The 115,343-nt window shown below is 37.1% G+C and carries 112 protein-coding genes, 1 tRNA gene and 1 pseudogene (1 of these 114 cut by a window edge); 50 read left to right on the plus strand and 64 right to left on the minus strand.

The features are described from left to right. The 7 genes from ACS604_RS02355 to ACS604_RS02385 form a co-directional block, all read right to left on the minus strand. Positions 1-260, minus strand: the 5' portion of a protein-coding gene (locus ACS604_RS02355) for an HIT domain-containing protein (RefSeq protein ID WP_004792657.1). It extends 175 nt beyond the left edge of the window; the window shows 260 of its 435 coding nt (coding positions 1-260); its start codon is at positions 258-260; its stop codon lies off the left edge, out of view. A 201-nt stretch (positions 261-461) separates the two neighbouring features. After that, positions 462-3,923, minus strand: coding sequence for a transcription-repair coupling factor (mfd, locus tag ACS604_RS02360; RefSeq protein ID WP_474769839.1), 3,462 nt, complete (start codon positions 3,921-3,923; stop codon positions 462-464). 134 nt (positions 3,924-4,057) lie between these two features. Further along, positions 4,058-4,414, minus strand: a complete 357-nt coding sequence (locus ACS604_RS02365) for a hypothetical protein (RefSeq protein WP_474769841.1) — start codon at positions 4,412-4,414, stop codon at positions 4,058-4,060. Between the two features lie 82 nt (positions 4,415-4,496). Then, positions 4,497-5,429 carry a Dyp-type peroxidase gene (locus ACS604_RS02370; protein WP_238611449.1) on the minus strand — a complete coding sequence of 311 codons (933 nt, stop codon included), beginning with the start codon at positions 5,427-5,429 and terminating at the stop codon, positions 4,497-4,499. Between the two features lie 142 nt (positions 5,430-5,571). Continuing rightward, positions 5,572-6,354: a glutathione S-transferase N-terminal domain-containing protein gene (locus ACS604_RS02375; RefSeq protein WP_174741122.1), complete on the minus strand. Its 783-nt coding sequence runs from the start codon at positions 6,352-6,354 to the stop codon at positions 5,572-5,574. Between the two features lie 21 nt (positions 6,355-6,375). Beyond that, the gene (rraA, locus tag ACS604_RS02380; protein WP_032003543.1) at positions 6,376-6,882 is read right to left on the minus strand and encodes a ribonuclease E activity regulator RraA; all 507 of its coding nucleotides are present in this window, start codon (positions 6,880-6,882) and stop codon (positions 6,376-6,378) included. A gap of 12 nt (positions 6,883-6,894) precedes the next feature. Further along, complete coding sequence (locus tag ACS604_RS02385) at positions 6,895-7,560, minus strand: Rossmann-fold NAD(P)-binding domain-containing protein (RefSeq protein WP_353153500.1); 666 nt, start codon at positions 7,558-7,560, stop codon at positions 6,895-6,897. A 212-nt stretch (positions 7,561-7,772) separates the two neighbouring features. Between ACS604_RS02385 and rpsT the strand changes: the two genes are divergently transcribed. Continuing rightward, positions 7,773-8,039 carry a 30S ribosomal protein S20 gene (rpsT, locus tag ACS604_RS02390; RefSeq protein WP_004792670.1) on the plus strand — a complete coding sequence of 89 codons (267 nt, stop codon included), beginning with the start codon at positions 7,773-7,775 and terminating at the stop codon, positions 8,037-8,039. A gap of 57 nt (positions 8,040-8,096) precedes the next feature. Here rpsT and ACS604_RS02395 read toward each other — a convergent pair whose 3' ends face one another. Further along, positions 8,097-8,831: a histidine phosphatase family protein gene (locus tag ACS604_RS02395; RefSeq protein ID WP_151962710.1), complete on the minus strand. Its 735-nt coding sequence runs from the start codon at positions 8,829-8,831 to the stop codon at positions 8,097-8,099. 57 nt (positions 8,832-8,888) lie between these two features. Then, on the minus strand, positions 8,889-9,746 hold the full coding sequence (locus tag ACS604_RS02400; protein WP_353153495.1) for a 3'(2'),5'-bisphosphate nucleotidase CysQ family protein: 858 nt from the start codon (positions 9,744-9,746) through the stop codon (positions 8,889-8,891). Between the two features lie 296 nt (positions 9,747-10,042). Here ACS604_RS02400 and ACS604_RS02405 point away from each other — a divergent pair, with 296 nt between their 5' ends. Continuing rightward, complete coding sequence (locus ACS604_RS02405) at positions 10,043-10,411, plus strand: hypothetical protein (protein WP_353153492.1); 369 nt, start codon at positions 10,043-10,045, stop codon at positions 10,409-10,411. Between the two features lie 58 nt (positions 10,412-10,469). On the opposite strand, the gene ACS604_RS02410 is transcribed toward ACS604_RS02405, so the two are convergent. From ACS604_RS02410 to ACS604_RS02440, 7 genes are all read right to left on the minus strand, one after another. Continuing rightward, complete coding sequence (locus ACS604_RS02410; RefSeq protein ID WP_174758651.1) at positions 10,470-11,129, minus strand: SOS response-associated peptidase family protein; 660 nt, start codon at positions 11,127-11,129, stop codon at positions 10,470-10,472. A gap of 107 nt (positions 11,130-11,236) precedes the next feature. Further along, entirely contained in the window at positions 11,237-12,970 is a 1,734-nt protein-coding gene (locus ACS604_RS02415; RefSeq protein WP_474769846.1) for an ABC transporter ATP-binding protein, read from the minus strand. Between the two features lie 12 nt (positions 12,971-12,982). Further along, positions 12,983-14,125 (minus strand): ABC transporter permease, encoded by a 1,143-nt coding sequence (locus tag ACS604_RS02420; protein ID WP_151962705.1) that lies wholly within the window; start codon positions 14,123-14,125, stop codon positions 12,983-12,985. Between the two features lie 7 nt (positions 14,126-14,132). Beyond that, entirely contained in the window at positions 14,133-15,071 is a 939-nt protein-coding gene (locus ACS604_RS02425; protein WP_005304778.1) for an ABC transporter permease, read from the minus strand. Between the two features lie 12 nt (positions 15,072-15,083). Then, entirely contained in the window at positions 15,084-17,117 is a 2,034-nt protein-coding gene (locus tag ACS604_RS02430) for a M3 family metallopeptidase (protein ID WP_474769847.1), read from the minus strand. Continuing rightward, entirely contained in the window at positions 17,118-18,938 is a 1,821-nt protein-coding gene (locus ACS604_RS02435; protein ID WP_474769849.1) for an ABC transporter substrate-binding protein, read from the minus strand. 18 nt (positions 18,939-18,956) lie between these two features. Further along, positions 18,957-20,747 carry an ABC transporter substrate-binding protein gene (locus ACS604_RS02440; protein ID WP_474769851.1) on the minus strand — a complete coding sequence of 597 codons (1,791 nt, stop codon included), beginning with the start codon at positions 20,745-20,747 and terminating at the stop codon, positions 18,957-18,959. 160 nt (positions 20,748-20,907) lie between these two features. Here ACS604_RS02440 and ACS604_RS02445 point away from each other — a divergent pair. The 6 genes and pseudogenes from ACS604_RS02445 to ACS604_RS02470 form a co-directional block, all read left to right on the plus strand. Further along, positions 20,908-20,976, plus strand: a pseudogene (locus ACS604_RS02445) (hypothetical protein); the annotation flags it as partial. A 547-nt stretch (positions 20,977-21,523) separates the two neighbouring features. Then, positions 21,524-24,193, plus strand: a complete 2,670-nt coding sequence (locus ACS604_RS02450; RefSeq protein WP_474769853.1) for a TonB-dependent receptor — start codon at positions 21,524-21,526, stop codon at positions 24,191-24,193. A 109-nt stretch (positions 24,194-24,302) separates the two neighbouring features. After that, positions 24,303-25,016: an energy transducer TonB gene (locus tag ACS604_RS02455; protein ID WP_005304763.1), complete on the plus strand. Its 714-nt coding sequence runs from the start codon at positions 24,303-24,305 to the stop codon at positions 25,014-25,016. A gap of 41 nt (positions 25,017-25,057) precedes the next feature. Continuing rightward, a complete protein-coding gene (locus ACS604_RS02460; protein ID WP_004792695.1) occupies positions 25,058-25,939 on the plus strand; it encodes a MotA/TolQ/ExbB proton channel family protein in 882 nt (293 codons plus the stop codon). Between the two features lie 15 nt (positions 25,940-25,954). Continuing rightward, positions 25,955-26,377, plus strand: coding sequence for an ExbD/TolR family protein (locus tag ACS604_RS02465; protein WP_004792697.1), 423 nt, complete (start codon positions 25,955-25,957; stop codon positions 26,375-26,377). 19 nt (positions 26,378-26,396) lie between these two features. Then, the gene (locus ACS604_RS02470) at positions 26,397-26,810 is read left to right on the plus strand and encodes an ExbD/TolR family protein (protein ID WP_004792699.1); all 414 of its coding nucleotides are present in this window, start codon (positions 26,397-26,399) and stop codon (positions 26,808-26,810) included. 70 nt (positions 26,811-26,880) lie between these two features. Here the strand turns inward: ACS604_RS02470 and ACS604_RS02475 are convergent, their stop codons facing one another. The 3 genes from ACS604_RS02475 to ACS604_RS02485 all read right to left on the minus strand — a co-directional run bounded on the left by ACS604_RS02475 (position 26,881) and on the right by ACS604_RS02485 (position 31,655). Next, the gene (locus ACS604_RS02475; protein WP_474769855.1) at positions 26,881-29,046 is read right to left on the minus strand and encodes a malate synthase G; all 2,166 of its coding nucleotides are present in this window, start codon (positions 29,044-29,046) and stop codon (positions 26,881-26,883) included. Between the two features lie 366 nt (positions 29,047-29,412). After that, positions 29,413-30,555, minus strand: a complete 1,143-nt coding sequence (zapE, locus tag ACS604_RS02480; RefSeq protein WP_474769857.1) for a cell division protein ZapE — start codon at positions 30,553-30,555, stop codon at positions 29,413-29,415. A gap of 77 nt (positions 30,556-30,632) precedes the next feature. Next, positions 30,633-31,655 (minus strand): AraC family transcriptional regulator, encoded by a 1,023-nt coding sequence (locus tag ACS604_RS02485; protein WP_474769858.1) that lies wholly within the window; start codon positions 31,653-31,655, stop codon positions 30,633-30,635. Positions 31,656-31,776: 121 nt separating this feature from the next. Between ACS604_RS02485 and ACS604_RS02490 the strand changes: the two genes are divergently transcribed. Further along, positions 31,777-33,324, plus strand: coding sequence for a flavin-containing monooxygenase (locus ACS604_RS02490; protein ID WP_174741726.1), 1,548 nt, complete (start codon positions 31,777-31,779; stop codon positions 33,322-33,324). Between the two features lie 46 nt (positions 33,325-33,370). Continuing rightward, on the plus strand, positions 33,371-34,282 hold the full coding sequence (locus ACS604_RS02495) for a LysO family transporter (protein WP_474769861.1): 912 nt from the start codon (positions 33,371-33,373) through the stop codon (positions 34,280-34,282). On the opposite strand, the gene pyrF is transcribed toward ACS604_RS02495, so the two are convergent. From pyrF to ACS604_RS02635, 28 genes are all read right to left on the minus strand, one after another. Continuing rightward, positions 34,279-34,977 carry an orotidine-5'-phosphate decarboxylase gene (gene pyrF / locus ACS604_RS02500; protein WP_474770363.1) on the minus strand — a complete coding sequence of 233 codons (699 nt, stop codon included), beginning with the start codon at positions 34,975-34,977 and terminating at the stop codon, positions 34,279-34,281. The genes ACS604_RS02495 and pyrF overlap by 4 nt on opposite strands. A 185-nt stretch (positions 34,978-35,162) precedes the next feature. Beyond that, positions 35,163-35,528: a lipopolysaccharide assembly protein LapA domain-containing protein gene (locus ACS604_RS02505; protein ID WP_004792713.1), complete on the minus strand. Its 366-nt coding sequence runs from the start codon at positions 35,526-35,528 to the stop codon at positions 35,163-35,165. 25 nt (positions 35,529-35,553) lie between these two features. Then, complete coding sequence (locus ACS604_RS02510; protein ID WP_003651488.1) at positions 35,554-35,856, minus strand: integration host factor subunit beta; 303 nt, start codon at positions 35,854-35,856, stop codon at positions 35,554-35,556. Positions 35,857-36,012: 156 nt separating this feature from the next. Then, positions 36,013-37,686: a 30S ribosomal protein S1 gene (rpsA, locus tag ACS604_RS02515; RefSeq protein WP_004792715.1), complete on the minus strand. Its 1,674-nt coding sequence runs from the start codon at positions 37,684-37,686 to the stop codon at positions 36,013-36,015. Positions 37,687-37,797: 111 nt separating this feature from the next. Continuing rightward, a complete protein-coding gene (gene cmk / locus ACS604_RS02520) occupies positions 37,798-38,478 on the minus strand; it encodes a (d)CMP kinase (protein WP_049836527.1) in 681 nt (226 codons plus the stop codon). Positions 38,479-38,488: 10 nt separating this feature from the next. Further along, complete coding sequence (locus ACS604_RS02525; RefSeq protein ID WP_474769864.1) at positions 38,489-38,929, minus strand: SRPBCC family protein; 441 nt, start codon at positions 38,927-38,929, stop codon at positions 38,489-38,491. 67 nt (positions 38,930-38,996) lie between these two features. Next, positions 38,997-39,500 carry a tRNA adenosine(34) deaminase TadA gene (gene tadA, locus ACS604_RS02530; protein ID WP_474769866.1) on the minus strand — a complete coding sequence of 168 codons (504 nt, stop codon included), beginning with the start codon at positions 39,498-39,500 and terminating at the stop codon, positions 38,997-38,999. A 4-nt stretch (positions 39,501-39,504) separates the two neighbouring features. After that, positions 39,505-40,629, minus strand: coding sequence for an enoyl-CoA hydratase/isomerase family protein (locus ACS604_RS02535; RefSeq protein ID WP_151962695.1), 1,125 nt, complete (start codon positions 40,627-40,629; stop codon positions 39,505-39,507). Further along, a complete protein-coding gene (gene ung / locus ACS604_RS02540) occupies positions 40,626-41,339 on the minus strand; it encodes a uracil-DNA glycosylase (RefSeq protein ID WP_004792723.1) in 714 nt (237 codons plus the stop codon). The genes ACS604_RS02535 and ung overlap by 4 nt, the downstream gene beginning before the upstream one ends. A 53-nt stretch (positions 41,340-41,392) precedes the next feature. Further along, positions 41,393-41,989, minus strand: coding sequence for a 6-pyruvoyl trahydropterin synthase family protein (locus ACS604_RS02545; RefSeq protein ID WP_474769867.1), 597 nt, complete (start codon positions 41,987-41,989; stop codon positions 41,393-41,395). Between the two features lie 228 nt (positions 41,990-42,217). Beyond that, positions 42,218-43,177 carry a type II secretion system minor pseudopilin GspK gene (gene gspK, locus ACS604_RS02550; protein ID WP_474769869.1) on the minus strand — a complete coding sequence of 320 codons (960 nt, stop codon included), beginning with the start codon at positions 43,175-43,177 and terminating at the stop codon, positions 42,218-42,220. Next, positions 43,177-43,932 (minus strand): type II secretion system minor pseudopilin GspJ, encoded by a 756-nt coding sequence (gspJ, locus tag ACS604_RS02555; RefSeq protein WP_474769870.1) that lies wholly within the window; start codon positions 43,930-43,932, stop codon positions 43,177-43,179. The genes gspK and gspJ overlap by 1 nt, the downstream gene beginning before the upstream one ends. Then, complete coding sequence (gspI, locus tag ACS604_RS02560; protein WP_004792732.1) at positions 43,932-44,312, minus strand: type II secretion system minor pseudopilin GspI; 381 nt, start codon at positions 44,310-44,312, stop codon at positions 43,932-43,934. The genes gspJ and gspI overlap by 1 nt, the downstream gene beginning before the upstream one ends. Beyond that, positions 44,302-44,856: a type II secretion system protein gene (locus tag ACS604_RS02565; protein WP_111853769.1), complete on the minus strand. Its 555-nt coding sequence runs from the start codon at positions 44,854-44,856 to the stop codon at positions 44,302-44,304. The genes gspI and ACS604_RS02565 overlap by 11 nt, the downstream gene beginning before the upstream one ends. A gap of 9 nt (positions 44,857-44,865) precedes the next feature. Beyond that, the gene (locus ACS604_RS02570) at positions 44,866-45,474 is read right to left on the minus strand and encodes a TetR/AcrR family transcriptional regulator (protein WP_034591080.1); all 609 of its coding nucleotides are present in this window, start codon (positions 45,472-45,474) and stop codon (positions 44,866-44,868) included. 36 nt (positions 45,475-45,510) lie between these two features. Further along, positions 45,511-46,284 (minus strand): TatD family hydrolase, encoded by a 774-nt coding sequence (locus tag ACS604_RS02575; protein WP_004792737.1) that lies wholly within the window; start codon positions 46,282-46,284, stop codon positions 45,511-45,513. Between the two features lie 17 nt (positions 46,285-46,301). Next, complete coding sequence (locus ACS604_RS02580; RefSeq protein ID WP_474769873.1) at positions 46,302-46,643, minus strand: PilZ domain-containing protein; 342 nt, start codon at positions 46,641-46,643, stop codon at positions 46,302-46,304. Positions 46,644-46,653: 10 nt separating this feature from the next. Next, positions 46,654-47,634: a DNA polymerase III subunit delta' gene (locus ACS604_RS02585; RefSeq protein WP_474769875.1), complete on the minus strand. Its 981-nt coding sequence runs from the start codon at positions 47,632-47,634 to the stop codon at positions 46,654-46,656. Positions 47,635-47,647: 13 nt separating this feature from the next. Next, positions 47,648-48,409 carry a 3-deoxy-manno-octulosonate cytidylyltransferase gene (gene kdsB, locus ACS604_RS02590; protein ID WP_474769877.1) on the minus strand — a complete coding sequence of 254 codons (762 nt, stop codon included), beginning with the start codon at positions 48,407-48,409 and terminating at the stop codon, positions 47,648-47,650. 9 nt (positions 48,410-48,418) lie between these two features. After that, entirely contained in the window at positions 48,419-49,429 is a 1,011-nt protein-coding gene (lpxK, locus tag ACS604_RS02595; protein WP_474769879.1) for a tetraacyldisaccharide 4'-kinase, read from the minus strand. Between the two features lie 2 nt (positions 49,430-49,431). Beyond that, complete coding sequence (msbA, locus tag ACS604_RS02600) at positions 49,432-51,159, minus strand: lipid A export permease/ATP-binding protein MsbA (RefSeq protein WP_174728425.1); 1,728 nt, start codon at positions 51,157-51,159, stop codon at positions 49,432-49,434. Then, on the minus strand, positions 51,156-51,584 hold the full coding sequence (locus ACS604_RS02605) for an ExbD/TolR family protein (protein WP_004642621.1): 429 nt from the start codon (positions 51,582-51,584) through the stop codon (positions 51,156-51,158). The genes msbA and ACS604_RS02605 overlap by 4 nt, the downstream gene beginning before the upstream one ends. Positions 51,585-51,598: 14 nt before the next feature. After that, positions 51,599-52,234 (minus strand): MotA/TolQ/ExbB proton channel family protein, encoded by a 636-nt coding sequence (locus ACS604_RS02610; RefSeq protein WP_174739156.1) that lies wholly within the window; start codon positions 52,232-52,234, stop codon positions 51,599-51,601. Positions 52,235-52,284: 50 nt separating this feature from the next. Then, positions 52,285-53,172 carry a ParB/RepB/Spo0J family partition protein gene (locus ACS604_RS02615; protein WP_005304694.1) on the minus strand — a complete coding sequence of 296 codons (888 nt, stop codon included), beginning with the start codon at positions 53,170-53,172 and terminating at the stop codon, positions 52,285-52,287. Continuing rightward, positions 53,169-53,951 (minus strand): ParA family protein, encoded by a 783-nt coding sequence (locus ACS604_RS02620; RefSeq protein WP_003651453.1) that lies wholly within the window; start codon positions 53,949-53,951, stop codon positions 53,169-53,171. The genes ACS604_RS02615 and ACS604_RS02620 overlap by 4 nt, the downstream gene beginning before the upstream one ends. A 21-nt stretch (positions 53,952-53,972) precedes the next feature. Beyond that, complete coding sequence (gene rsmG / locus ACS604_RS02625) at positions 53,973-54,605, minus strand: 16S rRNA (guanine(527)-N(7))-methyltransferase RsmG (RefSeq protein ID WP_003651451.1); 633 nt, start codon at positions 54,603-54,605, stop codon at positions 53,973-53,975. Between the two features lie 87 nt (positions 54,606-54,692). After that, entirely contained in the window at positions 54,693-55,382 is a 690-nt protein-coding gene (gene murU / locus ACS604_RS02630) for an N-acetylmuramate alpha-1-phosphate uridylyltransferase MurU (protein WP_174739159.1), read from the minus strand. After that, a complete protein-coding gene (locus ACS604_RS02635; protein WP_474769884.1) occupies positions 55,382-56,395 on the minus strand; it encodes an aminoglycoside phosphotransferase family protein in 1,014 nt (337 codons plus the stop codon). The genes murU and ACS604_RS02635 overlap by 1 nt, the downstream gene beginning before the upstream one ends. Positions 56,396-56,515: 120 nt before the next feature. Between ACS604_RS02635 and ACS604_RS02640 the strand changes: the two genes are divergently transcribed. Together ACS604_RS02640 and ACS604_RS02645 are read left to right on the plus strand one after the other, a co-directional pair. Next, positions 56,516-58,954 carry an LPS-assembly protein LptD gene (locus ACS604_RS02640; protein WP_004792757.1) on the plus strand — a complete coding sequence of 813 codons (2,439 nt, stop codon included), beginning with the start codon at positions 56,516-56,518 and terminating at the stop codon, positions 58,952-58,954. Then, positions 58,954-60,264: a peptidylprolyl isomerase gene (locus ACS604_RS02645; RefSeq protein WP_174728437.1), complete on the plus strand. Its 1,311-nt coding sequence runs from the start codon at positions 58,954-58,956 to the stop codon at positions 60,262-60,264. Before ACS604_RS02640 ends, ACS604_RS02645 begins: the two co-directional genes overlap by 1 nt. Before the next feature lie 115 nt (positions 60,265-60,379). Here the strand turns inward: ACS604_RS02645 and fba are convergent, their stop codons facing one another. The 3 genes from fba to ACS604_RS02660 all read right to left on the minus strand — a co-directional run bounded on the left by fba (position 60,380) and on the right by ACS604_RS02660 (position 63,096). Further along, a complete protein-coding gene (gene fba, locus ACS604_RS02650) occupies positions 60,380-61,417 on the minus strand; it encodes a class II fructose-bisphosphate aldolase (protein ID WP_005304678.1) in 1,038 nt (345 codons plus the stop codon). 121 nt (positions 61,418-61,538) lie between these two features. Continuing rightward, a complete protein-coding gene (locus ACS604_RS02655) occupies positions 61,539-61,784 on the minus strand; it encodes a hypothetical protein (RefSeq protein ID WP_013198094.1) in 246 nt (81 codons plus the stop codon). Positions 61,785-61,908: 124 nt separating this feature from the next. Then, positions 61,909-63,096, minus strand: a complete 1,188-nt coding sequence (locus ACS604_RS02660) for a phosphoglycerate kinase (protein WP_312822394.1) — start codon at positions 63,094-63,096, stop codon at positions 61,909-61,911. A gap of 138 nt (positions 63,097-63,234) precedes the next feature. On the opposite strand from ACS604_RS02660, the gene ACS604_RS02665 reads away from it, so the two are divergent. The 14 genes from ACS604_RS02665 (at position 63,235) to putP (ending at position 76,901) form a co-directional block, all read left to right on the plus strand. Next, positions 63,235-63,618, plus strand: coding sequence for a DUF2237 family protein (locus ACS604_RS02665; protein WP_003651438.1), 384 nt, complete (start codon positions 63,235-63,237; stop codon positions 63,616-63,618). Then, complete coding sequence (locus ACS604_RS02670) at positions 63,618-64,211, plus strand: Maf family protein (RefSeq protein ID WP_174728443.1); 594 nt, start codon at positions 63,618-63,620, stop codon at positions 64,209-64,211. Before ACS604_RS02665 ends, ACS604_RS02670 begins: the two co-directional genes overlap by 1 nt. 31 nt (positions 64,212-64,242) lie before the next feature. After that, positions 64,243-65,406 carry a JmjC domain-containing protein gene (locus tag ACS604_RS02675; protein ID WP_312822398.1) on the plus strand — a complete coding sequence of 388 codons (1,164 nt, stop codon included), beginning with the start codon at positions 64,243-64,245 and terminating at the stop codon, positions 65,404-65,406. Positions 65,407-65,776: 370 nt separating this feature from the next. After that, positions 65,777-66,340, plus strand: coding sequence for a TetR/AcrR family transcriptional regulator (locus ACS604_RS02680; protein WP_004792769.1), 564 nt, complete (start codon positions 65,777-65,779; stop codon positions 66,338-66,340). A 466-nt stretch (positions 66,341-66,806) separates the two neighbouring features. Next, positions 66,807-67,118: an ArsR/SmtB family transcription factor gene (locus ACS604_RS02685; RefSeq protein ID WP_002121379.1), complete on the plus strand. Its 312-nt coding sequence runs from the start codon at positions 66,807-66,809 to the stop codon at positions 67,116-67,118. A gap of 408 nt (positions 67,119-67,526) precedes the next feature. After that, a complete protein-coding gene (gene sstT, locus ACS604_RS02690) occupies positions 67,527-68,729 on the plus strand; it encodes a serine/threonine transporter SstT (RefSeq protein WP_296511002.1) in 1,203 nt (400 codons plus the stop codon). Between the two features lie 4 nt (positions 68,730-68,733). Further along, positions 68,734-69,414 (plus strand): YoaK family protein, encoded by a 681-nt coding sequence (locus ACS604_RS02695; protein WP_004792773.1) that lies wholly within the window; start codon positions 68,734-68,736, stop codon positions 69,412-69,414. Between the two features lie 3 nt (positions 69,415-69,417). Continuing rightward, positions 69,418-69,954: a DUF2058 domain-containing protein gene (locus ACS604_RS02700; RefSeq protein ID WP_004792775.1), complete on the plus strand. Its 537-nt coding sequence runs from the start codon at positions 69,418-69,420 to the stop codon at positions 69,952-69,954. 367 nt (positions 69,955-70,321) lie between these two features. Continuing rightward, a complete protein-coding gene (locus tag ACS604_RS02705; protein ID WP_474769891.1) occupies positions 70,322-72,169 on the plus strand; it encodes an ABC transporter ATP-binding protein in 1,848 nt (615 codons plus the stop codon). Next, a complete protein-coding gene (locus ACS604_RS02710) occupies positions 72,169-72,618 on the plus strand; it encodes a MaoC family dehydratase (protein WP_199942182.1) in 450 nt (149 codons plus the stop codon). Before ACS604_RS02705 ends, ACS604_RS02710 begins: the two co-directional genes overlap by 1 nt. Positions 72,619-72,715: 97 nt before the next feature. After that, positions 72,716-73,741: an AraC family transcriptional regulator gene (locus ACS604_RS02715; RefSeq protein ID WP_474769893.1), complete on the plus strand. Its 1,026-nt coding sequence runs from the start codon at positions 72,716-72,718 to the stop codon at positions 73,739-73,741. A gap of 37 nt (positions 73,742-73,778) precedes the next feature. Continuing rightward, complete coding sequence (gene gcvH / locus ACS604_RS02720) at positions 73,779-74,153, plus strand: glycine cleavage system protein GcvH (RefSeq protein WP_003651425.1); 375 nt, start codon at positions 73,779-73,781, stop codon at positions 74,151-74,153. A 149-nt stretch (positions 74,154-74,302) separates the two neighbouring features. Next, entirely contained in the window at positions 74,303-75,010 is a 708-nt protein-coding gene (locus ACS604_RS02725) for an SIR2 family NAD-dependent protein deacylase (RefSeq protein ID WP_474769895.1), read from the plus strand. A 400-nt stretch (positions 75,011-75,410) separates the two neighbouring features. Beyond that, positions 75,411-76,901, plus strand: coding sequence for a sodium/proline symporter PutP (putP, locus tag ACS604_RS02730; protein ID WP_004792784.1), 1,491 nt, complete (start codon positions 75,411-75,413; stop codon positions 76,899-76,901). 33 nt (positions 76,902-76,934) lie between these two features. Here putP and ACS604_RS02735 read toward each other — a convergent pair whose 3' ends face one another. Next, complete coding sequence (locus tag ACS604_RS02735; RefSeq protein WP_004792785.1) at positions 76,935-77,423, minus strand: Lrp/AsnC ligand binding domain-containing protein; 489 nt, start codon at positions 77,421-77,423, stop codon at positions 76,935-76,937. 124 nt (positions 77,424-77,547) lie between these two features. Here ACS604_RS02735 and putA point away from each other — a divergent pair, with 124 nt between their 5' ends. The 4 genes from putA (at position 77,548) to ACS604_RS02755 (ending at position 83,549) form a co-directional block, all read left to right on the plus strand. Beyond that, a complete protein-coding gene (putA, locus tag ACS604_RS02740; protein WP_474769898.1) occupies positions 77,548-81,300 on the plus strand; it encodes a trifunctional transcriptional regulator/proline dehydrogenase/L-glutamate gamma-semialdehyde dehydrogenase in 3,753 nt (1,250 codons plus the stop codon). A gap of 105 nt (positions 81,301-81,405) precedes the next feature. Continuing rightward, positions 81,406-81,879 carry a GrpB family protein gene (locus tag ACS604_RS02745; protein ID WP_474769900.1) on the plus strand — a complete coding sequence of 158 codons (474 nt, stop codon included), beginning with the start codon at positions 81,406-81,408 and terminating at the stop codon, positions 81,877-81,879. 106 nt (positions 81,880-81,985) lie between these two features. After that, on the plus strand, positions 81,986-83,071 hold the full coding sequence (gene trmA / locus ACS604_RS02750; RefSeq protein ID WP_474769901.1) for a tRNA (uridine(54)-C5)-methyltransferase TrmA: 1,086 nt from the start codon (positions 81,986-81,988) through the stop codon (positions 83,069-83,071). 247 nt (positions 83,072-83,318) lie between these two features. Continuing rightward, a complete protein-coding gene (locus tag ACS604_RS02755) occupies positions 83,319-83,549 on the plus strand; it encodes a hypothetical protein (protein WP_003651412.1) in 231 nt (76 codons plus the stop codon). A gap of 35 nt (positions 83,550-83,584) precedes the next feature. Here the strand turns inward: ACS604_RS02755 and ACS604_RS02760 are convergent, their stop codons facing one another. Then, a complete protein-coding gene (locus ACS604_RS02760) occupies positions 83,585-84,331 on the minus strand; it encodes a phosphodiester glycosidase family protein (RefSeq protein ID WP_474769903.1) in 747 nt (248 codons plus the stop codon). Between the two features lie 191 nt (positions 84,332-84,522). Between ACS604_RS02760 and ACS604_RS02765 the strand changes: the two genes are divergently transcribed. Then, positions 84,523-85,113 carry a lecithin retinol acyltransferase family protein gene (locus ACS604_RS02765; protein ID WP_004792795.1) on the plus strand — a complete coding sequence of 197 codons (591 nt, stop codon included), beginning with the start codon at positions 84,523-84,525 and terminating at the stop codon, positions 85,111-85,113. Between the two features lie 44 nt (positions 85,114-85,157). On the opposite strand, the gene ACS604_RS02770 is transcribed toward ACS604_RS02765, so the two are convergent. Further along, positions 85,158-85,748, minus strand: a complete 591-nt coding sequence (locus tag ACS604_RS02770; protein ID WP_474769905.1) for a YceI family protein — start codon at positions 85,746-85,748, stop codon at positions 85,158-85,160. Positions 85,749-85,964: 216 nt separating this feature from the next. Here ACS604_RS02770 and ACS604_RS02775 point away from each other — a divergent pair, with 216 nt between their 5' ends. Continuing rightward, positions 85,965-86,372 (plus strand): OsmC family protein, encoded by a 408-nt coding sequence (locus ACS604_RS02775; protein WP_151962671.1) that lies wholly within the window; start codon positions 85,965-85,967, stop codon positions 86,370-86,372. Between the two features lie 57 nt (positions 86,373-86,429). Here ACS604_RS02775 and tkt read toward each other — a convergent pair whose 3' ends face one another. Continuing rightward, entirely contained in the window at positions 86,430-88,418 is a 1,989-nt protein-coding gene (tkt, locus tag ACS604_RS02780) for a transketolase (protein WP_004792800.1), read from the minus strand. Between the two features lie 538 nt (positions 88,419-88,956). On the opposite strand from tkt, the gene metK reads away from it, so the two are divergent. Beyond that, entirely contained in the window at positions 88,957-90,123 is a 1,167-nt protein-coding gene (gene metK / locus ACS604_RS02785) for a methionine adenosyltransferase (protein WP_174742192.1), read from the plus strand. Positions 90,124-90,247: 124 nt separating this feature from the next. On the opposite strand, the gene ACS604_RS02790 is transcribed toward metK, so the two are convergent. Further along, positions 90,248-90,496, minus strand: coding sequence for a hypothetical protein (locus tag ACS604_RS02790; RefSeq protein WP_005304620.1), 249 nt, complete (start codon positions 90,494-90,496; stop codon positions 90,248-90,250). A 258-nt stretch (positions 90,497-90,754) separates the two neighbouring features. On the opposite strand from ACS604_RS02790, the gene ACS604_RS02795 reads away from it, so the two are divergent. Then, the gene (locus tag ACS604_RS02795) at positions 90,755-90,949 is read left to right on the plus strand and encodes a hypothetical protein (RefSeq protein WP_151962669.1); all 195 of its coding nucleotides are present in this window, start codon (positions 90,755-90,757) and stop codon (positions 90,947-90,949) included. A gap of 65 nt (positions 90,950-91,014) precedes the next feature. Here the strand turns inward: ACS604_RS02795 and ACS604_RS02800 are convergent, their stop codons facing one another. Continuing rightward, positions 91,015-91,578: an FxsA family protein gene (locus tag ACS604_RS02800; protein ID WP_049836499.1), complete on the minus strand. Its 564-nt coding sequence runs from the start codon at positions 91,576-91,578 to the stop codon at positions 91,015-91,017. Positions 91,579-92,078: 500 nt separating this feature from the next. On the opposite strand from ACS604_RS02800, the gene blaOXA reads away from it, so the two are divergent. Continuing rightward, positions 92,079-92,900: an OXA-213 family carbapenem-hydrolyzing class D beta-lactamase gene (gene blaOXA / locus ACS604_RS02805; protein WP_174728231.1), complete on the plus strand. Its 822-nt coding sequence runs from the start codon at positions 92,079-92,081 to the stop codon at positions 92,898-92,900. A 76-nt stretch (positions 92,901-92,976) separates the two neighbouring features. Here the strand turns inward: blaOXA and ACS604_RS02810 are convergent, their stop codons facing one another. Continuing rightward, the gene (locus tag ACS604_RS02810) at positions 92,977-93,522 is read right to left on the minus strand and encodes a GNAT family N-acetyltransferase (RefSeq protein WP_312822445.1); all 546 of its coding nucleotides are present in this window, start codon (positions 93,520-93,522) and stop codon (positions 92,977-92,979) included. Further along, entirely contained in the window at positions 93,519-94,112 is a 594-nt protein-coding gene (locus ACS604_RS02815) for a helix-turn-helix domain-containing protein (RefSeq protein WP_312822447.1), read from the minus strand. The genes ACS604_RS02810 and ACS604_RS02815 overlap by 4 nt, the downstream gene beginning before the upstream one ends. A gap of 198 nt (positions 94,113-94,310) precedes the next feature. Here ACS604_RS02815 and ruvC point away from each other — a divergent pair, with 198 nt between their 5' ends. After that, positions 94,311-94,856, plus strand: coding sequence for a crossover junction endodeoxyribonuclease RuvC (ruvC, locus tag ACS604_RS02820; RefSeq protein ID WP_002121356.1), 546 nt, complete (start codon positions 94,311-94,313; stop codon positions 94,854-94,856). 11 nt (positions 94,857-94,867) lie between these two features. Here ruvC and ACS604_RS02825 read toward each other — a convergent pair whose 3' ends face one another. Further along, positions 94,868-96,325, minus strand: coding sequence for an NAD(P)H-hydrate dehydratase (locus tag ACS604_RS02825; protein WP_474769911.1), 1,458 nt, complete (start codon positions 96,323-96,325; stop codon positions 94,868-94,870). A gap of 26 nt (positions 96,326-96,351) precedes the next feature. On the opposite strand from ACS604_RS02825, the gene queG reads away from it, so the two are divergent. Both queG and bioB read left to right on the plus strand, forming a co-directional pair. After that, entirely contained in the window at positions 96,352-97,452 is a 1,101-nt protein-coding gene (gene queG / locus ACS604_RS02830) for a tRNA epoxyqueuosine(34) reductase QueG (RefSeq protein WP_474770365.1), read from the plus strand. Positions 97,453-97,539: 87 nt separating this feature from the next. Further along, positions 97,540-98,529: a biotin synthase BioB gene (gene bioB / locus ACS604_RS02835; protein WP_004792815.1), complete on the plus strand. Its 990-nt coding sequence runs from the start codon at positions 97,540-97,542 to the stop codon at positions 98,527-98,529. Positions 98,530-98,576: 47 nt separating this feature from the next. Here bioB and ACS604_RS02840 read toward each other — a convergent pair whose 3' ends face one another. Together ACS604_RS02840 and ACS604_RS02845 are read right to left on the minus strand one after the other, a co-directional pair. After that, the gene (locus ACS604_RS02840) at positions 98,577-98,789 is read right to left on the minus strand and encodes a hypothetical protein (protein ID WP_151962665.1); all 213 of its coding nucleotides are present in this window, start codon (positions 98,787-98,789) and stop codon (positions 98,577-98,579) included. 63 nt (positions 98,790-98,852) lie between these two features. After that, positions 98,853-99,203 carry a hypothetical protein gene (locus tag ACS604_RS02845; protein ID WP_151962664.1) on the minus strand — a complete coding sequence of 117 codons (351 nt, stop codon included), beginning with the start codon at positions 99,201-99,203 and terminating at the stop codon, positions 98,853-98,855. A 456-nt stretch (positions 99,204-99,659) separates the two neighbouring features. Between ACS604_RS02845 and ACS604_RS02850 the strand changes: the two genes are divergently transcribed. The 7 genes from ACS604_RS02850 (at position 99,660) to ACS604_RS02880 (ending at position 107,177) form a co-directional block, all read left to right on the plus strand. Further along, on the plus strand, positions 99,660-100,196 hold the full coding sequence (locus ACS604_RS02850; RefSeq protein WP_474769913.1) for a fimbrial protein: 537 nt from the start codon (positions 99,660-99,662) through the stop codon (positions 100,194-100,196). Positions 100,197-100,269: 73 nt separating this feature from the next. After that, positions 100,270-101,013 (plus strand): fimbrial biogenesis chaperone, encoded by a 744-nt coding sequence (locus ACS604_RS02855; protein ID WP_474769915.1) that lies wholly within the window; start codon positions 100,270-100,272, stop codon positions 101,011-101,013. A 55-nt stretch (positions 101,014-101,068) separates the two neighbouring features. Beyond that, on the plus strand, positions 101,069-103,609 hold the full coding sequence (locus tag ACS604_RS02860) for a fimbria/pilus outer membrane usher protein (protein ID WP_474769917.1): 2,541 nt from the start codon (positions 101,069-101,071) through the stop codon (positions 103,607-103,609). Further along, positions 103,606-104,625, plus strand: coding sequence for a fimbrial protein (locus tag ACS604_RS02865; RefSeq protein WP_151962661.1), 1,020 nt, complete (start codon positions 103,606-103,608; stop codon positions 104,623-104,625). The genes ACS604_RS02860 and ACS604_RS02865 overlap by 4 nt, the downstream gene beginning before the upstream one ends. 555 nt (positions 104,626-105,180) lie before the next feature. After that, positions 105,181-105,360 carry a hypothetical protein gene (locus ACS604_RS02870; protein ID WP_151962660.1) on the plus strand — a complete coding sequence of 60 codons (180 nt, stop codon included), beginning with the start codon at positions 105,181-105,183 and terminating at the stop codon, positions 105,358-105,360. A gap of 88 nt (positions 105,361-105,448) precedes the next feature. Next, a complete protein-coding gene (locus ACS604_RS02875) occupies positions 105,449-106,453 on the plus strand; it encodes an AraC family transcriptional regulator (RefSeq protein ID WP_004792823.1) in 1,005 nt (334 codons plus the stop codon). 97 nt (positions 106,454-106,550) lie between these two features. After that, the gene (locus tag ACS604_RS02880; RefSeq protein ID WP_474769919.1) at positions 106,551-107,177 is read left to right on the plus strand and encodes a sterol desaturase family protein; all 627 of its coding nucleotides are present in this window, start codon (positions 106,551-106,553) and stop codon (positions 107,175-107,177) included. A 67-nt stretch (positions 107,178-107,244) separates the two neighbouring features. Here the strand turns inward: ACS604_RS02880 and ACS604_RS02885 are convergent, their stop codons facing one another. Continuing rightward, a complete protein-coding gene (locus tag ACS604_RS02885; RefSeq protein WP_440202090.1) occupies positions 107,245-108,096 on the minus strand; it encodes a LysR family transcriptional regulator in 852 nt (283 codons plus the stop codon). 94 nt (positions 108,097-108,190) lie between these two features. On the opposite strand from ACS604_RS02885, the gene ACS604_RS02890 reads away from it, so the two are divergent. The 3 genes from ACS604_RS02890 (at position 108,191) to ACS604_RS02900 (ending at position 111,476) form a co-directional block, all read left to right on the plus strand. Beyond that, a complete protein-coding gene (locus ACS604_RS02890; protein WP_474769921.1) occupies positions 108,191-109,120 on the plus strand; it encodes a DMT family transporter in 930 nt (309 codons plus the stop codon). A gap of 230 nt (positions 109,121-109,350) precedes the next feature. Then, a complete protein-coding gene (locus tag ACS604_RS02895; RefSeq protein WP_474769923.1) occupies positions 109,351-109,815 on the plus strand; it encodes a hypothetical protein in 465 nt (154 codons plus the stop codon). A 245-nt stretch (positions 109,816-110,060) separates the two neighbouring features. Continuing rightward, positions 110,061-111,476 (plus strand): purine-cytosine permease family protein, encoded by a 1,416-nt coding sequence (locus tag ACS604_RS02900; RefSeq protein WP_474769924.1) that lies wholly within the window; start codon positions 110,061-110,063, stop codon positions 111,474-111,476. Between the two features lie 62 nt (positions 111,477-111,538). Here ACS604_RS02900 and ACS604_RS02905 read toward each other — a convergent pair whose 3' ends face one another. Beyond that, positions 111,539-111,976 carry a PACE efflux transporter gene (locus ACS604_RS02905; protein WP_151987916.1) on the minus strand — a complete coding sequence of 146 codons (438 nt, stop codon included), beginning with the start codon at positions 111,974-111,976 and terminating at the stop codon, positions 111,539-111,541. Positions 111,977-112,065: 89 nt separating this feature from the next. On the opposite strand from ACS604_RS02905, the gene ACS604_RS02910 reads away from it, so the two are divergent. Both ACS604_RS02910 and ACS604_RS02915 read left to right on the plus strand, forming a co-directional pair. Then, the gene (locus tag ACS604_RS02910) at positions 112,066-112,950 is read left to right on the plus strand and encodes a LysR family transcriptional regulator (RefSeq protein WP_474769926.1); all 885 of its coding nucleotides are present in this window, start codon (positions 112,066-112,068) and stop codon (positions 112,948-112,950) included. Between the two features lie 1,162 nt (positions 112,951-114,112). Further along, positions 114,113-114,189 (plus strand) — tRNA-Ile (locus ACS604_RS02915). A gap of 182 nt (positions 114,190-114,371) precedes the next feature. Here ACS604_RS02915 and ACS604_RS02920 read toward each other — a convergent pair. Next, entirely contained in the window at positions 114,372-115,235 is an 864-nt protein-coding gene (locus tag ACS604_RS02920) for a heme oxygenase-like domain-containing protein (RefSeq protein ID WP_215898270.1), read from the minus strand. Between the last annotated feature and the right edge of the window lie 108 nt (positions 115,236-115,343).

A 115,343-nucleotide genomic window follows, 5' to 3' on the forward strand; every position in this document is an offset into this window, starting at 1 on the left:
GGTACCATGTTACCTAAAGCTGCAACATTCATTTTATCAGCACGGAATACTCGAGCTAGCTGGCTAGATAACCAACTTGATTCACGTAAAAACTGTTCTTGATCAGCTTGGCTCAATTCATATAATTCTGTGATTCCCGGTACACGAGGGATTAAAATCAACCACGGGAATTGCATATCATTCATTAAACGACATGTTGAAAGCGGAAAATCGCCGACAAAAAAAGTATCTTGAGCAAGTTGTGGATGCAAACTAAACATATCTTTTATAAATGACAATAAACAATAATGGCTAATACTATCACATCAGTTTTGATGTGAGTATTGCTAGTGGCTGGTTTGATTACAAATAACAATGATTTTATGCACTTATTCCTCCTGTGATCCGAGAAATCGTGCATAAAATTCTGATATCAGCTTTTAAAAAATTTGTATGGGATTAAAATCACTTTGAAACACTATTTAAGCATGTAATTCATTTAATAATTTAGCTAATAAATCATTAATAAATTGAATGCGCTTTTCCTGTTCTTCTAACTGAACCATAACTTTTAAACGCTGTCCGCCCTCCATACGATAATAGGTCGGATGCTTTTGCATAAGCTGAATAATGCTAATCGCTTGAACAGGTGTATCAGGTGAAAATTCAATATTACCACCTTGAGTATTAATATCGATTTTTGTGATACCCAGTTGCTCTGCTTTCAAGCGAATCTGATGGACAGTAAACAAATGTTTAACCGATTGCGGAGGAACCCCAAAACGATCAATAAGTTCCATACGGATATTATCGAGTTTTTCTTGTGTGTCTGTATTACTAATACGTTTATAGAACAATAAACGCTGATGCACATCTCCTAAATATTCATCTGGAATCAATGCCGGAATATGTAAATTAATTTCCGCAGTCAGCGATAAAGGCGCATCAAAATTCGGTGTTTTTCCTTGTTGAATCGCCTTAGTGGCTTTTTCAAGCATCTCCATATACAAGCTATAACCGATTGCCTGCATTGAACCGCTTTGTTGTTCACCTAAAAGCTCACCAGCACCACGAATTTCTAAATCCTCTGTAGCTAACATAAAGCCAGCACCGAGTGTAGAGGCACGTTGGATTGCATCCAAACGTTTTTCTGCATCACCTTTCAAGTGTTTTATAGAAGGAACTAACAAATAAGCATAAGCTTGATGATGTGAGCGCCCTACACGACCACGTAATTGATGTAATTGAGCCAAACCAAGTTTATCGGCCCTTTCTATCAAAATTGTGTTGGCATTAGGAACATCAATTCCTGTTTCAATAATGGTTGAACATACCAATACATTAAATTCTTTGTGATAGAACTGCTGCATCACTTGTTCGAGCTCTCTTTCTCTCATTTGCCCATGCGCGACTGCCACACGAGCTTCAGGAACAAGAACACGGATGTTTTCAGCAGCCCGTTCAATCGTATCGACTTCATTGTGTAAGAAATATACTTGGCCACCACGTAGTAGCTCACGCAAAATCGCTTCTTTCACAGAGGCTTCTGTATGCTCTTGCACAAAGGTTTTAACAGCTAAACGACGGGCTGGCGGTGTAGCAATGATAGAGAGATCACGCATTCCAGAAAAAGCCATATTTAAAGTTCGTGGAATAGGCGTTGCTGTAAGGGTCAACATGTCCACATCTGCTCGTAATGCTTTGATACGCTCTTTATCACGCACACCAAATCGATGTTCTTCATCGACCACCATTAGACCCAAATCTTTAAATTGCACATTTTCTTGTAAAAGTTTATGTGTTCCCACCACAATATCGACTTTACCAGCAATCAAATCTTCAATATTTTTTGTATGGGTTTTACTTGAGCCAAAGCGTGATAGCACTTCAATACGCACAGGCCAATCAGCAAAACGATCTTTAAAAGATTCATAATGTTGTTGTGCAAGTAAAGTCGTAGGCACTAAAACAGCAACTTGCTTGCCATTTTGCACAGCAACAAACGCGGCTCGCATTGCCACTTCAGTTTTACCGAAACCTACATCACCACAAACAAGCCGATCCATAGGTCTAGCTTGCTGCATATCGTGAAGCGTCGCTTCAATAGCATTCGCCTGATCGAGCGTTTCTTCGTAGGCAAATCCACTGGCAAATTGCATATAAAGCGATTGATCGAGTTCGAAACCAAAACCAGGTTTTGACTGACGACGTGCTTGTATATGTAATAATTCGGCTGCAACATCATGAATTTGTTCTAAAGCTTTACGTTTAGCTTTACTCCACGCATCACTTCCAATTTTATGAAGTGGCGCTAGATCTGGATCGCCACCACTATAGCGACTGATCAGATGCAAATTAGTCACAGGAACATAAACTTTTGCCCCTTCAGCATAATTGAGTTGCAAGAATTCATAATCTTGCCCTTCAATTGCTAAAGTAACTAATCCTGCATAACGTCCCACACCATGATCAATATGAACAACTGGAGCATCAATACTGAGTTCAGTCAAACTGCGAATTAAGAACTCTTCTGAAACTTCTTGCTGACGTTTACGACGACGCTGAACTACCCGATGTTCATATAACTGATTTTCTGAAATAACCGTTAATTGGTCTGTTAAAAGTAAGCCACGGTCGAGCGGTGCATTTGTAATAGCAATCGCAAACTGACTCGTTTGAAATTGTTCAAAACTGTCTACACTAGGGATATCTCCCAGACTAGCACGTAAACCATCTCTTAAGCTTTCACGTCGGCCTGCACTTTCTGCAACCAATAAAACTGGATGATTTGCTTCATCAATATATTTTTTGACGACGGTAAACGGTTTTTCCTTTTTCGGATCGACTGCTAATTTTGGCGGCTGCTCAGTCTTAAGATTTAATGCGCCAGCTTTTTCTTCAACCAATTCGGCACTTACAAGCATACGCGGGAACTGGTTTAAAGCACTCAGCAAATGGTTTGGAGCAACAAATAATTCTTCAGGAGGAAGAATTGGCTGATCTACATTATGACGTCTGTCTTCGTAACGACGGAAAACTTCTTTCCAGAAATTAGTTAAATCGGAGTCTAAATCAGTAGTTGTAATTACAATGCAATTCTTTGGCAAGTACGTTGTAAGTGTACTTTGCGATTGCATTTGTGCTTTATCAAAAAATAATGGTAAGTAAAATTCAATTCCTGGTGAAGCAATTCCCTCTAAGACATCTTGATAAATCGGGTTTTTCTTAGGATTAGCAGTCGGAAAAAGTTCAGAATATCGATCTCTAAAAATTGAGCGAGCTTCTTTTAATGGGAATTCTTTTGCAGGTAAAACTGTAAAACTTTTTAAAGCTGTAGTCGTTCTTTGAGTTTCTGGATCAAAGAATTTTAACGTATCAATTTCATCATCAAACAAATCAATACGGATAGGTGCTTCTTGTCCTGAGGCAAAAATATCCATAATACTGCCACGCACAGCAAACTCACCGTGATCATAAACAGTATCTACCAAATGATACCCAGCTTGTACTAAACGTAATTTCTGTTGCTCTAAATCAAATTTTTGACCTACACGAATATCAAAATGTTCACCTAAAACCCATGAATATGGCGCAACTCTTTGGGCTAAAGTGCTTGCTGAAAGGAGCAATACACCCTTCTGAGGCATATTAGATAAAATTGCGAGGCGTTCTGAAACAATATCTTGATGAGGTGACAAACGATCATACGGTAAGATTTCCCAATCAGGGAAAATTGTTGGTTTTATGCCATAAAATTCAAGTTCACTTTCTAATTGAGCTACATGCTGGTTATTTCTGGCAACCACAACAAGTAAAGACGAATGCTGAACAGCAATTTCCTTAAATAGTAATGCAGCAGATGAACCTAATAACGACCCCACCCAACGCTTTTCACCGGCCTTGAGCTGTTGTAAATTCAATTGAGAGATTTCTTGTTGAAACATGTATATGGCTTTTATCAGCTAAGAAGATATAGGCTTAATAGTAGCATGATGTTTTTAGTGAATTGAGTTATTTTTTTGAAAATCAAACTACTAGTTAGCCCTACTTTTTATATTTTTTAATCAATCAACTATGATTATTTATCACGCAAAAACAAAACGTAATATTGATTTAATATTTGTATAATCGCTTTAAGCTGAAATAGCTTTTCTTGTGTATTTCCTAATCTTTCTACATAGCGCTGGGTTGCGATTTCCAGATCAATTTTTTCATTAATTTGTGGAGTAATGAGAAATAACTTCTGAAGATTATCAAAATTTTGTAATTTACGGTTTGAGAAATACTCAAGATGTTCTGACCATTTCTCATTAATTACTACATCGTTAATGATAGGTCCTCGTTCAGAATCAAATTTTAATTGATTCTCTTGTAAGTAAAGTTGTTCTGGCGTTTCTTTTGAGCCTTGAAAAAGCTGAGTTATCTTCTTAAACATTTCATCACATCATATTAATTTAAAATTTAAGTCATGGAAGCAATCTAAATACCTCCATGACTTAAGCCTTCTAATTTAACGACTATTCATCGCCTAAATCATCAAGAAAATCGACAGTTGGTACAAAAAATAGAGTTCCAGACTGAGCAGTACTAAAGTCAAGCAACCGATCAAGATTACCATCCTCATTGCCTAAAAACATGTTTTCAAGCATTTGTCGGGTTGTACTAAATTTACGCGAGTAACCAATAAAGAATGTGCCATATTCATTTCTAGATGGATTTGAAAAAGGCATATTAGCTCGCATAATTTTAAGCTCATTGCCTTCTGCATCATGAGCTTTACTTACAACATTATGAGCAGTTAAAGGCTTTTCATCATCACCGAGTTCAACATCATTGAACTTTTTGCGCCCAATCACTTTTTCTTGCTCTTCATCGGTTAATGAACGCCATTTCTCCATGTCATGGGTATATTTTTGAATAAAAGCATAGCTTCCCCCGATAAAATCAGGATCTTCATTACCCACTAATGCCCACTGCGCTGCAATAACCGGTTCCGGGTTTTCAGTTCCATCAACAAAGCCAATAATTGCACGCCCGTCAAAATAACGAAAACCATGAACTTCATCAATTGGATACGTTACTTTACCAAGTTGTTGATTAATTATATTGCCCAGCTCGTAGCATAAAGCCTGACGATCAGCACGAATATGAAAAAATAAATCACCCGGAGTTGAGACAGCCGTATATTTCGGGCCTCTAATTTCTTGAAATGGTTGTAACTCTTGAGGTTTCGCTTGCTCTGGGAATAAAATATCCCATGCATTTGAACTGAAACCCAACGTTGCATTAAATTTAGTTTCTGGGTAACGATTAGACAGACTTCTGGTTAACGCTGAAAAATTAGCAGCAAAATCTTTTACTTTTTCTATTACAGAATCACCTTGAGCCAGTCCCAATACAATAAATAATGCATTTTCACCAGGAGCGCTCGTTACAGGCTGAATTCTCATACATTCCATAAAATATGCCTTTTAGGTAATTAACCTTATTAATTTAGCATACTCATTTTCTTTTCATACATCTTGTAATGAAATCTGAGATTGGTAAGAGTTTAAGTAAAGCGCCTTAAACTCTTACTAAAATAGATATTAATTAACGCCCATACTGCTTCTTTAAATATTTTACGATTTGAGCAGACTCAAACATCTTCACTCCAGTATTTGGATCTACCAAATACGGCACCTGCATTTTACCTTGCATAATAGGCAATATTTTTTCTCTTTTTCCATCTTTTAAAGGTATATATTTACCTGGCTTTAAACGAAGTATGGCAGGTCCCATATCTTGCCATCTTTCTTTTGCCACATTATGCAAAATATATGGAAGCTCAAGCTCACAAAGTAAACCTCTTACGACTCTTGAATAAGGACTTGCTTCAAAGCTCCATAACTCAAGTTTTTGCTCAGGCGCAGCTCTATCAACAATTTTTTTATTGATCCAAACTCCACGAGCACCATTTAATATGGTCCCTGCAAATGCCACATATGGCATATTCGGGTAACTCGAAAATTTCTGAGGTGTCTTTCCAGTCTTACCGTAGTGTTTAAATAAATGATGAATAATATCTTGTGATTCATATAGCTGATCACCAGTATTTTCATCAATTAAAAAAGGAAATTGTAATTTCCCGCCTTTTTCTTTCACAACTGAACGATACTTTGTTCCACCTTTAGGGCATGGATAAATTTCCACGTCCAGATTCAAAAGTGTAATCACTTCACGAACGCGGCGGCAAAATGGTGAGCCTTCAAATTCATATAGTTTCAAAGCTTTTACAGGTTGCTGAGGAAAAGCAGTGCCTGTTACGCCCCTACCGCCTTCAGCAATTGCAGATACAACTGCTTGAAGTACTTTAATTTGATGAATCACCATCATGCGTTCCTTTATATTAGAGAGTTAGACTAATTTTTCTTTTGCAATCACAATTCCATTATTATCAGCATAGATAAAATCACCTGATTGAATTGTGACACCACCAAAATACAAATTAATATCTACTTCACCAATGCCTTTACGATTACTTTTTTGCGGAATTGCAGCCAATGCATGTACGCCTAAATCCAAAGTTGCAAGCGCATCTACATCTCGTACACAACCGTAAATCACGACACCATTCCAGTTATTTTTTACTGCTGATTCAGCAATCATGTCCCCCATGAGTGCACAGCGCATAGAGGCACCGCCATCTACCACTAATACTTTATCTGTACCATCTGTTGCCAATAACTCTTTTACACGTGAGTTATCTTCAAAGCACTTTACTGTTACAACCTGTCCCCCAAAAGTTTTACGTGCACCATAGCTTTGAAAGAACTTGCCATCCATTGAGGGAATTACAACCTGCAAGTCTTTTTCAGGGTTATCATCTAATAAATCACATGTTACAAATGGTACTGTCGACACTTTTATTCTCCCTTATCGAGTTTTCTGTATGCTCAGATTATCATATCGTTTAAAGGCTTCAATTTGCGTTAGCGCCGCTACGACCATCGTATGAGCCAATTGCTCCGCAGTGACAGGCTTATATTTGAATGGTTTTTGTAATTTATTCTCAATAAATTTAAATAGACTTTGCCCTAAGTCCTCAATAAGCCGTACGTCACTGCGTTTACCAATAAGTAAAGATGGTCTAAAGATAGATAATTTCTCGAGTTGTAGACTTTCAATATAATCTTCTAGTTGTCCTTTCACTTTATTATAAAAAATCGGTGAATTGGCATTTGCACCAAGTGCACTCACTAACAATAAATGAATATGTTTATCTTGTACCAAATCTGCCAAATGAGCATTAATTTCATAATCCACAGCGTAAAAGGCCTGTTTTGAACCTGCATTTTTTAATGTTGTTCCCAAACAGCTAAATGCATGGGTATAACCGTTCACATCTTCATCATTCAACATTAAGAAATCTTCTATAACCAGCTGATTAACTTTTTTATATGTATTAAGTAGTTGTGATTCTTTTCTTACCACAACAGTAATCGCTTCAAATTCTGGTGTTTGCTCAAGCTGTGCAACAAGAGCTAAACCGACAAGCCCTGTAGCACCTATCACAATTGCTTTTTTCGTACTTATAGTCATTTTTTATCCAACCCTCTTTAAGTTTGTATCAAATTTAACCTTTTCTTACGGTTTTAGCAGCCCCTAAAACCGCTTAAAATGCTCGCAAGACTTGACTTCACGGTGTCTATTCATCACAATATGGCACTTGTTTACGGGCTGGTGATGGTTACACCAGTTTACTGGATTGACCACAGCCCGCCCAGACCAACTTATTTTCAAGGAGTGCAAGAGTGGCAAACTCTGCTCAAGCTAAAAAACGTGCACGTCAAAACGTTACTGCACGTAAACACAACGCAAGCTTGCGTTCTATGGTTCGTACATACATCAAACGTACTTTAAGTGCAATTGCTGGTGGTGATCATGCTGTTGCTACAGAAGCTTACAAAAAAGCTGTTCCTGTAATCGACCGTATGGCTGATAAAGGCATCATCCACAAAAATAAAGCTGCTCGTCATAAGAGCCGTTTAAATGCTCAAGTTAAAGCGTTAGCTAACTAATTGAAGCATGTAAAAAAAGCCCTATTGGGCTTTTTTTATTACCTATCGTTTTTGAGCTTATAGCCCTGTGTTAAATTTGGCTACATTCAGCTCATAGGCCTTACCTCTCCAAATCCATTTTAATTTGCAATTTGGAAACTCTTCGCCTTCAAACCATACAAATAAGCCTTCCATCATTTCAGGCCAATCTTCTTTTTTAATTTTATTTTCACCAGAAATCACAGCAACAATCGCAGCAATAATAGTGTCATGACTGACAGCTAAACTAAGTCCACCTTGAGTTTTGGGATGAGTATGGTAAATAAGCTCTAGCACGTCTAAAACACCAGTAATGGGGTGTTTCATGCCGGGTAATGCATTATTAACAAAACTATTAATAAAACCCAAGGCGCCTTGTTTTTTAAAATAAGGAGCAGCTTGCTGTATATCTAGTACAAAGCTACCGGGTTCAACTAGTAGTCCTTGCTCAATAATTTCAATGGTATGCGTATTAGATTCGGGACTTACATCATCAGCCCCTTCAATCATGAGCGCAGCCGTATCGACACAACGTTGTATTGGACTTGAAATACAATGCTGGATAACACGATCTGTATTTTTAATTAAATAATTACCCCATGCCTGCGCAAGCTCACGCCCTTGAGGAGTAAGTTGGAGGTCATATCCTGCTAAACCCTGCCCGTCTACAAGTTCTCTTAGAGAATGGCGCGTAAATAAGGTCACGGGAGTTGAAGCATCGGGCAATAAATCAATTGCTTCAAACATACTTTTAGGCAATAAATCGAGTGCCATTGTTATCTTGTCATCTTTTTTCAATACTTTGCCACTATAACATGTCTGGCATAACTCTCAATCTATAACACCTGATTGGGCTAATGCTTCAAATGCTATTTTTTTGCTTTCCTGATCACGAAATGCGATAAAGCCCTTATTTAAAACCGTGTGTCTCTGGTTATATTCAAAAGGTTTTCCATCAAGAGTAAGTAAACCACCACCTATACTTTCTAACAACCCTTGACCAGAACTTGTATCCCATTCAGAAGTTGGATGGAATCGTGGGTAAATATCTATCTCACCTTCTAGCATCATGCAAAATTTATAGGCACTTCCTGCTTCTCTTCTAATAATATTATGTTCTTTTTCGATAGGCTGAATAAATCTTTGATATTTCGGATTTTTACTACCGTGACTAAGTCCTATTTGTATAGGTGCATCTGGTGAAGGCGAAGTTATCTGATATTGATACCACTGCTTTTGACTAAAACTATATTTAAAAGGTAAATCTTGCAGATACCCTAAATACACGACTTGTTCACATGGCACAGCAATAACTGAAAAGATTGTCTCTTTACCTTTAATCAAGCTTAGGTTTATCGTAAATTCATCACGCTCATGAATAAACTCTTTAGTTCCGTCAAGCGGATCTAACATCCAACACGTAGACCAGTCATGGCGAGCACTATAATCACTTTCTTCAGACAAAACAGGCAAGTCTGGGGTAACTTCTGCCAAGTGCTTTAATAAGAAAAGATTCACTTTTAAATCTGCTTGAGTTACAGGTGAATCGTCTTGTTTTTCATGAATAGTAAACTCATAACCCGCAGAATAGTTTTGATATTCTTCTAATAAAATCTGGCTTGCTTGTTCCAAAACTGGAAGAAGCTGATTAATCAGAGTATCTTGTGGGCGTGTAGTTGTTATAAACATAAATATGCTCTACATAGTTTCATTTCTATTATAGGTGAATTATGAACAATTCAATATTCGCCAACAGTTTGATTTACTAAAAAAGTAATTTATCTTAATGATTAGATGAACAAAACTTTGTATGCACACTATATAGTTAATATGAATAATGAGGATGTTAAAAAAACCATTATTATGTACAAAAAACAATCTATAAGTTATGAAAAATAAACAACTTAAATCAGATTCATCCATTTCCTTTTCATGTATTTCTTGCTATGTTCAATCACACAATAACAAGATGGAAGAAAGCGCACATGATGCTATATGGATATCATTTCTCGACAATAGAACGTAACTGGGAAGAACTTACTCCCTTAAATGAGTTCCTACAAACATTTGCAGATGATGATGGTGGTGTTTCAACAAGAGATAAAGAGTCACTTAAAGAAATTATAGCGAAATCTGATACAGCCTTGGCTTTAGCTAGAGAAATGGGTTGGGATGGGAGTTATACAGGTTGCCCTTATCTATTCTGGTTGCCAAACAAAAGTAGCCAGTCTTTTGAATATGGTTTTGTATTTAAACAGACCTCAGATAATACAACTTTTGTGATTTCGCCTATTGAATTGACCTATTTAGCTGAAGATTCTGAAGTACAAACATTAAGTAAAAATATTGAATAAATAATATAGGTTATTGATTCAAAGTTGATATCAATAACCTCATTTTATTTTAGATAGATTAGTCAAACATGCTTAACTGTGGTGTCGGTTTTATCACTTTTTCTTTTGGCACATGAGAGCATTCAAATTCTTCAACCGGAAAGCCTTCGATAAAGCTGGAAATATCAGGTGATTCTAAACTTAACCACTCTTCTAGTCGGTCATGTGGAATCACAATCACTGATCTTTTGACATCGCCTGGTTCGTGAAAGTCTTTCATCATGGGATGGTCTATGGCGTCCATCGTCAACATGCTTGCAGAACGAATAACCGTCTCATTAATTTTGCAAATTTCATAAATCGCTGCAATGAAAAAAGCTTGCCCATCTTTACGGCGTACACCCCATCGTTCCGGCTTATCATTTATATATTTACTTTCATAAAACTCGGTCACTGGAATTACCCCAAACTTACATTTAAGAGCAGCTTCTTGAAAACTCGGTTTTTGGAAAATCGTTTCATGACGGGCATTATAGGTATGTTTCGCTATGTTGGTATCTTCAGCCCACTTTGGAACCAAACCGAACATGACTTCACGCCATTCAAGACCTTGTGGTGATTTGAATAATAGTGGCATTGTTCCCGCAGGATAAACCTCTTCGGCATAGCTAAAGCCAACCACAGGCAACTGAAGTTGCTGTAATTGAGCAAGAGATAAAGGTTTAAAGTTGGCACACATAGCAAGAATAAAATACTCTATATTTACTTCTGTTATTTTATAAGCATTTAGGCAATAAACCAAATAAAAAGGCACTCGAAAGTGCCCTTAACGACATAACCTTACGCTTATGAAATGTGTTGAATCCCTTGAGGAATCGCCTGCAATAGACGTTTAGTGTAATCATGTTGAGGATGTGCATAGAGCTCATCCGAATTGGCAATTTCCACAACTTCTCCATGATTCATGACCATGACCTGATCAGAGATATACTTCACAACCGATAAGTCATGTGAAATAAAGATGTAACTGAGCCCGAACTCATCTTGTAAGTCTTGCAATAAGTTAAGTACCTGCGCTTGGACTGAAACATCGAGCGCCGAAACGGATTCATCACATATCAAAATTTCAGGCTTTAGCGTTAAACAACGTGCAATCGCAATACGTTGGCGTTGCCCACCAGAGAACTCATGCGGGTATCGATAATAAGCTTGTTCAGGTAAATTCACTCGTTCAAGTAAATTAAGCGCAATTTGTTTACGTTCAGCATCATCTTTACCAATACTATGAATTTGCATAGGCTCTAATAATATCTGCCCAATAGTAAAGCGTGGATTAAGAGAGGCATAGGGGTTTTGAAAAATGATCTGAATCTTTCGTTGATATTTGGCAAACTCTTTTTCAGTTAATGAAAGAATATCTTTACCTTCGATGAAAGCCTGCCCACCAGATGCCTGATGTAAGCGCATAAGTAATAGCCCAACAGTCGTTTTACCTGAACCTGACTCACCGACTAACCCCAAGGTTTTTCCTTTAGCAAGTTTAAAAGAAACTCCTTTAACGGCCTGAAACTCTTCTTTGCCAAATAGACCTTTACGGCTATAAAAGCTTTTCTTCAGGTCTTTTACTTCTAAGATGATTTGCTCATCCCCATTTAAGCCACGTTTGCGCTCGGGAATTTCTGAAGCATCAAAACTTTGTTCGACCAATATATTGTCTTCTTGACGCATAAAATCGCTTGTCACTGGTAAACGATAAGGTCGTTGTGACATTTGCGGGCGGCAATAGAGCAAAGCTCTCGTATATACATCTTTAGGTTGTTCTAAAACCTGTTCAGCAGCGCCTTGCTCTCTAATCTCACCATGACGCATCACAATAACTTTATCTGCAATTTCACCGACCAATGCCAAATCGTGAGTAATAAAAAGCATCGACATTTGACGGCGTTTACGCAATGACTCGAGTAAATCAATAATCTGTTTTTGGATGGTGACATCAAGTGCAGTAGTCGGCTCATCGGCAATGAGCAGTTTAGGCTCACACGCAATCGCCATAGCAATCATGACACGTTGTTGTTGACCACCCGAAAGTTGATTTGGATAGGCATCAATTTTAGTTTCAGGTGAAGGAATACCTACTTCTTTAAGCAACTCTAAAACGCGTTGTCGGGCCTGTTTACGGCTCAATCCCATATGCAAACACAACACTTCTGCAATTTGATTGCCAACCGTAAAAACAGGATTTAATGATGACATCGGCTCCTGAAAAATCATAGCAATATCTTTGCCACAAATTTTACGCATCTCTGTACGAGATAAGCTGAGCAAATCTTTACCTTCAAATATAATTTTACTTTGCTCATCAATTTTACTCTGACCTACAGGCAGTAAACCCATAGTTGCCAAAGAAGTAACCGATTTGCCGCTACCCGACTCACCTACTAAAGCAACCGTGGTGTTCTCTGGAATGTCAAAGCTAATTCCTTTTACGGTTTCAATATATTGTTTATCTTCACCTTTAAAACTTACTCGTAGATTTTTAACGTGCAATAACGGCGCATTCTTATTTTCATGTTCTGACATTAGGATTTCCTCTTATTTTAGTTTTGGATCTAATGCATCACGGAGTGCATCAGTAAACATTGAAAATGCCGTTACCAAAACAGCCATCGCGACAGAGGCCGCGACAAGCTGCCACCACTTGCCTAAAAGAAGTTCACTTTGTGCTTCATTTAACATGCTCCCCCAAGACACTACGCCTACTGGCACACCAAAACCTAAGAAACTCAAGATGACTTCAGATTTAATGAAAGACACCACCAAAATTGACATTTGGACCAAAGCGATATGGCTGACATTAGGGAAAATATGAATGAACATACGGCGGAAGTGTCCAACGCCAATTGCTTTAGCAGCTAGAACGTACTCACGTGCAGTATGTTTCATATATTCGGCACGAATTAAACGATAAACACCCGTCCAGCCCGTTAAACCTAAAATCAGAACAATGGATAAAATGCCTTTTTGTTGAAGTACGGCAGCAATAGCAAGCACTAATAATAAATATGGAATTGAGGTAAAAATGTTATAAAACCAGTTGAGAATATCATCCACCCAACCACCAAAATATCCAGAAATTGCGCCTAAAAGTGTACCGATGCCTACCGCAAGTAAAGCGGATATCACCCCAACAATAATTGATGTTTCAGCACCTTTAATAGTCTTTTTAAGGACATCTTGTCCCCATTTGTCAGCTCCAAATATAAGTGTGCTTTTAAGTTCACTTTGCTGATCAAGTAAATGTCCTCCCAGCTGCTGATCAATTGCTTTCATATCATCAGCTAAAGGGTCAACTACACCATAATAATCAATTGCACTTCCCGCACTCTTTTCTTGTTTAATTTCAGCCTTGAGTTGGTGAATTACATCTTTTAAAGGATCAACTGGATTTTCTGGTAACTCTTCTTCAATCGCTGCTTCATTTTGCCCTGCACCTGTTGTCTTATCTGCGCCTATAAATGTAGGTGGTGCATAACTTACTGCAACCTCTTTATTCCAGTCAGATGCAATCACACCCGTCATTGATAGAACCAAGATAATAAAATAAAGCAATACAATCACTAGCGATGACATTGCGATCTTGTCGGCCCGAAGACGACGCATGGCAAGTTTCCACAGGCCAGATGAATGAGCTTCGGCTTTTGTTTGTTGTTTTCTTTTTGATAAAACGCTCAGCATAGCCCACCTACTTCAACTGTACACGTGGATCAACCACTTTGTAGACCAAATCGGCAATCAGGTTAAAAATCATAGTTGCAGCGGCGATGTAAACTGTAATTGCCTTAATAACAGGAAAATCACTCCGCTCAACTGCAATAATCACCTCTCGACCAATCCCGGGAATACCAAAAAAACGTTCAATTAAAAATGCGCCTATGAGCAATGCAGGTAAAGTTGACATCACATCGGTAATAATAGGAATTGAAGCGTTCCGCAGTACATGTACACCTAAAATTCGGCTTTCACCTACACCTTTAGCACGTGCTGTTCGAACATAGTCCTGATTAATTTCATCAAGCACAAAGCTACGATATAAACGTAAAGTCGGTGCAATACTCACCACCAGCATGATTAGAATTGGTAGTAAGGCAAACTTAAATAAATTATCAGTAAAGCTATCGCTCCAGCCTTGTACAGGAAACCAACTTAGCTGATAAGCCAGAACATATTGAAAAACGATAATGTACACTAAGATGCTGATCGACATGCCGATGGTACATAACATCATGACCATACGGTCAGTTAGAGAACCACGTACAGCTGCAACAGCCAATGCCAAAATAATTGAAATAACCGTCTGTAAAATAGTCAGTGGAATTAAAAGCGTGAGCGATGGTCCTAATCGGGTTAAAATAATTTGGGAAACAGGTTCTCCAGTACTCCAACTCGCCCCATAGTCAAAAGTCAGTATTTGTTTAATGAAAATCCAGAGCTGAACGTAATAAGGCTGATCGACACCTAACTGCTTACGAATGTTTTCAATCTGCTCAGGATTAGACATCTTGCCCGCTAAAATATAAGCAGGATCGCCACCTACCCAGTTAAAAAGAATAAAAATAAGTAAGACTACCCCCAACATGGTTGGAATCATCTGCCATAAACGCCGAATAACATATGCAAGCATAGTGATAATTCCTTATTTAACCCGTTGTCCGGTAATTTCATTAAAGAACGCTTTGTTATCAGGTTCTCGGTCAAGGAAATCTTTAACTAATTCAGCTGCCGGTTTTTGGCTACCTTGTGACAAAATGGTTTGACGGTAACGCTGTCCAACTTGCGGGTTATTAAGGTTGTCCCCATAGGCAGAAAGCATGTCTAAAGCTAAAACCTCAGACCACATATAGCCGTAATAACCAGCTTGATAACCACCCATCAAATGCCCAAACTGCCCAGGAAACTCTGTTGTTGGTACATAACCTAACGCTGTAGCAGCTTCCATTTTTTGCCAATTTTCTAAAGGCTTTACTTCTAATGCATCGGCGGTATGTAATGACATATCGTACTGTGCATAAAGAGTTTGACGCGCATAACGCAAGCCGCGTCCATAGTTATGTACTGCTTTTAAACGAGCAATGAGTTCATCATCAACACGTGGACATGCTGGATCACAGTAATCAGCCACTTTAGATAAAGTCTCTTTACGGCGTGCCCACTCTTCATACATTTGAGACGGCGCTTCTACAAAATCACGCTCTACAGAGGTTCCAGACTGACTGGCATAACGTGTATTGGATAAAATGCCATGTAAGGCATGACCAAACTCATGAACAAAAGTTTCTAGCTCATCACTGTTTAAACCTTTACGGTTAAAATTGGTGACTAATGCTGAAACTGGTAATCGATTGGTTAAAGTGCTGCCACCATATACTCCCCAAACGGCGGCATGGCCATACTTCCCTTCACGAGGAAATTTATCCATATATAAGCCGCCAAGAAGCTTTCCTGTCTTTTTATCAACTACATCGTAATATTCAACTTCATCCTGCCATGCTTTAACTTTGACAGGTTTAAAATCAATACCATAAAGGTCAGATGAAATGGAAAATAACCATTTTTGAGAAGCTAAAGTGGGGAAATAATCACGAAGTTTTTCCTGATCAATCTGATATTTATTCTTACGAAGTTTTTCACTCCAGTAAGCTTCACTCCAACGTGTGATCTCGGTTTTTTCTAATGGCGTTTTTAAAGTTTGTGCTTTAAATGCACGGAGTTCTTCTACTTCTTTACGTTCAAGTGGTGCTACTGTTTTTTGGACTTCTGCTAAAAATTGATTTACAGCCTCAGGCGTTTTAGCCATACGGTCTTTTAAAACCCAATCTGCATAACTTGCTTTTCCAAATAACTGAGCAAGCTCATAACGCAAATCTATTGCCTGTTTAAGTAGTTTTAAATTTTGCTCAGTACCACGTCGAGTAAAGGCAATTTGATATCTTTTCCGAGCATCATCATTATCTGCCAACTCCATAAATGGACGATATTCAGGATATTCAAAACCTAATAAATAATTGCCTTTAGTATTTTTCTTTAATGCTGAAATATAACTTTGAGGTAAGCCTTTCATCTCTTCAGGAGTAAACTCAAGTTTTTCCGGATTATCTCGGACGTTACGTGCATATTCTTGTTCGAGTTTGGTCAACTCATCCAGAATGGCCTTCATTCGTGCACGCTTTACCGGTTCAAGTTGAACACCTGTGTCTTCAAACTGATCTAGAATATCTTGGCGGTATTTTTGGTCAATTGGGTCTGTTGTTTGTGTATTTTTAATTAAGTTATATAGCTTCGGGTTCTGAAATATATCAGTGTGAAACTGATTAATTTTAATTTCACAGTCTTCTGCTGCCTTACGTAACTTTGCATCTGGGTCTACATTACTATATAGACTTATCGGACCTGAGAAATCTTCAAAATGCGCAAAAATTTTATCCCATTTTGCCAATATAGGTGCCGCTGCTGCATTATCTTTAACAGGCGTTTTTTCAAAAATAGTAATCTGTTGTTGAATCTTTTTTAAATTAGCATCACACCATGCTGGGAGCTGTTGTGCTTTAAGTAATGGCAAAGTAGGACGTGTTGTCTCTGCCGTTGCAAACTGACTTATACCTATGGTCAACATACATAAAGTTGTCATTTTCAATGCATTATTTTTCATCATATCTCCAATTTTTTTCATTTAATGATTAGATTTAGTATGTGTATCGATATCAAAATACATCCACTCAGCATGTAAAATTGGATGCTTTTTATATCCGATGATTTGTGGTTGAGCCAGCATATTTCGGTAGCGTGCATAAGAGACCTGAACAGGCATATACACTTCTAATAAACGTGTCATTTTTCGATAAAGTGCATCTCTCTCAGGACCTGCTTGCATTTGTTGTGTCTGACGATATAACTGATCAAACTCTGGTGTCGAACCACAAGACCAGTTCGTCATATGCGTATTGGGTCCATAAAAATTCTGCATAAAATTATCCCCATCTGGATAATCGGCGATCCATGCAGAAGAACCAAACATACCTTCACATTGTTTTTGCGCTCGAATGAGGTCTGCAAAAAGCATGGGTTTAAAGACCATGCGAATATTTAAACTATCAAAGTTCTTTTTCCAAAGTTCAGCACTTTGCTGCCCAATGCTGTCACTGCGCGCCATATATTCAATGACGAGAGGCTTGCCATTTGGTTGTGTACGCCAACCTGAAGCATCTTTTTTATAGTGATATCGATCTAATAGTAAATTTGCTGCTTTAACAGAATATGGCGTGCTACTTCTATACTGTGGATCGTTACCCACTACCCCTGGTGGAACTGGAAAAACTAAACGTTGAGCATCATCATTTCTTACTAATTTAATTTCTTGATCTATTGAACGAGACATTGCTATCGCCCGGCGTAAAGCAATCTTTTCTTTACTCATTCCACCAACGACCGGATTCTTAAGATTCCAATAGATATAGCTAATTTCAGGATCAACAATACGAGATAGCTGGACACCTTCTTTAGCAAGTTCAGGTCTTAATTTACCGTCTTTAATTGCTTTTGCGACCAGTTGACCTTCAAGCTGAAATATATCAATTTCACCACGCTGAAATGCCAGCCATCGCGATTGATTTTCTTCCATAACCTGAATATCAATTGTGCCTATTTGAGGCATTTTTTTACCTTTAAGGCGTTTTACAATTGCCTCATCCTCAGGACTACTTGCAGCAAAGTTCCAAGTAAAACCACGGAAATCAGGATTCGCTTTTAAAACAATACGTGATGCTGGTACCCATTTACTGAGTACATAAGGTCCAGTCCCTACAGGATGGCCCATTACATAACCTGCTTTATCTTTATATTTTTCGATGACTTCACGTGCCACCGCACCTGTAGGGTCATGTGCCAGTAACAAAGGAAAGTTATAATCTGGCTTAACTAAACGAATCACCAAGGTATATCTATCTGGTGTTTGTAAACCAATAACTTTTTGGTCATAGTTAAATTTTCCAGTTTTATTGGCTGCATTTATTAATGCATTCATACCTTCAATTTTATTCTCTAACAACCAGCTATTTGGAGAACGTAAATTCGGGTCCAATAAACGCTTAAAAGAGTACGCATAATCATTGGCGGTTAATTCTCGTGGTTTACCTTTAAAAACAGGGTCCTGTGTAAAATAAACACCCTTTTTTATATGAATGGTATAGGTCAAACCATCGGCACTGACTTCTGGCAGGGCTGTGGCTATTTTCGGAACGAGTTTTGCTGGCCTTGCTAAGTAATCATAGGTATATAAAGTTTCAAATATTGAAGTGGTTACATGTGCCGAATATAGATCATGGATATAAGCTGGGTCGAAACCTGTTTCTGCTGTCGGGAATACATAACGTAGAATTTTATTGGGATCGGCTGGGCTTTTAGCATATAGAGCTGTAGAACCAGTTAATGCCATGCTAGCAAGTAAAAAACCGACACCACAATGCTTGAGCTGTTTTATTAAATTTTCAGTCATATTTATCTTTATCTAAAATTATTTTTTAACAGGGGTAATATCAAGATATTGCCAGTTCGTATTCATCATTGGGTGGGGTTTAAAACCCTGAACTTGTGGCCGTATCAACCAATTACGAATTCGCGTGACATGAATAATCCAAGGATTATCAGCTTCAATCTGGCGGTTAAGCTTTTCGTAATATGGTAGACGTTGTTGGGGCGGTAAATGAGTGGCTTTATTATAAAGAGCATCGTATGTTTTAGACTGGTAACAAGCATGGTTTCCCTGACCAGCATTTGGTCCATACAGTAATTGTGCAAAATTATCTCCCTCAGGATAGTCAGCAATCCATGCGCCACTCCAAATCATATATTTACATTGAGTTGCGGCTTTTAAGTTATCTGCAAAATTACTCACCTTAAAGTCAGCTCGAATGCCAATCGCATCCAGATTCTTTTTCCAGAGTTCGGAGTGGATAACTGAGGCCGAGCTATTTTCTGTATTAATTTTTAAAATTAAAGGTTTTCCGTTTGGCTGGGTTCTATAACCATCAGCACCTTTTTTATAACCATAATAATCAAGTAATTTATTTGCCAATAACGGATTGTACCCTACACTACTTTTATATTTAGGGTTATAGCCATTTACACCTTCAGGTATAAACATTTCTGCTCTAACTGCTTGCCCTTTATAAGCCTGTTTTATACTTTCTTTTTGATTGTACGATAAAGTAATTGCTCTACGCAGAGCTATCTTTTCCGGGTTAAAACCACCAATGACCGGATCACGCATGTTCATCATCGTATAGGTAATTTCAGGCTCTTTATATGGAAAGTGTTTAATTCCTCTTTTTTGAAAAGAAGTCTTAAGTTGATTTCCATCTAAAGCTTGAGGAACAGCATCTGCTGTAAGTCTGTCAAAATCTAATTGACCCGACTGAAAAGCTAACCACCGTGACTGTTGCTCTTCAATAATACTGACCACCACCTTGCCAACTTGCGGCATTTTCTTACCGCTCATTTCTTTAATAAGCTGGTTATCCCACGGCGTGCCTGTTGACTTAAAATTCCAGACAAAACCTCGATAATCAGGATTGGCAACTAATTCGACCTTACTTCTTGGAACATATTTACTTAACATGTAAGGTCCTGTACCAACTGGATGCATGCCAATACGATCACCGTAATAGTCAACAACCTCTTTAGCAACGCCACCAAAGGTAATATAGGCAAGAATATAAGGAAAGTTGAAGTCTTGGCGAGTGAGAGTAAATTGCAGAGTATAGCGATCCAGCGCTTTAAGCCCTGCAATTGGCACAGCATAATCAAATTTCCCTGTTTTTTTTGCTTGAGCTACAACTACATCAGCCCCTACCAATTTTCCATCCAGAAAAGAAACAGAAGGCGCTCTGTTTTTGGGGTCTAAAATACGTTTAATTGAATAGACATAGTCTTCAGCTACTAGCTCACGGCGCTTACCTTTAAAAGCAGGGTCCGCAGTAAAATAAATACCGGGTTTAATTTTAAATGTATAAACTTTACCATCTTGTTCGACTTTAGGCAGGCTTTCAGCCGTATAAGGAACTAACTGTACAGGACGAGCTAAATAATCATATTTGAGTAAAGGCTCAAATATGGCTTCCGCAATACTCGCGCTATAGAAATTAGTTGTCTTGACCATATCAAAGCCATCATCTGGGGCTTCATAGGCAACGTGCAAAATTTTGTTTGGTTGTGCTGGCGTAATTGCGTAAGCACAAGGGATTGATGTAATAGCCAGACTTAAAATGGCGAGCTTAAAAAATTTTAATTTCAAGTTCATACCCACGTAATTAGTTTTTTTAAAAGATATTATCCTTTTGAGTAACATCTAAATCTGCATAAGAAAAGTTCTTTTTCGACAGATAGGCCTATTTAGGTCTTAAAATTCACTTTCCTTTATCATCTTTTTTATTTGATCAAATGGAAAAATAAACTCAAATACCTAGAGTTTTATAACTATTGAATATAAAGCGAATTTCATGCCATTTATTAATATCCATCTTAAAATATTTTAAAATATTAAAAATTCATATTTTTATTAGATACTTAAAAACATTTGAACTATATAAATAAAAGTAACTTTTTGCCAAATATTATATTCATATAAGTTAATCATCTCACACCTTAAATGCACAAATAAAATACATTAAAAATTAATTATGATCCACATTAGAACCAGCTTACTTTACACATAATTTTTTAATAATTTATTGATTAATAATTAAATTGTAATCAAACCACATAACTATAGATATTATAACATTACCTATTCAAAAGCTCTAAAACGATACATTTTTATTTAATAAGCATGTGAAGAGTCTAGTAATGTATATTTTTTACACAAATAAATTTGAAACTTTTCGCCACCATCAAAAATTTTTCCAAATGGAAAATTTATTTTTATCTCAAAAAAGCTAAAGCACCCTACTCAACCATAATAAAATCAATATATATCAATATTTTGCATAAACTAAAAAAAGAAAAATATATAGTTGGCACTTGCTTTGCTTAAAAACTTTCCAGCAATATCGCTAACGACAACAAAAAGGGATCAAATCCACGATGAAAAAAAAATACAATGTTCGATCTCAGGTAACCCCCAAGATTGGCAAAACAATTCTTAAATTAAGCACCCTTAGTTTAAGCATGATGTGTCTTACCATGGCACAAGCAGCAGAAACAGAACAATCAAGCAATGATGATAAACCCGTCAAAGTTGTAAAAGTTGCTGTGACAGGCTCTTCAATCAAGGGAGTTGCAGCTCAAAGTGCTTCACCCATTACTATCGTAAAAGTCGAAGAAATTTTAAAACAAGGGGTAACTACCACTGAAGAAGCCTTAGCCAAAATTAGTGCAAACCAATCCAATTTTGTTACTGCCAGTAACGTGGGGGCAAGTAAAACAGCTGGTTCAGCGGCAAACTTGAGAGCCTTAGGTGCCAATAAAACACTTGTTTTACTTAATGGCCGTCGATTGGCTGCAAATGCCTATGATAGTGGTGTCACAAACTTAAATATTATTCCGCTCGCAATGTTAGACCGTATTGAAGTTCTAAGAGATGGTGCCTCTTCCATTTATGGAACAGATGCAATTGGCGGGGTAATTAACTTCATTACCAAAAAGCAATTTACAGGACTTAATTTAACCGCAGGCTATCAAAAACCAGAAGAAAAAGGTGGTGAACAACAAGACTACAGTATCTTTGGCGGCTTCGGTGATTTAGACGAAAATGGCTATAACGTTTTTGGTGTAGTGGACTATCGCAAAGGCGATGATGTTATGGCTAAAGACCGCAAAGTTAGTCGGCGCGGTGGAATATTACCTGAGTTAGGTGTAAATAGGACAAGTAGTGGCTCGTTTCCTGCTAATGTCCCAGGTTTAGGTAATCCCTATGCTTCCACAGGCTGTGGTAATAATCCTCTTAATAGTAACGATGATGGAACCTGTCGATACAACAGCCAAGCAGTGATTGGTATTGTGCCAAAAACAGAAGACATCTCAGCTATGGGCCGAGCTACTTTTAAACTGAACGATAACTTTAATGCGATTGCAGAGTATTTATATGCAAGAAGTGAAGTCACTACTTCAGTTGCGCCCGATGTATTTTTTGATCTGACGCTTGACCCTAGTAGTAAATATTATCCAGGAAACGGCATAACTCCAGCTTTAGCAGGCGCTAAGGGAACTATTCCTCTATATCTGCGTTCACAATCGGGGAATCGTATAAGTAACAGTATTAACCAATCACATAGATTGTTTGCTGGTATTGAGGGTGAAACTCATGGTTGGGATATTAATTCAGGCGTTACCTATGCGCATAGTAGTGCATCGGATGCTATCGTAAGTGGCTATTTAAACTTTGATAAAACACAAGAAGCTTTAAACAATGGTATTTTAAACCCATTTGGACCACAAAACCCTGAAGATGCTAATGTATGGAATGAGTTAGGAGTTGAAGGTAAATACTTAAAAGCCAACCTAGATACAACTACCGTTGATTTCACTGCAAGCCGACCTATATTTAAATTACCAGCTGGAGATGTTGGTTTTGCAGTTGGAGCAAGTTATCGTTATGAAGACTGGACTTCAAAAGTCGTTACTGATGTTGCTCGAGTGGCGCCTAGTACAGGTGTCGATCCTGATGAACCAGTAAATACTGGTGATCGTAATATTAAATCGGTATTTACCGAATTTCATATCCCACTTCTTAAAACTTTAGAAGCTCAAATTGCCGCTCGTTATGATGACTACAATGATTTTGGCGATACGTTTAATCCAAAATTTGCACTTCGTTGGGAACCCATTAAACAATTAATGTTCCGTACAACTTATAGCACAGGCTTCAGAGCTCCAACACTTTGGGAAGTTAATGGTGCAAATTCAATAACTAATACAGGTGCAGCATATGACGATCCAGTACTTTGCCCAGGTGGAGTTGTACAACCAGGAGGGCAAAAAGAACGCGATTGTAATATGCAATTCGACAGACAAAATGGAGGTAATAAAACTCTAGATCCAGAAGAATCAAAGTCTTTTACTGCAGGTTTAGTATTTGAACCAATTAAAAATTTAGCGTTTACTCTCGACTATTTCAATATTGAAGTCGACAAGCAAATTGCTACACTTTCGGAAACTGCTATTTTTAATGATCCTGTGAAATATGCAGACAAATTTGTACGTAATCCTGATGGCTCATTAGATTATATTATTACAACACAACAAAACTTAGGTGGAATTAAAACTTCAGGTTTCGACGTTGGCTTAAGTTGGGTTTCTCCAATGACTGCTACAGGTCGATTCGGTTTCAACATTGATGGTACATATATAACAGACTACAAATACCAAGCCGAGCCAGATGGAGAATGGATAGATGTTGCCGGTTCATATAGCGGCTTAGACTATCAATCTATTATTCTGCGATGGAAACATACTGCAAACCTAAATTGGAATTATGAAAACTGGGCTTTAAACCTGCAACAAAACTTCTCTCGTGGGTACCAAGATCAAAACGCTAATGACCAAAACCATAGAGTCAGCGACTATACAACATATAACATTTCAGGCACTTATAAAGGCTTTAAAAATCTAGAAGTGACCGCTGGTATTAAAAATATTTTTGATGAAGACCCTCCTGCATCTAATGTAATTGATAACTTTCAAATGGGATATGACCCACGTTACGCAGATCCTTTAGGACGTACCTACTTTGTCCGAGGTACATATAAGTTCTAAATGGTTGTTCTGCAAACATGACTTTAAACATCGTGTTTGCAGAACAAATACTCATTCTTAGCCAAACAGTCATTTAAAAAATTGTTTGTCTACAGTTTCAGGAGTAACTATGGGCATGACTTTTACAGACATAGAAAATAAATCTGCAAAGCGCCTTATTGGTATTGCCGCAGTACTTTTTCTGCATCTTATTGTTGCCTATATTCTGATGTCAGGTTTAGCAAACAATATTCAAAAACCAGCAGAAAAACCTGTGGAATTACAAATTATTCAAGATATTAAACCACCTCCTCCACCTAAACCGGAGGAGCCAAAACCTAAGGAAAAACCGCCTGAGCCACCTAAAATGGTAGAAAAAGTTGCCAAAGTTCCTGAGCCGCCTAAACAAGTAGAGAAAGTAGCGACACCGGTACAAAAAACGACACCAGTAGCTCAACCAACTAAAGTTGCTACCCCAGCTCCTGCTGCACCTAGCACCCCATCACCAAGTCCTGTTGCTGCACCAGCTCCAGTGGCAGCGGCCCCAGCTCCTAAACCAGCTGGCGTAACTCGCGGTGTTTCGGAAGGTTCTGCTGGATGTGAAAAACCGGAATATCCTCGTGAAGCACTGATGAATGAAGAACAAGGTACGGTGCGTATACGTGTTTTGGTTGATACTTCAGGCAAAGTCATTGATGCCAAAGTAAAAAAATCAAGTGGCAGCAAAACTTTAGATAAAGCAGCAACTAAAGCTTACAGCTTATGTACATTCAAACCAGCAATGAAAGATGGCGTGCCTCAGCAAGACTGGTATGAAATTGAATATCCATTCGTAATTGAATAAACAATTGAATTAGTAAGAAATTAAAAAATATTGGAGATAATATGATGAAAAAATCAACTCAACCGCTAGTACGTTTCGCTTCTGCAAGTTTAATCGCAGCTTGCTCATTACTTCCATTAAACTCGGTTTTTGCAGAAGAAACGAGTAATGCTCCTGTGGCAACAGCAACCGCTGAAGCTACTTCAAATGCAAATACTCCAACTCCACCACCGAAACCAGCAACAAGCGAAACTGTTAAAAACCCTTATGGTCTAGAAGCGCTTTGGCGTGAAGGAGACTTAGTCGCTAAATCCACCTTATTTATATTAGTACTAATGTCTATTGGCACGTGGTACATCATTATTTCAAAATTCTTACAACAAGCTAAAGTAAAACGACAAGGCAAAGAGGCAGAGAAAAGTTTTTGGGAAGCAACTTCACTAGATAATGCAGCTGATAATTTAGAACAAAGTAGCGCATATCGCTTTATTGCAGAAAAAGGCATTAACTCAACTAAATCGCACGGCGGCTCTTTACTTGAGCGAATCGATTTTAATACATGGGTGAGCATATCAATTCAACGTGCAATTGAAAAAATACAAAATCATTTAGGTGGTGGTTTAGCTTTCTTAGCAACAGTTGGATCAACGGCACCCTTTGTTGGTCTTTTTGGTACGGTTTGGGGAATTTATCACGCATTAACAGCCATCGGGATCTCAGGTCAGGCCTCTATTGATAAAGTTGCTGGTCCTGTCGGTGAAGCTTTAATTATGACAGCTATTGGTCTTGCAGTCGCAGTACCCGCTGTACTTGGTTACAACTGGCTAACTCGCCGTAATAAAGCCGTTATGGAAAATGTTCGTTCATTTGGTTCAGATTTACACGCAGTTTTATTAAGCGGAGAAATTAGTACCAATAATTCGGTTAATCGCAGCATTAAATAACGAGGAGCAAACGTTATGGGTATGAGTGTTGGTTCTGAAGATGACGATGAAATGATTGGTGCAATTAATACGACGCCTCTGGTTGATGTCATGTTGGTTTTACTTATTATTTTCTTAATTACGATTCCGGTAGTTACACATACGGTTCCAGTGAAACTGCCAGAAGAAAAAAATACTCCATATGCCACCACACCTGAAAATATTCAACTTTCTGTGAACAAGAAAGGAGATATTTTCTGGAATGAAAGCTATGTGCCTAATAAAGAAATATTGCTATCAAAGCTTCAAGCAGTTGCGCAAAAAAGGCCTCAGCCAGAAGTTCATATTCGTGGAGATCAACTTACTCATTTTGAGGCGATAGATCAGGTCATTAGTACGACCAAACAAGCTGGTATAGGCAAAATTGCATTTGTTACTACCCCACCAGCCTCCCAGTAATTATTTTAAGGAGAATTTTATGGGTATGAATGTCGGTTCAAATAATGATGACGATGTGATGTTAGAGGTCAACATGACACCTCTTATTGATGTCATGTTGGTACTTATTATTATGTTCATTATTACCATCCCTGCACCAAACAACGCGATTAATATTAATTTGCCAAACGGCACACCGCCACCAACAAATGAAAAGCCACCTGAAGTGATTGATGTAAGAATTGACGCAGCAGGTAAAGTTTTTTGGAATAACCAGCAGGTTTCAGACCGCACTGCACTAGAGACTTTATTTCAAAGTGTGGTTGCTAAAAAAGATCAAGACCAGATCAAACTTAAACCAGATCAAATGGCTGAATATAAGAATGTAGCGATGGTCATGGCTACAGCGCAGCGTTTAGGTGTCACCAAAATTGGAATTGTGAGTAATAGTTAAGTCATACATTTAATTTATTCTTTCAAATAAAAAAGCCTCCGAAGAGGCTTTTTTTTATGACAGGTTAAAATTAGTCACCTGTATAACCTTTTAACTTTAAACGAGCAGCATGAAGTAACGGCTCAGTATAACCTGAAGGCTGTTCACAACCTTTAAAGATGAGGTCAGAAGCTGCTTGGAAAGCAATATTAGTTTCAAAGTTAGCTGCCATTGGCTTATACAATGGGTCATTTGCATTTTGCTCATCAACAATTTTTGCCATGCGTTTAAGCACCTCTTCAACTTGTTCACGAGTCACGATACCGTGACGTAACCAGTTTGCAACGTGTTGAGAAGAAATACGTAATGTTGCACGGTCTTCCATTAAGCCCACGTTGTTAATATCAGGAACTTTCGAACAACCCACGCCTAAGTCAACCCAACGAACAACGTAACCTAAAATACCTTGGCAGTTATTTTCAAGCTCATTGTTGATTTCTTCTGCTGACCAGTTTGTTTCTGGTGCAAACGGAGGAGTCAATAAGTCATCTAATGACAACATTTCTTCAGCTTTCAACTGATCTTGACGTGCTTTAACATTCACTTGATGGTAATGCATCGCATGAAGTACTGCACCTGCTGGAGATGGAACCCAAGCACATGAAGCACCCGCATTTGGATGTGCAGCTTTAGTTGCCAACATATCTTTCATGCTATCTGGTTTTGGCCACATGCCTTTACCAATCTGTGCTTTACCTTGTAAACCAGTCTTCAAACCAATTGCAACGTTACGGTTTTCATAAGCAGCAATCCATTTTTGTGTTTTTACAGCTTCTTTACGAACAACTGGTGCAGCTTCCATTGAAGTATGAATTTCATCACCAGTACGGTCCATGAAACCAGTATTAATAAAGATTGTGCGGTCTTTTGCAGCAGCAATACAGTTTTTCAAGTTTACAGATGTACGGCGCTCTTCATCCATAATACCGATTTTTAACGATTTAGGTGGTAAGCCAATCGCTTGTTCAGCACGTTCAAATACCTCTACAGCAAACGCAACTTCTTCTGGACCATGCATTTTTGGTTTAACAATATACATAGAACCTTTACGAGAGTTCTTATTCTCGTTTTCACTACGGATGTCTGCAACTGATAACAATGGTGTTACCAATGCATCCATAATACCTTCAAAAATCTCTTCACCATCTACCAAAATAGCTGGGTTAGTCATCAAGTGTCCTACGTTACGAAGTAACATAAGTGAACGACCATGAAGTTTTGTAGTGCCACCAATTAAGTTTTTAATTTCGCGATCTTTATTTAAATCACGAACAATCGTTTTACCATTTTTCTCGATAGATTCTTGAAGCGTACCCTTCATTAAACCTAACCAGTTACGGTAACCTTCAACTTTTTCTTCAGCATCTACTGCCGCGACAGAATCTTCTAAATCCTGAATAGTAGTTACAGCTGCTTCGAATGTTAAATCTTTAACACCCGCTAAATCAGTTTGACCAATTGGGCTAGATGCATCAATTTCTATAATGACATGAAGACCATTACTTAAAAGAACAACTTCTGTAGGGTTCGCTTCTTCACCGTTGAAACCAACGAACTGAGCTTCATGAGCTAAACCTGTTTTTAAACCATCTTTCAAAGTCACAACAAGTTTATTTTGCTCAATCGCATATTTTGTCGCATCTGCATGTGAGCCTTGTGCAAGTGGGAAAACTTCATTTAAGAAGTTTTTAGCGAACTCAATCACTTTTGCACCACGTACAGGGTTATATCCTTTACCTTTTTCAGCTCCACCTTCTTCAGAAATTACATCGAAGCCGTAAAGTGCATCATATAAAGAACCCCAACGAGCATTTGCTGCGTTTAAGCTATAACGTGCATTACGTACAGGTACAACTAACTGCGGCCCTGCCAATAATGCAATTTCTTCATCAACGTTTTCAGTTGTAATTTGAAAGTCTTCAACTTCTGGCAATAAATAACCAATTTCTGTTAAGAACGCCTTATAAGCACCTAATTCAAATTTATTGTTGCGATGCCATTCATCAATTTTTGCTTGTAATTCATCACGCTTAGCCAATAATGCTTTATTTTTTGGGCTAAGATCGACAACAACTTGCTCAAAGTTCTTCCAGTAAGTTTCACTATCTAAACCAGAACCTGGTAAAGCTTCATTTTCGATAAAATCGTAAAGTTCTTTAGCAATCGCTAACTTGCCTTTTTGAATACGTGCAGTCATTGTCTTTCCTGAAGTTGCTACTTTTTATACCAAGAGAATCCTAGTATACCGATTTAAATTAAGCTGAATACTAATATCACATTCCTAAATAGTGAGCATTTTCCCTTGTAAGAATATTGACAAAGATAAATTTCTCTATATAGGAAATATTAAAATTCTAACTAGGATTCCCAACAATTTATTCAATATTTAAAGATACTGAAACTAGACTTTTTGTTAACAGACAAAAAATTTCACTATCTTATTTTTCTAAAGCGTATTTAGTTATATCAAACTTTGCAGCATGAAAAAGCATTATTTAACTAAATTTATCTATTTTTGTTGAAAAAAAAGCGCCCTATATAGAGCGCTTTTCATATCTATTTTTTATGCGTTTTTAGCTTCATCAATATAGCGATGTTCTGAATGCAAATATTCATCCGATTGCATTTCCAATAAACGCGAACGTGTACGTTCAATTTCAAAGGCTAATTTTTCACCTTGATAAATATCAATAATACTATCTTGCGAAGTTAAAAGTAATTTTACTCCACGATCATAAAACTCATCGACTAAGTAGATAAAACGACGTGTTCCTTCAGACAAGAAATCTGTTAAATGCGGAACATTACTTACCAGAACCGTATTATAGATATTTGCAATTTCGATAAAATCTGCTGGACTGCGTGGTTTAAAGCACAGTTCAGAAAACTCACACCACAACACATCTTCTGTATGTCCCAGAGTCTCGACCACACGATTATTAATCACAATCGGCTCTTGAGAATGAGCTTGTGTGTGAGTTAAAGCGCTAAAACGTTCCGCCATCCAGCTTTGGACTTCATTACTTAATGGTGATTTAAATAATTGAGCTTGTTTTAAGACACGTAAACGATAATCCACACCTGCATCTACGTTTAAAACAGTACAGTTCTTTTTAACCATTTCAATTGTTGGCAAGAAACGGTCACGATGAATACCATTTTTATATAAACCGTCTGGTGCAATGTTTGATGTAGCAATCAATGTCACGCCACGAACAAACAATTTTTGGAATAAATCACTCAAGATCATTGCATCAGTTACATTTGATACAAAAAACTCATCAAAACAAATAACGACTGCATCTTTATAAATTTGGTCAGCCACAATTTCAAGTGGATTACGTTGACCAGAAAGCTTGTTTAATTCTTTATGAACATGTTGCATGAAATGATGAAAATGCATACGCGTTTTACGACGAAATGGCACTGACTCATAAAATTGATCCATAAGCCAAGTTTTTCCACGACCTACTCCACCCCACATATAAACACCTTTAGGTGAAGTTTGGCGGCGAAAACGACGGAAAGCTTTTTTAGAGGCTTTATAACGGTTTAAAAGTTCTTTCCATACACGGTCTAATTCTTGCACTGCCTGTGCTTGCGCTTCATCTGCCATAAACTGGCCTGAAGCTAAAGCCTCAGCATAGCGTTCTGCTGGGGAAGAAGGTGAGAATGCAGTACTATGAGAAGATTTTAAATTTAACATATCGTTTTATTTCAATTTTAACTGATAGGAGTATAGCGAACATTTTGTTCAACCACATTAGCTTTTAGCATCAAGAATTACAACGATGACTCTTTGCCATATTGTCGAGGACTCTGCCCAAACCATCGTTTAAATGCATGATTAAATGCCGCTGGTTCAGAATAACCGAGTAAGTCGGCAATAACTTCTATTGAGTATTCTCTATATTCCATAAGCTTTAATGCCTTATTCTTGATAATTTGTTCACGAATTTGCTTATAACTCGTATTTAACTGTTGCAATTGATGCCTTAATGTCCTTTCAGGCATTTTCAATGCAAAAGCTGTTTCCGCCATGCTCGGGATAATTCCTTGTTGTAACTCAAGATAATCTTGCACACATTGTATGATATGTGGAGTTTGGTGATCTTGTTGATTTAATCTTGTTATTTCTGTAATACATTTTGATTCATAAATCCGATGTGTAATGATGTCCGCAGAAGGGATTTTGATTTCAAGCACATCCTTGCTTAGGCTAAATGCTGCATATTTACCATTAAAGTGCACATCATCGCCATAGTATGCAAAATAGCGAGATAAGGTCTCTGAATCCGTTGGTTTTTCAAATGGAAGTTCTATACGCATAGCGGGCATTTCTAATCCCATCATCATATAAATATCTTGAATAAATTTATAAGTTCCTGAAACTTCACATTGTGCCCGCAACTGTCCCACTTGAGTTTTCAAATCAACAGGCAAATAATTTAAGATGGTACGCTCATCCGTTTCATAAAGCCCTAAAGCACCGAATAAATGTGTAAGTCTTTGATATTTTATCCCTTTACTTAATGCAGTTTGAACATCATTACTTGTTACAAGCAACATAAGTAGTGGTCCGTAACCGGCCAAAGCATAATGCTGTCCAATGAATAGACCCTTTTCAGGCTCAACATTTTCGCTAATAATTTGTTGTATATCCCATTCTAAGCGATCATGAATTGTGGAGCTCGGATCTAAAGCATCAACCTTAATTCCTATACCAGCCAAACGTGAGTCGACATCAATGCCCGCATTGCGCATTCCTTGAATTAAATACATTAAACCAAGTATCGACCGTTTCATTCTTCTATCAATTTCCCTAGACTCAAATGTTTTACTATAAAGAAGAAAGAAAATTAATTGCCGAATCTATCAATTTTCACGTCGATACAATCATGTTTAAACTGATCAAAAAACGTTAGTCTTGCCTGCAATCCTCTTTTCAGCTTATGCAGGGTTTCCAATGCTAAACACAAAGCAAGATGCTATTCAAAAAACTAAAATCGCTATTATTGGTGCTGGATTTGGTGGCCTAGCAATGGCTATTCGTTTACTGCAAAATCAACAGCAAGACTTTGTTATTTTAGAAAAATCAGACGATGTCGGCGGAACTTGGCGAGAAAATCGCTATCCAGGTGCGGCATGTGATGTTCAATCTCATATGTATTCTCTCTCTTTTGCGCCCAAAACTGACTGGTCAAAACGCTATGCTGAAGCACCAGAGATTTTTCAATATATTCAAGATATTACAAAAAAATATAAGATTAAAAATTATTGTAAATTCAACCATGATGTAACTCATGTCCAATATGATGAAATGCGTCATGTGTGGACTTTAGATTTTAAAAATCAACCTTCGATTGAAGCTCAATTTGTTGTTTTTGCATCAGGCCCGTTGCATATCCCACAAATCCCTCATATTCAAGGCATCGAAAAATTCAAAGGAAAAGTTTTTCACTCTTCACAGTGGGAGCATGACTATAACCTAAACGGTAAATCAGTCGCTTCTATCGGTACAGGTGGTAGTGCAATCCAATATATTCCAGAAATAGCTGGAGATGTTAAACAGCTCTATGTATTCCAAAGAACGGCAGCTTGGGTAATACCACGTGATGAACGCAAATACTCTCGTTTGAGTAAAGTATTATTCAAATCTTCTAATCTTTATCGCCAAATTCATCGTAGTCGTCTTTATTGGAGTAATGAGTCGCGCGTTGTACCCATCGTTCAACCCCAAATTATGAAATATGGTCAAAAGTTGGCAGAAGCTTTCATTCGCTTCCAAGTGAAAGACAAAGAAGTAGCCAAGGAACTCACACCTGACTTTGTGATGGGATGTAAACGTATTCTTATTTCAAATAAATACTTCCCTACATTTAACCGTAAAAATGTTGAACTAGTAACAAATGGTATTCAAGAAATTAAAGAAAACAGCATTATCACTAAAGATGGTAAAGAACGATCTATTGATTGTTTAATTTACGGTACTGGTTTTATTACTGATCCACGTATTTACTTGAAACATTTCACTTGTATTGGACGCAATCAAGTTGAATTAAAACAGGCTTGGAAAGATGGTGCTGAAAGCTATTACGGCATTATGACTAAAAACTTTCCTAATCTATTTCAATTAGTCGGACCTAATACAGTACTAGGTCATAATTCGATTATTTTTATGATTGAATCTCAAGTAAATTACATTTTACAACTCATCCAACTTGTAGAAAAATCTGGACAAAAAGCAGTTGAGATTAAACCAGAAGTTCAAGATGCTTTTAATGAACGGGTTCAAACCCAGCTTCAAGGAACTGTGTGGCAAGCAGGAGGTTGTAGTAGCTGGTATCAATCTGCTGATGGAAAAAACTTTTCACTATGGCCCACCTATACATGGAAGTACTGGTTAGAAACACGCAAAGTTAATCCTAAAGATTACTTACTTCTAAATAAAAGCTCACAGAGCTATGCAGCTTAAGATGTTCAAGACATAATAGGTGGGTTAAAAACAATCCACCTTTTATATGCAATCTTTTTATCTCATTATTCAAATTTTTTTAGCACTTGCTTCCGGCTATTTTCTAGCACCCAAACTATCTTTAAATATCCAAAAGTTTATTTTTAAAATACTGCCCTATTTTTCTTATATTCTCTTAGCAAGTGTAGCTTTAGAATTAACGCTAGCACTTGATCAAATTGAGAACCCTTCTGCCATACTTCCACCGGCTATTATTATCGCTATTACAACATCTTTGGGTTCTTTCTTTATCTGTTTATTGGCTTATACAATTTTTGATAAACAAAGTGTCAAAGGCAAAATCTCACTTCAACTTTTTGTAAATGCTTTAAAAAATATTGCAAAGGCCTTTCTTGCTTTAGGCGTGGGTGTTCTATTAGGAGCTATCGCCACTCAATTCAATTCACATATGGCCTTTAATAGTTGGTATTTATTATTACTGTTTATTTTCTTAATTGGTATTGAACTTGCCTTCACTCATTTTAATCGTACGTGGTTAAGCTGGAAGATTTTAATTGTACCTTTGGCTGCATTTATCGGTTCATGTATAGCGGGTTTCTTTAACTACTTTTTGCTTAGTAAGCATTTTGCACTGAATGAAACGTTAGCATTAGCACAAGGTTATGGTTGGTATTCAATGTCAGGGATATTATTTACGCAATTACACTCGGCAGAACTAGGTGGTATTGCATTATTAACAGATTTATTTAGAGAAATTGTTGCTATATTTTTAATGTATACAATGGGATGGCGTTTTCCACGCCCTGCTATCTCAAGTGCTGGCGCAACGTCAATGGATGTTACCTTGGCCATGGTAAAACAGTCATGTGGTACACATTATGTACCACATGCCATGATGAGCGGCTTATTATTAAGCCTACTCGCCCCGCTATTAATTAGCTTATTCCTAAATTTTTAAGCAATTGAAGTAAGAATAGACTTCAACATTTCTGTTGGATTTTCTGCTTTAGTAATCGGTCGACCAATGACTAAGTGTGTAGAACCATCAAGTATAGCTTGCTTCGGAGTCACAATACGTTTTTGGTCGTCCGCATTTGAACCTTCCGGACGAATACCAGGTGTTACTAAAGAGAAGTCTTGTCCAATTAAGTCGCGAAGAATTTTAGCTTCTTGTGCAGAACAAACCACACCATCTAATCCACTGTCTTTAGTGAGTTTAGCTAAGCGTTTTACATGTTCTACTGGCTCAACATCTAGACCAATATCTTTTAAATCTTCACGTCCCATTGAAGTTAACACAGTAACCGCAATTAATTGAGTTTGATAGTTACCTGCTTTTAAGCGTTCTACACAAGTTTCCATCATTTTACGGCCACCAGAAGCATGGACGTTGACCATCCACACTCCTAAATCAGCTGCTGCACAGACAGCCTGCGCGGTAGTATTTGGAATATCATGAAATTTAAGATCAAGAAAAACTTCAAAGTTTTGTTCTTGAAGTTTTTTTACAACAGATGGGCCTTCATGAGTAAAAAGCTCTTTACCCACTTTTACACGACATAAAGTAGGATCAAGTTGTTCAACAATTTTTAAAGCGTCATATTGGCTTTTTGCATCTAACGCAACAATGATACTCAAGAGACTTTCTTCCATCATATAAAATCAGCATCATTATAATAGACAAGGCATCAAGTAATAAAGAAATGTATAAGGAAGGCTTTCAAATTTAGAGACAATAATTTTATGGGAACTTATTTTTAGAAAAATACAAAGAAGAACAGACTAATAAATTAAGGAATATACTACTCTTTACTCGTAAATAAAGAGTAGTGTTCGAATTATAACGGAGTAGAGTTTTTATCTTGGGGATAAACATCTAAAACGGTTTTTTCATGTCTTACATTTGCAGCGGCTTCTGCTGCTGCCAATTGAGCACTTTGAATCTGTTCTTTTCTCAAATGGTCAATATCTTTACGAAGACGTTTAATTTCCCAGCCTTTTTGAAATACTCTGAAAACTTGCACACCTAACAAAAGACCAACCACTGTTCCAAGCACCAATGTGAGTAGCAATAATAAGCCTAAACGCATAGCTGGAACTTGGGTAAATAACAAATCAACAGACAGCTCTGTTGGATTTTGCAATACAAGTGCTAAAGAATAACCAAATACAACAATAAGCAATGCAATTAAAATATAACGCATAGGCACCCCGCTTATAAATTTTTATTTATTTCCCGGACTCGTTGACTGCATCACGCAATGCTTTACCGGGTTTGAAATGTGGAACAGCTTTAGCTGCCACTTCTACTGATCTTCCCGTTTTAGGATTACGACCAACTCTTGGATCACGGTGGTGTAAAGCAAAGCTACCGAAACCACGGATTTCAATTCGATTATCAGTTGATAGGGCCTCTATCATTTGATCAATCATAATTTTAACCGCCTCTTCCACCAAAGGTTCAGCTAAGTGTGGGTTTTTCAGCGCAATGCGTTCAATCAAATCAGACTTATTAAGAGCTTCAGTAGTCATCTACGACCTCGTTATTTATTGCTACTCTATGTCGTTTGATAATAACCTGTTTAAATACAAAACGGTAGCGCAGTATGTTGAATACTAGGCTACCGTTTACAGTAATTTGTATAAAAAGTACAATTCCGTTACATGAAACTGTACTTTGTTAACCTATTACTTCATTTGAGCTTTAATCAAATCACCAATAGTCTTAGGACCATTTTCTTGATTTGTTGTTGCTGTACGCAAGCTAGCAACCGCTTCTTTCTCTTCAGCTTCGTCTTTTGCTTTAACAGACAAGTTGATAGAGCGAGATTTACGATCAACGTTGATGATTTTCGCTTCAACTTCTTGACCAACTTCTAAGAATTTAGTTGCATCTTCAACGCGGTCACGGTTGATTTCAGAAGCTTTAAGAGTAGCTTCTACTTCGTCAGCCAACTTAACAGTTGCGCCACGAGCATCAACTGCAGTTACAGTACCTTTAACTAAAGCACCGCGTTCGTTAGCAGCTAAGAAATCATTGAACGGATCGCTGTTCAATTGCTTGATACCAAGGCTGATACGGTTACCTTCAGCGTCTACAGACAAGATAACAGCTTCAACAGTGTCACCTTTCTTGTAACGACGAATAGCTTCTTCGCCTTGCTCGTTCCAAGAAATATCAGACAAGTGTACTAAACCATCGATACCGCCATTCAAGCCGATGAAGATACCAAAGTCAGTGATAGACTTGATAGTACCAGATACTTTTTCGCCTTTCTCATGAGCTTTAGCAAACTCTTCCCATGGGTTAGCACGAGTTTGTTTGATACCAAGGCTGATACGACGACGTTCTTCGTCAACTTCAAGAACCATAACATCAACTTCATCACCAATCTGAACAACTTTAGATGGGTGGATGTTTTTGTTAGTGTGGTCCATTTCAGAAACGTGAACTAAACCTTCAACGCCTTCAGCGATTTCAGCGAAACAACCGTAGTCAGTTAAGTTAGTTACACGAGCTTTAACGATAGAACCTTTAGGGTAACGGCTCATGATCGCTAACCATGGATCTTCGCCTAATTGCTTAAGGCCTAAAGATACGCGGTTACGCTCACGGTCAAATTTAAGTACTTTAACAGTAACTTCTTGACCAACTTCAACAACTTCTGAAGGGTGCTTGATACGTTTCCAAGCCATATCTGTGATATGGAGAAGACCATCAATACCACCAAGATCAACGAATGCGCCGTAATCAGTAAGGTTTTTGATTGTACCTGTAACTGTTTGACCTTCTTCAAGTTGAGCAAGTAATGCTTCACGGTCAGCAGAAGATTCAGCTTCCATAACAGCACGACGAGATACAACAACGTTATTACGTTTAGCATCAAGTTTGATTACTTTAAACTCTAACTCTTTACCTTCAAGGTGAGTAGTGTCACGGATAGGACGAGTGTCAACTAATGAACCTGGTAAGAATGCACGAACAGGACCGATGTCAACAGTGAAACCGCCTTTAACTTTACCAGAGATAACACCAGTAACGATTTCGCCATCTTCAAAGATTTTTTCAAGTTTAGTCCAAGTTTCAGCACGCTTAGCTTTTTCACGTGATAAAACTGTTTGACCCATACCGTTGTCAAGAGCTTCAACAACTACATCAACAGTATCACCAACCTGAACTTCAAGTTCACGTTGTTCATTTAAAAATTCAGCACGGTCAACAATGCCTTCAGACTTTAGGCCAGTGTCAACAGTTACCCAGTCGCTATCGATGTTTACAACAACACCTTGGATGACTGCACCCTTTTCAACGTTGAGGTTTAATTCACTTTCTTCAAAGAGGGCTGCAAAAGATTCGGTCATGATATACCTGATAAATTCAGCGGTCTTGGATCAGACAAGGCCGGTTTAGTTAAGTATCAACATAGTCTTTATAGACTGATCAAGCTATGCGTCAACTGATAATTCTATTTGCTAAATGGTACGGCTATCGACATAATCAACCATCAACTTAAATACCTGATCGATCGTTAATTCCGAACTATCAATGATATAAGCGTCTTTGGCTGGCTTGAGCGGAGCAACTTCTCGCTCCATATCTCTTTTGTCACGCGCCTGTATATTAGCTAAAATGTCGTTTATTTTAGCATCTAGGCCCATGCCCTGCAACTGTTTTACTCTTCGCTCAGCACGCGACTCAGCCGAAGCAGTCAGATAAATTTTTGCATTTGCTTCTGGAAAAATAGCTGTAGCCATATCACGACCATCTGCAACTAAGCCAGGTTTTTGTGCAAAAGCTCTTTGTCTCTCAAATAATGCCTGTCTAAGTTCAGGAATTGCCGCAACTTTCGATGCATATTCACCCACACGTTCTGTACGAATTGTTTGAGATACATCTTCGCCATCTAGAAAAACTAGAATACCTGCTGCGGAAGTTTCAAATTTAATATCTAATTGACGTGCATATTGAATACATTCGTCGAGTTGACTGTCTAATTTATCTAATAAATCGTGCTTATGTAATGACAACCCCAATAAACGATATAAGGCACCAGAATCGAGTAAGTGATATTGATAATATGCTGCAAGTTTTGCTGCCAATGTTCCTTTACCCGAACCACTCGGACCATCAATAGTAATAATTTGAACTGTCATTGAACTCTCACTAAGAAGCAACTGCTTTAGCTAATCTCGAAAAGCCTAGTGTAATGGCTAGTTTTAGCTGTGCAAGGATTAATTTACTTACCACTGGAGCTTTTGCCGTTAGCTCGATGCGATATGTAACTAAAGTTATGTATGGGGTGATTTCAGAAAACTCGATTCGACCTAAATGATGTTTAATCAAAGGATTGTCTATTAATTTATATTCAATCCTTTTATTTTCTTCAAGCAAGGTAATTTCTTCTTTAATTGGCTTGATTGGGCCAAATCCCATACGACGAACTGAACCTAAACCATCAGGTCTTTTAGAATCTGCTGAGTCTTTCACACGTACGACTTGTAATGGCGCAAAAGCAGTATTGTAAGTTGCATGTTTAGAAAGCAAATTAAATACGTCACTAAGAGGAGCATTAAATTCTTTTTTTACGGTAATTACATTACGCATTGAATATTCCTTATTAAAAAACATGGCAGTAAAATCGCGTTAGTTTGCCATAAGCTCGTGTTACTTTTTAATCATTTAAGGACGTTTTCTGTTGTTTTTCTTGTTTCTTTTGCTCGCGTCTTTGTTTGAAAAAATGGCTAAGTTGTTTGGCACATTTTTCTTGTAAACAACCTTGTTGAAAGGTAAATCTATGATTGTAATAACCATCTTGTAGTAACTGACGAGCACTTACCAATGAACCTGCTTTAGGTTCTGTTGTACCAAAAACCACATGTTTGATTCTTGCATGTACTAATGCACCTACACACATTGTGCATGGTTCAAGAGTGACATATAAAGTCGCATCGTCAGGTAATCGATAATTATTTAATGATAAGCATGCTGCACGGATAGCTTGAATTTCTGCATGTGCAGTTGGGTCTAACACACTAATTGGAGCATTATAGCCAGATCCAATCACTCGATTTTGGCTTACTACAATCGCACCGACAGGAATTTCACCCTGTTGTGCAGCTAATTCAGCTTGCTCGTAAGCAAGCTGCATCCAATATTCATCACTATATTCAGTCATGTATTTAGGTGATCACACCGTGTTGTCTAAGTAACGCATTCCAGCTATCTATTGAAGTCACTGGCGGGCAATCAGCTAATATACCTCTTAAGCTTAAGTCTTCACATGGTTTCCATTCTGGTGATAAATCTTTATCAACCAACCGTGCACGAACCCCTTCAACAAAGTCAGGATGACGAATTTTCCACTCAGAAATCTGAGCTTCTAGGTCAAACACCTCATCCCAAGAATGTATCTGTTTACCCCATTGCCACAGCAACCAAGTGATTGCCGCAGTACTAGGAGATCCTTTTTGTAAGTTCTCACTCGCTTGGCGTAACCAATCACTGCTCGCATCACGCAAGCTCACAATAGCTTGATAATCTTGTTCAAAATTAAAACCACGACAAACACTATGAATCACATCAAGTGAGTTTTGTAATGGACCTGCCGCAACCGGACGATGCAAACTATTTAAAGTATCATCAATTGCGCGGAAATCCCCAGCAGGATAATGAGCCCAATTAATATTTAAAACTTTTTGCAAAACATTATCACGCTGTGCTTCACAAATATGTGTTGCCCAACCGATGCTATATGCTCCAGCAGCTGTCATGATTGAACCAGTTAAACCAGTAAACAAGCCTATTGGACCACGATCTGCTAAGAAGCGGCTCGCCCCTACATCTGGATATAAACCAATATTAATCTCAGGCATTGCCAAACGAGAATATGGAGTTACTAGACGGAATGGAGCTGCCATAAACAGGCCCAAACCACCACCCATAACATAACCTTCGCCCCACACAACTACAGGCTTAGCATAATTATGTAAGAGTAAATCTAAAGCATACTCTTGCTGGAAAAACTTATTCGCTGTGTCTACTTCTTGATTTATAACAAGTTGACGTAATTTTCTAACATCACCACCTGCACAAAAAGCTTTTGGTGTAGTTGAATCTAACCAAATTGCTTTAACGCTCTCATTATCACGGAAATCTTCAAATACCCGTAATAATGCCGTTACGATTGATTCATCTAAAGCATGCAATGATTTAGGACGATTCAATCGTACTATACGCCAGCCGTTTTTTGCTTCTTCGACCACCAAGTCCGGGTGATAGTTATTTAGATTGGGAGAGTTCATCATGCGTCCAATTGCCAGTCTATGGGCTCAATGCCATGTTGTTTCAAATATTGATTTGTTTTTGAGAACACTTTGCATCCAAAAAAACCACCTCTATTTGCAGCAAGGGGCGATGGATGTGCGGCGGTTAAAACCAAGTGTTTATCTCTATTTATACGTTGTCCTTTGCGCTGTGCATAAGCACCCCACAAAATAAATACTACATGTTCTCTTTGCTCATTCAGGACATCAATAACTTCATCAGTAAATGCTTCCCAACCTTGCTTTTGATGGGAGGTTGGCTGTCCAGCTTCGACAGTAAGCACGCTGTTCAGTAAAAGTACGCCTTGCGTAGCCCATTTCGTTAAGTCGCCATGACGAGGAGCAGGAATACCCAAATCTGTATGTAATTCATGAAAAATATTACGTAAAGATGGTGGTAATGCAATACCTTTTTGAACAGAGAAACTTAATCCATTTGCTTGGTTTGGTCCATGATATGGATCTTGTCCAAGAATAACGACCTTCACATCAGCCAAAGGTGTCGTGTTTAGAGCACTAAAGATTTGTTTACTCGGCGGATATATTATTTTTTGTGCTTGCTTCTCTTGAAATAAGAAATCGCGCAAATTATCCATTTGAGGGCTTAACAAAAAAGGCGCTAAAGATATTTTCCAGCTTTCTTCTAATTGAACTTTACTGAGTTTATCTTGCTGTTGCTCAGTTAATTGCATTAATGTCATCCTAGATCAATTTTCAATTCTACAAATACTGTAAGTAATTCGATTTATACTTCGACTTGTAAATCAACTTGAGGATTATTAAATTTAATCCCATTTTTCAAGTCTTCATACATTTGAGGATTTGCCCACTCTATCTGAATTTGTTCTGAAAAAACAATTCCATCGAGACTTAAAATCCCCATTTGTTCATTTTGAATATCTTCAATAAAGCTTTGTGCATATCCAGTATCAGTCTCATGAACAATAACTGAATAAACCTCAACATCACCTTCCCCATTTTGAGTGAGGGTTGATTGTAAAACTTGCTGAGCTAGATAAAAGAAAATACGTGAAAACTGTTCGGCCGAAGGTGAAACAGGTAAAGAAATCCAACGAGCGCTAAAAGTCTGACAAGCATCAATGTATTGAGAATCATCTTTTTCCCAAAAACAGATTGCATGATCAAAGCTGTCAATAAGGTCTTTTATTACCCCTTTTAGAAGCCCAAAATCATAAACCATTTGTCCATGATCTAATTTCGAAGCTTTAAGCAATAATTCGACTTTATAGCTATGTCCATGAATTGATCGCTTACAACGATCCGATGTACAGTTACGTACAACATGTGCATTTTCAAACTTAAATAACTTACGAATTAACATGTGCCAAATCGATCATTCCTTCTAGGAACATTATTATAAAGCAAAAGACGAAAACTTCGCACCACTTTTCAATTAGAAACAATTAGCGAAAAGTATGATAAGACTTGTGAAGAAATATTGAAGATAAATATATAGAAAATTTATCTTCATTTTATTTAGTCATCAGAGAAGTTTCTAAATATGACTTTTTATCAACATGATAAAAACAAATAAACCAAAATTTTTCAATTAGTTAAATGGTGACATGTTTCTAGAATAAACATAAACCTGCTTATCATTACGCATTAGTGCACTTGTAAATTGTCTTTTCCGATTATTTAGCAAGACCTCAATTTGTGCTTGAAAAAAACTCGACTTTACATCTAACAAGCTATTCACTTCAGTTCTCTTTTGAGTGTCGACTGTTGAAAAAGCATTCAATTGCCATAATTCATCAACATTTTGAAAGAACTTTAAATTTTGTTGGCGCATCTGGAGCTCTTTTTCTACCGCCCCTAAATCTAATTTTGGATCAATACTCGCTAAAACTAATGGCGAGGCTGTATTAATATTCACTTTTGTACTTTCAGGTAATGCAGAAATATAAGGAGCAATTAAATCATATTTCTTACCGTCAAAACCTCTTACTAATTTTAACTCTTCAATACGATGAAATTTAGCATTTGAAGCTAAATAGCTAGGATCAAGACCTTCATAATAACTGCTTTCAGCACCCATAGGCCCAGATGGTTCGTCATCTGGATCTTGCCAATCAATAACTGCTTGACTTAATTCTGCTGGCAAGCCTACACGTACAAGTAATCGCTCAAACCAATTTTTAGCAGCTTCGTTTACCTTACCTTCATTCGTCGTCAAATTGTTTAGGTTAAATTTGCCTGAGTCATCCAGTAAACGTCCTGATACTGTTCCATCTTCTATTGGAAAAGGTGGCATCGGTTGTGCCCATGTTTCTTTTAAATGATCAATGCCACCAGCATTGTTTGCATCTTGAATTAATAATTCAGAAAAAAAAGCCTCTGCACTTTTTGCATAGAGTAATGACTGATTTTGACGCATCAAATAACCAGTATTTTCCATCGTATTGGTTTGATGCTTTGCAATAGAGGCAGCTAAAATTGTAGCCAAAGCAACCATAATTAGAATGGTGAGCAAAGCAACGCCTTGCTGGCTTTTTTTATAATGCAACACTACCCCACTCCTTTATTGGAGAGGGATAAATCGCCTTGATTTAAGCTATAAATCCACTCATAACTTACACCAGCAACTGTGAGTTGTACTTTTATTCCTTTCGGCAACTTTCTAAATTCTTCAGGTTTTGTGGGATCAATATTAATTTCTGGCCACTTTGTCACTTCTTGAGGCGTGAGTACCATAATTTGAAATTGTTCAACTTGGCTCAACAGCGTACTTGATAGTGGTTGCTCTCTGTTTGAAGTATTTAAATTACTATATTTAAGACGATAAAGCTTTTTTTGATCAGGATCATATCGATATTCAATACGCTCAAAAGGTGACACCCCTTGTTTTAAGGGATCCGTAACACCAGCCTTACTAAAGTGAAGAACTTGATTATCAAGTTCTAAGGCTGGACGTAGTTGCCCGCCTTGATTAGCCGATAAAGGTATAATTTGCAACGTATCACGTAAAATTTGTTGATAAGCATCTTGTAATTCGAATAACTGTACTTCGTGTTGTGCATTACGATCACGGACTTTTAATAAATAATCAAAGATCTTCCAACCCAACAAAGATAGAACAGCAAAAATTGCAATTGCGACTAAAAGCTCAACTAAAGTAAATCCTGAGCGAGGATTAACAAAGTGAAGCTTTGTCTGAGCGCAAGACGAAGAGCTTTGCTCGGAGTAACCTCTCATCATCTGCTCCGATCGTGCAGCAAGACGAGAAACAGGACTTCTCGAGCGAAGATATTTATTTTTTATCATTATTTTGCTTTCATTGGATAATTAAAAAATACCAAGTGGGTAATACCATTTTGAACTTTCCCTTTATCAGAATCATATAAGCTAATTTGCAAATCTACTTTCTGAACATTCGGGCTGACTGTAGATTCAGCAGATTTATCAATCTGCCAGGTTTCACCTTGCGAAGTAACTTGCTTACTTTGAGTACCTTGAAGCCACTCTTGATTTATCTCCATTAAGGCAACTTCATTCATTGCTACAAACTGAGCTTTTGTTCTAAGAATTGCATTTGAGGTAGATTGGGTATATTGCATGGCTACTTTAGTTAACGCGACGGCAGCTACCGCAAAAATTGCTAAAGCTACCATTACTTCTAATAGAGTAAAGCCTTTAGATTTCATTTATTTTACCCAAATGATCAATTTGTATTTCTGAACCAATTGGTTTTTGTTCAAAGTAAAACTGTATTTTAACTGTTTTAGCTTCACCATTTCCAAACCAGATTAACTGCGGAGCCTGCCCGCCCACTAAATCTGTATTCGTAGCTTTTGAATAGGTTTGACCATCTAGAGGTTGTACTGTAAACGATACATGTTTAGGCAATTGGCGCGTAGTAAATTCTGGGTATTTCTGCCAACGGTTTTTTAAATCTTGTACCTGTAATTTACTCTGATCGTGGTATTCATATAGCTCATAAGAAAATGGAGAAACGTCAGTTTCACTCATAGTGGATAGAGCTAAAACACGAGACTGATCAAGTGACTCTTTACCAATTTTATGTGCATCAAGCAAAAATAACTCTCTTGCTTGCATCGCTTTCTTTTGGTCAACCCCACCTATATTGAGTACAACAAGCGAGGTCATAATCGTCATAATAACAATCACCACCATCACTTCAATGAGGGTAAAACCTTTTTGTGATTTAGGAGGTGATTGAGATTTCATATCGACCTATTAAGCATATTGTTCAACAGTTTGTTTAGGTAAGGCTAATGCCTGATCAATATAAGCCACTCTTAAAGTGTCCCGTGAACCTAAATAGCGTTGGTAAAAACTTGAGTTGAGAATAGCTGCTGCACCATGCGTTAACGACCAAATGGAAGCCAGATAATCTCGAGTTGTCATATTGCTTTGAATCGATTCTAAATAGTGATCTGTCATGCGAATGATAATTCGTAATCGCTGTTTACGCACTTGATAAAGCTCATTAAAAAGGTGATGCACACCTTGAGCTGTAATCGAAAGTTTTTCCTCAATTTGATGAAATAAAACTGTCCGTTCAGGATGGTGTAAATGATGCAGCATAAAAAAGGCCAAATGTTCTGGAAAGGCCTTTTCAGTATCTTGAACCATTTCGAGTAACATACGCTCATTACGAATAATCAACAGCATGTACAATTCATCTTTACTTTGAAAGTGTTTGTACAAAGTTCCTTTTGCTAAATCAAGCTCAGCAGCCAAGACATCAAGTGTCATTCCAGCTTCGCCATTTTCTAGCAATAATTGCTCCGCAACCTGAAATATTAATACTTCTCTTGCTCGGAACTGAGCCTGACGATCCATCTTCACGCAATTACTCTCTTATATAGTTTCTATAACTTAAATCGCTTTTAGCAAGTTCTCAAAATTTTGTGAGGTGATCATTGCAATTTCCTCAACCGATTTATCATATACATCGCTGAGCGCTTTGGCTACATAAGGTACATATTTTGGTTCATTTGTTTTTCCACGGTATGGAACAGGTGCCAAATAAGGGCTATCTGTTTCAATTAAAAGCCGATCTAATGGCACTTGTTTAGCTACATCACGCAAGTCTTGTGCATTTTTGAATGAAACAATACCTGAAAAAGAAATGTAATAACCACAATCCAAAACAGCCTTTGCTGTTTCCCAGTCTTCGGTAAAACAATGCAAAATTCCATGGGTGGAGTTTTCAGCACGAATAATATCTACCGTATCATGCTTTGCTGAACGCGTATGAACGACAACTGGTTTTTTTACAGTTTTCGAAGCTTGAATATGTCTTGCAAAACATGCCTTTTGCTCTTCAACAAAATCTGTACTGTGATAGTAGTCCAGTCCAGTTTCACCCAGAGCCCATACTTTTTTCGACTGAGCCAATTCAATCAAGTATTCGGTCGTGGCACGAGCCATTGTATCGGCATCTTCGCAAGGATGAACACCTACTGTATAACCAACGTCTTCATGTCTCTTTGCAATCTCTGCTAGTGCAATGTGGTCATCAAGATCAACGGATATTGCCATAAATTTAGACACACCTTCTGCTCGCGCTGCTGCAAGCGCAAGGTCCAGATCGCCGTTATAAGGCGTTAAATCTAACATCGTTAAATGGCAATGCGTATCAACAAACACTTTTCTATCCTATTTGATTACATGGTATAACTTGGACGATCTAGAGACATACTACCAGCCAAAACTCTTTCTGCCTCAGCTTTATAGTAAATTCCCTTATCCCCACTTAATTGAATAGCAAAACCTTGAGGTTTAAATCCACTCTGCTTGTGCGATATCCAGATCACCTTACCAGTAAGAGGAATCTTTTGAGACTGCTCAGGCAAAGTAGCTAAAATGAAAATTTCTTGTCCCATTTTTACTTTTTGTTTTGATGGTACAAATAGGCCTCCACCTTGCACATATCCCATATAGCTTGCTTGCAAAGTAGCTTTATCAGGAATATTTACCTGAATAATCCCCCCCATTTGCGGCTGCATAATCTTCCCCTTAAATATTCATTAAAGTTATAAACAATTGATCTATAATAAGTTGACTTTGTACATTTTGCTCAACAAGCTTTTTTGCTTGTTGTAGTTCACTATAAATATTGAATAAGCTTTCTAAATCGTAATATGGACTTAATTGATCAAAATCTAAATCTGTATTTTTCTGCGGTTGATTTAGCTTGACACAAATTAAATCTCCCAACAAGTACTCAAAAAGTACGATAAAATCGCTAAAACTTAATTCTTTTTGCCATTTTCCTGAGAAAAATAAAGGCATACTTTTTTGAGCTACAATTTTTAGCCAGTCATTTAAGAAAATCTGTCGTTTAGTAAACCAATCACTTTTTGCAATTTCTATGGCTTGTAAAGGCATATCATTAGATAGACCAAGCAATAAATCAGGTTGTACTTCTGCAATTTCAGATAAATGCTCATTCAAATATGAAGTAGCCTGCTCATATGAAATGCGATCTAAAGCAAAGTGCTGCAATCGGCTACGAATAGTGGCTGGTAATTTAAGGTAGTGATCGGCTAATAAAATTAAAACAACACGCTCACCTGGTTCTTCTAAGGTTTTTAATAGCGCATTTGAAGATGCCAAGTTTAGAGCTTCAGCAGGTTCAATAAGAATAACGCGCCAACCCTCTCCTGTTTGTTGCACAAAAGGCAGTAAATCTCGAATCTTTTCGATTTTTATTTTTGCATTTTGCTTTTTATTTTCTTCATCTGTTGTGATATGGACATAATTTGGATGAGTATCCGATTTTAACCATTGGCAACTGCTACACTCACCACAAGCACCCTGAGGTTGCTTATTTAGACAAAGTACCCACGCCAAAAAATGCTTAGCAAAAGCATGTTTCCCACAGCCTTCCTTGCCATAGAATAATAGGCCATGTCCAATATTGGGAAACCTTGTTGTTAAGGTATCCCACGTTGTTTTCTGCCAAGGATAAACCATTGAAGTTACATTCGGATTCATTAAAAATTAACGCTTATTCAAAAGATTCGACAGGCATATTATTTAAGCGATCAAGATCAGCTTGAGTGTCCACACCAGGTGGTAAATTTGCTTGAGCAACAGCAATCGCAATACGATGTCCATTTTCTAAAACACGTAATTGTTCAAGACTTTCTAATTTTTCAAGCTTACCCATATCCCAGGTCACATATTCTTGCAATAAGCTCACTCGATACGCATATAAACCTAAATGACGAAATGCTTGTGTATGTAAAGTCGGTTCTTCATGTTTAGCTCCATCCCGATCATAAGGAATAGTTGCTCGGCTAAAATATAAAGCTTCATTTTGTTTAGACATGACGACTTTTACAATGCTATCGCGCTGAAATTCATCTAAGCTATGAATAGGCTCGCACAACGTCGACATTGAACAATTTGGTTTATCAACCAAAAGTTTTGCAACTTGCTTAACAAGTTGGGCTGGTAATAAAGGTTCATCTCCCTGAACATTTACAATAATGTCATTAGAATCCCAACCCTTAATGCGCGCAACTTCGCTTAATCGGTCTGTTCCTGATGGGTGATCAGGACTCGTGAGAACAACATCTATACCATCTGAACGGCAAATCTCAGCAATACGCTCATCATCTGTTGCCACACATAGATCATCAAAACCTTCGACTTTTTTGGCTTGATCCACTACACGTAAAATCATAGGACGGCCATGAATAAGCAACAAGGGTTTACCTGGCAAACGCGAACTTGAGAAGCGTGCTGGAATGACGATGTGTTTCATTTTTTCTTCCTAAGATAATTGGATATCAAGTTGTTGCAGTTGCTGCTTTAAAACCTGATAACACTCTACAGACAGAATAGCTTTAACAGGAACAACCCAAATAGGCTGTTTAAATTCTGGATATTTTTCAAGCAATGGCAATAATTTAACCGCATCTTTTTCAGTTGTAATAAGTGGCAGTTCATCATTAAAAATTAAATCATCGATTGAGTAATCATGATGATCACGAAACGCATGTTCTTGAAATTGTTTCAGGCCTAAACCTTTAAGTGTTTGATAAAAACGCTGTGGAAAGCCAATACCCACTACAGCATGATAATTACTTTGAGGATTAAAACCGTGTTCGGCCCTTTGCGAAGGATTGAGTAAATATGGCTGTCCAGTCTCAAGATGCATATTTAATTTTGTAGTTGGTTTATATGTATGTTCAATTACTGTTCCAGTTTCTAAACGCTCAATTGGCTCTCTCAAATATCCTTCAGGTAATAGTTTTTGATTTCCTAAACCTCGATTTTGGTCGAGTACAATCCACTCGATTTGTCGTCCCAATGCCCAATGCTGCAAACCATCATCACTAATAATTAAATCTAGTTGTGTTGATGCTAATAAAAGTTCTATTGCAGCCTGCCTATTAGGACCTACTGCCATTGGTACACTTGTTGATTGAACAATTAATGCAGGCTCATCTCCAACCTGAGTTGCTTGAGCACCCGAAGTAACCAACATTGGAAAAGGACCTGTACCACCATACCCACGGCTAATGACCCCAACTTTGACATTATGCTGTTGTAGATAATTCACCAGTTGTATTAATAATGGAGTTTTTCCACTTCCACCCACGGTAATATTACCAATCACCATGACAGGTACAGGTGGCCTATAAACTCTCTTTAAACCCACAGTATAAAAATTACGATTTAATAGAAACCCAGCACGATACAAACAAGATAATGGACGTAAAGCAATCAACCAACTCGATTGCTTATTCCATGCATTCTGGATCAGCTGGGCCAATGACATGCTTAGTTATCCTCAAAATTACGCTGATGTAATTGATAATAAGCACCATGTTTCTCGAGAAGCTCTTTATGAGTACCTTGCTCAACGATTTGTCCTTGATCCATCACTACAATACGATCAGCATTTTCAATTGTTGATAAACGGTGTGCAATAACGATTGTTGTACGATCTTGCATCGCTTCATCAAATGCTTGCTGAATAAAATGTTCAGATTCATTATCGAGAGCACTTGTAGCTTCATCTAAAATTAGAATTGGAGCATTCTTTAAGATTGCTCGAGCAATTGCAATTCGTTGACGCTGACCACCAGATAGGTTTAAACCTTGTGCGCCTAAAACAGTGTCATAACCGTTTGGCAAATTCATGATGAAGTCATGTGCATAGGCTGCTTTTGCCGCTGCATAGATTTTTTCATCTGATGCACCTTCCAACTGACCATATGCGATATTTTCACGAACAGTACGGTTAAATAATATAACCTGTTGATTTACCATTGCAATTTGCGTACGCAGGCAAGAAAGTTCAATATCATTAATTGGCAAATCATCTAAATAAATTTGTCCACTCGATACTTCTTGGAAACGTACCAACATATTAACTAATGAACTTTTACCAGCTCCTGAACGACCAACCAATGCCACTGTTTGACCTGGGAGAATATCTAAAGAAAAATCTTTAATAGCAGCCACATCATCAGCATAATTTAATGTCACATGATCAAAACGGATTGCCCCATTTAATTTAGGTTTCAATTGACCGTTATTTTGCTCTTCAGGTAAATCTAGTAATTCGAAAACAGAATGAGCTGCTGCTAAACCACGTTGTAACTTTTCATTAACATCAGTCAAGCTTTTAACAGGTTTTGCTAACAGGCCAGCTGCAGTAAGGTAAGCTACAAATTCACCAGCACTTGTATTACCTAAAATCTGAGGTCGTAAAGCTAACCATACAATAAGGGCCATAGCACAAGCCATTACGACCTGAACAACTGGACTATTCAGGTTTTGCACAATCACCATTTTTAAACCACGTTTTAAGTTCTCTTCCGATGACTTATAAAAACGTTTTTGTTCAGATTCTTCACCAGCAAAAGTTTTTACTACAGCATTACCATTAATACTTTCCTGAACAACATGGTTCACATCACCCATTGTATCTTGAACTTGTAACGAAAGCTTTCGCATACGTTTCGAAGCTTTACGTACCAATACACCAATTACTGGTAAAAACACAAAAACGCATAAGGTAAGACGCCAATTGGTATAGAACAGATAGCCTAATAGTCCAATAGTAATCATCCCATCCCTAACAATGGTTCTTAATGATTCCGAAGAAGCAGCTGTTAGCTGTTCAACGTTATACATAATTTTGGCGGTAATATGACCAGATGAATTATCTAAGTAATATTGTGCTGGGAGTTTTAAAAGTTTCGCATAAACTTCCTGACGAATACTAAAAACTAAACTACGGGAAATCACCGCAGTATAGTAACCGCCCATAAATAGGCCTAAGCCGCGGAAGAATACTAATAAAATAATTAATAACGGGAACCAATCCAAATCTGCTCTACTACTGTTTTGGATTGCATCAATAATAAATTTAATCAATTTAGCAACGGAAACTTCTGTTGCTGAGTTAATACCGAACCCGATAAGTACTAATAAGGCCACGCCCCAATAAGGTTTTAAATAGGCTAAGAGACGCGTATAAACCTTAAAATCTTGATTCACTCAGAAAAACCTCTAGAAGGAACTTTGGTACTAATATTGATGTTAACAAAACCGAGTTGTCCTGCCACATCCATAACGCGAATTACATCCTGATGAGACGCTTTGGCATCCGCAGCAATGATGAACATAAAGTCACGGTGCTCTTGAGCAACTTGCTTAATTGCAGTACTCAGATCAGCAACCTCTTTAGATGAAAGCGCTTGACCATTCACAGCATAATGACCAGCAGAGTCTACCACGACTTCAATTTTATGATCGTACTGTTTTGGTGGAACACCTTGTGCATCTGGTAATGTTAAATTGATGCGACTTGGCTGATTAAAAGTGGTCGACAACAATAAAAAAACCAAAATGAATAACAAACAGTCAATCATAGGCGTTAAATTGATATGAATGTCTTCAACTTGAGAACGTTTAAACTTCACTTGGCATCCACCTCTTAACCAACACGGCGGTGTTCAGCTAAAGGCGAAGAGCGCTTATAGAACAATGAAGCATGAAACAAGGTCGATTGCTGTTCTAATTCAGCAATATAATCTTGCACTACTCTTTGGAAATAGCGATAAGCAATTAGAGCAGGAATTGCAATTAACATTCCCACAGCTGTAGTAATTAATGCTTTAGAGATACCAGGGATCATTAAACTTGGACTACCAGCCGATCCAAAATCAATCACAAGAAATGATTCAATAATTCCCACCACAGTGCCAAGCAATCCGAGTAACGGCGCTACAGCACTTAAAGTACCCAAGAAATTAATATTTTTTTCTAAATAGGAAATTTCTTGAGAAGCTGCAACTTCCATTTGCGCACGAGCAAATTGCTCGCCCTGTTCGCGATGCTCAAAGCCTGCTTTTAAAATGTGTCCCAATGCACTATTTTGCACTTCTACATTTTGTTCTAAACTTTCCACTATATCTTCAGCTCTTAAAGAGCTCTTACCGCTTAATGCTTCGGGTAGAACTTGTGAACGTCTTAACCGAACAAAACGTTCAATACTGATCGCAACAGTTAAAATTGAGCATAAAATTAAAGGCAGCATCAACCAGCCACCCGCTCTCACAAGTTCCCACATATGTTCTTCCCCAAGAATATAAAATTAGAAATACATGACCCAACTGCAAATTATTCTGGCAAGCAAATATTTAAAATGCCATCTAACTCATCCAAGGTATGGTAATGAATAACAAGTTTACCTTTACCTTTTTGGTTATGATCAATTTTTACATTAGCGCCAAAACGCTCTGATAATTTCTGTGTCAATTGCTCAATATCTGGTGCTACAGGTGCTTTTTCCTTTTCCTGCTTAGGCTCACTTCTATCACGCACCAATTGCTCTGTTTGACGAACGGACAATCCTTTCTCGATTACAATTTTAGCAACTTCTAATTGATCTTTACCTTTCAAGGTCAAAATTGCTCGAGCATGTCCCATATCGAGCTGCCCTTGCTGCATGAAATCTTTAATATCATCAGCTAAACTCAATAAGCGCAGTAGATTACTGACAGTAGTACGTGCTTTACCAACTGTGTCAGCAATTTCTTGATGACTTAAACCAAATTCATCATGAAAGCGTTGTAGAGCTATTGCTTGATCAATTGGATTTAAATCTTGACGCTGAATGTTTTCGATTAACGCTAATGCAATTGCAACCTGATCATTTAAGTCACGAACAATTGCAGGAATTTCAGTTAAGCCCGCAAGTTGAGCTGCACGCCAACGACGCTCACCCGCAATGATTTCATATGGATGTGTTTCATCATCAACTGGACGGATTACAATAGGCTGCATCACGCCATGTTTTTCAATAGAAGATGCTAACTCTTGTAAATCATGCTCATGAATAAAACGACGTGGTTGATATTCACCACGTTTCAGTAAATTCACATCAATTTGCTTTAACTGTCCGTGGTCTAACGCCTGTGCTTCCAGTTGTAGTTTTTCTTTTTGAATTGAACCAAGTAATGCATCTAAACCACGTCCTTTAGCCAATCCGCGTTTTTTGATGCTCATACTTTACTTCCTTTCTTCACTTTACTTCTCTTTAACATCTCAGCTGCAAGATTTAAGTATGCAACTGCACCTTTAGAACTTTTTTCGAAATAGATAACAGGCAACCCGTGTGCTGGTGCTTCTGCTAAACGAACATTTCGTGGAACAACAGTATCATAAAGTTTTTTACCGAAATATTGCTCTAGTTCTGCAGATACATCACGTGTTAAAGCATTTCGTGCATCGTACATCGTACGTAATACACCAATAATTTCTAAATCAGGATTGAGTGCTTTTTGAATACGATCAATAGTCTGAGTTAAATCAGCCAAACCCTCTAGCGCATAATATTCACATTGCATTGGAATAATTACACTATCTACAGCCGCCAAAGCATTGACAGTAATCAAACTCAAACTTGGAGCACAATCCACAATGATATAATCAAATGAGTTTCTGATTTCATTCAAAGCATTCTTTAGAATGAATTCACGACCTTCCTGCTCTGCGATAGCGAGCTCTACACCTGAAAGCTCTCGATTAGAGCCTAGAACTTTATATCCAACTTCTGCTTTTTGAATGGCTGTTTCAATTGGAACTTCGCCAAGAAGAACATCTGTAATTGAATACAAAAGATCGTTCTTTTGAATACCAGACCCCATCGTAGCATTACCTTGTGAGTCCATATCTACAAGTAATACACGTTTTTTTAATACAGCTAGAGACGCTGCAAGATTTACTGCAGTCGTTGTTTTACCAACACCACCCTTTTGGTTTGCAATCGCAATAATTTGAGCCATGGTAACCTTAATACTTTTTATTTAGATACGTTGAAGTAAAAGTAAATGACGTTGTTCATCAAGTCTTGGTACGCGCAGTTCAATCACTTTACATGAAAAGTCCTGCTTGAGCTGCTCAATTTCCTCAACTGGCACTACACCTTTCATCGCTGCGATTATACTGCTCTGATGAAGGTATGGCTGAGCTGCATCTACAAAGTCCGTTAAAGAAGCAAAAGCTCGACTTGTTATGACGTCAAACTGGCCAAGCTCATCAATTGTATCTTGATTCTCAACACGTGTTTGCACTGCCACAACGTTACTCAATTTAAGATCAGCAATAAATTGCTTCAAAAAACGAATTTTTTTACCATTAGAATCTAAAAGAACACATTGGCGTTGTGGCTGACAAAGAGCAATAATCATGCCAGGCATTCCACCACCTGTACCCACATCAAGCAGTCTACCTTCAGGTAAGTCATTTAAAATACTTAGACTATCCAACAAATGCTTCACTAACATTTCTTTCGGATCACGAATTGCTGTCAGATTATATGCTTTATTCCAAAGTACCAAAGCATCTTGATACTTTAACAATAATGCCAAAGCTTCATCGCTAAGCGATAAACCTAATTTTTGACTACCCTGTTGTAACTCTTGAAAAAACGGATGCATAAACAGATAACATCTAAGTAAAATTTAAAACAAAGTATACCCATTTATGCATCGTGGAACACTAGTTAACGATTAGGGATTACACACTTAATCGTAGAAGCCTTCACGAATTTGCAAATCTAGCTCTAATAAACGCTCAGGCGTTCCCACATCTACCCATGCACCTTTAAGCTTTTCACCAGATATTTTTTGATTGTGCATCGCTTGCTTCAACAGTGGAGCTAAAGGACGTTTACCTGGTTCCAATCCATCAAAAAGCTTAGGATGGATAACAGACACACCACTAAAAGTGAGGTTCTCACCCGTCACATCTTGATCAAATGTAAAAGTGCGTCCATCCAATAATGTAAAGTCGCCTTCAGGATGCTGTTTAGGGTTATCAACCAATACAAGATGTGCTAAATCATCATTTAACTTAATATGGGGTAGAGCTTCAAAATCCATTGTGGTCCATACATCTCCATTCACCAGAATAAACGGATCCGTTCCAAGCAGTGGCAAAGCATTAATAATTCCACCCGCTGTTTCTAGCCCCTCATCCTCTCGTGTCCAACGGATATCTACACCAAATTGAGAGCCGTCTCCTAAACTACCGATGAGCTTATCGGCCAACCATGCAGAATTGATGACAATTTCGGTCACACCAATTTTCTTAAGCTTTTCAATATGCCACACAATTAGCGGCTTACCACCAACCTCAAGCAGAGGCTTTGGTGTATATAGCGTAAGTGGACGCATACGATTACCCAAGCCAGCAGCAAGAATCATTGCTTTCATTATGCTGCCACCTCATAGCTACCATATTTCTCGATAAATTTAGGCATCACTATGTTATTTATAAATAATATAAATTCTTCAAGTTCAGCGTAACCACGGCTTTCTTCGAGTAAATACCACATGACTCGCGGCAAGTCTTTTAAGTATCCAGACTTACCATCACGCTCAAACAAACGAACAAAAATGCCAAGAATTTTAATATGGCGCTGAATAGCCATTAAATCTGCATCACGCTTGAACTGCTCAAAACTGCGGTTCTGCTTGGCAGATTCAGGCAATAAGTCATAAAAGGTTCTAAACCATTGATAAACATGCTCAGCATTCCATTGAACATATGCATCACGTGTAATCGAAATTAAGTCATATGTATCAGCACCAATAACAGCATCTTGGAAGTCGATTACTCCAAGTTCTAGTTCATTTTCAATTTTCATCAGATTACGACTGTGAAAATCTCGGTGTACAATAACTTGCGGTTGGGCTACTGCGGCACGAGCCAAGAACTCAAATGCGTCATCAATCGTTTTTTTCTGCTCAGCAGTCGGCTGAATAGCAAGCGATGGCAACATCCAGTCTGTGAGTAACTGCATTTCCGACATTAATTTTTCGTAGGAATAAGCTGGAAACTGGTTAGTCCCATCAATAGATTGCAATTGAATAAGTTGTTTAAAACTTTGTTCATAGTATTTATCGACTGTTTCATCATTTAATAATGTAGACAACAGCACATCACCAAAATCTTCCAATAACAGAAAACCTTGAGCCAAATCTTTCGCGACGATCTGAGGTACGCGCACACCATGGCCTGCAAAAAATTCGTCAATGGTCACAAACGGAACACAGTCTTCTTTTTCTGGAGGGGCATCCATGAGCATATACGTTTTATTTTGTAACTGGATCCGTGCATAACGTCGGAAGCTTGCATCACCTGCTAAAAAAGCGATCTTAAATTGATCATTTTTAAGAACAGATGTAAGCCATGTATATATCAATTGTTCACGTTGTGTATTCATTTGCAATAAAATCTAAAACAAGCTGAGATTTTTGAAGGGTTAAGTGTAGCCACTTATAAACTTTTTCTCTATGATGCGACAATAATTAATTGTGAATTAGCATACTTGGTTAATGAGACAATGAAGCATCAGTTTAAATTTAATCCTTTAGCGACAGCTATTTTTACGCTCTTATGTGGCTCCATACAATCAAGTTATGCTGAGTCAGCTGATGTTGTCTCCAATATAGACAATAATCAACTTAAAGCGAGCATCAAAGAAGCCTACCCGGGTCAAGAATTCTTTCAGCAGTACTATGTTGATAAATCTGCACCTGAGGCCCAGCTTCGTGACAATAAATATTTAAGCTCGGCATTTTGCCAGGGTACTTGGGTTACACCGATTAACCCACAGACCAAAGCCTTAGATGCTGATAAGACGACTTCTGTCGTTACGGCTAATTATGGACATTATAATCCTGCCGGCGACTCAGTTTTAGAAGGCGATGTTGTTATTGATCAGGAAGGACGCACAGTTCGTGCTGACAAGGTTACGATTGATAAGACCCAAACCTTTGCACACGCACAAGGCCGAGTACAACTCGCTCAAGGCGGGTTACTTTCACAGAGTGACGAAATTAATTACAACCTAAAAAACCAGACTGGTAATTTAGAAAATAGTTTTTATATTTCTGAACAGCAACATGCTCATGGTCACGCAGGGAAAATCGAAAGAACATCACCAAATGTCATGGTTCTTAACGATGCGACCTACTCGACTTGTCCACCGGGTCAAAAACCAGGTTGGAAAATTCAGGCAAATAAAATTGAGTTAAATCAGGAAACTGGACGTGGTACAACCCACGGAACAAAACTATATGTTAAAGATGTTCCTGTTCTAGCAATTCCCTATTTTAACTTCCCAATTGATGATCGCCGCACTACAGGTATTCTTAATCCACAGTTTGGTTTCTCAAACGATGGTGGTGTTGAGCTTTCTGTTCCGGTTTATTTAAACCTTGCACCTAACTATGATCTAACACTTACTCCGCGCTATTTAGCAGACCGCGGTGCAATGTTAAAAGGTGACTTTAGATATTTAACCGATGGCTTTGGTGCGGGTGAGATGTGGGGTGGCATGTTGCCATCTGACAAAGAATATGATGATAAAGATCGTAAAGATTTCCATTTCTTACATAACTGGAATATCAACGATCAATGGTCGACCAATCTAGAGTACAACTACGCTTCAGATAAAGACTATTTCTCAGATTTAGATAGCAGCCCTAACTCTAAAACAGACTTAAACTTACGTAGAGCATGGGAGCTTAACTATCAACACGGTATTCCGGGTTTAAAAGCTCAGCTTAAGGTCGAAGATTTCCAGACACTTGACCCTGACATTGCCGATGTTGATAAGCCTTATGCACGCTTACCACAATTCTTATTGAATTATGTCACGGGTAATCCATTAGGTTTACAATACGAATTTAATAACGATACCGCATACTTCAAGAAATCAATTAATGATGATTCTGCTCAGGAAAGTAGCGGTACACGTATCTACAACCAGTTTGCAACACGCTACAACTACCGTACACCAGCAGCATTTGTAATCCCTGAAGTTTCAGTACGTTCTATTCAAACATTCTACGATAAAGACAGTATCGCATCTCAAGGTCTAGATGGCGGTTCTGAAAATAAATCAGTGGTTGTACCTCAATTCACATTGGATACTGGACTGAATTTTGAACGTGAGGGCAAGTACCTACAAACACTTACCCCTCGTGCGTTTTATGCATATGCTCCATACAAAAACCAAGACAACTATCCAAATTTTGACTCAACTTCAGCATCAGTAAGTTACGATCAATTATTTAACCCTTACCGCTTCTACGGACATGACCGTCTTGAAGACAACAACTTTCTATCACTTGGCGTAAGCTATAGCCTTTTTGACACAGTCGGCTTAGAGCGTTTACGTGCAAGTGTTGGTCAAAGTTATTATTTTGAAGATCGTCGTGTGACATTAAAGCAACAAGATGAGATTGATACTGAAAGTAACACTGGTCCAGTTGTAAGTTTAACAAGCCAGTTAAACCAAAACTTCACCATTGCTGCTAACTCAGCATGGATGTCGAATGGTGACAATGCTCAGCGTGATTTCCAAGTTTATTATACTGGAGATAAAGGAAACCTATATAACTTAGGTTATTTCTACCGTAAAGATATTGCAGGACGTCAAGATACTTACGATCAGGTTGTTGCATCGTTTATACAACCAGTTAAAGATAATTGGCGTATTATGGGCCACGTACAATATGACATGGACAATGATGTTGCCCGCGAGATATTACTAGGGGTTAACTATGAGTCATGTTGCTGGGGCATTTCTGTCTATGGTCGCTCATACTATAACGATCTAGATGATCCAAAATCTCCAGATGTTAGTGAAAAACGTGCCATTATGGCCGAAATTACGCTAAAAGGTTTAGGTGGTTTAAACAATAAACTCGCGTCTTTACTTGAAAATCGCGTTTTAGGTTTTAACAAAATTAATCAATCTTGGACACAACGTTAATGAAGACAAAGCATCTTAAACAGTTTTTTAAAGCAACTACCCTTGCTGCCCTAATCTCTTCATCAATGCATAGTTTTGCCCAACCCGCTGATGAAGTTGTGGCAATTGTGGACAATAGCGTAATTTTAAAAAGTGATCTTCAACAAGGGATGGCTGAAGCCGCTCACGAACTACAAGCACAAAAAAAAGAGGTTCCCCCTCAGCAATATTTACAATTTCAGGTGTTAGATCAACTCATCTTGCGTGAGGCACAACTTGAACAAGTTAAAAAATATGGCATCAAACCTGATGAAAAAAGCTTAAATGAAGCAGTCTTAAAAGTAGCAAGTCAATCTGGAAGTAAAAGTTTAGAAGCTTTCCAGCAAAAGTTGGATGCTATGGCACCAGGAACTTATGAAAGTTTACGTGGCCGAATCGCTGAAGATTTAGCGATTAGCCGTTTGCGCCAACAACAAGTCATGTCCCGTATTAAAATTAGTGACCAAGACGTAGAAAACTTCTTGAAATCACCTCAGGGACAGGCTGCTTTAGGCAACCAAGCACACGTAATTCATATGCGTATTACTGGTGATAATCCGCAGGAAGTTCAATCTGTAGCTCAAGAAGTACGTTCGAAGCTTGCACAAAGTAATGATATAAACGCATTGAAAAAACTTTCAACTGCAAATGTCAAAGTTGAAGGTGCTGACATGGGATTCCGCCCACTTTCAGACATTCCCGCCGAACTTGCAGCCCGTATTACCCCATTACAAGAAGGTCAAACAACCGACTTAATTTCAGTACGTGATGGTGTACATGTTTTAAAACTTATTGAACGCAAACAAAATGAGCAAAAAGCTTTAGTACCTCAATATCAAACTCGCCATATTCTTATTCAACCGTCTGAAGTGGTTAGCCTTGAAAATGCCAAGCAAATTATTGACAACATCTATAAACGCTTAAAAGCTGGCGATGATTTTGCAACTCTTGCAGCGACCTACTCAAATGATACAGGCTCTGCGCGAGATGGCGGCAGCTTAGGTTGGGTTACTCCAGGCATGATGGTGCCTGAATTTGACAAGAAAATGCAGGAAATTCCTGTCGGTGAAGTCAGCGAACCATTCCAAACTCAATTCGGTTGGCACATTTTACAAGTAACTGAAAAACGTGAAAAAGATATGACTCATGAATATCAAGAGCGTATGGCACGTCAAATTTTAGGTGAACGTCAATTTAATACTGAAATCGACAGCTGGTTGCGTGAAGTGCGTGCGAATGCTTATGTAGAAATTAAAGATCCAAGTCTAGACAAAAAGAACTTACAAAAGTAAGTCTTTTGTCTTCATTAAAACCTGCGCTCATCGCAGGTTTTTTTATGAATAAAATTCACTTAATAAAAAACCGGTTATAAATAACCGGTTTTTTTAAATTAAACCCTAACGGGAATTATTTATAACGATCAACCATTTTCTCTAAAGAAATTGGACGAATCTTGTCAGCATTTCCAGCTGTACCAAATGCTTCATAACGATCGATACAAATTTGCTTCATTGTATCGACTGTTTTAGCAAAGTATTTACGTGGATCAAACTCAGATGGATTCTCTGCCAAAAATTGACGAATCGCACCAGTTGAAGCTAAACGTAAATCAGTATCGATGTTGATTTTACGCACACCGTGTTTGATTGCTTCTACAAGCTGCTCAACAGGTACACCATAAGTTTCGCCAATATTACCGCCAAACTCATTGATTACCTTTAACCATTCTTGCGGAACAGAACTCGAACCATGCATTACAAGGTGAGTATTTGGTAATGCCGCATGAATTTCTTTAATGCGGTCAATTGCCAAAATATCTCCTGTAGGTGGACGCGTAAATTTATACGCACCGTGTGAAGTACCAACTGCAATTGCTAGTGCATCAACATTTGTATCAGCAACGAACTGAGTCGCTTCTTCAACAGAAGTTAAAAGTTGTGAGTGGTCTAGCACACCTTCTGCGCCAACACCATCTTCTTCACCAGCCATACCAGTTTCAAGGCTACCTAAACAGCCAATCTCACCTTCGACAGAAACACCACATGCATGCGCTAAAGCAACAACATTACGAGTTACATCAACGTTGTATTCGTAAGATGTAGGGGTTTTACCGTCTACACCTAATGAACCGTCCATCATCACCGAGCTAAAGCCAAGCTGAATTGAACGCTGACAGATATCAGGGCTTGTACCATGATCTTGGTGCATTACCACTGGAATATGTGGCCATTCTTCAATTGCAGCCAAAATAAGATGGCGTAAGAATGGAGCGCCTGCATATTTGCGAGCTCCAGCTGATGCTTGAACAATTACAGGTGAATTGGTTGCATCCGCGGCAAGCATGATTGCGCGCATTTGTTCTAAGTTATTTACGTTAAATGCTGGTACGCCGTAGTTATGTTCAGCAGCGTGATCCAAGAGCTGGCGCATTGAAATGAGTGCCATAATATCCTCCCAGGTAGTGCGGGTTATTCTACCCTTTCATTTATTTCAATTCAGCAACAAATCACAGTATTTCAAAAAAAATCCCCGCATATGCAGGGATTTTTTAACAAAAAACAACAAATTAATGTGTTTCTGAAGCAGCAGCCTCACTTGATGCACTACCTTCAACCACATCAGTATTCTTTTCATCTAAAACTGGCTTATCAATCGCATCAATTGCTGCTTGTTGCTCAGGCGTTACTTTTTCAGAAACAGCAGTAGAAGCTGCTGATTCTTGTCCAGCCTGAGATGCTTCATCTTTCTTAGCACAAGCAGTCAACATCATCGGTACAATTAACACAGCAGCAAATGTAAGCTTTAAATTCATCACTATTGTCCACAGTTGGTGATTTAATGCTCGCTATTTTATTGCAGATATATGACAGTTTAATGACCTATCCATGAAAAAAGGGACTGGCAACCCAACCCCTTCTTCTTTTTAGATAACAGTATTAAGCGCGCTCAATTAAAACCGCAACTGCTGGTAAAGTCTTTCCTTCAACAAACTCAAGGAAGGCACCGCCACCTGTAGAAATATAACCAATTTGATCAGCAACGTTATATTTATCAATCGCAGCTAAAGTATCTCCACCACCAGCAATAGAGAAACCAGCAGATTCAGCAACAGCAAGCGAAAGTGCTTTCGTACCTTCACCAAACTGATCAACTTCAAATACGCCTACAGGACCATTCCAAAGAATCGTTTTTGATGTTGTTAAAATATTTGCAAATGCTTTAGCTGTTTCTGGACCAACATCTAAAATCATGTCGTTTGATGTTACATCTTCTACTTTCTTCACAACTGCTTGCGCTGCTGCTAAAGAACCCAAGAAATCTTCAAAGTTAATTTGCGAAGCATTCGCAACTACCACATCCGTAGGAAGTGGAACACTTACTTTAGCTGCAATTTGTTTTGCAGTTTCAACCAAGTCAGATTCGTATAGTGACTTACCAACATTGAAACCAGCAGCTGCCAAGAATGTATTTGCAATACCACCACCAACGATAAGTTGATCACAAATACTAGAAAGTGAGTTTAGAACATCAAGTTTAGTTGAAACTTTAGAACCTGCAACAATTGCAACCATTGGTTTTTCAGGAGTTTGCATTGCACGGCCTAGTGCATCTAACTCAGCTGCCAATAAAGGGCCAGCTGCTGCTACAGGAGCAAAACGAGCAACACCTTCAGTAGACGCTTCTGCACGGTGAGCAGTACCGAATGCATCCATTACAAATACATCGCATAATGCAGCATATTTTTGTGCAAGCTCTGGATTATTTTTCTTTTCGCCATGGTTAAAGCGTACATTCTCAAGCAATACAACTTGACCAGCTTCAACTTCTACGCCATCTAGGTAATCAGTTAACAATTTAACTTCTTGACCCAATACTTCTGTTAAATAAGCAGCGACTGGTGCAAGTGATTGTTCCGGCTTTGGTTCACCTTCAACAGGACGACCTAGATGTGAAAATACCATCACTGCTGCGCCTTTTTCTAAAGCAGCTTTGATCGTTGGTAATGCTGCACGTAAGCGAGCATCACTAGTAATCACACCATTTTTGACAGGAACGTTTAAATCTTCACGAATAAGGACGCGTTTACCTGTTAAGTTAAGGTCAGTCATACGCTGAAAATTCATGTAAAGCTCTCTTTATGATTTTAAAAACGCGCCAATTTTAAATGATTACATCAAAAAAGGTTAGTTTTTTTGCATAAAAGCTGTAGAAAGCCTGAGTTTTGATTATGATAGAGATAGTCATTTGATATTTCATCCATTATGTCTATTCATCCAGATCCACAAATCAATCGTTTAAATGTTTTAGGGGAACCTTTAGCAAGCTGTTGTTTCGACCCTATTACTGGCTATTTTAGAAATGGTTTCTGCCACACAGCAGTAACAGACCTTGGTCAACATACCGTATGTGCGCAAATGACCTCTGATTTTCTAAATTTTTCACAAAAAATAGGTAATGATCTTATTACCCCGTTACCAGAAGTAGATTTCCCTGGCCTAAAACCCGGTGATTTCTGGTGTATCTGTGTAACCCGCTGGGTAGAAGCATATCAAGCAGGTCAAGCACCTCCTATCAAAATACATGCATGTCACCAAGCTGTATTAAGCTATGTACCTTTAGATGTTTTAATGGAATTTGCAGTGTAATGGTTCAGCCACAAATTATTTTGGCGTCAAGCAGTCAAACACGTAAAGCCTTAATGGATCGCTTAGGGATTAACTATATCTGTGTGAGTCCTGACATTGATGAGAGCCCTCGCAATGAAACCCATGCCGATGAACTTGCGAAAAGGCTAGCTTTCACAAAAGCTCAAGTGGTTGCTGCACAAAACCCACATGCAATTATTATTGGTTCCGATCAAGTCGCATGGCGAGAACACGCTCCTAACGACTTTATTGGTAAACCAATGACCACTGAGAATGCCAAAATACAGTTAGCAGAAAACTCAGGTCGAACTGTCTTCTTTAGTACGGCACTCAGTGTGCAATGGCTTGATGGGAATTTTGAGCAAACGCTTGTTGAACATTATCAAGTTAAATTCCGAACCCTAACTCAAGCTGAAATTGAACGATATATTGCATTAGATCAACCACTCCATTGCGCTGGTAGCTTTAAGTGTGAAAGTTTAGGAATTAGTTTGTTCAAAAAAATGACTGGCCTAGATCAGACGACACTTATGGGTTTACCCATGATTCAACTTTGCCATATTTTAAGGCAGCTTGGTCTACAAATTCCTTAATTTTAGATGTTTTTATAAATAGGTTATTTCCATGACAGAACCTTTAGCAGTTTTAGGCGGTATTACTGCCGAACAATTTTTAGCAGAATATTGGCAGAAAAAACCTTTACTAGTACGTAACGGGTTACCAGAAATTGTAGGTCTTTTAGAACCCCAAGATGTGCAAGAACTTGCTTTGGAAGAACATGCGAGTGCCCGACTCATTCGCCAAAAAGATAAAAATCCAAATGAATGGCACGTCAAGTCTTCACCTTTAACCAAGGGTGATTTTCAAAAGCTCCCAAAACTATGGACGCTTTTAGTACAAGCTGTAGATCATTATTCATTTGATCTGTCTGAACTTTGGAAAAAATTTCCATTTATTCCTCAATGGCGCCGCGATGACATTATGGTCTCCTACGCTCCTAAAGGTGGCTCAGTAGGAAAGCATTTTGATTTTTATGATGTGTTTCTAGTTCAAGGTCATGGACATCGTCGCTGGCAGTTAGGACAAATGTGTGATGCAAATACTTCCTTTGTACCAAATCAACCATTAAAACTCTTGCCAGAAATAGATGTACAATTTGATGAAATTTTGGCACCTGGTGATTTACTATATGTTCCGCCTGGAATGGCACATTATGGCGTTGCTGAAGATGATTGCCTAACGTTCTCATTTGGCTTTCGCATGCCAAACGTTGCAGGGATGATGGAACGTATTAGTGATCAATTTTCAGCTAGCACTTTATTGCAAAATCCTGTTGTCGACATCGCACGCAAACAGATGAGTCAAGTTGGTGAAATTAATGCCTCTGAACTTGGCTACTTAAAAGACTTAGTATTAGCTCAATTACAAGATTCCGCAGCACTTGATGCCGCTATCATGTCTTATATGAGTGAACCTAAATATCCGGATAATATTCCAGAGGCTGATGAAATCGAAGCCGATGACTTGAAGGAAATTTTGCACGAAGGTTACGAGGTTCTTTTAGAGCCAGCCTCTCGACTACTCTATACAGAAAAAAGCGGAAGCCTAAACTTTTGGGGAAATGGTGAAGCGCTATTTATAGTTGAGTCCTTTGAGCAAAAATTAAAAGCAATTGCTAATGGAGAAAGTCTAGCTTTCGATAGCCAATTTAGTGATGATGAAACGCTAGAAAACGTTGCTCACTTGTTAAATGAATCTATCCTGATGCTTTTACCTCCTGCAGAGTAAACGTCTTAATAAAAGTAGACTTTTTCATGAGCGTGGAAAAGTCTACTTTTTAAATTAACAACCTATATTCAAAATAAACTCGATTATTGCTCATTAAATTTATCTGCAAATCCTTAAATAGCGCGTAATCAAAGTTATTAAGCGTAAGAAATCTTGAAATCAAAATTAAAAATAGAAAATCTTATTATTAAAGAAATAGCATACCTCTTACTTACTTTTTCCTTAAAATCTAAACGATACCGTTTAAAAAAATAATATCTTTTTTCTATCAATAACAAACAATACCTTGTAAAATTAAAGGTCCAGATTCTCATTAATACAGATCACATTTCAAGCAAATAGCAATTCATTTGTGAGAGGCTAAAAAAATATGTCGAAAAAAGATGACATTATTAACACCGCATTAAGACTTTTTAACTCGTATAGCTATAATTCTATAGGTGTAGATCGCATCATTAATGAATCTGGTGTTGCAAAAATGACTTTCTATAAGCATTTTCCATCAAAAGAAAAGTTAATTGAAGAATGCCTACTTCTACGGAATACGCTTTTACAAAATTCGCTTACTTCTGCTTTATCACAACATGATGAGTTAGATCCTCTCGCGAGAATTAAAGCAGTATTTTTATGGTATTCCGACTGGTTTAATAGTGAAGATTTTAATGGCTGTATGTTTCAAAAAGCTTTGGAAGAAGTTTTAAAACAGTATCCATCAACACACCAACCCGCTACGTTGTATAAAGCTTGGTTGACTCAACTTATGCAAAATCTTCTTAATCAATATGATGTAAAAGAACCAGGTCCTTTATCTTTATTACTCGTTAATATATTGGAAGGTATGACCATTCAAGCTCAGGTCGAACATGGTTCAATAAAAATCTATGATTATTGGAATCGGGTTGAAAAGTTAATCGACTTTGAAAGAGCAGCTTAAAAATAAAGCGTGATGTTCTTCTTCTTATATTAATGTTCTTCTTATCTATCACGCTGCGTCTGAAAGTCATTTTGGTTCTAAATTAGACGTTTTTTTCGACCCTACCGAACCAAAATATACAGACCTGTCTGTACAAAACAGATTATATATTTAAAAAATAAAAACTCAATCACTTTTTATGATTCCTTTAAAGATAAATTAGATTTAACTATTTATCCGAGTGAAATAGCAGTTATTTCATATTAACTTCAATTCACTTATACTTAACAATTAAACTTATAACACAATGCAACACTTTAGACACAAAAGAACTACAAACAACTGTTTTTAATTAAAAATACTACTTATTTATCAGTTCCCCTTATATTGCTTTTCAACAAAAACAATTGGATTGATTAGTTTTGCTACATTCATTTCTGCAAGATCAATCTATACTATGCCCGCTATATTGATATAGGTATAAAGTATGAAAGATGGACTCCAAATTGAAGAAATGAAAAATGCGGCTGATTCAGTCGTTGGAATTCTCAAATCTTTGGCTAATACAGATCGTTTATTAATTTTATGTCACTTAGCTTATGAAGAGCTAAATGTCTCACAAATTGAAGAGAAGACTCAAATTACACAGCCCACTCTTTCACAACAGCTTATGATGTTACGTAAAAGTGATGTTGTATCAACTCGTCGCGATGGTAAGCAAATTTTTTATTCTATTAAGGATGATAATATGCATTCAATTTTAAATACGCTTCACCAACTGTATTGTGCAAGTAAATAAAATCTTTAAATTATAAATTTATAATAATAGTAGTAATTTCCTGAAATATGCGATTTTTCAGCTTGAAAGCTTAGAGTCTAGTCCAAGCACAAAGTTTTGAAAATTCGCGTAGCTTTTCCAAAGTTTTACTTACCTCTTTACTCTTTTAAAATTCATTTCTCTGTAGTTTATCGGATACTTGCACAGCTTTTTGATCTAATTAATTTTTCAATGAGCATTTAACAAACAAAATCACCAATTATAGATTCCCATATTTAAAATTAATCAAAATAAAAACAATGACTTAATATTACCAATAATTATAAAAACTTATACTTGCTATAAAAAAGCTTAAGATTCACAGCACTTAAGTATAAAATACTCCGCTTGTTCAACCTTTAGCCATGATTAGGTTAATAAGGCCTTTATATGCTTGCATTCTTTTCTCGATTAAGCTTAGTCACTAAGATTATTATCGCCATTATTCTAGGGATAGGCGTTGCATTACTATTTCCGAACGTTACGCCTTATTTAAGTTTATTTGGTGAGCTTTTCATTAAAGCCTTAAAATCGGTTGCCCCTATTTTAGTTTTTGTATTGGTGCTTTCCTCTATTGCCAACTTCCAAGTAGGCCATAGTGCAAATTTACGCCCAGTCTTACTTCTATACGTAATAGGTATGTTGCTAGCCGCTTTTAGTGCTGTTATTGCAAGTTTATCTTTTCCAAGCACTCTTTATCTCAACACGGTTTCTCATAATAATTTACAAGCACCAGGAAGTTTAGCTGATATTTTAAAAAATCTGCTTTTAAGCTTTATTGCGAACCCTGTTCAAGCAATTAGTGAAGCAAACTTTATTGGTATTTTAGCTTGGGCAATTGGTTTAGGTTTAGCCATGCGCCATAGCTCAGACACCACAAAACAAGTGATGCAAGATGTTGCACATGCTGTCAGTGCTATTATTCACAAAGTAATTGCTTTTGCACCAGTCGGTATTTTTGGATTAGTTGCAGTGACTTTTGCAGATGCTGGTCTCGCGACGCTTGAAAGCTATGCACACTTATTAGCGGTATTACTAGGAACAATGTTATTTGTTGCCCTCGTGGTTAACCCTATTTTGGTAGGCTTAACAATCCGCGGCAATCCATATCCATTAGTTTTTAAATGTTTAAAAGAAAGTGGTATTACAGCATTCTTTACACGAAGTTCTGCAGCCAATATTCCGGTTAACTTAGATCTGGCTGAGCGATTAGGTGTTAATCCATCTACAGCAAGTGTGTCTATTCCACTAGGTGCGACAATCAATATGGCTGGTGCGGCAGTGACAATTACTGTACTCACACTTGCAACTGTACATACACTTGGTATTCATGTTGATTTAGCTACAATGGTTATTTTATCAGTTGTTGCTACAGTTTCAGCATGTGGTGCATCTGGTGTTGCGGGTGGTTCTTTACTTTTGATTCCAGTAGCATGTAGTTTATTTGGTATTTCAACCGAAATTGCTATGCAAGTTGTTGCAGTGGGTATGATTATTAGTGTATTGCAAGACTCTACAGAAACAGCGCTTAACTCTTCTACGGATATTTTATTTACCGCAGCTGTAGATATTCGCTCTAAACAAGCTTATTAAACACATGCCATTTCAACGTCTACCAAACTGGTTCCAACTCGGAGCCTTTTTACTGGCATTCAATGCCGGAATGATTAATGTATTAGGGTTAATTACCCTTTTGCATCAATCTATTTCACATATGACTGGCAACGTTAGTATGCTAGCTATGAGTTTGGTAGAGTGGCAGCCGAAACATATCATTTTCTTGCTTCTAGTAATTATTTGTTATGTTTGTGGTTCATTTTACAGTGGTTTTATTTTAGGCAGCAGTCACTTTCGATTAGGTCGTCGCTATGGCTTACCTTTGAGTCTTGTTGCCTTATTCATTTTTCTTTGTTGGCTATTACTACCTTATTTTCCACGCTATGGATTATTATGGGCTTGTACAGCGATGGGCCTACAAAATGCGATGGTAAGCCATTATAAAGGAACCATTATTCGAACTACCCATCTATCTGGTGTTTTAACAGATATTGGTTTAGCCCTTGGATACAAAGCTCGAGGCTTACCAGTAGAAAACCGACGTATTGTTTTACACTTACTTATTTTTACAGGTTTTCTGCTTGGTGGGATACTCGCAGCACTAGTACATCCGTATTTAAAGTTACAAGCATTTTTATTGCCAGCAACTTTAAGCTTAGTCTTAAGTATTTCTTACTGGGTAGTTTATCTCTATAGCCCTTCAACTTCACATAAGGATTAAGTCATGGTTAAAAATGCCTTACAAGCACAGCTACTGAAAGCTGGGTTAGTGGATAATAAAAAAGCAAAGAAACTAACAAAACAAGCTCACCATGAGCAACGTATCGGTCAAAGTGATGAACCAGCAATCAAAGCAAATATTGAAAAAGCTCAACAAGAAAAGTTAGCTAAAGATCAGGCTTTAAACTTAGAAAAACAACAACAGCTTGAGGAAAAAGCCCTCAAAGCATCAATCATTCAAATGATTAAACATCATAAAATTTCAAATACTGATGGCGATAGTGTTTATCAATTTATTGATGAGAGTAAGATCAAGAAGGTATATATTTCTCAGCAAGTATATAATGCACTTGTTACCGGTAGCTTAGTCATTGCTAAAGACCAAGATCAATACGCTTATTTGCCAAAAGCTTTAGCTGAAAAAATAGATCAAAAAATGCAAGGTTTCATTTTAATGAATAATGCTGAGAAAAATGAACAAGCCACTGATGAAGAAGATCCTTATGCAGCGTATGTTATTCCTGATGATTTAATGTGGTAATACATACAAGGGCCTTTATGATGCAGATATAAAGGCCTTTTTCGATTTGGCTTAAAAAGTATTAATTTAACAAACGTTCAAAATATTAAGAAAAAAATACTTAAAGAATAAATTCCTTCACCACTTTATCTATTAATCCCGATATAATAAATCATAATTTTTAAGTCCTCGCGACAGTCTTGAATATTTCTTCAGACATCCAATTTTTACGTCATGTACTAATGAATGACGTACAAAGTAATCAGTTCATATGTATTTACACATGCTCAAAAGATCAAAAACCTAAGTAATATTGATCTAACTGACTTTCTGTAAATTTAATTGCAAAAACTTAATTAAGTGGCTTTTGTCTTAAAGGTAGTAATTCATGCTGAAGTGGTTTGAAAAACTTGTAGATCCTTACCCAACAAAAGGTCTGGATGAACCTTTACCAACTCGTTTTTTCCCATTTGTCTGGCAAGCGACAGAAGGCTTACGCCCATACTTATTCTTACTTATTCTTTTTACAGCAGGTGCTGCAAGCTTTGAAGCCTTACTTTTTTCAAAGATTGGACAACTCGTGGATTGGTTAAGTAAAAGTCATCCTGAAAGTTTTTTAAGTCAACATGCAGCTGATTTACTAATTTTAATTAGTGTTTTATTTGCTAATATCTTTTTCGTAAATTTTCAATCTATTATTAAACATCAGATTTTATATAGTACTTTTCCAATGCGTTTGCGTTGGCGTTTTCATAATCTGTTATTGAAACAAAGCTTAGATTTTTTCCATAATGACTTTGCTGGAAGACTTTCTGCAAAAGTTATGCAAACTGCCCTAGCAGTCCGTGAATTCTGGATTATTTTGGGTGACATGTTAGCGTATGTGGCTATTTACTTTATTACGGTTAGCATTGTCCTTGGGGCTATTTCCCCTATTTTGTTAATACCACTTTTAGTTTGGTTAACTTTATTTCTCTTAAGTGCATGGTTCTTTATTCCCCGTTTAAGTAAAGTTTCTCAGCAACAAGCTGATGCCAGAGCAGTTATGACTGGCCGCATTACTGATGCTTACACCAATATTCAAACTGTTAAATTGTTTGCTCATGCGGGACGTGAGAGCCAGTATGCCAAAGCATCAATGAAAGAGTTTATGACAACAGTCTATGCTCAGATGCGTTTAGGCACTCTTTTTGAAATAAGTATCAACATGCTATCAGCTGTTTTATTTATTGGCGTTATTGGCACGTCAGTTTGGCTATGGACTCAAGGCTTGGCAGCATTAGGTGTAATTGCAGCGACTACTGCCATGATTTTAAAGCTTAATAGTATGGCTGAATTTATGATGTGGCATATGTCCGCGTTATTTGAAAATGTCGGAACCATTCAAGATGGTATGCAGACATTAGGTAAAAAAATCAATATTCAAGACAAACCAGATGCAAAAACTCTTGAAGTTGCCAAAGGTGAGATTGTATTTAAAGATGTGAGTTTTGCTTATAACAATAAAAATGTAATTGACCACTTCAATTTACATATTAAAGCAGGTGAAAAGATTGGTATTGTTGGGCGTTCAGGTGCAGGTAAATCAACTCTAATCCAACTGCTTTTACATTTTTATCATATTAAAGACGGTGAAATTTTAATTGATGGCCAAAATATTGAAAATGTGACTCAAGATAGTCTAAGAGCCAATATTGCCTTAGTAACCCAAGATACGTCTTTATTACATCGCTCAGTGGCTGAAAATATTAAATATGGCCGTCCAGATGCATCTGATGCCGAGATGGAGAATGCTGTAAATAAAGCTAAAGCAGCCGAATTTATACCTCAATTGGTTGACTTAAAAGGTCGTAATGGATATCACGCCCAAGTCGGTGAACGTGGTGTAAAACTTTCTGGTGGTCAAAGACAACGTATTGCTATCGCACGTGTATTCTTAAAAGATGCTCCTATTCTCATTTTAGATGAAGCAACCAGTGCACTAGATTCAGAAGTTGAAGCAGCAATTCAATCCAGTTTAAATGACCTGATGGTTGATAAAACGGTTATTGCAATTGCACACCGATTATCTACTATTGCACAAATGGACCGTTTAATTGTTCTTGATGAAGGTCGAATTGCTGAGCAAGGAACACATGAAGAGTTAATTGCTCAAAATGGAATATATGCACAATTATGGAAACGCCAAACAGGCGGTTTCCTATTTGAACAAAAAGTTTTACAGGGTCAAGATTAATGCTTTATTTAGAAGATTTGAAAATTGGTGATCGTTTCATTAGCCGTGAATATGAAATCACCTTAGATGAAATCAAAAAATTTGCAAACTCCTATGACCCTCAAACATTTCACACAGATGAAGAGCAAGCTAAGCATGACCCTATTTTTCAGGGGATTGCTGCAAGTGGCTGGCATACGTCAGCCATCACTATGCGTTTATGGACAGAATGCATGCCTATTCATGGCGGCCTAATAGGTTCTGAATCTAGTCTACGATGGCCACGCCCTACTCGACCTGGTGATAGAATTCATGTTGAAGCTGAAATTTCAGCTATCACACCATCCAAAACAAAATTAGATCGTGGTATTGTTAGTTACGTTACGCAAGCCTTAAATCAACATGGGGATGTTTTACTTATTTCAACAACAAAAATTGTTGTCTTTAAAAAAATGTTTAAAAATGGTTGATATGATTGTCTAACAGTTTTTATAAACTCAGATTATATTTCATGACAATATGTGTAAGAAATGCATGTGAAAAATTGATGAGAGCAATGGAACGCATATGAAAATTACCTCAGCTCGTCAAGATCAGGGTATTCCGGGTGTCTATGGCTTATTGCTATTAGATGTTGTTTCACGTTGGGGATACAACGACGAAACATTATTTGCTCCATTTCATCTTACTAGCGAGCAACTGGCGGATCCTGACTATCGTATTTCTACACCAGTAGCAAATGAACTCGTAAAACACGCGCTTAATTTAACTGGCGAAACTACGTTGGGTTACCATCTTGGTACTCAAATGCGTATTTCAATTCATGGCTTCATTGGCTATGCAATTATGACAGCCAAAGATATTACAGAAGCAATCGCTCTTGCAGCCCGCTTTATTCAGCTACGCTTACCCTTTTTACAATTATATTTCTCAACTTTTGGGCCCAAAGCAACCTTACAATTACAGTGTGATATTGAACTTGAACCTTTACGTACAGAAATCGTTTTAGGTTTAACCATTGGTATTATGAGCATGGCTAAAGCGATTACTGGTATTGAAGATTTAGCTGGTGATGTAGATTTAGATTTCCCAGAACCAGTAGGTTTTGACAAATATAGAAATAAGCTAAGCAGCACAATTCGCTTTAACCAACCTCATTTAATTTCAAGTTTCGATAAAAAATATTTAGGAATTAAATTGGTTAATGCTGACCCTATCGCAAGTCAAGTTGCTATTAATCAGTGCGAAGCTGAACTATCCGCTTTAGGTGAACGCCGTCGTTTAGCAATGCGAGTTCGTGATATTTTAAGTAATTCTGAACAACATTATTTAAGCATCGAAAATGTAGCTGAATGTCTACATATGTCTGATCGAACACTCAAACGTCAATTAGCAGCGGAAGGAACATCATTTTCAACTTTAGTTGATGAAGTACGCTATCGACATGCAACATCTTTACTTTCACGTACAGATTATAGTCTTGAACAAATTGCTGATGAACTTGGCTATTCGGACGTTGCAAATTTTAGCCGTGCTTTTAAACGCTGGAGCGGCCGCAGTCCGAGCAACTGGCGTAAAGACCCATACTTATAATTTTTAAAACTATTGGACACAAGCTTAAGGAGTTACCATGAATCATCCTTCGGAACTGAAGTATGCACGTACACATGAGTGGGTAAAGATTGAGGGTGATCTTGTTATTACAGGGATTACCGATCATGCACAAGATGAACTTGGCGATTTGGTTTACGTTGAAACTCCAGAAGTTGGAAGCCAAGTTACCGCGGGCGAACAAGCTGGTGTAGTTGAATCAGTAAAAACTGCCTCTGATATCCATGCTCCTGTTTCAGGAACTGTAGTAGAAGTAAATACTGACCTTGAAGATGATCCTGATTTTGTAAATGACGATCCATACGGTAAGGGTTGGATTTATAAAATCAAACCAGACAACATTGCCGATGTTGAAAAACTTTTAACAAATGCAGAATATGAAGCTGGCCTATAAAAGATAGTCATAGCTTTTCATATTTAATAAAAACCAGTTTAGTCTTAAACTGGTTTTTTCTTTATCTATTCAAATTCACTTTTATGAATCGGTGACTTCTATAACAAAGCTTGTTGTATTCTCTGGCGCAGGAATGAGTGCCGAAATCGGTGACTTCTATGACAAAGCTTGTTGTATTCTCTGGCGCAGGAATGAGTGCCGAAAGTGGAATTAGCACTTTTCGTGATAGTAATGGTCTATGGGAAAATTACGACATTCAGCAAGTTGCCACACCTGAAGCATGGCAAAAGAACCCCGCTCTAGTTCAACGCTTTTATAATGAACGACGTAGAAATATTTTAGAATCTCAACCCAATTCAGCTCATCAATATATTGCCAAGTTACAGGACTATTTTGACGTACAAGTTATTACTCAAAACATTGATGATTTACATGAACGTGCCGGAAGTTCCAACGTTTTACATTTGCATGGAAACATTCGGTTAGCAAAAAGTTCTGGCCCTAATGCACAATTTACAACCCAGTTTTATGACATTAACGGTTGGAAACTAGACTTAGAACATGACTTTTGCCCAAATGGTTATCCCCTTCGTCCACATGTAGTTTGGTTTGGTGAAGCTGTACCTGCTTATGAGGAAGCAATTAGAGTCGTGCAAAGTGCAGATATTTTTATTGTAATCGGCTCCACATTAAGCGTATATCCAGTTGCGGGTTTAGTTCATGAAATTACAGCTCAATGTAAAGCATACTATATAGATCCCAAAGCAGATCATAGGCGTGTTCCTCACCAATATAAATTATTAAAGATGTCAGCGACTCAAGGAATGCATGAACTTTTTGAAAATTTAATCAATTAATTGCTATTTTTAAGGATTAAATAAATGTAATTTGAATAAAAACTACTATCTTTTAGATAAAACTTCCTAACATTGTTCTAATTTTGCTCAATAAAACTTTATCTCCTAACCATTTTGTAACTAGATTTAGAGTTATTTTTTTGAAATATTTTTTATTCTCCCCAAAATTTAAAAAAAACAAATATTAAAAAATTATAAGCTAATGATTAATATTATAATTTTTCTCTTTAAAAACCCACTTATTTTAAGTTACACAATGATACAAAAGTACAATATAAAAATAACAGAGTAAAAAAAATCTTTTGTGGTTGAATCTCAACCTCTTGAATGCCGTACAAGAAAACAGCGACCTGGATTAGGTTACAATCACGGATTATGGATATAAGGACACACATCCATCATGAGTTATTTTGATCCCACCCTCATCATGTTTATGGTGTACATCGTAGCAATGGTACTTATTGGCTTATTTGCCTACCGTGCTACAAGCGACTTCTCCGATTATATTCTCGGTGGTCGTAGTTTAGGCAGTTTCGTTACTGCGTTATCCGCAGGCGCATCAGACATGAGTGGCTGGCTACTCATGGGTTTACCTGGAGCGATTTATCTTTCTGGTCTATCTGAAGCGTGGATTGCAATTGGTCTAATTATCGGTGCTTGGCTTAACTGGCTACTGGTTGCTGGTCGATTACGCGTTCATACTGAAATTCAAAACAATGCATTAACTTTACCAGATTATTTTACAAGCCGTTTTGATGATCAGAAAAAAGTACTTCGCATTTTCTCTGCCGTTATCATCTTGGTTTTCTTCGCTATTTACTGTGCTTCAGGCATGGTAGCGGGTGCCCGTTTATTTGAAAATTTATTCGGCATGTCATACAACACAGCCATTTGGCTCAGTGCTATTGCAACCATCAGTTATGTTTGTATTGGTGGATTCTTAGCAATTAGCTGGACTGATACATTCCAAGCTGGATTGATGATTTTTGCTCTATTGTTAACACCAATTGTGACTTATCTTGCAATCGGGGACACAACTCATTTTGTTACCCTCATTGAAACTGCTCGTCCACATGCATTTAACATCTTCTCAGATTTTGGGGTGGTAGCAGTTTTATCCTCCATGGCATGGGGCCTCGGTTACTTTGGTCAACCCCACATTCTTGTACGTTTCATGGCGGCTGATTCAGTAAAATCTATTCCTGCTGCTCGTCGCATCGGTATGACGTGGATGATTTTATGCTTAATCGGTGCTGTAGGTGCTGGTTTCTTCGGTATTGCTTATTTTGAACAACACCCTGAATTAGCAGCAGTTGTGAGTAAAAACCCTGAAACTGTATTCATGGAATTGACTAAAATTTTATTCAATCCATGGATTGTGGGTATCATTTTGGCTGCAATTTTAGCTGCCGTTATGAGCACGCTAAGCTGTCAACTTTTGGTATGTTCAAGTGCTTTAACTGAAGATTTATACAAAGGTTTCCTCCGTAAGAATGCATCTCAAAAAGAACTCGTATGGGTCGGTCGTCTCATGGTTCTTGCCATTGCTCTTCTTGCAATTTTTCTTGCAGGGAACCCTGATAGTAAGGTTCTTGGTCTTGTTGCTTATGCATGGGCTGGCTTCGGTGCAGCGTTTGGTCCGCTTATCATCTTGTCATTGTTCTGGAAACGTATGAATTTACAAGGTGCTTTAGCTGGTATGATCGTTGGTGCAGTTGTAGTAATTGGCTGGAAAAATCTTTTCGCAAGCACAGGTGTTTACGAAATTATTCCAGGCTTTATCCTTGCATTTATTAGCATCATTGTTGTTAGTCTTTTAACTAAAGCGCCAAATACTACGGTAACTGGGCGTTTTGAAAAAGCAGATGAACTCTACAAAGAAAGTGTATAAGTTATTGAAATAAATAAAGGGGCTTCGGCCCCTTTATTTATTCTTGGTTTTAATTTTAATTTTAGAAGTGTCTTTTACCACTTGCATGACTGGATAACTACGAGTCTCTTTGACTCCGGGCAATTGCCACAACACCTGCCCAGCAATGCGTCTAAATTCCTCCATACTGCCACTGCGTAATTTAATTAGAAAATCAAAGCCACCACTCACCATATGGCATTCAACAATTTCCGGATAGTGCACCACAGCATCAATAAATTCATCTAAAACGTTAGGTGTCGTTTTATCCAGTAATACCTCAACAAACACCAGAAAATTAGCATTTAACTTAACTGGATTTAATTTAGCTTCATATCCTAAGATGAATTCATCTTTCGTTAATTTCTGAACTCGGGCCATCACAGCTGTTGGAGATAAATTCACAAGTTCGGCCAATTTACTATTAGAAATTCGCCCATCTGTTTGAAGAATATCCAAAATTTTTAAATCAGTGCGATCAAGGCTTAATATTGGGCCATTCATTTGAATTTTCCTCTAAAAAATGGGCTAAATATAGTGAGTTATTCGGTGTTTCTTCTGTAATGATAAATTATCTAAACCTCTCTACTCAAGATCTTTGTACGAGAGTCGGTTGGCGGAAACAGATATGAACACAATGGATACTTTTCATCAAATGGATAAATCTCACCAAGGCTATATCACCGAATTCAACGATAAAAGTGAGTTTGAACAACGCATCAATACAGCTTGGCGACGTGCTGAACCAGAAGCTGTAGAAGAGCTATTACAAGCTGCTGCGGTATCTGATGATTTAGATCATAAAATTTATGACCTAGCTTTTAATCTTGCTAATAATTTACGTGAACGCAAGACCTCTTCGGGTAAAGCAGGTATTGTTCAAGGGTTATTACAAGAATTCTCTCTTTCTTCACAAGAAGGCGTGGCACTCATGTGTCTTGCTGAAGCTTTGCTTCGTATTCCAGATTCTGCAACACGTGATTTACTTATTCGAGATAAGATTAATCAAGGTAACTGGAAAGAACACGTTGGCCAAAGCAGCTTAATGTTTGTAAATGCTGCGGCATGGGGCCTTATGTTAACTGGTAAGCTTATGGAAACTCCAAAGCAAACCAGTCTTTCAAGTGTACTTACTGGCCTTTTAGCACGTAGTGGTCGTGGCATTATTCGTAAAGCTGTTGACGTCGCAATGCGTATGATGGGTGAGCAGTTTGTGACTGGTGAAACCATTGAAGAAGCTGTAGACCATGCGAAAGTACTCGAAGACAAAGGGTTCCGTTATTCTTACGATATGTTGGGTGAAGCAGCCTTAACCGAACATGATGCTGAACGTTACTTTAACGATTATACGCAAGCTATTCATGCAATTGGTAAAGCATCTAATGGTAAAGGCGTTTATGATGGCCCAGGTATTTCAATCAAGCTTTCTGCTTTACACCCTCGCTATCAACGCGCGCAAATTGAACGTGTTCATCAAGAGCTTTACGGCAAAGTATTTGAACTCGCTCTTTTGGCTAAAAATTACAATATTGGTTTAAATATTGATGCAGAAGAATCAGAACGCTTAGAAATTTCGCTTGAATTACTTGAACGTCTTTGCTTCGAGCCAGAACTTGCAAACTGGAAAGGTATTGGCTTCGTTATTCAAGCTTACCAAAAACGCTGTTTCTTCGTGGTTGATTATATTATTGACCTTGCTAAACGCAGCCAAAAGCGTCTCATGATCCGTCTTGTAAAAGGTGCGTATTGGGATAGCGAAATTAAGAAAGCGCAAATCGAAGGTATGGATGACTACCCTGTCTTCACTCGTAAAGTACATACCGATTTATCTTATATCGCTTGTGCTAAAAAATTACTTGCAGCGCCAGAGTTCATCTATCCGCAATTTGCTACTCATAATGCTCAAACATTGGCAACGATCTATCATTTAGCTGATCCAAGCAAATATTATGCTGGTCAATATGAGTTCCAATGCTTACATGGCATGGGTGAACCGCTTTATGAGCAAGTTGTTGGTCCACGTGAGCAAAATAAATTAGGTGTACCATGCCGTATTTATGCACCCGTTGGTAACCATGAAACGTTGTTAGCTTATTTAGTACGTCGTTTACTCGAAAATGGTGCGAATACTTCATTCGTTAACCGTATTGCTGATAAGACACTTAAAGTTGAAGATCTTATCCAGTCTCCAATTTATGATATTCGTCATGCAGCTAAGCTTGAAGGTTCAGTTGGTTTAAAACATCCATCAATTCCTCTACCTTTAGATATGTACGGAACACTTCGTAAAAATTCTAAAGGTTATGACTTAGCAAATGATGCTCCACTTGCAGCTCTAGATAGCACAGCTCAAGAATTACGTAATCGTATTTGGCAAAGTCATCCATTACTGGCAAATAACGATTCATTAGAGCAAGGTCATTCTGTTGCAATTACAAACCCAGCACAAAATGATGAAATTGTTGGTTATGTGCAAGAAGCTGATCTTAAGCATGTCGAAATCGCTCTTACTGCAGCTGAACAAGCTCAATCAGAATGGTCAAATACGCCTAAAGAACAGCGTGCTCAACACTTAAAACGTGCAGCTGACCTAATGGAAAGTCGCATTCAAGAATTGATGGTTTTACTTTGCCGTGAAAGCGGGAAAACTTATGCCAATGCCATTGCAGAAGTTCGTGAAGCTGTAGATTTCCTACGTTACTACGCAACTCAAGTTGAGAATCTTCCTGCAAATACAGCTATTCAGCCTTTAGGTACTGTACTTTGTATTAGCCCATGGAACTTCCCTCTTGCGATTTTCTCTGGCCAAATTGCTGCAGCATTAGTGAGTGGTAACTGTGTTATTGCTAAACCTGCTGAACAAACACCATTAATCGCAGCTCAAGCAGTTCAGATTTTATGGGAAGCTGGTATTCCACATGGTGCTGTACAGCTACTTCCTGGTCGTGGTGAAACAGTGGGTGCTCAGCTTAGCCAAGATAGCCGTATCGATGGCATCATGTTTACTGGCTCGACTGAAGTTGCAAAAATTTTACAGATAACTGTTGCGAAACGTTTATCTGATAATGGTCAATCTATCCCTCTCATTGCAGAAACTGGCGGTCAAAACGCCATGATTGTGGACTCCTCAGCTTTAACTGAACAAGTTGTGCTTGATGTTGTTAGTTCTGCTTTTGATAGCGCGGGTCAGCGTTGCTCTGCTTTACGTATTTTATGTGTGCAAGAAGACAGTGCTGCAACCGTTATTAAAATGCTTAAAGGTGCAATGCAACAGTTAATTGTAGGTAACCCTGCAATTTTAAAAACTGACATTGGTCCTGTTATTGATGACGAAGCAAAACAGACGATTGACCAGCACATCCAAAAAATGAAGTCTAAAGGCTACCCTGTACATCAGTTGATGTTTGGAGCAACAAGCCAAAATGAATTAGATAAAGGAACTTTTGTTGTACCAACAGCAATTGAACTTCCTAATCTTGATGACTTACAACGCGAAGTTTTTGGTCCAGTTTTACACATCATTACCTATAAGTATGGTGAGCTTGAACAACTCATTTCACGAATTAATGCCAAAGGTTATGGTTTAACAATGGGTCTACATACCCGTATTGATGAAACCATCCAAACAGTCATTCAACATGCTGAAGTGGGTAACCTTTATATCAACCGTAATATTGTTGGTGCTGTTGTTGGTGTTCAACCATTCGGTGGTGAAGGTCTATCTGGTACAGGTCCAAAAGCTGGCGGTCCGCTTTACATGTATCGCTTAATGCAACATTGTTCAAACAAAGTATTGGCAACACCATTTGCCATGAAGACTGAACAAACTGCTTTTGAAGGCTTTAACCGTGAGGTTTATCAGAGCTTACAAAATTGGGCGAAACAGCATTTACCGCAAGCTAATCGTGATATCGAACCATTTGGTGTTGGTAAATTCTATGAGTTACAAGGCCCTACTGGGGAAAGTAACCAATATATTATTTTGCCGCGTCATCGTGTGCTTTCAATGGCAGACACTGAACAAAATCAATTGCATCAGTTGCTCGCAATTTTTGCAGTAGGTAGCCAAGCAGCAGTAATGCCAAATAGTCCATTATTGGCAAAATACAAACAAACTTTGCCAAAAGATGTGCTTGCAGCAATTACTACGGTTAAAAATATTACATCAGATGATTTTGATGCAGTTTTACATCATGGTAACCGTGAAGAAATCTTCTCATTACAGCAAGAAGTTGCTAAACGTTCTGGTGCAATTGTTGGTATTACCCATGTTGAGCCGAATGAAACTATTCCACTTGAGCGTTTAGTGATTGAACGTGCGATTAGTGTGAATACAGCTGCGGCTGGTGGTAACGCAAGCTTAATGACAATGACTGATTAATCGATAATTTTCTAAAAAAGCCCAAATATCAGTATTTGGGCTTTTTTATTTAATAAAGTGATCTATTCTTAAATATATAAATTTTATCAAATCGAGATTTTCATAATGGTCTTTTTAGAACCAGAACAATATCAACAAAGATGCGTTCAACTTTTTAATTCGTATAAAAAAGATATTTCTACACTTCTACCCTTTGCCAAAATTGAACACATTGGTTCATCTGCAATACCTAATGCAATTTCAAAAGGTGATCTAGATATTTACGTTGAAGTTAAACCTGATCAATTTGAATTCGCCATAGCGCAGTTAAAAGCAATTAATTTTATGGAGAAGCAAAATACACTAAGAACAGATGAGCTTTGTATGCTCGAATCACTCAACAACGATGATGTGGCATTTCAAATTGTAGTAACGGATTCAGTATTCACATTTTTCTTAACATTTAGAAATAAACTTATGGATTCTCCAGCTCTAGTCAACGAATATAACCAGTTAAAATTAGAGTGTAGCTATTTAGACCATGACCAATATAGAACAATAAAAGCAGATTTTATTAATCGCATTTTGAAACATCCTTAATTTTAACGCTAGTCTTGCTTATTGATATCTAGCTAAAATTGGCTCCTGTAACCCCGTTTTTTTTGATACCATTCACTATTTGATTCTGTCTAAATTTTCTTTGTCTATGACCTCTTCTTATCATCAACAACTTCAAACTAAAATTGACCGCATTACTGCCCAATTTTCTGAATTTACTCCACCTACATTAGAAGTGTTTGAGTCACCTGAACAACATTTCCGTATGCGTGCTGAGTTTCGTATCTGGCATACAGAAAATGACATGTTCTATGCCATGTTTGAACGTAACGATAATGACAAGCAAAAAACAGTTGTACGCATTGATGAGTTTCCTATTGCGGACCAAAGCATTAATGATTTAATGCCAAAACTTTTGGAAGAACTCAAAGCGGAACCCAAGCTTTCTAGCCGTATATTCGAAGCTGATTTCCTCGCTACACTTAGCGGAGAAATGTTAGTTACCTTAATTTATCACCGTAAATTAGATCAAGAATGGGAACAGGCAGCTAAAGCACTTGCTGAGAAGTTAGACATTAAAATTATGGGCCGCAGTCGTGGCCAGAAAATTATTATTGGCGATGATTTCGTCGTTGAAGAATTTGAAATTTTAAACCGTTCATTTAAATACAAACAAATTGAAAGTAGCTTTACTCAGCCAAATGCACAGGTTTGCAAAAAAATGCTGCAATGGGCATGCGATGCGGCAGAAGGATCGAAAAAACACTTATTAGAGCTTTACTGTGGTAACGGTAACTTTACTCTTCCGCTTTCTTTAAAGTTTGAACGCGTTTTGGCAACAGAACTTGCAAAATCCTCTGTTTATGCTGCTCAATGGAACATCGAACAAAATCAGATTGATAATATTCAAGTAGCCCGTCTTTCAGCTGAAGAATTCACTCAAGCTTATCAAGGTGAGCGCGAATTCCGCCGTCTACAAGAAGCAAATATTAATATTCAGAGCTATGATTTTGATACCGTATTTGTTGATCCACCACGTGCAGGGATTGATGATGAAACTTTGAAATTATTACAGGGTTTTGAACGTATTATTTATATTTCATGCAACCCGGATACATTGTATGAGAACTTAAAAATATTAGGTTTAACTCACCGTATTACTAAGTTTGCATTGTTCGATCAATTCCCTTATACGCATCATGTTGAGTCAGGTGTATTACTTGAGAAGATTTAAACAAAATCTTTCATTGTAAAGTTTTAAATAAGGAGGTTATATACCTCCTTATTTTTTAATGTTTTTTATTTAACTATTTAAATTTTAAAAAAATATCAAGTCATCTATCTGTCATAATTTCGTTTAACTCGAGCATTCCTATCGAAAATTCTTGAGTTCAATTGGTGGTTTTATCACTTATAGAGACTTGTATTTTATTTTAAACTGGCTATATTTCGATCTATGTTAAGTTGTATATGAAGGCTCTATGAGTTTTTGGCAAAAGCTGTTCTTAGCAGATCAACAGCATAACGAGCATAAAAACCAAACTGCTTGTGTTGAAAATGACTGCTCATGTAAAACAAATGAACAACTTCTAAGTGCTCTTGCACTAGCAACAGATGAAGATGTCATTAAGGGAATAAAAAAAGTTCTTATTTCCCGTGGTTATAGCCGAAAAGAGTTAAATGAACTCACTCAAAAACCATCTATTCACTAATAAAAAAGCCAGTCTTGTACTGGCTTTTTTATATTTCACTTTACTCGACAATCTATCTGATTAACCGAACCCACCATTGGCCCTATTTCAAACAATTGATCGTTACGTTTGTTTTTTGGAATATATAAACTAGAAATAGAACCATCAAGATATAAAGCCTGCTCTACCTCAAGATTTCTTTGAAAGAACTGAGCAAATCTGTAGAAACTCACGCTATTTTTCGATATTACAAAGTAGAGCTTATTATTTCGAATACCCACGCCATTACGAATTTTGTTCGATTGAGAGTCTGGTAAAAAAAGGGAGTTTATCTTCCCATCAATAACTAACATCGGGCCAGATTGTGTCGCATACTCAACGTTCAAATCGCGTCGACTATATTGCTGTGTTGTTAAAATAAAGGCCTGTTTTTTATTCCAACCTAGCACACCATTCGGCTGTAAAAAGAAATTTCCCAATCCTTTATTTTCATTTAATGGCTGAATTACTTTAGCCTGTTCAACATACAGCCCTACTGGAGAAAATCCCGGATGAAACATCCCTGCATTCATTGCAAAAGAAAGATGCTCACATCGTTTTAAATTTTTCTGAATATTATTAAAGCTTTTGTAATACTGTTGATTAGTGGAATTCTTAAGAAAAAGACGCAACTGTTTTAAATTGCTAATTGCAATCACATCATATTGATCGCCCTCCGCCGTTTTAAGTTGCTGATGTTCTATGGCATAGACAGACTGAATCAAAAGACCATATATCGTTAAGCACCATATCAACCATTTCATTTAGTGTCCCCAAGCATGACATTTTTCCTTCATATGAAATCTTTAAATTATATACAATAAAGACAAATAGATTAGGTATGTACCAAACTCATTCATTCGACGTAATCAATACACTCCACATGACTGATATTGGTTATAATGTTGGCAGCTTTCAATAAAAGCCATTTACACTTTATTGGATCAGCGTAAGCATGCAACAACCGAATAAGCGCTACCCCCTAGGGGCTCATCTCATCGTAAAACATCTCGGCTATAGCCATCATGGTATATATGCTGGGAGAGGTCGAGTTATCCATTATTCAGGCTTAGCGCATTTCATCAAAAAACGCCCAATTGAAATCACTTCAATAGATGCATTCTCGCATGGCAAAAAAATACACGTTCGCTCTTATGACAAGCCGCGCTATAAAGGCAAAGCTATCGTGCGCCGCATGCGTTCACGTATGCATGAAAACAATTACCATCTAATTATTAACAACTGCGAACATTTATGCAGTTGGGCAATTACCGGAATTGAAAGTAGTACCCAAGTTGAACGTATGATGCACCGATTAACGACCATCGGTTATGTAAGTTCAATCATGAGCTATATGAATGGTATGATGCTTACTGTCGCAACCACATGTTTTGCTCTTGTTCTTTATATTAAGAAGAAATTGCGTGATCAAGCAAAAATGAAGGTTCCTACTTACCAATTCCTCAGAGAAAAATCTGAAAAAAGGAATATTGATCCTTCAGTCCCTTTAATATTTATAGATCCCGATAAAAAAGAACCAATTTAATAAAAAAGCCCTCATATTTGAGGGCTTTTTAGAAAACTTAAAACTTATTTTTTAGCTGCACTAGCAGCAGTTGCTTCAGTGGTAATGTTTACAGTGATTTTATCACCTACATTCGGCACATAACTTCCTAGACCAAATTCAGAACGATTGAATGAAGTTGTAGCATTAAAACCAATCGCTGGAACTTTCGCCATTGGATGCTCGCCTTGCTTATTTAAAACAGCATCAAGTACAACAGGTTTAGTTACACCTTTAACAGTTAAATCACCAGTAATTTTAAAGTGCTTTTTGTCTTTAGTTTCAACTTTAGTACTTTTAAAAGTAATGTTTGGATATTTAGCTGCATTAAACCAAGCTTCTTCTTGGAACTCTTTATCCAAAGCAGGAACGTTTGTATTTACGCTGCTTAAAGGAATAGTTACATTAACAGATGAGTTTGCTGGTTTAGCATTATCAACTTTAATTACACCTTGGATATCCGAGAAGTTAGCGCTTGGAGTAGAAAAACCAAAGTGATTCCACGAGAAAACAGTAGCTGTATGTGTTGAATCAATTTTGTAATCAACTGGCGCAGCTAAAGTAACTGAACTAGCCAATGCTACTGCCAAACCGAAGCTTAATGTTTTAAGATGCATTTTTCGTATCCTTTATTGATATAGTCGTTAGTGTATACATCAAGTAATTTAATTCACTATTCTTTATAAAACGATATGTTTCATCCATGCAACAATAAAAGCGTTACAGTTATTATTTAAAAACAATATTATAAAGTATAGGTACTATCGTACCGTGTCTGGACTCTTAAATTAATTCGTTTTTATTTCGATTTTTGATTAATAATAAGGTAAAACATGACTAACACTGCTCAAGCACAAAGTACTTCTACTCCATATCGAGTAACTCTTACCGATCCTTCAGGTCACCAATGGTTTGCTGATGAACCTACCGATAAAGGTGGGCAAGATACTGCACCAAACCCAGTTCAAATCTTACTGTCTGCTTTAGGTGCTTGCACTACCATCACATTAGAGATGTATGCGAATCTTAAAGGTATTAAGATTGATCATGTTCAAGTGGACTTATCATTAAACCCAAATGGTGAGCCTGAAAAAGGCCAAAATAATATTGAACGCAAAATCACACTCAAAGGTGAATTCACGGAAGATCAACACAAGCGCTTATTAAAAGTTGCTGAAAACTGCCCTATTCATAAATTACTGACGTCTCAAATTAATATTCAAACCGAACTTAGCATTTAATCTTCAAATATAAAAAAAGCGCTCCATGAGGAGCGCTTTTTTACACTACTTTAATATTTAAGCAGTTAATTCTTTTACTGCCGTAACAACAGCTTCAGTTGTAATACCAAAGAATTGGAACAAGTCTTTTGCTGGTGCAGACTCACCATAAGTTGTCATACCAATTACTTTGCCATCAAGACCAACAAACTTCCACCAGTAGTCAACATGAGCAGCTTCAACTGCAACACGTGCACGGATATGAGCTGGTAATACAGCTTCACGATATGCAGCGTCTTGTTTCATAAACTCTTCTGCACATGGCATAGAAACTACACGCACACCATCAAGTTGAGCATAAGCTTCCATTGCTAAAGAAATTTCAGAACCAGTTGCAATAATGATTGCTTTCAATTCGCCTTTTTCTTGAGCAAGAACATAACCACCCTTTGCAACATTTTGAATTTGTTCTTCAGAACGTGCTTGGAATGGTAAGTTTTGACGAGAGAAAATAAGTGCTGTAGGGCCATCTTTACGCTCTAGAGCAGATTTCCACGCAGTAGCAGTTTCTACAGTATCAGCAGGACGCCATGTATTTAGGTTCGGTGTACCACGTAAAGAAGCAATTTGTTCGATTGGTTGGTGAGTTGGACCATCTTCACCTAAACCAATTGAGTCATGTGTATAAACATGAATTACACGTTGTTTCATCAATGCAGACATACGTACTGCATTACGCGCATATTCCATAAACATTAAGAATGTTGCAACGTAAGGAACAAAACCGCCATGCAATGCAACGCCATTCGCAATTGCAGTCATACCGAACTCACGTACGCCATAATATACGTAGTTACCAGCTGGGTTTTCTTGAATACCTTGGCAACCTTTCCAAAGCGTTAAGTTAGAACCAGCTAAGTCAGCAGAACCACCTAATAATTCAGGCAATAAAGGACCAAATGCTTGTAATGTGTTTTGGCTCGCTTTACGTGTTGCGATGGTTTCGCCTTTCGCATTTGTTTCACGAATGAAAGCATCTGCTTGTGCTGCAAATTCAGCTGGTAAATCACCGCTAATACGACGAAGTAACTCAGCTGCTTCAGTTGGATATTTTGCTTGATATTGTGCAAATACCGCATCCCAAGCTGCTTCAGATTCAGTACCTTTTGCTTTCGCGTCCCATGCAGCATATACATCAGCAGGAATAACGAATGCTTCTTCTTTCCAGCCTAATGCTTCACGAGTTAAAGTAATCTCATCTTTACCTAATGGCGCACCATGACAGTCTTCTTTACCTTGTTTATTTGGTGAACCTAAACCAATAATCGTTTTACACATAATGATTGTTGGTTTTTGAGTTTCAGCTTTTGCTTCGATTGTTGCTTGACGAATCGCATCAGCATCATGTCCATCAACACGAAGAACTTGCCAACCATAGGCTTTAAAACGCTCTTCTGTATCATCGCTGAACCAGCCTTCTACTTCACCATCAATTGAAATGCCATTGTCATCATAATAAGCAATCAATTTACCAAGCTGTAAAGTACCTGCTAAAGAACATACTTCGTGAGAAATACCTTCCATTAAACAGCCATCACCCAAGAAACAATAAGTAAAGTGATCAACTACTTTTAAATCATCTTTATTGAACTGAGCAGCTAAAGTCTTTTCTGCCAATGCAAAACCAACAGCGTTTGCAATACCTTGGCCTAAAGGACCAGTCGTAGTTTCAATACCTGGTGCATAACCATATTCAGGGTGACCAGGAGTTTTTGAATGTAATTGACGGAACTGTTTTAAATCTTCAATTGAAAGATCATAACCTGTTAAATGAAGCAAAGCGTATTGCAACATTGAACCATGGCCGTTTGATAAAACGAAACGGTCGCGGTTTGCCCATTGTGGGTTAGTTGGGTTGTGATTTAAAAACTCGCGCCAGACGACGTCAGCAATATCTGCCATCCCCATTGGAGCACCAGGATGCCCTGAGTTTGCCTGTTGCACAGCATCCATTGCCAATACACGAATTGCATTTGCAATACGACGTTCGTTTAAAGGGGTCGTCATAAGATCAGAATCCAATTTTAATAGATTGATGAAAAGAAGAAGATGAATAACAATTCAATGCCGCTATATTGTCTTAAAAAAAAGGCTGAGGGTAAACCCCAACATAGTATATTTCTTTATTTTTAACCGTTTCTTGGTTACACAAAAATCATTTGGACCTTTAAGTTATACAAAACAGTGCTCATTTTCTTAAATACTGCTTCCCTATACGAACAGACCGTTCTATTAGACTTTGATATATAGATAAAATATTTTGAAATCTCTATCTAGGTCGATCATGTTTCTTTTCTTTAAAATCCTACTTGTAAGACATAATCTTTTTGTTAATTCATATGTCTAAAAAGTACTCTAATAACTTGTTATTAAAATACCAATACTTTAAATAAACATTCTTTATATCAATTTTACTAATACACTTATCAATTAAAACACAGTATAAATGAAACAAATTCATGCTTTTTGGTCAGTATGAACTGGTCCTTAAGCTCAAGTCGATGTAACATATTATGTCTTTTGAAATAACCAAGATAGGACTTTCATGCGCGAGTACGCTGTTTTTACCTCGGAATCTGTAAGCGAAGGTCATCCCGATAAAATGGCCGACCAAATTAGCGACGCTATTTTGGATGCAATCTTAAAAGAAGACCCATACGCACGTGTTGCATGTGAAACACTGGTAAAAACAGGCGCTGTTGTACTTGCTGGTGAAGTTACAACGACTGCTAATATTGATGTTGAAGCTGTTGTTCGTAATACTGTTAACGGTATTGGATACCACCACTCTGATCTTGGCTTTGATGGATCAACATGTGCTGTAATCAATATGATTGGTAAACAATCACCAGAGATTGCACAAGGTGTAGACCGTCAAAAACCTGAAGATCAAGGTGCCGGTGACCAAGGTTTAATGTTCGGTTATGCAAGCCGTGAAACAGATGTTTTAATGCCCGCTCCGATTTCTTATGCTCACCGTTTAATGGAACGTCAGGCTGAACTTCGTCGCTCAGGCACACTTCCATGGTTACGCCCAGATGCAAAAAGCCAAGTTACTTTTGCATATGAAAATGGCAAGCCTGTACGTCTAGATGCAGTTGTTTTATCTACTCAGCACGATCCTGAAATTACTCAAAGCCAGCTTAAAGAAGCTGTTATTGAAGAAATTATCAAGCCGATCATTCCTACTGAAATGTTCCACGCTGCGACTAAATTCCACATTAACCCAACAGGTATGTTCGTTATTGGCGGCCCTGTAGGTGACTGTGGTTTAACAGGTCGTAAAATTATTGTTGATACATACGGTGGTATGGCTCGTCACGGCGGTGGTGCTTTCTCTGGTAAAGATCCATCTAAAGTTGACCGTTCTGCTGCATATGCAGGCCGTTATGTTGCAAAAAATATTGTAGCAGCTGGCCTTGCTGACAAATGTGAAATTCAGGTGAGTTACGCAATTGGTGTAGCAGAACCTACTTCAATTTCAATTAATACATTTGGTACAGCAAAAGTTTCTGATGAGTTGATTATTCAACTTGTTCGTGATCATTTCGATTTAAGACCGTTTGGTATTACTCGTATGCTGGATCTTATTCAGCCAATGTATAAACAAACTGCGGCTTATGGCCACTTTGGTCGCGAAGGATCAGATACTGCATTTACATGGGAAAAAACTGATAAAGTTGAAGCTCTTAAAGATGCTGCTGGCCTCTAATATAAAGTCATAAAAAAGCCCGCCAATGAGCGGGCTTTTTTACAGTTCAAATTTCATAATATGTAGGGTTTACTCTTCTAGCAACCATCCTTGATGCCATATCATTTGTAGCTCTGATCAAAATTTATTGTCTTGTGGTTTTATCATCCTGATTTAATACATCAAGTAATGTTGACTGCGTCGGAGTATCTTGATGATTCTGGACATAAATATGGACAACTTTAAATACAACGACAACCGCTAGACAAGCCATCACACAAAACATCCACAACCCATACGGGCTTCGAATATGTTGCGAACCACAATATGGACATGATTTATCAGTTGATGCCACAACTTTGTCGCAACACGCACAATGGTATTGATATAGCATAGGTAACCCTCCTTCCCTCATTTCAACCGTTGTTTTTTTAATAGGTTTGCTGCATTTTTAATTTATACATCCTTTATATTTATCCTATGTGAAATGAAAAGATAATTCAATCTGAATGAACAATTGAGTCAATTAAAAAATATTATTAAAATACAAAAAGATAAGTTAAATATTATTTTTTTGGCAATATTTTTCTTATTTTGATATTTTGCCAAATTTGCTAAAATAAGCGAATAATCTCACATTTTAGGCAAATGCATGTCTCATACACAGCTGATTAGTAAAGGTGGCTTTCGCGAAAGAGCAAACCGAAGTCGAGGTTATCAACAATCTGAAAACAAGCAAACCGCTCTACCTTCAAATAAATATCAACCACAGTCGAAACCACAAGAAGATACTGAATTAGAAATAGACGATAGTGATTCATCTACTTCGGTTTCTCAGAATCAATAATAATTTTAAAAATAAAAAAAGCTTAAACCTCATGGGTTTAAGCTTTTTCATAACATAATTACTTATTAATCTTTATTTTTATGCTCAATTTTTTTGTGGTTTGGAGTAACATCTCGCGCTTCGCCATCAATAATGTTTGAGTCATGGTATTGGCCTTGACCACCACCTTGCTGATTCTGCATATCTTGCATTTGACGCATTAAATCAGCAAATGGATTTTGTCCTGAAGCATTACCGCCCATACCACCCATCATTTTATTCATCATGGCTTGTTGGCGTTTTGCAAGAGTTCTCATCGCTATGTTACGAAATGCAGTTTGAACACCAGGAATCAAAATTAAAACAGCCAAAACATCAGATACAAGGCCTGGCAACATTAATAAGAAACCTGCAAAAGCGTAAGCAAGTTTTTTAGTTACAGTTGGGTCACTACCTAGCTGGCCTGTCATCTGCATTTGCTGTAATTGAGGCATAATACCAGCAGTACTTCTGCGAATAAGCCCCAAACCAATAAAGAAAGCAATAATGAACCAAAAGAACACGTACCATCCACTGATGAACTGTGCTACGCCAATCCATACGGCAATTTCAACAATCGCGCCCAGAACTACAATAAGAAGTAAATTCATGTAAAACTTTATCTATCTCAAAAAGAAAATTCATTGCAGTTCTATTTGACCTAACCCTATTTAAGTTTCACATAAGGATTAAGCATTTCTCTTAACTCTGATTGTTCTGTCTATTTTCTAAAAAATTAACAAGAACTATCGCATGGGAAAGAGTCTGCAATACTGGAGTACATTTGATTTTAACTCGATAAAAACAAACATGCTTTCTTATTAATGAGTGCTGTATCAGGTTTATCAAGTGCCACTTCAATCAGATTTTAAATTTTTTACTCTATTTGAGCGAAAAACTCTTCTAAAAAGAACATATTTAGTCAAAAAAGGTCTTATTTACTTAACAAAGTTCAGACTGTTCCTTTATTTCCGCTTTATCTTTAGAAAACTTTAAAAGTTCCACTAACATGTAGATTTCCCTAAATAGCTTACATTTTACCTATCTAAAGTCAGTTCTATCCAAGTTAAATTAATTAATAACACTTCACAAATTAAACTCAGTCAAAGCTATGTATAAAAAAGTCCTTGTCGTTGCAACAGCTACTCTATTTTTATCTGCCTGCTCTTCTAACACGGTAAAACAACATCAAATACATTCTATTTCCGCCAATAAAAATTCAGAAGAAATTAAATCTCTGTTTGATCAGGCACAGACCACAGGAGTTTTAGTGGTTAAGCGTGGGCAAACCGAAGAAATTTATGGCAATGATCTTAAAAGAGCATCAACCGAATATGTTCCCGCCTCTACCTTTAAAATGCTAAATGCTTTAATTGGACTTGAACATCATAAAGCAACGACAACTGAAATATTTAAATGGGATGGGCAAAAGCGTTTATTTCCTGATTGGGAAAAGGACATGACTCTAGGCGATGCTATGAAAGCTTCTGCTATTCCAGTTTATCAAGAACTAGCTCGTCGTATTGGACTTGATCTTATGACTAAAGAGGTAAAACGTATTGGTTTCGGTAATGCTGATATTGGTTCAAAAGTAGATAATTTTTGGCTTGTCGGTCCACTTAAAATTACACCTGAGCAAGAAACCCAATTTGCTTATAAATTAGCTAATAAAACTCTTCCATTTAGTAAAAATGTACAAGAACAAGTCCAATCAATGGTGTTTATAGAAGAAAAAAATGGACGTAAAATTTATGCTAAAAGTGGTTGGGGATGGGATGTTGAACCACAAGTCGGCTGGTTAACCGGCTGGGTCGTTCAACCGCAAGGAGAAATTGTGGCATTCTCGCTCAATTTAGAAATGAAAAAAGGAATCCCTAGTTCTATCCGAAAAGAGATTGCTTATAAAGGATTAGAACAACTCGGCGTTTTATAATTTAGGCTCTATAGCCCTGTTTTTATTTCATCATAAACCGGGCTATTTTCTTAAACTTGAGATTGAGCTTTATAATTTATCCATCAACTGGCTGCTTTGGCGTATTTAAATTTAACTGATAAAAAGCGGCATCTAACCATTGTCCAAACTTAAACCCGACCTGTTTAAAGGTACCTGCATAGATAAAGCCCATTTTTTCATGTAAACCAATGCTTGCCTGATTGGTCGCATCAATACAACCAATCAATACATGTAGCTCAGCCTCTTGAGCACGCCTAATCAACTCTTGCATTAAAATTTTGCTTAACCCGCTGCCACGATGCTCATGATGAATATAAATACTATGTTCAACAGTATATTTATAGGCAGGAAAAGCCCTGAAAGTTCCCCAGCTCGCAAAACCCAACAACTTGTTTGTTTCGTCAATAATACCAATCACTGGAAAACCATTTTCTTTTTTAACTGAAAACCATGTTTTCATTGAGTCAATTGAGCGCGGTACATAATCATACAGTGCTGTAGAATTAATAATTGCCTCATTCAGTATCTCTAATATAGCCGCTGCATGTTCTGCTTCATTACAATCAATTAAACGAAAATTAGAATTGAGGGAATAGATCATAAAGATTCCTTAAAGGCAGATATGAGTTGACTAGAGACGACTAAGATATAGCGAGCGACTTGAGCTGAATTATTAATGTATATAACAGGTTGGTTGAGTTGCATTGCTAAGCAATCCCCTTTGCTTAAAGCATAAGAAGAATTATCTAATTGAATATCAATTTGCCCTTCAACCACCCAAAGTTGCTGTTGTACAACATTAGAGGTTTCATTAATTTCATAAGTAATTCGTGACTGAGGCGGAAATTCAATTTCAACAATTTGAAATGGAGACTTCCAATTTGGAGGAGAGACTTGACGGCGAATATATCCTGTTTCAGGGTCTTTCCATTCTGATTGTTGAATACGCCGAACCATAGGTTGTGGTGACTGATTATTTTGTGAAGTAGCGAATAGCTGAGTTAAAGGAACCTCTAAACCATTTGCAAGCTTTTCAAGGACAACCGCTGTTGGACTTGCCTCACCTCTTTCAATGAGTGAAATTGCAGAACGGCTTACCTGACATCGGGTAGCAAGAACATCTAGCGTATATCCACGCGCTAGACGTAGTTCACGTACTTGCTGCGCAATGCGTATATTAATATCTTCCATCTGCCGACAGACTTTAATTCCAAAATTATAGATAAGTATTCCATTAAAATAGAATTACATCAAATGATTTTAGAAAATATAAATTGGTTTAATAAAAACCGAAAAATAACCATTCATCACAGCATTCTTTAAATTACTCATGCATAACCGTTTTGGCTATGTAACAATACCTACTGAACTATTTATATAAGTCTTCACATGGCATTGATTATTGGTATTGACCCGGGTTCACGCTTAACAGGTTATGGAATCATTGAAAAAGATGGTAGTAAACTGCGTTTTGTTGATGCTGGTACAATCCGAACTGAAACTCAAGAAATGCCGGAACGCTTAAAACGCATTTTTGCTGGCGTCGAGCGAATTGTGAAATTTCATGGTCCCACTGAAGCTGCGGTTGAGCAGGTCTTTATGGCTCAAAACCCAGACTCTGCTTTAAAACTGGGACAAGCTCGTGGTGCTGCCATAGCCGCATTAGTGAATTTAGATTTACAAGTTGCAGAATATACTGCCCGTCAAATTAAACAGTCTGTCGTTGGTTATGGTGCCGCAGATAAAGAACAAGTACAAATGATGGTCATGCGGTTACTTAACTTGACGATTAAACCTCAATCCGATGCAGCCGATGCTCTTGCTGCCGCTATTTGTCATGCTCATGCATCGGGAAGTATGAGTAAACTTTCTGTCCTTAATGCCTTAGGCGGTATGGCACGTGGACGAAGCCGCTCTAGCAGCCGTAGACGTTAAAACTTTCTTACTTAGTTCACTACTTGAGTAATTGTTTCATTCATTTGATAAGCCTGTAAACCACGCATACCTTGTTTTGCAAGTTCATCACCTGCTTGAGCATGAAGGGTAACAATCTCATGTAATGCAATTGCTTTATGGAACTGAGCTTTTAGACTTGCAATCATTCCAGCTAATACATCACCCATTCCACCAGTTCCCATACCGGCATTACCTTCGGTACAAATATACAAATTATCCTCTAAAATTAAGCTACCCGCTCCTTTAAGTACCCATTGACCCGCATATTTATGTTGCAAAGCATAAATTGCAGCAATTCGGTCATTTTCAATTTGTGCTGTAGAGGAACCAAGTAAGGTAGCAGCTTCTCCCGGATGAGGCGTCGCATAAACGTGTGCCCCCAATTTTTCAGGCTGCTTGGCAAGAAACCATAAAGCATCTGCATCTAAAACAGTTTCTAGGTGTGTACTCTGATTTAACAAATTAAACCATTGCTGATAAATTTGCTTTGCCCAATCGTCACGGCCTAGACCCATTCCAAAACATACTGCATCAACTTGAGATAAAATCTCTCTAATACCATCTTCATCTAAAGCATTAATATCACGGAGCATAATATTAGGTGCCCGTGACAAAATAGCTTGATGATGCTTTTGATGACAAATCACGGTCACCTTACCTGCACCTGCATGAAAAGCAGCCTCAGCAGCCATAATGACAGCGCCACCCATTTGCTCATGTCCACCAACCACTAAGACATGACCATAGCTTCCTTTATGGCCAAAAGCCAAACGTTTAGGAAGCTTAATACTTGTCGGTGTCAAATAAGCTAATGGTTTCAGCTCTTCATCTATTGGAATTAAATTAACTAAATGAACTTGCCCCACATATTCTTTACCTTGACCTGTAAATAATCCAGCTTTAAGCCCTAAAACAGTAAAGGTATGATCAGCTCGTATTGCACAAGGTAAAGCACAGCCTGTATTTGCATGTAAACCACTCGGTATATCAATCGAAACTTTTAAACCAGATTGTTCATTAAATTGTTGAATAGCTTGTTGCCAATTAGTATTTAATTCACGTTTTAAGCCTATGCCAAATAGAGCATCAATATGGCAATCGAATGTTCTTTTAATATCAAAATCTGAATGAATTTGAACTTTCTTTTCTATAGCAAATTGCGCTGCACAATGTAAATCGTTTGATTCCCCCAATTGAGCTGCAAATATTTCAACGTGAAATCCAGCTTGTTTTAGATAACTTGCTATAAAGTAGCCATCACCTGCGTTATTGCCTTGCCCGCACCAAACAGCAATATTATTAATGCTACGATCTTTAAAAAGCTCGATGAACTGCTGAGCGATTGACCAAGCTGCTTGTTGCATTAAACCTAATGAGGAGTTTTGTGCAGCAAACCAACGCTGCTCCCATGCTCGAATATCATCGCTATGGTAAACTACCTCCTGCATATTATTATCCTCTTGCATTTTGGTTTATGACATCTTCCGACACATCACGCATTGCAGTGCAACAACTTGATCCGCATGAATTAAAAGCATGGATCAAAACTCAAGCATTAGACTTAGGTTTTGCTGATTGTGTCATTGCCAAACCAGATGCTCAAGAGCAAATGCCGCGTTTTTTAGAATATCTAGAACGTGGTTATCATGCAGACATGACCTATTTAGAAGAAAATCTAGAAAAACGAGCCGACCCTACATTATTAGTTCCTGGCACAAAAAGTATTATTTGCGTTCGTATGAACTATCTTGTGGAATCTCCAAAACCTCGATATGTACCTTTCGAACCAAATTCTGCGATTATCGCCCGTTATGCACGTGGCCGCGATTACCATAAAGTCATGCGTGGCAGATTGAAAACTTTAGCAACACGAATTCGTGAAAAAGTCGGTGATTTTGAATCTCGCCCTTTTGCAGATTCGGCTCCTATTTTTGAGAAATCATTAGCTGAAAGTGCAGGAATGGGTTGGACAGGTAAGCATACTTTACTCATTCACAAAAAGTCTGGTTCTTTTTTTGTATTAGGTGAGCTATTTACGTCACTCGATTTACCTTTCGACGAACCTGCAACAGCACATTGTGGTTCTTGTAGCGCTTGTATTGATATTTGTCCGACGCAAGCGATTGTCGAGCCTTATATGCTAGATGCAAGACGATGTATTGCTTATTTAACTATCGAATACAAAGGAATTATTGCTGAAGAATTACGTGCAGGGATTGGTAATCGAATTTTTGGTTGTGACGACTGCCAATTAATTTGTCCATGGAATAGTTTTGCCAAAACTGCGTCCATTAGCGATTTCAACCCTAGAAATGGATTAGGCAATATTAGTCTACTGGATATCTGGCAGTGGGATGAAGCCACTTTTTTAGCCAATACAGAAGGTAGCCCTATTCGTAGGACGGGTTATCAGTCATTTAAACGTAATATTGCTATCGGATTAGGAAATGCTCCTTATTCAAAAGAAATTGTAGATCAGCTATACAAAGGCAAAAATTTACATGACGAAATCGTCAATGTGCATATTGATTGGGCAATTGAACAGCAACTCAATCAACTTCAGCTATCAAATTAAAAAAATGATGTTTTTTGCCCTATAGCTTTAATACGAATTCTGTATGATTATGTGTAGTGAATTAATGCCATCATCATGGATATGACAATGACTCTACGTAATGATTGGAATCGTGAAGAAATCCAAGCTTTATATGAACAACCTTTTTTGGATTTAGTTTTCAAGGCTCAGCAAGTACATCGTGAGCACTTCACTGCCAATTCGATTCAGGTCAGTACCCTTTTATCTATTAAAACGGGTAAGTGTCCTGAAGATTGCAAATACTGCTCACAATCCGCACATTACGAATCAAAATTAGAAGCAGAAAAACGTATCGCTGTAGAAAAAGTGATTAGCGAAGCAAAAGCTGCAAAAGATTCAGGTTCGTCTCGTTTTTGTATGGGTGCTGCTTGGCGTAACCCACATGAGCGCGATATGCCTTATGTTTTAGAAATGGTACGTGAAGTAAAAGCGTTAGGTTTAGAAACATGCATGACTTTAGGCATGCTTAACCAATCTCAAGCAGAACGTCTACAAGTTGCTGGTTTAGATTATTACAATCACAACCTAGATACATCTCGTGAGTACTACTCTCACATCATTAGTACACGTACTTTTGATGATCGTTTAAATACCCTAGATTATGTTCGCCAAGCTGGTATGAAAGTTTGTAGTGGCGGTATTGTAGGTTTAGGTGAAAGCCGTGATGACCGTGTTGGTTTATTGCATGAACTAGCTACCTTGCCAATTCATCCAGAATCAGTACCAATTAACATGCTTGTTCCAATTGAAGGAACACCTTTAGCAGATGTTGAAAAGCTTGATGTAATTGAGTGGATCCGCACTATTGCCGTTGCACGCATTATTATGCCGCATAGCTATATTCGTTTATCTGCTGGTCGTGAGTCATTAAGTGATTCAGATCAAGCATTAGCATTTATGGCGGGTGCAAACTCATTATTCTCTGGTGATAAATTACTCACCACACCAAATGCAGGTGAAGGTAAAGACCAAGCATTGTTTAATAAACTAGGCTTAACCGCAGAAAAACCAAAACCTACAGTTGCTGACTTATCAGTAAATGCAATGAGTGCATAACTGAGTGCAGTAAAATTAAAAAGCCCTGATTTTCAGGGCTTTTTAATTTAAACAGAAGTAACTAAAATTCCGTAAGTGGCATTAAGAAATGTCCCTACTCGAATAATGTCTTTTCCTGCTGCATGTGTTACAGACAGCTCTTGGCTCAATACATCAAAATTAAAAGAATCAAAAACATCTTGATGGTGTAAGAGCCAAGTCACTGTATCTGCTATCTGATCATCCGCAATATAAGTTAAGGCCTTAAAGTCTTTACTCATAAATAACTCTTAAAAATAAATTTTATGAATTTTATATGAGTTCACTCTACCTTAAAAGAAAATCTAAGCTGCTTTAGGATTCACTAAAGAACGACCTGACAATAAGCTTGTTAAAGCTTGCGGTGAAAATTCCAAAGAAAGTACATGATTCTTGAGATTAACAGAGTGCTTACTAATCAATGGAAGTAACCCATCTTCTGTTTCAAAGACGTATTCATCTGCAATATTTAAGATACCCTCAAGATTAGTTGTACTTGAAGCAAGATCATGACTAAAGATGTCATAAATCGTTTGTAGGTTAAACGTTGTCTGCTGCTCCGTTGGGTGCTTAATCAGATAATCCTTTAAAAACAAAACTAGTTTATGAGCAAAGAAAAAGTAATTTGGTTTATAGCTATACTTCATAGTATTCATGGAACGGAACTCCAGATTATCTTTTATTGAATTACAACTAAAACAGTAGGAATTGAATCTTAAAAAATTCTTAAAAAATAAATTTATTCACAAGATAAATTAAAAAATAATTTTATTATTAAAAAACATATACTTAAACAAATAAAACACACTTTTTTTAGTCAAAAATATTTTAATGTTAGATTAATTTAATAAAATACAAATACTTAAATATTACAAGTTTTTTAATTCTATTTTAAAAATGAATCACAAAGTATTTTACCAATTGATAAAAAATATATTTCAAATATATTTCAAATATATTTCTTTATAAAAAAACTGATCAAAATATATATAAATATAATGTTTTTCTTGTTTTTTGGTTGAAAAGTGATATATTTCCTTCGCCTTACTTAAGCAGAATAAACTTGCTGAAAAGTAATGGATTTTCTTTTAAAAAACTATTCTGGGGATTTTATGAAAAAGTTTATTTTTATAGCGGCGGTTTCTCTCTTAAATATAACAAATGCACAAGCTGCAGATGGCACAATTACTATTAATGGTCTTGTTATGGATAATACTTGTACTATTGATACTGGAGATAAAAATCTAACAATTAATTTACCTACAGTTTCAGCTCAAACTTTAAAAAATGTAGGTGATGTGGCTGGTCGTACTCCATTTCAAATTAATTTAACGAACTGTGCTTCTGCTGGTAAAGTAGCCACTTATTTTGAACCGGGCGCTACCGTTGACTTTAATACTGGTCGTTTATTAAACCAAGCAACCTCAGGTGCAGCAACAAACGTGAATATCCAGTTGCTAGGCAGTAATAACGCTGTAATTCCTGTACTTGCTACAAGCACGAATAGCACGCAGATCAACTCGCAATGGGTAAATGTTTCAGCAGGCGGTGATGCTGACCTTAATTATTATGCTGAATATTATGCTACAGGTGCTTCTACTGCTGGTACGGTAACATCGCAAGTAAAATACACAATTATTTATCAATAAAATTAAAACTGAAGCTTCTATTTCTAAATAGAAGCTATCTCCTATCTATTATTCATTATTGAGAATATGGCTCATGCTTTTTCGTAGTCGTAAGTTTTTTTGGGGATTAGTTTGCCTACAGGTAGCACTGACTACCACAGGTCATACTGAAATTGTTTTGCATGGAACTCGTGTCGTTTATCCTTCAAATGCACGTGAGATCACACTACAACTCAGCAATAACGGCACAGCTCCGTCTCTTGTTCAAGCTTGGATTGATGATGGAAATGCAAAATCAACTCCCGATGAAGCAAATGTGCCTTTCATTATTACTCCCCCGATTTCACGAGTAGAAGCAACTAAGGGCCAAACTTTAAGAATTACAGCTCTACCTAATTCTTCTCAATTAAGTCAACAACAAGAATCCATTTTCTGGCTTAATGTTTTAGATATACCTCCTAAACTCGAAGGAAAAACTCAACAAGACCAAAGTACCCCAATTTCTAATAATTTTTTACAGCTCGCTGTTCGCTCAAGAATTAAATTCTTTTATCGCCCTATAGATCTAAAAGAAAATATTGAACAGCTAAGTGAAAAAGTTCAATGGAAAATAAATGATCAATATCTTGTAGTAAAGAACCCGACTCCCTTTTTCCTCACTATCACTTCTATTTTTCAAGGAACTGAAAGCCATAAAGCAGACTTGTTACAACAAGGTTTAATGGTTGCCCCTTTTTCTGAAGATAAAATAAAACTTAAAAATAAAAATGTATCAGATATGCGCTTTGTATATATCAATGATTACGGTGGAAGAGTTGAGCATCCAATAAAGTTCTAAACTTACTGTATTACTAAAAAAACCTAAATACCTATCATGAATAGGCTCTAAAACTATGTCTAAATGGTTTATACCTTATATATGTTTAAAAAGCCCTTTTACTTGTTATGTGGCCTCAAGTATTGCGTTATTTATACCTTTGGCAGCATATGCACAAAATAATGTTGATGTTTCAGGTTTCTCAAAAGCAGAATTTGATAGCAATTTTTTAGTAGGTAATGCACAAAAAATTGATATTGGTCGTTTCAAATATGGAAACCCCATCTTAGCTGGTGAATATAGCTTAGATGTCTATATTAATGGTCAATGGTTGGGTAAACGACGCATGCGCTTTAATGCCAGCTCTCCTAACGTAAATGCTGAAACCTGTTTTACAGAAACCATGTTACTAGAATATGGTGTAAAAGCTGATGTGCTTAGCCAACATTCTCATACATCCTCTCTTTCTTGTGATGCACTAGGTCATTGGATAGATAATGCTTTTTATTTATTTGATAGTTCTCGTTTAAGAATTGATATCTCTATCCCCCAAGTCACATTAGAAAAAAATGCACAGGGCTATATCGATCCACATCTTTGGGATCGAGGAATTAATGCAGCTTTTTTGACATATAACGCGACTGCTTATCGAATAGTTAACGAACAACATGAAAGTGCATATGCTTTTATGGGAACTAATCTCGGAGCAAATTTAGCGAGTTGGCAATTTCGCCATAATGGACAATGGAAATGGCAAAGCCAGTCCAGCTCTCAATCCAATAATTCTTCTTATACATCAACAAATACATATGTACAAAAGGCCTTTCCCCAGATTCATGGTGTTGTGACTTTAGGCGATTATTTTACTAATAGTGATTTTATCGATTCTTTACCATATCGCGGTGTAAATATTTCAAGTGATGACCGAATGCTTCCAAACAGTATGCTCGGTTATGCTCCCAGAGTGAGAGGTTATGCAAAAACCAATGCGAAAGTCGAGGTTAGGCAACAAGGCAACTTAATTTATCAAACAACAGTACCGCCCGGAAACTTTGAAATTAATGATCTTTACCCAACAGGATTTGGAGGCGAGCTAGAAGTTTCGGTAATTGAATCTAATGGCGTAATTCAGAAATTCTCTATTCCCTATGCTTCTGTCGTCGAAATGCTACGCCCGCAAATGAGTCGATACTCTTTCACTTTAGGGCAATTTAGAGATTCAAACCTTGGCCTAAATCCTTGGCTAATACAAGGTAAATATCAACGAGGAATTAATAATTACCTCACAACTTACAGTGCAGTTCAAGCAACACAACAGTATCTCTCACTCTTACTAGGTACAGCTTTTTCAACACCTATTGGAGCGATTTCTTTTGATGCAACCCAGTCAAAAACTGAGTTTGATCATCAACCTAAAAGGACAGGACAAAGCTATCGTTTAAGCTACAGTAAGTTATTTTCCCCAACAAATACTAATTTAACATTAGCGACTTATCGCTATTCAACAGAAAACTACCTCAAATTGCGTGATGCAATTTTAATTCAAGATTTACAAAAGCAAAATATTGATAGCCTTTCCGTAGGCAAACAAAAAAGTGAATTTCAGATTACTTTAAATCAGGTGCTTCCAAAGCAATGGGGAAATTTCTACCTAGTTGGTTCATGGATAAATTATTGGAATCAACCCAAGACCAATAAACAGTTCCAATTAGGTTATAGCAATCAATTTAAAGATTTAACTTATAGTTTATCTGCAATGAGCAGCGAGATTACCGAAGCTGATGGGCGGGCTGGCCAAGATACTCAATACCTAGCGTCCCTATCCTTTCCCTTAGATTTTAAGAAAAATTCTCTAACTTTTAATAATGTTATTGGTGACGACAGTCAGATTTTAAGCTTCAGTGGCTTTTCAGGAAATCGCTTAAACTACGGCGCATCAATTTCTAATCAGGACCATGATCAAACCAACTTAAATATTAATGGTACCTATAAAACTAACTATACAACACTTGGTGCTTCATTCAGTCATGCAGATTCATACCAACAAGAAATGCTTAGCTTGAGTGGTAATGTTGTTGCACATTCTCAAGGAATTTTGTTTGGGCCAGATCAAGCCCAAACCATGGTGTTGGTCTATGCGCCGAATGCTACTGGAGCACAAGTCGGTAATACACCTGGGCTAAGTATTAACAAAAACGGATATGCCGTTATTCCGTATGTTACACCCTACCGTATGAATGACATTAGCCTTGACCCGCAAAATATGTCTACACAAGTTGAGCTAGCTGAAAGTAGCTTACGTATCGCCCCTTATGCAGGCTCAATCACTAAAGTCCAATTCTCAACAAAAAAAGGTTATGCACTTTTTATTAGTACAACAACATTGGATGGTTCACATCTACCTTTTGCCGCACAGGTATATAACCAGAATAACGAAGTAATAGGCATTGTCGCACAAGGTAGTCGCATTTATTTACGAACACCCTTAATCCATGACCGTTTATATGTGAAATGGGGAAATACGAGTACTGAAAAATGCGAACTTGAATACGATATAGCGGATCAAATAAAGCATAACAACCAACCAATTATTATGACAAAGGCAGTCTGTAAATGAATAATATTTTTAAAAAAATTGGTTTTTTAGCGGTGAGTCTATTTGCTTATAACCATACAAATGCAAATTGTACTTTAAGTAAAGGATTTACCACTGTCGATATTCCAATGACGATAGGTAAAATCGTAGTAAAACCAAACGATCCAATAGGAACGATCTTACAAAAGAATACTTTTACAATATCTCCTAATAATTCTACCGCCACTTGTAATCGAGCAAGTGATCAAATTATTGCAGCTCTCCCCTTAAATTATCCAATTAGTCCAATAGGCAATAATGTTTATGCAACCAATATTCCAGGTATTGGAATTCGTCTTTATCGCGAAGCAGCAGATGCTTCAGATTTTTCAGGATATTATCCTTATAGACGTACATTAACCCCTAATCAAACATATACACTTTCCCCTGGATATTTTGTTATGGAAGTAATTAAAACTGCCATGACAACGGGTTCTGGAGCACTAGTCGCAGGCCGTTACAGTACTTATTACGTATCAGGACAACAGAATCGCCCATTTTTAACCACTACCGTATTAAGTAATGCCCCTATTCTTATTGCATCTTCATCTTGTGAAATTCAAAGTGGTGTAGATTCGCCAGTTCAACTCCCAACCGTGATGAAATCAGCCTTTAGAGCGATTGGGTCAACCCAAGGGGAACAGAATTTTAATCTATCGATCTTATGTAATGGTGGCGAAAACAACTCTGGTATCGCTACGAGCAATACGATCAGCTTAAGTTTTGATTATAATTCTGATACCTCCAATAATCAGGTGATTAACAACAGTGCTGCAAATTCAATAAAAGCTAACGGTGTTGGTGTTGAACTGTTATGGAATCTGAATGGAGCAAATAATCCGATTCAAAAAGCAACCAAACTCAATATAGGTAGCGTGAGTTCCAACCAAACTGTTGAATATGATATTCCTTTAACTGCTCGTTATTATCAGACCGCTACCAATGTGACCGCAGGTGAGGTTAAAGCCACAGCGACGGTGACGATTCAATATGATTAATATTCTCTATAAAACTACTAATCAAGTAAGCTTAATACTAATAAGGGAACTAAAAGGCTAATTTTTAGAACTTTGTAGTTCTATTAAAAAATCACATAAAAAAATGCTCATAAGCAAAAATAGCAAATGAGCATTAGTGATAACCACTTAACCTGAAATACAAATTGTGGGAAATAGATCACAATTTGCATGACTATAATTTCAAAAAACAGCTTAAAGATCAAGTCTTTTTTTTAACAAATATTCTAATAACCAACATAACATATTGTTTTAACTAAATTAAAAAAATAAATTTAATTCATGAGCACTATTTTATAGTGTTTCTAAAGAATTATCATTCTATTAATTAATAAAAACTTAATTTTAAGAAAAATTAAAATTCACTCACTAAGCCTAAAAAAAATAAAAATCCATTTATTTTCATAAATTTAGATTAAAACCATAAAAATTAAAATTTTAATGAATTACATAATTTATAATAAAAAAAACATAAATAAATTTAGAATTCCCCTTCAATTACAAATAATATCCTTAGACTTTTTATCAGAACGTAACATGCTCATTTTTTGGAAAATATTATGTATCTTATTACTAAGTCTAGGCGCTACAAGTATAGGTTTTGCGATTAGTAAGATCGATCTTTTTCTTTTCTTTATAGGTTTACTTTTATTAACCTGCTTTGTCTTAGCTTTAAAGCAAGCACGTGAAGATGCTGGTTTCTTTCCTGATAATTAAAATATTATGAATTTTTAGGATATAGCATCAATACTAAAATCATGATTGAATGCGCCATATAGTCTATAGGGATGGTTGTAATCAAAATATGTCAAAAAGTTCTTCAGATGCTGGAATTTTTTTATTGATGACTTATCAGACTATGCAAAAGATGGGTTTAGATGCCGCATCTATTTTTGCAAGTGTAAATTTACCCAATCAACCACCCGATAAAAATATTCGTAGAGATAATTCTACCCAGCAACGGTTTTGGACAGCGGCTGAAAAAATTAGCCAGGATACAGACATTGGTCTACATGTCGGTAGGCAAATGCCACCCTTCAGAGGCTTGGTAATTGAATATCTATTTTTGAGTAGTTCAACTTTCGGTGAGGGTTTGCAACGTGCTCTAAGATATCAGGCCATACTTACAGATGTATTTGACCTAAAATTAACAGTTAAAGAAGATGAAGCAATATTATCTGGTTTTGAACATCCCGTAAGACATTACCTTGAGTGTGGAATTGGTATTTTTCTTAATTTTTTTAAATATATTACAAATAACGAGTTTAGACCTAGTCAAATTACTTTATCTTATCAACAAGGTGCTTCAGCTAGCGATTATCAAGAAGCTTGGAATTGTCCCGTAATTTTAAATACAAATCAAGGCGCTATAATTTTTCCTAGTGCGTTATTAAATAAAACATCACCAGCAGCTGAACCTGAATTATTAAAAATTCATGAAACAATTGCTGAACAACAACTATCAACTTTAGAAAAACATCAACTTGTTTATGAAATTGAGCGCTTACTCAGCAATGGGCTACTCGAATCGGGAGAATTCGATCAAAAATTTATTGCTGAGAAATTAAATCGTAACCCACGTACTCTGCGTGCTGATTTACAAGCAATAAATACCAATTATGAGAAAATTTTAAACCAACATCGGGAAAAACTTGCTAGACGCTTGCTAGCACACACCCAAGAAACTATTGATCAGATTGTTTATTTGACCGGTTTTTCTGAACCCTCAGCATTTACACGGGCTTTTAAACGTTGGAGTGGTGAAACTCCAAGCGCATATCGCCAGCGCAAACAAAAACAGTCAAATTGATTCTAAAGGCAATTATTCTGCTGCCTATTAGGTCAAAGAGATAAAACTTCCTTCTTTTAGAATAGCTTTAAATTGTAATTGATGAGAAGTGATTAATATGCTCGGACTCCCTGTAGGTATTTTCGTTGCAAATGGTCTTGAATGGTACTTTCATAAAGTTTGGTTACATGAATATCCAAGTCAGTACCGTAATAGTCCTTTTTTCACCCATATCGCGCATCATAAGCGTGCTCGTTTAAATGGCTTTCAAGATGAAGGTTATGCCGAATCAATGTTTAAAAATGCTGAAATGTATAACGAAAAAACAGCTCTGCTTGGGTTAGCTGGGGCCGCTACTATTTTTTTACCTGTAGCACCCTTTTTTACTGCCGGGCTTTATTATGGCTTATGGAATTATTGGCGTGTACATTCAAAGGCTCATTTAGACCCAGAATATGCAAAGAAACGTATCCCTTGGCACTATGATCATCATATGACGAGCAATCAAAATGCTAACTGGTGCGTTACCAAACCTTGGTTTGACTATATTATGGGAACTCGGGTCACGACAGAAGTGTCTCAAACTGAAAGTAATCCTTTAGGTATCAAATTACCAAAGTTGTTAGAAAAACCGATTAATTTTGCTGCTCGACGCATACTTGCCAAATCGTATACCAAGATTGATTTAAACTCCGATCAGGACCAATCTAATTTACGTAAAGGAATAGAAGTTAGTTTGTCTTAAAAATTTATCCAAATATAAAAGCTGCGGACTCCAGCAGCTTTTATATAAATGGATCGCAATTAAGAGATTAGACTTTAAAAGGCTCAAAACAAGACATAAGAAAATCCATTACTACTCGGATAGCTGGACTATGCCGTAAATCTTCATGTGTAACTAACCAAATTTCAGCACTCATCGGATAATCATCTTGTAATCTAACTAAATTGCTAAGAGCGCCTAAAAAATCCGGTAAGACCGCTAAACCCACTTCTCCACATGCAGCTCTCCACTGTAACTCAGGATGGTTGGTCACCATTATGGGTTCTTTATGATCTAATCTTTCTTTTAACTTCTGCTGTTTTTGACCATGTACTCCCCCTACTTCTACACTAATCCATTCATAATTTTCAGGAGCTGTTGAAGCCAAATAATTTGGACTAGCATATATTCCAAAGGGTATTTCCCCTACTTTACGAGCTACTAAATTTTCATCTTTAGGACGGCCAAATCTTACCGCAATATCAGCCTCACTATGTTGTAAAGAAACATAATGAACATCACCGAGCACGCGCAATTTTAATTGAGGGTAATAACGATAAAATCTGCCCAGATGAGGCATGATGAGATGTGCCGCAGTTAAAGGAGGCATACTAATAGAAACACTTCCCATCACCTCTTGCTGACCAGCCTGAGTTAAACGTTCAATTGAAAAAGTTTCTTCCATCATACGAGCAACCACCTGTGCAAGACGTTCACCATCAGGAGTTAGGATGTAGGTACGTGGTCTACGATCAACTAATTTAAGTTTTAAGTTTTGTTCTAGCTGGGCAATTCTTCTAGATACAGTTGCATGATCTACTCCCAATTTTCGGGCAGCAGCTGACAGTGACTTTTCTTCTGTAAAAACTGAAAAGTAATGTAAATTTTCCCAATCGATCATTGTGCAAATTTTCACATTAGAAGTGTATTAATATGGAATTGTACACCTTTATGTAATTGCCCAGAATAAAACCTTTCTTGATGGGAGCCTGTCCATGAACAGAACGGTGGCGTATGCCTATGCTGGTGTTGTCTTAACAATGTTTTTTTGGGGATCAGCATTTAATGCAATGTCTTATATTATTCAACATATGCCTCCGCTATCTGCTGCATCTGAACGGTTTTCAATTGCAAGCCTAGCCTTACTTCTGATCTTTTCAATAACAGGCCAACTAAGATGGGCAGCCTTAAGCCAGAATTTAGTTATCTATCTTGTGATTGGGGTAATTGGAATTGCAGGATTCAACATAGGCTGTTTTTACGGCTTAAAAACGACATCTGCCGTGAACGGTGCTCTAATTATGGCAACTACACCGTTAATGACTCTATTAATGACAATCATGTTAGATGGTGAAAAACTTACTACTACTAAATTTTTAGGTGTTTTATTCGGTTTAAGTGGTGTGTTACTTGTGATTAGTCAGGGCCATATAACAACTTTACTTCACCTCAAAATAGACATTGGAGATCTATTTATATTATTGGGTGCATTTGGATTTTGTTTCGCAAATGTACTGTCTCGTCGTTATGTAAAAAATGCTACGCCGCTAGAAACAACGACTTTTTCTATGATGTTTGGGGCAATAACACTTGGTTTGTTAAGTGTGATATTTGAAAATCCTCTTTCAGCCATTGCATCTGCACCTGTAAATGCACATTTAGCCATGGGATATGTGGTGATCTGCTCTACCATGATTGCTTATTTATTCTGGTTTAATGGTATACAAAAGTTAGGTGCTGGCCGCGCTTCGGTATTTTTTAACTTTGTACCCGTATTCAGTATGATAATTGCTCTGCTTGCTGGGCAGACCCTTAATATCTGGCAGTTAGTAGGAACAGGTTTGGTGATGCTTGGTGTCATGAGTAGCGGAGGTTTTTTAAAAATTAAAAGCACTCCACTTATAGCAAAACATTGTACAAAATAAGAAATATGCTGCTACATTAAAATCTACTATTAATATGTAGCAGCATTTTCAAATATAAAATAAAAATAATCTCTTTAAGTTCTTATATTTTCAAACATATTCTTAACTTTGTAATGGCTTATACAAAAGCTCATCTTAATTATTCCGTTGTAACAAATACTGTATGTTTCTTTAAAACTTAATAAAAGATTGCCATATATAGTTTTAAAACAACCAAAGGAGATATTAAAATGAAGCTGGATTTTACAACAATTGAAAAACAAGCCAAATTGCTACAAGAAGAGCAAGAAAAGATCGAGCAACGAGATCATGAATTTCAAGTTGCTTTAGATAAGCACAGGGAGTCCCTGAAGGGTTTATTTAAAGATCTTTTCTCTGATCTAGAGGTTAAGACAGAAAATGGAGGCCACTTTTGTGTAAATTTTGGTGATTTCAAAATTTCTTTATTGATTGAAACTGCTAAATTTGAAAATGGTGTTCCTGTAAAATTAAACTCGGTAAATCCCGTTATTATTAAATGCAAAAAAGATAAGCCTATTGCAAAAGCACAGTTTACTGATGCAACACAATATCTAGATAACCATTTAGAAACTCCAAATTATCAATATTATTTTAAGCAAGAAGATAAAACCCAACTCGTGCAATTTTCTGAACTTCCTACTTATTTCCAAATCGTTTTAGATGCTAACGCATAAAGTTGAGCCCTCTATAGAGGGCTTTTTTATATATTATTTTTCTATTATTCAACTTTTTAAAAAATAAAATTCGTCAAATACTTTTTCTATTTATCTATGAATTATTTAAGCCACTTTTAGCTTTTACAGCCTCAAAAATTGTTTGATTATTCTTTAAATTACTTGTATATACATGTTTGTATTTGTTTGTACAAAGATTGAATTAATAAAAATAGAGTGAACTCTTAAAGGACAAGGAGAGTGAAATGGACTCATCGGCTGAGAAAGCAAATAGTAGTTTTATAGAAAACCGAAGCATTGATTTTATTCCAGAAAATGAAAGACATGGCGGAGTATTTGCTCAACTCACCCTCTGGTTTGGTGCTAATTTACAAATCACAGCCATTGTGACGGGTGCGCTAGCAGTTGTATTAGGTGGGGATGTTTTTTGGTCTATTATTGGTTTATTCGTGGGACAGTGTTTTGGTGCTGCCGTTATGGCACTACATGCTGCCCAAGGTCCTAAACTTGGCCTTCCTCAAATGATTTCAAGCCGTGTGCAATTTGGGGTATATGGTGCTTGTATTCCAATCATACTTGTTTGCCTCATGTATATTGGCTTTACTGCAACTGGAGAGGTATTGGCTGGTAAAGCAATTGCACATCTAGCACATGTCAGTAATACAACTGGTATCTTAATTTACGCATGTTTAATCATTATATTTGCAACGATTGGATATCGTTTAATTCATTTGGTAGGCAAAGTAGCCAGTATTATTGGTTTGATCGCTTTTGTGATTATTTTGACTCAAATTTTAGCACTTTCTGATTTTTCTGAACTCTTAGCCGTACGTCATTTTAGTTGGTCTTCATTTTTGTTAGCAGTTTCACTTTCTGCTTCTTGGCAAATCTCTTTTGGACCTTATGTTGCAGACTATTCCCGTTATCTTCCAACTAAAACATCTTCATCTCGTGTATTTTGGGCCGTTGGTTTAGGTTCTCTATTGGGTTCACAAATTTCTATGAGCCTAGGTGTTTTGATTGCTCAGGTAGCAAACGGCAATTTTGTCGGAAATGAAGTTCAATATGTTGTGGGTATGAACCCAATTGCCCTAGTCGTGACCTTTTTATATTTTAGTATCGCTTTTGGCAAAGTTACTCTGACCACCTTAAATGCTTACGGTAGTTTTATGTGCATTGCTACTGTTTGGAATAGTTTCAAATCGACAAATCAAATCTCAAAAATAACAAGATTACTCATTGTTCTTGCTATGGTTGTGATTTCGACTTTTATTGCAATTATAGGTGAACATACTTTTTTAAGTGCTTTTAAAGCATTTATTTTGTTTTTACTTACATTCTTTATTCCATGGAGTGCTATTAATCTGGTTGATTACTACTTTATCTCTAAAGAAGAATGCGATGTAGATGCGCTCTATGATCCAAATGGCAAATATGGCCGTTGGAATCGAATTGGTATCACGTGCTACTTTCTTGGTATTTTGATCCAATTGCCATTTATTGATAGTAAATTTTATACGGGACAAATTGCTGCAATGTTAGGAGGGATCGACTTATCATGGCTGGTAGGACTTATTTCTACAGCAGTGATTTATTATATTTTCGCCAAGAAAGCTCAACTTAAGTTTTCAAAACAGTTAGTCATTGATCAAATCAAATAATTAAACTAGAGATAAGCTATCAAAGTCACACACCTTGATAGCTTATTAAGCTGATTTAGTGACTATTCTTGCAATGCTTTAGCTTGTGCCGAAACAGGCAGTCCAAATAACTTATCAAAGCTCCAATTAAATATAAAAGTATAGATAGGAATAATGATAATAAAGGCCACATCTAACCAAAAAGCAGCAATCAGAGAAATATCCATCCACCATGCAATAAGAGGAATCAAAAACAAAACTAAAGTAAGCTGGAAACCAATAGCATGTCCAACTCTACGCTTAACTGTACGAACATTACTGCTTTGTCTAGCCTCCCACTTCTCATATAAAATATTGTAGATAAAATTCCAAGTTACAGCGATGGTCGTAATCATGACAGAGAGTGGTCCTGTATGTTCAACACTATCACCTGCCAAAATCGCTAAACCTACTGATGAAATAATCATTCCGATGACTTCATAAGCAGAAACATAGACAATTCGACGCTTTACACCTTGCATAATAGGCAAACTCTAACTAATTCTTTATATTTTAATTTCAGTCAAAATCATATATAAAGTTAATAGCTTTCAGTTCTACTGATATCAAAATGAATTTTAACAGCGAAAATATTGAACTCTTTATTACTGTACTAGATACAGGATCTTTCTCTGCAGCCGCCCGTAAACTAAATCGAGTCCCCTCAGCAGTCAGTATGGCGGTTGCTAATCTAGAAGCAGAATTGGGTTACACCTTATTTGAACGCACTCCACGCAAGGTCATTCCTACACCTACCGCATTAGCTTTGGAACCTCAAGCACGAATTATTTCTGAACAACTTAAACTATTTAGTACTCATGCCCATGAACTTTCTTTAGGACTAGAGAGTAAATTACGTATTGGTGTGGTCTCAGATGTAAATACAAAACTATTATTTTCTTCAATAAAGAAGTTAGCTGATAAATTCCCCTTACTAAATATAGAGGTTATTACTGCACCTCAAGATGACATCCTTAATTTACTTTATAGGGAAGAAATTAGTCTTTGCTTAGCTGGTTCAGACCTGAATATAAAAATGCGTGAAAATCTACAATTAGTAATGACTGAAACAGTTGTTGCTACTATCTCGTCTAGTCATGCTCTTCTACAAGAAAAAACAAAGCATTTTTCTATTGAAGAGTTAATCAATATTAGACAAATTGTAGTGGCGAGTAGCGACCATGAAATGACTGATTCTCGATCAATTATTGGTGCTATGTACTGGAAAACGAATAGTCTACAAACAGCAATTAATATGGTTGAAGCAGGACTCGGTTGGGGAAATTTCCCCTTATCATTAGTACAAGAAAAAATTGATCAAGGTCATTTAGTTCTTTTAGATTTTAAAAATACTAAAAATCATTTACCTCTATCCATTTACTTAATTTGGCTTCAAGACCGCCCCTTATCTAAAGCGGCTCGAGAACTCATTCAGATTATTCAAGAAAATTTATAATTTCTTATACTGTAGCTATGAACACACATGATCTTTCTATAGATTTATTCCTGATTATATATACTTACTTTTAAAATTTAGATTATTGCTCTAACCTATTTTCTCTATATTACAAAAAGCAAGAAGCCTACTTTAAAAAGTAGGCTTCTTACTGTATTTCAGGACTAAGCAATAGTTTTTTATTTTGGGAAAATACATTTGTACTTTATTAAAACCTAGCATTTTAGTCAAGAATAAATTCAATAAAATACAATCATTTGTATCGAGCGTGAAAGTAGTCACACTTTAAGTTTTGTATAGAAAACACATGAGAAAAAGAAAGAAATTTCAATTAAAAAATTTCCAATTCTCCAACTAAAAAGTTCTAATTTTTTAATAAAATCAGATAAAGGTCTTAATTTGAAGGAAGCTCACTTTGCTCCCTTGTTTTTTGTATTTCTTCGTTAAAACTTATGGATTTTTTTCCTATGCGCTAAACAAAATTAATTTCATAAATATTATCTTTGTATTACTAGTTTTTTGAAAATTAATTAGAATATCTGATTTTGATCAGTTGAAAAATTACTTACCTTCACTAGATTTATTACAGTACCTATTAGAATGCAAAGAATAACTTTGATTAGAATGATATAGAATTGACTGTGATAAGAGTACATCATTCTATAAATAGGATTTTATAAAGTTGTACGTTTTCTAAATATTTAGCGTAGATAAATATTTCTTAAATTAAGTTTATTTAGAATATTCTATAGTCATTATTGAACAAATATTTATAAATTCTGTGTAAGACATAAATGTATAAATTATGTTTGTAATCTTTTTTAGCAAACCCATATTGATCACATTTTAAGCAATATTCAATCAACCTGAATTTGATTATTTTTCAAACAAAAGATGTTTTAAAAGAGTTAACTAAAACCTAATCACTATAAACTTCTGATTGGCATAAGTTCTAATTGATCGATAAATAACTAAGTTCACTTTACTCATGAAGTACTCATACGCTAGAATCACTCTCGCTCGTAATATTTAACCAAAATAACACAATATTTTTAAGGTCTAGTATGCACCTAGTTTAGAAAATGACTTGTGTTTGATTAAAAAATTGATTAGTATTGCACGCACTGAAAGGCCTTGAGATTTAAAGCTTTTCTGACTTATAGGGCCTATAGCTCAGTTGGTTAGAGCAGCGGACTCATAATCCGTTGGTCCCGTGTTCAAGTCACGGTGGGCCCACCAAATTCAAACCTCATAAACTAAAAAGTTTATGGGGTTTTTTTAATGCTTATCTAAATAGAATTCGTTTTACCGTTATAAACAATATTCAAAATTTAATTATTAAAATGTAAATTTTATTTTATCTTAAAATTTTAACTGCTTTAAAATACGTTTTTCTAAACTTAATACTTCTATTTCTTCTATTAAGCTAAGATTCTCTTCCGCATAAGCTCTGTATGTTCTAATTGAGCATCCCAAAATTTTTCCCATAAATCACAATACTCTAAGCATAACTTTTCGATATAGTTATAATCTTCTTCTGTACAAGCTTGCATTAAGACATACCATAAGTCTTCTTCATGATCATCATCTGCGGCTTCGGCACTTTCATCTTCAGAAATACCATGCACATGATAATAACCACCACCCTCTACCTCTAAACCTACAGCTTTAGTCGCTTTACGTAACGGTGGACTATAAAGAATCACCTCTTCTTCTGCGACTGCTAATAAGGCTGAAACAGCTTTATAGTCATCATAAGCATTTTCTAAAAACACTCTAACTTGATCTGCAATTTCAGTCGGCTGATAAGTCAGACGATCTTGTTCTGTAATACCAAAATCATTTAATACGTCTTCAAACAAAGGATAGTGAGCATATTCAGGATTTCCCTGATAATAACCATCTTTGTCTAAACCTGGACGAAATCCAAACTCATCAAAAATATTTAGGCTCAAAAGAAAGCGCGGAAACATTTTCGCACCGGCATGCAATCTTGGCTCTAGTTGTTTAGTTTGAAATTGGGCCATGAGCAATGCATCAGTAAAAGTTTGTACAATTGCATGGCGGTATTCTAAGTGTATTTTTTTTAAATTTTCTTTATTAATTTCTCCGTTATTTAAAATATCAATTGCAGGATGATGTGACACCGCATGTTTAGCAATTTTTTCTCTTAATTGGGTCAAAAAGTCTGAATTTTTTTCCCATAGTTCAGTAGAAATGCTTTGCTTCATCCCTGCGAGTGCTTTCTTTCTAGGATTATTAAAATTCTCAAATTTCTTAGGCATATCTACTCTCATTAAACTTATTGAAGCCTGATCGATTTTTACATATTTTATTATGAAAACAATGACTTAAATTAATATTTAAATATGTTCCTTTATCAATCCATATTA

This window comes from Acinetobacter sp. Li1LvA2, assembly GCF_056156705.1.

What these genes read in the sequence shown, in the direction of transcription:
- ACS604_RS02585 (WP_474769875.1), bottom strand. Translation starts at nt 47,634, where the DNA reads ATGAATCCGAATGTAACTTCAATGGTTTATCCTTGGCAGAAAACAACG.
- ACS604_RS02715 (WP_474769893.1), top strand. Translation starts at nt 72,716, where the DNA reads ATGAAAATTACCTCAGCTCGTCAAGATCAGGGTATTCCGGGTGTCTAT.
- ACS604_RS02495 (WP_474769861.1), top strand. Translation starts at nt 33,371, where the DNA reads ATGCAATCTTTTTATCTCATTATTCAAATTTTTTTAGCACTTGCTTCC.
- ACS604_RS02765 (WP_004792795.1), top strand. Translation starts at nt 84,523, where the DNA reads ATGCAACAACCGAATAAGCGCTACCCCCTAGGGGCTCATCTCATCGTA.
- ACS604_RS02645 (WP_174728437.1), top strand. Translation starts at nt 58,954, where the DNA reads ATGAAGACAAAGCATCTTAAACAGTTTTTTAAAGCAACTACCCTTGCT.
- ACS604_RS02895 (WP_474769923.1), top strand. Translation starts at nt 109,351, where the DNA reads ATGAAGCTGGATTTTACAACAATTGAAAAACAAGCCAAATTGCTACAA.
- ACS604_RS02680 (WP_004792769.1), top strand. Translation starts at nt 65,777, where the DNA reads ATGTCGAAAAAAGATGACATTATTAACACCGCATTAAGACTTTTTAAC.
- queG (WP_474770365.1), top strand. Translation starts at nt 96,352, where the DNA reads ATGACATCTTCCGACACATCACGCATTGCAGTGCAACAACTTGATCCG.
- ACS604_RS02570 (WP_034591080.1), bottom strand. Translation starts at nt 45,474, where the DNA reads ATGGATCGTCAGGCTCAGTTCCGAGCAAGAGAAGTATTAATATTTCAG.
- ACS604_RS02770 (WP_474769905.1), bottom strand. Translation starts at nt 85,748, where the DNA reads ATGCATCTTAAAACATTAAGCTTCGGTTTGGCAGTAGCATTGGCTAGT.
- putA (WP_474769898.1), top strand. Translation starts at nt 77,548, where the DNA reads ATGAACACAATGGATACTTTTCATCAAATGGATAAATCTCACCAAGGC.
- ACS604_RS02900 (WP_474769924.1), top strand. Translation starts at nt 110,061, where the DNA reads ATGGACTCATCGGCTGAGAAAGCAAATAGTAGTTTTATAGAAAACCGA.
- ACS604_RS02610 (WP_174739156.1), bottom strand. Translation starts at nt 52,234, where the DNA reads ATGTGGGAACTTGTGAGAGCGGGTGGCTGGTTGATGCTGCCTTTAATT.
- ACS604_RS02755 (WP_003651412.1), top strand. Translation starts at nt 83,319, where the DNA reads ATGAGTTTTTGGCAAAAGCTGTTCTTAGCAGATCAACAGCATAACGAG.
- ruvC (WP_002121356.1), top strand. Translation starts at nt 94,311, where the DNA reads ATGGCATTGATTATTGGTATTGACCCGGGTTCACGCTTAACAGGTTAT.
- ACS604_RS02385 (WP_353153500.1), bottom strand. Translation starts at nt 7,560, where the DNA reads ATGACTATAAGTACGAAAAAAGCAATTGTGATAGGTGCTACAGGGCTT.
- ACS604_RS02660 (WP_312822394.1), bottom strand. Translation starts at nt 63,096, where the DNA reads ATGAATTTTCAGCGTATGACTGACCTTAACTTAACAGGTAAACGCGTC.
- gspI (WP_004792732.1), bottom strand. Translation starts at nt 44,312, where the DNA reads ATGAAATCTAAAGGCTTTACTCTATTAGAAGTAATGGTAGCTTTAGCA.
- ACS604_RS02775 (WP_151962671.1), top strand. Translation starts at nt 85,965, where the DNA reads ATGACTAACACTGCTCAAGCACAAAGTACTTCTACTCCATATCGAGTA.
- ACS604_RS02845 (WP_151962664.1), bottom strand. Translation starts at nt 99,203, where the DNA reads ATGAATACTATGAAGTATAGCTATAAACCAAATTACTTTTTCTTTGCT.
- ACS604_RS02655 (WP_013198094.1), bottom strand. Translation starts at nt 61,784, where the DNA reads ATGAATTTAAAGCTTACATTTGCTGCTGTGTTAATTGTACCGATGATG.
- ACS604_RS02810 (WP_312822445.1), bottom strand. Translation starts at nt 93,522, where the DNA reads ATGATCTATTCCCTCAATTCTAATTTTCGTTTAATTGATTGTAATGAA.
- ACS604_RS02685 (WP_002121379.1), top strand. Translation starts at nt 66,807, where the DNA reads ATGAAAGATGGACTCCAAATTGAAGAAATGAAAAATGCGGCTGATTCA.
- ACS604_RS02415 (WP_474769846.1), bottom strand. Translation starts at nt 12,970, where the DNA reads ATGTCAGAACATGAAAATAAGAATGCGCCGTTATTGCACGTTAAAAAT.
- ACS604_RS02370 (WP_238611449.1), bottom strand. Translation starts at nt 5,429, where the DNA reads ATGAGAATTCAGCCTGTAACGAGCGCTCCTGGTGAAAATGCATTATTT.
- blaOXA (WP_174728231.1), top strand. Translation starts at nt 92,079, where the DNA reads ATGTATAAAAAAGTCCTTGTCGTTGCAACAGCTACTCTATTTTTATCT.
- ACS604_RS02700 (WP_004792775.1), top strand. Translation starts at nt 69,418, where the DNA reads ATGGTTAAAAATGCCTTACAAGCACAGCTACTGAAAGCTGGGTTAGTG.
- ACS604_RS02815 (WP_312822447.1), bottom strand. Translation starts at nt 94,112, where the DNA reads ATGGAAGATATTAATATACGCATTGCGCAGCAAGTACGTGAACTACGT.
- ACS604_RS02665 (WP_003651438.1), top strand. Translation starts at nt 63,235, where the DNA reads ATGTCTATTCATCCAGATCCACAAATCAATCGTTTAAATGTTTTAGGG.
- murU (WP_174739159.1), bottom strand. Translation starts at nt 55,382, where the DNA reads ATGAAAGCAATGATTCTTGCTGCTGGCTTGGGTAATCGTATGCGTCCA.
- ACS604_RS02670 (WP_174728443.1), top strand. Translation starts at nt 63,618, where the DNA reads ATGGTTCAGCCACAAATTATTTTGGCGTCAAGCAGTCAAACACGTAAA.
- ACS604_RS02880 (WP_474769919.1), top strand. Translation starts at nt 106,551, where the DNA reads ATGCTCGGACTCCCTGTAGGTATTTTCGTTGCAAATGGTCTTGAATGG.
- ACS604_RS02470 (WP_004792699.1), top strand. Translation starts at nt 26,397, where the DNA reads ATGGGTATGAATGTCGGTTCAAATAATGATGACGATGTGATGTTAGAG.
- ACS604_RS02840 (WP_151962665.1), bottom strand. Translation starts at nt 98,789, where the DNA reads ATGAGTAAAGACTTTAAGGCCTTAACTTATATTGCGGATGATCAGATA.
- zapE (WP_474769857.1), bottom strand. Translation starts at nt 30,555, where the DNA reads ATGTTAAATTTAAAATCTTCTCATAGTACTGCATTCTCACCTTCTTCC.
- ACS604_RS02675 (WP_312822398.1), top strand. Translation starts at nt 64,243, where the DNA reads ATGACAGAACCTTTAGCAGTTTTAGGCGGTATTACTGCCGAACAATTT.
- bioB (WP_004792815.1), top strand. Translation starts at nt 97,540, where the DNA reads ATGACTCTACGTAATGATTGGAATCGTGAAGAAATCCAAGCTTTATAT.
- ACS604_RS02455 (WP_005304763.1), top strand. Translation starts at nt 24,303, where the DNA reads ATGGGCATGACTTTTACAGACATAGAAAATAAATCTGCAAAGCGCCTT.
- tkt (WP_004792800.1), bottom strand. Translation starts at nt 88,418, where the DNA reads ATGACGACCCCTTTAAACGAACGTCGTATTGCAAATGCAATTCGTGTA.
- ACS604_RS02450 (WP_474769853.1), top strand. Translation starts at nt 21,524, where the DNA reads ATGAAAAAAAAATACAATGTTCGATCTCAGGTAACCCCCAAGATTGGC.
- ACS604_RS02460 (WP_004792695.1), top strand. Translation starts at nt 25,058, where the DNA reads ATGATGAAAAAATCAACTCAACCGCTAGTACGTTTCGCTTCTGCAAGT.
- mfd (WP_474769839.1), bottom strand. Translation starts at nt 3,923, where the DNA reads ATGTTTCAACAAGAAATCTCTCAATTGAATTTACAACAGCTCAAGGCC.
- ACS604_RS02705 (WP_474769891.1), top strand. Translation starts at nt 70,322, where the DNA reads ATGCTGAAGTGGTTTGAAAAACTTGTAGATCCTTACCCAACAAAAGGT.
- ACS604_RS02710 (WP_199942182.1), top strand. Translation starts at nt 72,169, where the DNA reads ATGCTTTATTTAGAAGATTTGAAAATTGGTGATCGTTTCATTAGCCGT.
- ACS604_RS02375 (WP_174741122.1), bottom strand. Translation starts at nt 6,354, where the DNA reads ATGATGGTGATTCATCAAATTAAAGTACTTCAAGCAGTTGTATCTGCA.
- sstT (WP_296511002.1), top strand. Translation starts at nt 67,527, where the DNA reads ATGCTTGCATTCTTTTCTCGATTAAGCTTAGTCACTAAGATTATTATC.
- kdsB (WP_474769877.1), bottom strand. Translation starts at nt 48,409, where the DNA reads ATGAAACACATCGTCATTCCAGCACGCTTCTCAAGTTCGCGTTTGCCA.
- ACS604_RS02615 (WP_005304694.1), bottom strand. Translation starts at nt 53,172, where the DNA reads ATGAGCATCAAAAAACGCGGATTGGCTAAAGGACGTGGTTTAGATGCA.
- ACS604_RS02535 (WP_151962695.1), bottom strand. Translation starts at nt 40,629, where the DNA reads ATGATGAACTCTCCCAATCTAAATAACTATCACCCGGACTTGGTGGTC.
- ung (WP_004792723.1), bottom strand. Translation starts at nt 41,339, where the DNA reads ATGCAATTAACTGAGCAACAGCAAGATAAACTCAGTAAAGTTCAATTA.
- ACS604_RS02885 (WP_440202090.1), bottom strand. Translation starts at nt 108,096, where the DNA reads ATGATCGATTGGGAAAATTTACATTACTTTTCAGTTTTTACAGAAGAA.
- ACS604_RS02910 (WP_474769926.1), top strand. Translation starts at nt 112,066, where the DNA reads ATGAATTTTAACAGCGAAAATATTGAACTCTTTATTACTGTACTAGAT.
- ACS604_RS02635 (WP_474769884.1), bottom strand. Translation starts at nt 56,395, where the DNA reads ATGAATACACAACGTGAACAATTGATATATACATGGCTTACATCTGTT.
- ACS604_RS02525 (WP_474769864.1), bottom strand. Translation starts at nt 38,929, where the DNA reads ATGCGTAATGTAATTACCGTAAAAAAAGAATTTAATGCTCCTCTTAGT.
- ACS604_RS02875 (WP_004792823.1), top strand. Translation starts at nt 105,449, where the DNA reads ATGTCAAAAAGTTCTTCAGATGCTGGAATTTTTTTATTGATGACTTAT.
- ACS604_RS02825 (WP_474769911.1), bottom strand. Translation starts at nt 96,325, where the DNA reads ATGCAGGAGGTAGTTTACCATAGCGATGATATTCGAGCATGGGAGCAG.
- putP (WP_004792784.1), top strand. Translation starts at nt 75,411, where the DNA reads ATGAGTTATTTTGATCCCACCCTCATCATGTTTATGGTGTACATCGTA.
- ACS604_RS02405 (WP_353153492.1), top strand. Translation starts at nt 10,043, where the DNA reads ATGATGCTATATGGATATCATTTCTCGACAATAGAACGTAACTGGGAA.
- ACS604_RS02365 (WP_474769841.1), bottom strand. Translation starts at nt 4,414, where the DNA reads ATGTTTAAGAAGATAACTCAGCTTTTTCAAGGCTCAAAAGAAACGCCA.
- ACS604_RS02420 (WP_151962705.1), bottom strand. Translation starts at nt 14,125, where the DNA reads ATGCTGAGCGTTTTATCAAAAAGAAAACAACAAACAAAAGCCGAAGCT.
- ACS604_RS02795 (WP_151962669.1), top strand. Translation starts at nt 90,755, where the DNA reads ATGTCTCATACACAGCTGATTAGTAAAGGTGGCTTTCGCGAAAGAGCA.
- trmA (WP_474769901.1), top strand. Translation starts at nt 81,986, where the DNA reads ATGACCTCTTCTTATCATCAACAACTTCAAACTAAAATTGACCGCATT.
- ACS604_RS02640 (WP_004792757.1), top strand. Translation starts at nt 56,516, where the DNA reads ATGAAGCATCAGTTTAAATTTAATCCTTTAGCGACAGCTATTTTTACG.
- ACS604_RS02745 (WP_474769900.1), top strand. Translation starts at nt 81,406, where the DNA reads ATGGTCTTTTTAGAACCAGAACAATATCAACAAAGATGCGTTCAACTT.
- ACS604_RS02485 (WP_474769858.1), bottom strand. Translation starts at nt 31,655, where the DNA reads ATGAAACGGTCGATACTTGGTTTAATGTATTTAATTCAAGGAATGCGC.
- gcvH (WP_003651425.1), top strand. Translation starts at nt 73,779, where the DNA reads ATGAATCATCCTTCGGAACTGAAGTATGCACGTACACATGAGTGGGTA.
- ACS604_RS02760 (WP_474769903.1), bottom strand. Translation starts at nt 84,331, where the DNA reads ATGAAATGGTTGATATGGTGCTTAACGATATATGGTCTTTTGATTCAG.
- ACS604_RS02395 (WP_151962710.1), bottom strand. Translation starts at nt 8,831, where the DNA reads ATGGCACTCGATTTATTGCCTAAAAGTATGTTTGAAGCAATTGATTTA.
- ACS604_RS02545 (WP_474769867.1), bottom strand. Translation starts at nt 41,989, where the DNA reads ATGTTAATTCGTAAGTTATTTAAGTTTGAAAATGCACATGTTGTACGT.
- ACS604_RS02855 (WP_474769915.1), top strand. Translation starts at nt 100,270, where the DNA reads ATGCTTTTTCGTAGTCGTAAGTTTTTTTGGGGATTAGTTTGCCTACAG.
- gspJ (WP_474769870.1), bottom strand. Translation starts at nt 43,932, where the DNA reads ATGATAAAAAATAAATATCTTCGCTCGAGAAGTCCTGTTTCTCGTCTT.
- ACS604_RS02620 (WP_003651453.1), bottom strand. Translation starts at nt 53,951, where the DNA reads ATGGCTCAAATTATTGCGATTGCAAACCAAAAGGGTGGTGTTGGTAAA.
- ACS604_RS02800 (WP_049836499.1), bottom strand. Translation starts at nt 91,578, where the DNA reads ATGAATTTACTTCTTATTGTAGTTCTGGGCGCGATTGTTGAAATTGCC.
- ACS604_RS02435 (WP_474769849.1), bottom strand. Translation starts at nt 18,938, where the DNA reads ATGACTGAAAATTTAATAAAACAGCTCAAGCATTGTGGTGTCGGTTTT.
- ACS604_RS02580 (WP_474769873.1), bottom strand. Translation starts at nt 46,643, where the DNA reads ATGCAGCCGCAAATGGGGGGGATTATTCAGGTAAATATTCCTGATAAA.
- ACS604_RS02920 (WP_215898270.1), bottom strand. Translation starts at nt 115,235, where the DNA reads ATGCCTAAGAAATTTGAGAATTTTAATAATCCTAGAAAGAAAGCACTC.
- ACS604_RS02475 (WP_474769855.1), bottom strand. Translation starts at nt 29,046, where the DNA reads ATGACTGCACGTATTCAAAAAGGCAAGTTAGCGATTGCTAAAGAACTT.
- rpsA (WP_004792715.1), bottom strand. Translation starts at nt 37,686, where the DNA reads ATGACCGAATCTTTTGCAGCCCTCTTTGAAGAAAGTGAATTAAACCTC.
- ACS604_RS02890 (WP_474769921.1), top strand. Translation starts at nt 108,191, where the DNA reads ATGAACAGAACGGTGGCGTATGCCTATGCTGGTGTTGTCTTAACAATG.
- ACS604_RS02695 (WP_004792773.1), top strand. Translation starts at nt 68,734, where the DNA reads ATGCCATTTCAACGTCTACCAAACTGGTTCCAACTCGGAGCCTTTTTA.
- rsmG (WP_003651451.1), bottom strand. Translation starts at nt 54,605, where the DNA reads ATGCATCCGTTTTTTCAAGAGTTACAACAGGGTAGTCAAAAATTAGGT.
- metK (WP_174742192.1), top strand. Translation starts at nt 88,957, where the DNA reads ATGCGCGAGTACGCTGTTTTTACCTCGGAATCTGTAAGCGAAGGTCAT.
- ACS604_RS02905 (WP_151987916.1), bottom strand. Translation starts at nt 111,976, where the DNA reads ATGCAAGGTGTAAAGCGTCGAATTGTCTATGTTTCTGCTTATGAAGTC.
- tadA (WP_474769866.1), bottom strand. Translation starts at nt 39,500, where the DNA reads ATGACTGAATATAGTGATGAATATTGGATGCAGCTTGCTTACGAGCAA.
- ACS604_RS02400 (WP_353153495.1), bottom strand. Translation starts at nt 9,746, where the DNA reads ATGTTTATAACAACTACACGCCCACAAGATACTCTGATTAATCAGCTT.
- lpxK (WP_474769879.1), bottom strand. Translation starts at nt 49,429, where the DNA reads ATGTCATTGGCCCAGCTGATCCAGAATGCATGGAATAAGCAATCGAGT.
- ACS604_RS02510 (WP_003651488.1), bottom strand. Translation starts at nt 35,856, where the DNA reads ATGACTACTGAAGCTCTTAATAAGTCTGATTTGATTGAACGCATTGCG.
- ACS604_RS02850 (WP_474769913.1), top strand. Translation starts at nt 99,660, where the DNA reads ATGAAAAAGTTTATTTTTATAGCGGCGGTTTCTCTCTTAAATATAACA.
- ACS604_RS02865 (WP_151962661.1), top strand. Translation starts at nt 103,606, where the DNA reads ATGAATAATATTTTTAAAAAAATTGGTTTTTTAGCGGTGAGTCTATTT.
- fba (WP_005304678.1), bottom strand. Translation starts at nt 61,417, where the DNA reads ATGGCACTCATTTCAATGCGCCAGCTCTTGGATCACGCTGCTGAACAT.
- cmk (WP_049836527.1), bottom strand. Translation starts at nt 38,478, where the DNA reads ATGACAGTTCAAATTATTACTATTGATGGTCCGAGTGGTTCGGGTAAA.
- ACS604_RS02425 (WP_005304778.1), bottom strand. Translation starts at nt 15,071, where the DNA reads ATGCTTGCATATGTTATTCGGCGTTTATGGCAGATGATTCCAACCATG.
- ACS604_RS02860 (WP_474769917.1), top strand. Translation starts at nt 101,069, where the DNA reads ATGTCTAAATGGTTTATACCTTATATATGTTTAAAAAGCCCTTTTACT.
- ACS604_RS02735 (WP_004792785.1), bottom strand. Translation starts at nt 77,423, where the DNA reads ATGAATGGCCCAATATTAAGCCTTGATCGCACTGATTTAAAAATTTTG.
- ACS604_RS02505 (WP_004792713.1), bottom strand. Translation starts at nt 35,528, where the DNA reads ATGCGTTATATTTTAATTGCATTGCTTATTGTTGTATTTGGTTATTCT.
- pyrF (WP_474770363.1), bottom strand. Translation starts at nt 34,977, where the DNA reads ATGGAAGAAAGTCTCTTGAGTATCATTGTTGCGTTAGATGCAAAAAGC.
- ACS604_RS02410 (WP_174758651.1), bottom strand. Translation starts at nt 11,129, where the DNA reads ATGTGTGCCAACTTTAAACCTTTATCTCTTGCTCAATTACAGCAACTT.
- ACS604_RS02430 (WP_474769847.1), bottom strand. Translation starts at nt 17,117, where the DNA reads ATGAAAAAAATTGGAGATATGATGAAAAATAATGCATTGAAAATGACA.
- ACS604_RS02870 (WP_151962660.1), top strand. Translation starts at nt 105,181, where the DNA reads ATGCTCATTTTTTGGAAAATATTATGTATCTTATTACTAAGTCTAGGC.
- ACS604_RS02565 (WP_111853769.1), bottom strand. Translation starts at nt 44,856, where the DNA reads ATGAAATCTCAATCACCTCCTAAATCACAAAAAGGTTTTACCCTCATT.
- ACS604_RS02465 (WP_004792697.1), top strand. Translation starts at nt 25,955, where the DNA reads ATGGGTATGAGTGTTGGTTCTGAAGATGACGATGAAATGATTGGTGCA.
- ACS604_RS02790 (WP_005304620.1), bottom strand. Translation starts at nt 90,496, where the DNA reads ATGCTATATCAATACCATTGTGCGTGTTGCGACAAAGTTGTGGCATCA.